General features: G+C 54.7%; 96 protein-coding genes, 3 pseudogenes and 1 other annotated feature (1 of these 100 running past the window's edge). Of the genes and pseudogenes, 47 read left to right on the top strand and 52 right to left on the bottom strand.

The annotated features are described in order from the left end of the window. Positions 1–212: 212 nt before the first annotated feature. The gene (locus NIM72_RS03105) at positions 213–1,481 is read right to left on the bottom strand and encodes an MFS transporter (RefSeq protein ID WP_253418672.1); all 1,269 of its coding nucleotides are present in this window, start codon (positions 1,479–1,481) and stop codon (positions 213–215) included. Next, on the bottom strand, positions 1,478–2,899 hold the full coding sequence (locus NIM72_RS03110; protein WP_253418675.1) for a M20 family metallopeptidase: 1,422 nt from the start codon (positions 2,897–2,899) through the stop codon (positions 1,478–1,480). Before NIM72_RS03110 ends, NIM72_RS03105 begins: the two co-directional genes overlap by 4 nt. A gap of 140 nt (positions 2,900–3,039) precedes the next feature. Between NIM72_RS03110 and NIM72_RS03115 the strand changes: the two genes are divergently transcribed. Next, positions 3,040–3,954 (top strand): LysR family transcriptional regulator, encoded by a 915-nt coding sequence (locus NIM72_RS03115; RefSeq protein ID WP_161737003.1) that lies wholly within the window; start codon positions 3,040–3,042, stop codon positions 3,952–3,954. A 436-nt stretch (positions 3,955–4,390) separates the two neighbouring features. On the opposite strand, the gene NIM72_RS03120 is transcribed toward NIM72_RS03115, so the two are convergent. Further along, positions 4,391–5,986 (bottom strand): ABC transporter substrate-binding protein, encoded by a 1,596-nt coding sequence (locus tag NIM72_RS03120; protein ID WP_253418678.1) that lies wholly within the window; start codon positions 5,984–5,986, stop codon positions 4,391–4,393. 127 nt (positions 5,987–6,113) lie between these two features. Here NIM72_RS03120 and pepT point away from each other — a divergent pair, with 127 nt between their 5' ends. Then, positions 6,114–7,340: a peptidase T gene (pepT, locus tag NIM72_RS03125; protein ID WP_253418681.1), complete on the top strand. Its 1,227-nt coding sequence runs from the start codon at positions 6,114–6,116 to the stop codon at positions 7,338–7,340. A 36-nt stretch (positions 7,341–7,376) separates the two neighbouring features. On the opposite strand, the gene NIM72_RS03130 is transcribed toward pepT, so the two are convergent. Beyond that, positions 7,377–8,153 carry a transporter substrate-binding domain-containing protein gene (locus NIM72_RS03130; RefSeq protein ID WP_161736913.1) on the bottom strand — a complete coding sequence of 259 codons (777 nt, stop codon included), beginning with the start codon at positions 8,151–8,153 and terminating at the stop codon, positions 7,377–7,379. Positions 8,154–8,215: 62 nt separating this feature from the next. Then, positions 8,216–9,382 carry a methionine aminotransferase gene (locus tag NIM72_RS03135; RefSeq protein ID WP_161736912.1) on the bottom strand — a complete coding sequence of 389 codons (1,167 nt, stop codon included), beginning with the start codon at positions 9,380–9,382 and terminating at the stop codon, positions 8,216–8,218. A 125-nt stretch (positions 9,383–9,507) separates the two neighbouring features. Between NIM72_RS03135 and NIM72_RS03140 the strand changes: the two genes are divergently transcribed. After that, positions 9,508–10,389, top strand: a complete 882-nt coding sequence (locus tag NIM72_RS03140; protein ID WP_253418684.1) for a LysR family transcriptional regulator — start codon at positions 9,508–9,510, stop codon at positions 10,387–10,389. On the opposite strand, the gene NIM72_RS03145 is transcribed toward NIM72_RS03140, so the two are convergent. From NIM72_RS03145 to NIM72_RS03160, 4 genes are all read right to left on the bottom strand, one after another. Then, positions 10,347–12,011: a methyl-accepting chemotaxis protein gene (locus NIM72_RS03145; protein WP_253418687.1), complete on the bottom strand. Its 1,665-nt coding sequence runs from the start codon at positions 12,009–12,011 to the stop codon at positions 10,347–10,349. The genes NIM72_RS03140 and NIM72_RS03145 overlap by 43 nt on opposite strands. 217 nt (positions 12,012–12,228) lie before the next feature. After that, positions 12,229–13,749: a carboxylesterase/lipase family protein gene (locus tag NIM72_RS03150; protein WP_253418690.1), complete on the bottom strand. Its 1,521-nt coding sequence runs from the start codon at positions 13,747–13,749 to the stop codon at positions 12,229–12,231. 427 nt (positions 13,750–14,176) lie between these two features. Continuing rightward, entirely contained in the window at positions 14,177–15,520 is a 1,344-nt protein-coding gene (locus NIM72_RS03155; RefSeq protein WP_161735158.1) for a VOC family protein, read from the bottom strand. Positions 15,521–15,587: 67 nt separating this feature from the next. Next, complete coding sequence (locus NIM72_RS03160; RefSeq protein WP_253418693.1) at positions 15,588–16,922, bottom strand: aromatic acid/H+ symport family MFS transporter; 1,335 nt, start codon at positions 16,920–16,922, stop codon at positions 15,588–15,590. A 322-nt stretch (positions 16,923–17,244) separates the two neighbouring features. On the opposite strand from NIM72_RS03160, the gene NIM72_RS03165 reads away from it, so the two are divergent. Further along, complete coding sequence (locus NIM72_RS03165) at positions 17,245–18,165, top strand: LysR substrate-binding domain-containing protein (protein ID WP_161735160.1); 921 nt, start codon at positions 17,245–17,247, stop codon at positions 18,163–18,165. Here NIM72_RS03165 and smrA read toward each other — a convergent pair. Next, positions 18,162–18,728, bottom strand: a complete 567-nt coding sequence (gene smrA, locus NIM72_RS03170; protein ID WP_253418696.1) for a DNA endonuclease SmrA — start codon at positions 18,726–18,728, stop codon at positions 18,162–18,164. The genes NIM72_RS03165 and smrA overlap by 4 nt on opposite strands. Before the next feature lie 317 nt (positions 18,729–19,045). Here smrA and NIM72_RS03175 point away from each other — a divergent pair, with 317 nt between their 5' ends. Next, positions 19,046–19,798 (top strand): FNR family transcription factor, encoded by a 753-nt coding sequence (locus NIM72_RS03175; RefSeq protein ID WP_010244686.1) that lies wholly within the window; start codon positions 19,046–19,048, stop codon positions 19,796–19,798. Positions 19,799–19,915: 117 nt separating this feature from the next. After that, positions 19,916–20,872 (top strand): universal stress protein UspE, encoded by a 957-nt coding sequence (uspE, locus tag NIM72_RS03180; RefSeq protein WP_161735166.1) that lies wholly within the window; start codon positions 19,916–19,918, stop codon positions 20,870–20,872. Positions 20,873–20,919: 47 nt separating this feature from the next. Here uspE and pntB read toward each other — a convergent pair whose 3' ends face one another. Together pntB and pntA are read right to left on the bottom strand one after the other, a co-directional pair. Next, on the bottom strand, positions 20,920–22,308 hold the full coding sequence (gene pntB, locus NIM72_RS03185) for a Re/Si-specific NAD(P)(+) transhydrogenase subunit beta (RefSeq protein WP_161735169.1): 1,389 nt from the start codon (positions 22,306–22,308) through the stop codon (positions 20,920–20,922). 3 nt (positions 22,309–22,311) lie between these two features. Continuing rightward, a complete protein-coding gene (pntA, locus tag NIM72_RS03190) occupies positions 22,312–23,844 on the bottom strand; it encodes a Re/Si-specific NAD(P)(+) transhydrogenase subunit alpha (protein WP_161735172.1) in 1,533 nt (510 codons plus the stop codon). 539 nt (positions 23,845–24,383) lie between these two features. Here pntA and ydgH point away from each other — a divergent pair. Both ydgH and NIM72_RS03200 read left to right on the top strand, forming a co-directional pair. Next, a complete protein-coding gene (gene ydgH, locus NIM72_RS03195; RefSeq protein ID WP_061062532.1) occupies positions 24,384–25,337 on the top strand; it encodes a DUF1471 family protein YdgH in 954 nt (317 codons plus the stop codon). 204 nt (positions 25,338–25,541) lie between these two features. Then, entirely contained in the window at positions 25,542–26,933 is a 1,392-nt protein-coding gene (locus tag NIM72_RS03200; RefSeq protein ID WP_161735174.1) for a basic amino acid/polyamine antiporter, read from the top strand. A gap of 19 nt (positions 26,934–26,952) precedes the next feature. Here NIM72_RS03200 and NIM72_RS03205 read toward each other — a convergent pair whose 3' ends face one another. After that, the gene (locus tag NIM72_RS03205) at positions 26,953–27,366 is read right to left on the bottom strand and encodes a hypothetical protein (protein ID WP_161735178.1); all 414 of its coding nucleotides are present in this window, start codon (positions 27,364–27,366) and stop codon (positions 26,953–26,955) included. 178 nt (positions 27,367–27,544) lie between these two features. Here NIM72_RS03205 and rstA point away from each other — a divergent pair, with 178 nt between their 5' ends. The 5 genes from rstA (at position 27,545) to NIM72_RS03230 (ending at position 32,860) form a co-directional block, all read left to right on the top strand. Next, positions 27,545–28,270 (top strand): two-component system response regulator RstA, encoded by a 726-nt coding sequence (rstA, locus tag NIM72_RS03210; RefSeq protein ID WP_013357953.1) that lies wholly within the window; start codon positions 27,545–27,547, stop codon positions 28,268–28,270. Beyond that, positions 28,267–29,568, top strand: a complete 1,302-nt coding sequence (rstB, locus tag NIM72_RS03215) for a two-component system sensor histidine kinase RstB (protein WP_253418699.1) — start codon at positions 28,267–28,269, stop codon at positions 29,566–29,568. Before rstA ends, rstB begins: the two co-directional genes overlap by 4 nt. A gap of 19 nt (positions 29,569–29,587) precedes the next feature. Then, the gene (locus NIM72_RS03220; protein ID WP_161735183.1) at positions 29,588–31,075 is read left to right on the top strand and encodes a carboxypeptidase M32; all 1,488 of its coding nucleotides are present in this window, start codon (positions 29,588–29,590) and stop codon (positions 31,073–31,075) included. Between the two features lie 159 nt (positions 31,076–31,234). Next, positions 31,235–31,756 carry an acid resistance repetitive basic protein Asr gene (gene asr, locus NIM72_RS03225; protein ID WP_222925436.1) on the top strand — a complete coding sequence of 174 codons (522 nt, stop codon included), beginning with the start codon at positions 31,235–31,237 and terminating at the stop codon, positions 31,754–31,756. Positions 31,757–32,050: 294 nt separating this feature from the next. Further along, on the top strand, positions 32,051–32,860 hold the full coding sequence (locus NIM72_RS03230) for a serine protease (RefSeq protein ID WP_008925243.1): 810 nt from the start codon (positions 32,051–32,053) through the stop codon (positions 32,858–32,860). 54 nt (positions 32,861–32,914) lie between these two features. Here the strand turns inward: NIM72_RS03230 and hrpA are convergent, their stop codons facing one another. Then, positions 32,915–36,817: an ATP-dependent RNA helicase HrpA gene (gene hrpA, locus NIM72_RS03235; RefSeq protein WP_253418701.1), complete on the bottom strand. Its 3,903-nt coding sequence runs from the start codon at positions 36,815–36,817 to the stop codon at positions 32,915–32,917. 256 nt (positions 36,818–37,073) lie between these two features. On the opposite strand from hrpA, the gene NIM72_RS03240 reads away from it, so the two are divergent. After that, entirely contained in the window at positions 37,074–37,673 is a 600-nt protein-coding gene (locus NIM72_RS03240; protein WP_253418704.1) for an FMN-dependent NADH-azoreductase, read from the top strand. Between the two features lie 64 nt (positions 37,674–37,737). Here the strand turns inward: NIM72_RS03240 and NIM72_RS03245 are convergent, their stop codons facing one another. The 3 genes from NIM72_RS03245 to NIM72_RS03255 are packed head-to-tail and all read right to left on the bottom strand — an operon-like array spanning position 37,738 to position 40,900. Further along, positions 37,738–38,076 carry a YdbL family protein gene (locus NIM72_RS03245; RefSeq protein ID WP_253418707.1) on the bottom strand — a complete coding sequence of 113 codons (339 nt, stop codon included), beginning with the start codon at positions 38,074–38,076 and terminating at the stop codon, positions 37,738–37,740. Positions 38,077–38,087: 11 nt separating this feature from the next. Beyond that, positions 38,088–38,276 carry a YnbE family lipoprotein gene (locus NIM72_RS03250; RefSeq protein WP_009090058.1) on the bottom strand — a complete coding sequence of 63 codons (189 nt, stop codon included), beginning with the start codon at positions 38,274–38,276 and terminating at the stop codon, positions 38,088–38,090. Next, positions 38,273–40,900 (bottom strand): YdbH family protein, encoded by a 2,628-nt coding sequence (locus NIM72_RS03255; protein ID WP_305884801.1) that lies wholly within the window; start codon positions 40,898–40,900, stop codon positions 38,273–38,275. The genes NIM72_RS03250 and NIM72_RS03255 overlap by 4 nt, the downstream gene beginning before the upstream one ends. Positions 40,901–41,045: 145 nt before the next feature. Between NIM72_RS03255 and NIM72_RS03260 the strand changes: the two genes are divergently transcribed. Then, positions 41,046–42,038 (top strand): 2-hydroxyacid dehydrogenase, encoded by a 993-nt coding sequence (locus NIM72_RS03260; protein ID WP_253418711.1) that lies wholly within the window; start codon positions 41,046–41,048, stop codon positions 42,036–42,038. Positions 42,039–42,084: 46 nt separating this feature from the next. Here the strand turns inward: NIM72_RS03260 and NIM72_RS03265 are convergent, their stop codons facing one another. Then, positions 42,085–42,360: a DUF333 domain-containing protein gene (locus tag NIM72_RS03265; RefSeq protein WP_003853763.1), complete on the bottom strand. Its 276-nt coding sequence runs from the start codon at positions 42,358–42,360 to the stop codon at positions 42,085–42,087. A gap of 184 nt (positions 42,361–42,544) precedes the next feature. Here NIM72_RS03265 and NIM72_RS03270 point away from each other — a divergent pair, with 184 nt between their 5' ends. The 3 genes from NIM72_RS03270 (at position 42,545) to ttcA (ending at position 45,738) form a co-directional block, all read left to right on the top strand. Next, a complete protein-coding gene (locus NIM72_RS03270) occupies positions 42,545–43,201 on the top strand; it encodes an MgtC/SapB family protein (protein ID WP_150010231.1) in 657 nt (218 codons plus the stop codon). A gap of 1,407 nt (positions 43,202–44,608) precedes the next feature. Continuing rightward, on the top strand, positions 44,609–44,740 hold the full coding sequence (locus tag NIM72_RS21480) for a hypothetical protein (protein WP_256497397.1): 132 nt from the start codon (positions 44,609–44,611) through the stop codon (positions 44,738–44,740). A gap of 62 nt (positions 44,741–44,802) precedes the next feature. Beyond that, positions 44,803–45,738 carry a tRNA 2-thiocytidine(32) synthetase TtcA gene (gene ttcA, locus NIM72_RS03275; protein WP_161735202.1) on the top strand — a complete coding sequence of 312 codons (936 nt, stop codon included), beginning with the start codon at positions 44,803–44,805 and terminating at the stop codon, positions 45,736–45,738. An 86-nt stretch (positions 45,739–45,824) separates the two neighbouring features. Here the strand turns inward: ttcA and NIM72_RS21530 are convergent. The 3 genes and pseudogenes from NIM72_RS21530 to NIM72_RS03285 all read right to left on the bottom strand — a co-directional run. Beyond that, positions 45,825–45,929, bottom strand: a pseudogene (locus NIM72_RS21530) (hypothetical protein); the annotation flags it as partial. Between the two features lie 300 nt (positions 45,930–46,229). After that, positions 46,230–47,213 (bottom strand): zinc transporter ZntB, encoded by a 984-nt coding sequence (gene zntB, locus NIM72_RS03280; protein ID WP_161735206.1) that lies wholly within the window; start codon positions 47,211–47,213, stop codon positions 46,230–46,232. A 118-nt stretch (positions 47,214–47,331) separates the two neighbouring features. After that, positions 47,332–48,951, bottom strand: coding sequence for an ABC transporter substrate-binding protein (locus NIM72_RS03285; protein WP_222925475.1), 1,620 nt, complete (start codon positions 48,949–48,951; stop codon positions 47,332–47,334). 152 nt (positions 48,952–49,103) lie between these two features. On the opposite strand from NIM72_RS03285, the gene mpaA reads away from it, so the two are divergent. Beyond that, positions 49,104–49,811 carry a murein tripeptide amidase MpaA gene (gene mpaA / locus NIM72_RS03290; RefSeq protein ID WP_161735208.1) on the top strand — a complete coding sequence of 236 codons (708 nt, stop codon included), beginning with the start codon at positions 49,104–49,106 and terminating at the stop codon, positions 49,809–49,811. Here the strand turns inward: mpaA and ycjG are convergent. Continuing rightward, on the bottom strand, positions 49,786–50,769 hold the full coding sequence (ycjG, locus tag NIM72_RS03295) for an L-Ala-D/L-Glu epimerase (RefSeq protein WP_222925432.1): 984 nt from the start codon (positions 50,767–50,769) through the stop codon (positions 49,786–49,788). The two genes, mpaA and ycjG, sit on opposite strands and share 26 nt — an antisense overlap. 146 nt (positions 50,770–50,915) lie before the next feature. On the opposite strand from ycjG, the gene tpx reads away from it, so the two are divergent. After that, positions 50,916–51,419, top strand: a complete 504-nt coding sequence (tpx, locus tag NIM72_RS03300; RefSeq protein WP_161735213.1) for a thiol peroxidase — start codon at positions 50,916–50,918, stop codon at positions 51,417–51,419. A gap of 251 nt (positions 51,420–51,670) precedes the next feature. Here the strand turns inward: tpx and tyrR are convergent, their stop codons facing one another. Further along, positions 51,671–53,236: a transcriptional regulator TyrR gene (tyrR, locus tag NIM72_RS03305; RefSeq protein WP_161735216.1), complete on the bottom strand. Its 1,566-nt coding sequence runs from the start codon at positions 53,234–53,236 to the stop codon at positions 51,671–51,673. Positions 53,237–53,465: 229 nt separating this feature from the next. On the opposite strand from tyrR, the gene NIM72_RS03310 reads away from it, so the two are divergent. The 3 genes from NIM72_RS03310 to NIM72_RS03320 are packed head-to-tail and all read left to right on the top strand — an operon-like array spanning position 53,466 to position 56,239. Beyond that, positions 53,466–53,822, top strand: coding sequence for a GtrA family protein (locus NIM72_RS03310; protein ID WP_253418714.1), 357 nt, complete (start codon positions 53,466–53,468; stop codon positions 53,820–53,822). Further along, positions 53,822–54,772 (top strand): glycosyltransferase family 2 protein, encoded by a 951-nt coding sequence (locus tag NIM72_RS03315; RefSeq protein WP_161735221.1) that lies wholly within the window; start codon positions 53,822–53,824, stop codon positions 54,770–54,772. The genes NIM72_RS03310 and NIM72_RS03315 overlap by 1 nt, the downstream gene beginning before the upstream one ends. Positions 54,773–54,820: 48 nt before the next feature. Continuing rightward, the gene (locus NIM72_RS03320; protein ID WP_253418729.1) at positions 54,821–56,239 is read left to right on the top strand and encodes a hypothetical protein; all 1,419 of its coding nucleotides are present in this window, start codon (positions 54,821–54,823) and stop codon (positions 56,237–56,239) included. A 42-nt stretch (positions 56,240–56,281) separates the two neighbouring features. On the opposite strand, the gene NIM72_RS03325 is transcribed toward NIM72_RS03320, so the two are convergent. The 6 genes from NIM72_RS03325 to pspA are packed head-to-tail and all read right to left on the bottom strand — an operon-like array spanning position 56,282 to position 60,297. Then, positions 56,282–57,343, bottom strand: coding sequence for a YcjF family protein (locus tag NIM72_RS03325; RefSeq protein ID WP_222925429.1), 1,062 nt, complete (start codon positions 57,341–57,343; stop codon positions 56,282–56,284). Beyond that, complete coding sequence (locus NIM72_RS03330; protein ID WP_222925428.1) at positions 57,340–58,737, bottom strand: YcjX family protein; 1,398 nt, start codon at positions 58,735–58,737, stop codon at positions 57,340–57,342. The genes NIM72_RS03325 and NIM72_RS03330 overlap by 4 nt, the downstream gene beginning before the upstream one ends. Beyond that, positions 58,718–58,966: a phage shock protein PspD gene (gene pspD / locus NIM72_RS03335; RefSeq protein WP_010670225.1), complete on the bottom strand. Its 249-nt coding sequence runs from the start codon at positions 58,964–58,966 to the stop codon at positions 58,718–58,720. Before pspD ends, NIM72_RS03330 begins: the two co-directional genes overlap by 20 nt. Positions 58,967–59,021: 55 nt before the next feature. Further along, positions 59,022–59,372: an envelope stress response membrane protein PspC gene (gene pspC / locus NIM72_RS03340; RefSeq protein WP_013357981.1), complete on the bottom strand. Its 351-nt coding sequence runs from the start codon at positions 59,370–59,372 to the stop codon at positions 59,022–59,024. Continuing rightward, positions 59,369–59,596 carry an envelope stress response membrane protein PspB gene (gene pspB, locus NIM72_RS03345; protein ID WP_161735233.1) on the bottom strand — a complete coding sequence of 76 codons (228 nt, stop codon included), beginning with the start codon at positions 59,594–59,596 and terminating at the stop codon, positions 59,369–59,371. Before pspB ends, pspC begins: the two co-directional genes overlap by 4 nt. Before the next feature lie 35 nt (positions 59,597–59,631). After that, complete coding sequence (gene pspA / locus NIM72_RS03350; RefSeq protein ID WP_098050427.1) at positions 59,632–60,297, bottom strand: phage shock protein PspA; 666 nt, start codon at positions 60,295–60,297, stop codon at positions 59,632–59,634. A 164-nt stretch (positions 60,298–60,461) separates the two neighbouring features. Between pspA and pspF the strand changes: the two genes are divergently transcribed. Beyond that, positions 60,462–61,463, top strand: coding sequence for a phage shock protein operon transcriptional activator (gene pspF / locus NIM72_RS03355; RefSeq protein WP_161735239.1), 1,002 nt, complete (start codon positions 60,462–60,464; stop codon positions 61,461–61,463). A gap of 93 nt (positions 61,464–61,556) precedes the next feature. On the opposite strand, the gene NIM72_RS03360 is transcribed toward pspF, so the two are convergent. Continuing rightward, the gene (locus NIM72_RS03360; RefSeq protein WP_253418732.1) at positions 61,557–62,792 is read right to left on the bottom strand and encodes an MFS transporter; all 1,236 of its coding nucleotides are present in this window, start codon (positions 62,790–62,792) and stop codon (positions 61,557–61,559) included. Positions 62,793–63,214: 422 nt separating this feature from the next. Between NIM72_RS03360 and NIM72_RS03365 the strand changes: the two genes are divergently transcribed. From NIM72_RS03365 to NIM72_RS03410, 10 genes are all read left to right on the top strand, one after another. Beyond that, on the top strand, positions 63,215–63,700 hold the full coding sequence (locus tag NIM72_RS03365) for an Hcp family type VI secretion system effector (RefSeq protein WP_253418735.1): 486 nt from the start codon (positions 63,215–63,217) through the stop codon (positions 63,698–63,700). 90 nt (positions 63,701–63,790) lie between these two features. After that, positions 63,791–64,120, top strand: a complete 330-nt coding sequence (locus NIM72_RS03370) for a polymorphic toxin type 44 domain-containing protein (protein WP_253418738.1) — start codon at positions 63,791–63,793, stop codon at positions 64,118–64,120. Beyond that, on the top strand, positions 64,098–64,520 hold the full coding sequence (locus NIM72_RS03375) for a hypothetical protein (protein ID WP_161736798.1): 423 nt from the start codon (positions 64,098–64,100) through the stop codon (positions 64,518–64,520). Before NIM72_RS03370 ends, NIM72_RS03375 begins: the two co-directional genes overlap by 23 nt. 335 nt (positions 64,521–64,855) lie before the next feature. Next, positions 64,856–66,478: an ABC transporter substrate-binding protein SapA gene (gene sapA / locus NIM72_RS03380; RefSeq protein ID WP_161736799.1), complete on the top strand. Its 1,623-nt coding sequence runs from the start codon at positions 64,856–64,858 to the stop codon at positions 66,476–66,478. Further along, on the top strand, positions 66,479–67,444 hold the full coding sequence (sapB, locus tag NIM72_RS03385) for a putrescine export ABC transporter permease SapB (protein WP_161736800.1): 966 nt from the start codon (positions 66,479–66,481) through the stop codon (positions 67,442–67,444). It abuts the gene before it with no gap. Continuing rightward, on the top strand, positions 67,431–68,321 hold the full coding sequence (gene sapC, locus NIM72_RS03390) for a putrescine export ABC transporter permease SapC (RefSeq protein WP_013357991.1): 891 nt from the start codon (positions 67,431–67,433) through the stop codon (positions 68,319–68,321). The genes sapB and sapC overlap by 14 nt, the downstream gene beginning before the upstream one ends. Beyond that, positions 68,322–69,317 carry a putrescine export ABC transporter ATP-binding protein SapD gene (sapD, locus tag NIM72_RS03395; RefSeq protein ID WP_161736801.1) on the top strand — a complete coding sequence of 332 codons (996 nt, stop codon included), beginning with the start codon at positions 68,322–68,324 and terminating at the stop codon, positions 69,315–69,317. Between the two features lies 1 nt (position 69,318). Continuing rightward, positions 69,319–70,122 carry a putrescine export ABC transporter ATP-binding protein SapF gene (sapF, locus tag NIM72_RS03400; protein ID WP_161736802.1) on the top strand — a complete coding sequence of 268 codons (804 nt, stop codon included), beginning with the start codon at positions 69,319–69,321 and terminating at the stop codon, positions 70,120–70,122. Positions 70,123–70,263: 141 nt separating this feature from the next. After that, the gene (gene fabI, locus NIM72_RS03405) at positions 70,264–71,052 is read left to right on the top strand and encodes an enoyl-ACP reductase FabI (RefSeq protein WP_090960651.1); all 789 of its coding nucleotides are present in this window, start codon (positions 70,264–70,266) and stop codon (positions 71,050–71,052) included. Between the two features lie 217 nt (positions 71,053–71,269). Then, complete coding sequence (locus tag NIM72_RS03410; RefSeq protein ID WP_222925424.1) at positions 71,270–72,379, top strand: oxidoreductase; 1,110 nt, start codon at positions 71,270–71,272, stop codon at positions 72,377–72,379. Between the two features lie 5 nt (positions 72,380–72,384). Here NIM72_RS03410 and NIM72_RS03415 read toward each other — a convergent pair whose 3' ends face one another. The 6 genes and pseudogenes from NIM72_RS03415 to NIM72_RS03440 all read right to left on the bottom strand — a co-directional run bounded on the left by NIM72_RS03415 (position 72,385) and on the right by NIM72_RS03440 (position 80,065). Next, positions 72,385–73,281, bottom strand: coding sequence for a LysR family transcriptional regulator (locus NIM72_RS03415; protein ID WP_161736805.1), 897 nt, complete (start codon positions 73,279–73,281; stop codon positions 72,385–72,387). Positions 73,282–74,202: 921 nt separating this feature from the next. Further along, entirely contained in the window at positions 74,203–74,772 is a 570-nt protein-coding gene (locus NIM72_RS03420) for a DUF4142 domain-containing protein (RefSeq protein WP_161736806.1), read from the bottom strand. Positions 74,773–75,000: 228 nt separating this feature from the next. Continuing rightward, the gene (locus NIM72_RS03425) at positions 75,001–75,186 is read right to left on the bottom strand and encodes a general stress protein (RefSeq protein ID WP_253418741.1); all 186 of its coding nucleotides are present in this window, start codon (positions 75,184–75,186) and stop codon (positions 75,001–75,003) included. Positions 75,187–75,871: 685 nt separating this feature from the next. Then, a pseudogene (locus tag NIM72_RS03430) lies at positions 75,872–76,604 on the bottom strand (YoaK family protein). Between the two features lie 143 nt (positions 76,605–76,747). Beyond that, a complete protein-coding gene (locus NIM72_RS03435; RefSeq protein ID WP_161736292.1) occupies positions 76,748–78,292 on the bottom strand; it encodes a methyl-accepting chemotaxis protein in 1,545 nt (514 codons plus the stop codon). Positions 78,293–78,478: 186 nt separating this feature from the next. Further along, positions 78,479–80,065 (bottom strand): PTS transporter subunit EIIC, encoded by a 1,587-nt coding sequence (locus NIM72_RS03440; RefSeq protein ID WP_253418744.1) that lies wholly within the window; start codon positions 80,063–80,065, stop codon positions 78,479–78,481. A 261-nt stretch (positions 80,066–80,326) separates the two neighbouring features. On the opposite strand from NIM72_RS03440, the gene NIM72_RS03445 reads away from it, so the two are divergent. From NIM72_RS03445 to pdeR, 5 genes are all read left to right on the top strand, one after another. Further along, positions 80,327–82,630 (top strand): FdhF/YdeP family oxidoreductase, encoded by a 2,304-nt coding sequence (locus tag NIM72_RS03445; RefSeq protein ID WP_253418747.1) that lies wholly within the window; start codon positions 80,327–80,329, stop codon positions 82,628–82,630. A gap of 112 nt (positions 82,631–82,742) precedes the next feature. Next, positions 82,743–84,677 carry an exoribonuclease II gene (locus tag NIM72_RS03450; protein ID WP_161736295.1) on the top strand — a complete coding sequence of 645 codons (1,935 nt, stop codon included), beginning with the start codon at positions 82,743–82,745 and terminating at the stop codon, positions 84,675–84,677. A 200-nt stretch (positions 84,678–84,877) separates the two neighbouring features. Further along, positions 84,878–86,947: a carbon starvation CstA family protein gene (locus NIM72_RS03455; protein WP_253418750.1), complete on the top strand. Its 2,070-nt coding sequence runs from the start codon at positions 84,878–84,880 to the stop codon at positions 86,945–86,947. Then, on the top strand, positions 86,940–87,230 hold the full coding sequence (locus tag NIM72_RS03460; RefSeq protein ID WP_013358002.1) for a YbdD/YjiX family protein: 291 nt from the start codon (positions 86,940–86,942) through the stop codon (positions 87,228–87,230). Before NIM72_RS03455 ends, NIM72_RS03460 begins: the two co-directional genes overlap by 8 nt. Positions 87,231–87,389: 159 nt before the next feature. Next, on the top strand, positions 87,390–89,375 hold the full coding sequence (gene pdeR / locus NIM72_RS03465) for a cyclic di-GMP phosphodiesterase (RefSeq protein WP_222925419.1): 1,986 nt from the start codon (positions 87,390–87,392) through the stop codon (positions 89,373–89,375). Between the two features lie 12 nt (positions 89,376–89,387). Here pdeR and NIM72_RS03470 read toward each other — a convergent pair whose 3' ends face one another. The 3 genes from NIM72_RS03470 to araD all read right to left on the bottom strand — a co-directional run bounded on the left by NIM72_RS03470 (position 89,388) and on the right by araD (position 92,289). Continuing rightward, the gene (locus NIM72_RS03470; protein WP_003853843.1) at positions 89,388–90,254 is read right to left on the bottom strand and encodes a crotonase/enoyl-CoA hydratase family protein; all 867 of its coding nucleotides are present in this window, start codon (positions 90,252–90,254) and stop codon (positions 89,388–89,390) included. 145 nt (positions 90,255–90,399) lie between these two features. After that, positions 90,400–91,383 carry a 2-keto-3-deoxygluconate transporter gene (gene kdgT, locus NIM72_RS03475; protein WP_161736298.1) on the bottom strand — a complete coding sequence of 328 codons (984 nt, stop codon included), beginning with the start codon at positions 91,381–91,383 and terminating at the stop codon, positions 90,400–90,402. 207 nt (positions 91,384–91,590) lie between these two features. Beyond that, complete coding sequence (araD, locus tag NIM72_RS03480) at positions 91,591–92,289, bottom strand: L-ribulose-5-phosphate 4-epimerase (RefSeq protein ID WP_222925418.1); 699 nt, start codon at positions 92,287–92,289, stop codon at positions 91,591–91,593. Positions 92,290–92,637: 348 nt separating this feature from the next. On the opposite strand from araD, the gene osmB reads away from it, so the two are divergent. Continuing rightward, positions 92,638–92,853, top strand: coding sequence for an osmotically-inducible lipoprotein OsmB (gene osmB, locus NIM72_RS03485; RefSeq protein ID WP_003853848.1), 216 nt, complete (start codon positions 92,638–92,640; stop codon positions 92,851–92,853). 79 nt (positions 92,854–92,932) lie between these two features. Here the strand turns inward: osmB and yciH are convergent, their stop codons facing one another. The 5 genes from yciH to pgpB all read right to left on the bottom strand — a co-directional run bounded on the left by yciH (position 92,933) and on the right by pgpB (position 96,549). After that, positions 92,933–93,256 carry a stress response translation initiation inhibitor YciH gene (yciH, locus tag NIM72_RS03490; protein WP_013358006.1) on the bottom strand — a complete coding sequence of 108 codons (324 nt, stop codon included), beginning with the start codon at positions 93,254–93,256 and terminating at the stop codon, positions 92,933–92,935. After that, the gene (pyrF, locus tag NIM72_RS03495) at positions 93,256–93,975 is read right to left on the bottom strand and encodes an orotidine-5'-phosphate decarboxylase (RefSeq protein WP_253418753.1); all 720 of its coding nucleotides are present in this window, start codon (positions 93,973–93,975) and stop codon (positions 93,256–93,258) included. Before pyrF ends, yciH begins: the two co-directional genes overlap by 1 nt. A 196-nt stretch (positions 93,976–94,171) precedes the next feature. Beyond that, a complete protein-coding gene (gene lapB, locus NIM72_RS03500) occupies positions 94,172–95,341 on the bottom strand; it encodes a lipopolysaccharide assembly protein LapB (RefSeq protein ID WP_161736300.1) in 1,170 nt (389 codons plus the stop codon). A 6-nt stretch (positions 95,342–95,347) separates the two neighbouring features. Next, positions 95,348–95,656, bottom strand: a complete 309-nt coding sequence (locus NIM72_RS03505; protein ID WP_013358009.1) for a LapA family protein — start codon at positions 95,654–95,656, stop codon at positions 95,348–95,350. Between the two features lie 134 nt (positions 95,657–95,790). Then, positions 95,791–96,549 carry a phosphatidylglycerophosphatase B gene (pgpB, locus tag NIM72_RS03510; protein WP_253418755.1) on the bottom strand — a complete coding sequence of 253 codons (759 nt, stop codon included), beginning with the start codon at positions 96,547–96,549 and terminating at the stop codon, positions 95,791–95,793. 227 nt (positions 96,550–96,776) lie between these two features. Here pgpB and ribA point away from each other — a divergent pair, with 227 nt between their 5' ends. Further along, the gene (ribA, locus tag NIM72_RS03515) at positions 96,777–97,370 is read left to right on the top strand and encodes a GTP cyclohydrolase II (protein WP_161736302.1); all 594 of its coding nucleotides are present in this window, start codon (positions 96,777–96,779) and stop codon (positions 97,368–97,370) included. A 31-nt stretch (positions 97,371–97,401) separates the two neighbouring features. Here ribA and acnA read toward each other — a convergent pair whose 3' ends face one another. The 4 genes from acnA to topA form a co-directional block, all read right to left on the bottom strand. Beyond that, a complete protein-coding gene (gene acnA / locus NIM72_RS03520) occupies positions 97,402–100,083 on the bottom strand; it encodes an aconitate hydratase AcnA (RefSeq protein WP_222925415.1) in 2,682 nt (893 codons plus the stop codon). A gap of 599 nt (positions 100,084–100,682) precedes the next feature. Continuing rightward, positions 100,683–100,841, bottom strand: coding sequence for a YmiA family putative membrane protein (locus tag NIM72_RS03525; protein WP_003853864.1), 159 nt, complete (start codon positions 100,839–100,841; stop codon positions 100,683–100,685). Positions 100,842–101,337: 496 nt separating this feature from the next. Continuing rightward, entirely contained in the window at positions 101,338–102,312 is a 975-nt protein-coding gene (cysB, locus tag NIM72_RS03530) for an HTH-type transcriptional regulator CysB (protein ID WP_013358012.1), read from the bottom strand. Between the two features lie 259 nt (positions 102,313–102,571). Then, positions 102,572–105,196, bottom strand: coding sequence for a type I DNA topoisomerase (gene topA, locus NIM72_RS03535; protein ID WP_161736498.1), 2,625 nt, complete (start codon positions 105,194–105,196; stop codon positions 102,572–102,574). 371 nt (positions 105,197–105,567) lie between these two features. On the opposite strand from topA, the gene NIM72_RS03540 reads away from it, so the two are divergent. After that, positions 105,568–105,816 (top strand): YciN family protein, encoded by a 249-nt coding sequence (locus NIM72_RS03540; protein WP_150015109.1) that lies wholly within the window; start codon positions 105,568–105,570, stop codon positions 105,814–105,816. Positions 105,817–105,843: 27 nt separating this feature from the next. Here NIM72_RS03540 and sohB read toward each other — a convergent pair whose 3' ends face one another. Then, positions 105,844–106,890, bottom strand: a complete 1,047-nt coding sequence (gene sohB / locus NIM72_RS03545; RefSeq protein WP_161736499.1) for a protease SohB — start codon at positions 106,888–106,890, stop codon at positions 105,844–105,846. Positions 106,891–107,060: 170 nt separating this feature from the next. Here sohB and NIM72_RS03550 point away from each other — a divergent pair, with 170 nt between their 5' ends. Next, positions 107,061–107,822 carry a YciK family oxidoreductase gene (locus NIM72_RS03550; RefSeq protein WP_222925413.1) on the top strand — a complete coding sequence of 254 codons (762 nt, stop codon included), beginning with the start codon at positions 107,061–107,063 and terminating at the stop codon, positions 107,820–107,822. Then, on the top strand, positions 107,822–108,412 hold the full coding sequence (cobO, locus tag NIM72_RS03555) for a cob(I)yrinic acid a,c-diamide adenosyltransferase (RefSeq protein WP_161736501.1): 591 nt from the start codon (positions 107,822–107,824) through the stop codon (positions 108,410–108,412). The genes NIM72_RS03550 and cobO overlap by 1 nt, the downstream gene beginning before the upstream one ends. 54 nt (positions 108,413–108,466) lie before the next feature. Here cobO and rluB read toward each other — a convergent pair whose 3' ends face one another. Further along, the gene (gene rluB, locus NIM72_RS03560; protein ID WP_061062581.1) at positions 108,467–109,357 is read right to left on the bottom strand and encodes a 23S rRNA pseudouridine(2605) synthase RluB; all 891 of its coding nucleotides are present in this window, start codon (positions 109,355–109,357) and stop codon (positions 108,467–108,469) included. A gap of 781 nt (positions 109,358–110,138) precedes the next feature. On the opposite strand from rluB, the gene NIM72_RS03565 reads away from it, so the two are divergent. Next, positions 110,139–110,786, top strand: coding sequence for a serine protease (locus NIM72_RS03565; protein ID WP_161736502.1), 648 nt, complete (start codon positions 110,139–110,141; stop codon positions 110,784–110,786). 12 nt (positions 110,787–110,798) lie between these two features. Here NIM72_RS03565 and NIM72_RS03570 read toward each other — a convergent pair whose 3' ends face one another. Together NIM72_RS03570 and NIM72_RS03575 are read right to left on the bottom strand one after the other, a co-directional pair. After that, entirely contained in the window at positions 110,799–111,419 is a 621-nt protein-coding gene (locus NIM72_RS03570) for an L-threonylcarbamoyladenylate synthase (protein ID WP_013358020.1), read from the bottom strand. Between the two features lie 12 nt (positions 111,420–111,431). After that, a complete protein-coding gene (locus tag NIM72_RS03575) occupies positions 111,432–112,349 on the bottom strand; it encodes a PHP domain-containing protein (protein WP_253421985.1) in 918 nt (305 codons plus the stop codon). A 120-nt stretch (positions 112,350–112,469) separates the two neighbouring features. Next, positions 112,470–112,571: a sequence feature (Trp leader region), on the top strand. Positions 112,572–112,594: 23 nt separating this feature from the next. On the opposite strand from NIM72_RS03575, the gene NIM72_RS03580 reads away from it, so the two are divergent. Both NIM72_RS03580 and trpD read left to right on the top strand, forming a co-directional pair. Beyond that, positions 112,595–114,160, top strand: coding sequence for an anthranilate synthase component 1 (locus tag NIM72_RS03580; protein ID WP_222925411.1), 1,566 nt, complete (start codon positions 112,595–112,597; stop codon positions 114,158–114,160). Further along, positions 114,160–115,343: pseudogene (trpD, locus tag NIM72_RS03585) on the top strand (bifunctional anthranilate synthase glutamate amidotransferase component TrpG/anthranilate phosphoribosyltransferase TrpD); it runs 411 nt beyond the window's last position. The gene NIM72_RS03580 and the pseudogene trpD overlap by 1 nt, the downstream one beginning before the upstream one ends.

Consider the following 115,343-nt stretch of genomic DNA (forward strand, 5'->3'; position numbering starts at 1 on the left):
TACGGGCGCACCTCAGGGATGAGGTGCGTACTAAAAACGCCGGGAGCGTTTTTGAACAACGCAACGCGTTGGCCCGGGTACGGGCGCACCTCAGGGATGAGGTGCGTAATCGCGCGGGCCGGGCATGCCAGGGATGGCGGCTTTTGCGACTTTCCGATCTGACCGTGTTTTCTGCGCAGGCTCGATCTCACCACAGAACGTTTCTGATTCTGCTATGACACCCGCTTACTGCAGCGCAGCAGCGCGATACCGCTCAGCACAGCCACTGCCATCAGGTAGTAGCCTGGTGCCAGACTGCTGCCGGTGGCGGCAATCAGCATGCTGCAAATCAGCGGCGCAAACCCGCCGAATACCGTTACAGCCACGTTGTAACTGATCGCCATCCCGCTGGCGCGGGTAGTCGCCGGGAAGAGATCGGCCATCACCGACGGCACCGTCGAGAAGTAGATCGACTTCAGCAGCGCCATCCAGGCCACCAGCAGGATCAGCGTGGTGGGCGTGGTATGATCGACCATCCATTTAAATGCGGGATAGATGGTGACCACCAGTAACAGCAGCGATCCCCACATCAGCGGCAACCGGCCAATACGCTCCGCCCACAACCCCATGATGGGCGTTACCACCGTCAGGATAATCCCCGCTATCAGCGTGGCGGTGAAGGCGACCGAGCCTGGCAGGTGCAGCGTTTTGGTGGCATAGGTCGGAATGTAATTGAGCATGTAGTTGACTGCGGTCGAGATCACCATCACGCCAATTGCCAGCGCGATCAGCGCTTTCTGCCGCCCGAACAGCGTTCTAAGCGGTGCGGCTTCCTTTTCCTGCGATGCAAAGCTGGCAGGTTCCTGCACATGACGGCGAATGTAGATCCCCAGAGGCCCAATCAGTAAGCCGAAAGCAAACGGGATACGCCAGCCCCACGCCTGAATCTCACTTTCGCTCAGCCACTGTGTCAGCCCCAGCCCAAAAACCGATGCCATCAGCGTGCTCGCCCCCTGGGTGGCGAACTGCCAGCTGGCGATAAAGGCTTTGCGCTCAGGAAAGTGCTCCACCAGGAAGGCGGTCGAACTGCCAAATTCGCCGCCAGCAGAGAAGCCCTGAATCAGACGCGCCAGGATGATCAGCAGCGGTGCCGCCAGACCGATGGTGGCGTAGCCCGGCATAAAGGTAATGATCGCCCCGCCCAGCATCATCAGGTTAATCGACAGCAGCAGCGCCTTTTTGCGACCATGCCGGTCGGCATAGTTGCCGAGCACAATGGCTCCCAGCGGACGGATCAGGAAGGAAATACCAAAACTACCAAAGGTCAGCAGCAGCGATACCGACGGATCGCTGACCGGGAAGAAGACGTGCGCGATATAGCTGGCAAAAAAGCCATAAACCGCAATGTCGAACCACTCCAGCGCGTTACCGATGCAGGTGGCGAACAGCGTTTTGTGCAGGCTCGGTTTCACCTGCGGGGCACTTTGCGCGATGCTGCTCATTGTTCACCTCTCCGCCACTGATGGTGGCGCGTCATCAGCTGTTCGCCCTCTTCTCCCAGTTGCCAGAACAGCCGGGTCATGATTGCCAGACCCTCCCGTGCAATCGAGTTGAGCATATGTTCGTTAATGCCATGCTGGCCGCAGGCGGGATAGGAATGTGGCACCCACAGCGTCGGCAGGCCCAGAATGTCGGCGAAGACCTCATTGGGAAGCGAGCCGCCGAGATTGGGCAGCAGTGCCGGTTTTTTGCCGCTGCTACGGGCCAGCGTATCCAGCGCCCAGTCCACCAGCGGATCCTGCGGATCAAGCCGTGTTGCCGGTGAGCCGCGCAGAAACTCCACGCTGACGTTATCGAAACCGTGCTGATGCAGATGACGTTCGACATGCTCAACAAGATTTTCCCAATCGGTGCCGACCACAAAACGCAGCTGACATACCACTGTGGCGCTGCCCGGAATCGCGTTCATGGGTCGAGCCGGATTGCCGGTTTCAAAGGCCAGCACCTCCAGCGTGTTCCAGCCATAGAGCCGCTCGGCAGGTGTCAGACCAGGCTCGCCCCAGCCGTCAGCAAGTGTGGGATCGCCCGGCATGCCGCCCACATCAATATCACTGAGGATGGCGCGCACGGCGTCGGTCAGAGAGTCCGGTTTCAGCGCGGTAACCTGTAATACGCCCTGCGCATTCACCAGGCAGGCGATCGCACTGGCCAACTGGGTACCGGGATTGCTCAGCAATCCGCCCCAGTTGCCGGAATGGTAGGCGTTGTCACGCGCCCGAATAGTCAGGCGAAAGTTCGCCGCACCGCGCGAACCCAGAAACAGTGTTGGCCGCTGCGCATTAAGACGCGGGCCATCCGAGGCGATAAAAAGATCGGCCTTTAACAGCGCCTGCTGTTGATGGCAGATCTCAGCCAGCCCCGGCGAGCTGATCTCTTCACCCATTTCAAACAGGATTTTGCAGTTGAAGCCTAGCGCGCCGCCGCGTGCCTGCCACACCTGCTCCAGCGCCGCGAAATTAACGCAGTGTTGCCCTTTGTTATCCGCGCTTCCCCGTCCATACAGGCGGTCGCCTTCAGCTGTGAGTTGCCACGGCGATAATCCTTCTCGCCAGTTTTCATCGTCGCCAAACACGACATCGCCGTGGCCATAGCAGAACAGCGTCGGTTTTAGCGGATCTTCAATGCGGGTGGCGATCAGAAACGGCGGGCTGCCGGGTTGCGGATTGTCAAACGGGTGCAGCGTAAACCCCATCTTCGCCAGTTGCGGGCCAATTTCCTGCTGCAGATAGTGGTCCAGCTCTGTCCGTCGGTTGGTGTGCTGGCTTTCTGTCACGCAGGCGACACGCCGTGCCAGCAGCTTCTGAAACTCACCGCTATCGAAATAGTGCATCGCCTGGTCAACTGCCTGTTGCTCTGTCATGTTTGCCCTGTCTGTTATTTTTATCGTGCTTTATCTTTGACAAACTTCACCCTTTGCCACAATTATCAATTTATCGAGTGCGCTTTGCTTTTAAAGCAAGGCTATGCTGCCCTTTTATGATGCATTTTGTCGGAGTGACCATGTTAAGCAGCGAGATACGCTATTTCCTGGCGGTTGTTGAGAGCGGCTCGCTGAGCGCCGCCAGTGAGAAACTGTTTGTCGCGGTGTCGGCGATCAGCCGTCAGATTCAGCGGCTCGAAGCGCAGGTTGGTGTGCCCCTGTTTGAGCGGCATGCGCGCGGCATGGTGTTGAATGAGGCGGGTGAGATTTTTGCGCATCACGTGCGTAAAAGTCAGCTTGATATGGAATATGCGCTTGCGGAGATTAAGGGCTTGAAAGCGGTACGCCGCAGCCTGATCCGTATCGCCTGCACGGATGGCATGGCGTTTAGTCTGTTGCCTGGCCTGCTGGCGGAGTTTCGACTGGCGAATCCCGGCGCACTGTTTGCGATTATTGTGACGCACTCCCAGGGCGTGGCGGCATGTGTCAGGGCGGGTGAATGCGATGTGGCGCTGCAATTCAGTCTCCAGCCTGAGCGCAGCGTTGAGGTGCTTGGCTCGTGGCCTGCCCCGGTGTTACTGGCGATGCATGAGTCACATCCGCTGGCGTCACGTGAGGTAACACTGGGCGATCTGCATCGCTGGCCGCTGGCGCTGCCGGGCCATCACACGACCGTGCGGCAGCTGTTTGATCTCTCCTGTCAGATGAATGACTGCGTGGTTGAACCGGTATTGACCTGCGACTATTTCGCTACGCTTTATCACTTTTTGCTGCATACGCCGCAGGCGGTGACCATCTGTAGCGCGTTTACCCTGTTGTTTGAGCGCGAGTCTCGAAATCTGGTGTTGCGATCGATGGGGGTGGACCAACTGAGTCAACGCACGCTGCAGCTTCAGACAGTGTCGGGACGTCAGCGCAATGCGGCTCTGACGCTGTTTTTGCAGTTTTTGCAGCATCGGCTGACTGAGATGGATCAGCAGGTGAGGATGGGATAAGGGGTACACTAGCGTGGGTATTTTGAATGGTATTTAAGATCTGCGCCGATTCGCTGTGAGACGGTGCCGGCTAAGGGAATACGACCAGACCGGAAAGTCGCAACAGCCGCCATCCATGGCATGCCCGGCCCGCGCGATTACGCACCTCATCCCTGAGGTGCGCCCGTTGCCGGGCCAACGCGTTGCGTTGTTCAAAAACGCTCCCGGCGTTTTTAGTACGCACCTCATCCCTGAGGTGCGCCCGTACCCGGGCCAGCGCGTTGCGCTGTTCAAAAACGCCCGGCGTTTTTGTCCATGGCGCGGGACGCGTTCCTCCTCTGCTCGTGTTCCCTTCGCATTCAGCTTATGTGTTGCGGTTAGAATCAAACTCATGTGAGTTTGTCAGCAGTTGCAATGGCCCACTGATGTGCGGGCCATTGAAGTTAACTGCTACGGGTTACTGCTTAATATCAACCTGATAGAAGATGTGTTTGCCGAACGGGTCGACCTGATAGCCGCTGACCGATTTGCGCACCGGCTCAAAGATGGTGGAGTGTGCAATCATTACGGCGGGCATCTGGTCATGCATCATCTGCTGCGCCTGCAGATAGAGCGCAGTACGTTTGCCCTGATCCGGCTCAGCACGGGCTTCGGTGATTAACTTCTCGAACGGCTGATAGCACCATTTTGAGGAGTTGGAACCACCCTGTGCAGAGGTGCAGCTGTAGAGCGGGCCAAAGAAGTTATCCGGATCGCCGGTCGCGGTGGTCCAGCCCATCAGCGCCGCCTGATGCTCGCCGCTGCGAACGCGTTTCAGGTACTCGCCCCACTCATAGCTGACGATACTGGCTTTGATGCCAACTTTGGCCCAGTCCGACTGAATCATCTCCGCCATGCGGCGTGCATTCGGATTGTAAGGCCGCTGAACCGGCATCGCCCAGAGTGCAATCTCGGTGCCCGGTTTCACACCCGCCTGTTGCAGTAACGCTTTGGCCTTTTCTGGATCGTAGTCGTAATCTTTCAGATCTTTGTCCGCACTCCAGACGCCTGGTGGCAGGATATTTTTCGCGACCGTGCCGGTGCCTTTAAATATCGCCTCGATGATCGCCGGTTTGTTGATCGCCATTGCCAGCGCCTGCCGCACTTTAACGTTGTCGGTTGGCGCTTTGGTAGTGTTGAATGCCAGGAAGCCGGTGTTCAGACCCGCCTTCTGTTCCAGGGTGATATCCGGATTGGCGCGCATTTTGTCGAGATCGGCGGGATTCGGGAATGGCATCACCTGGCACTCGTTCTTCTCCAGCTTGGCATAGCGCACAGAGGCATCTGGCGTGATGCTGAACACCAGTCGATCAAGCTTCGCCTTACCCTGCCAGTAGTCCGGGAACGCTTTGTAGAGGATGCGGGAATCTTTCTGGTACTGCACCAGCTCAAACGGGCCGGTGCCGATCGGGTTCATATCGACCTTCTCCGGCGTCCCCGCTTTCAGCATGACATCTGCGTATTCAGCCGAGTGGATTGAGGCGAAATACCACGCGAGATCGGCAAGGAACGGCGCTTCAGGATGGGCGAGCGTAAAGCGCACGGTGTGGTTATCAACCCGGTCGATACTTTTAATCAGCGTGGAGAGTTCGAGGCTTTCGAAGTTGGAATAGGTGCCGCCAGAGACGTTATGGTAGGGATTTTTCGGGTCCATCTGGCGCATAAACGAGAAGATCACATCATCGGCGTTAAAGTCGCGGCTGGGTTTGAACTGTTTGTTGCTCTGGAACTTCACGTTTTTGCGCAGATGGAAAGTGTAGACGGTGCCATCCGGGCTGATCTCCCAGCGTTCTGCCAGGCTGGGCACCAGGTCGGTGGTGCCAGGCGTAAAGTCCACCAGCCGGTTAAAGACCGGCACCGCACTGGCGTCAACACTGGTTCCGGAGGTATAGAGCTGAGGGTTAAAATTCTCTGGCGATCCCTCAGAACAGTAGACCAGCGTTTTGGCGTTAACGCTGCCAGCCAGCGCTATCCCAGCCGTAACAAGCGCTAAGGTGGCTATCTTGATTTTCATTATCATCCTCGCTTTGTATTGACTTCCGGTGATCACAATATCTAAATGAATCATTCAGATGCTTCATTGATAGCACGATTCGGCACCATAGCGAACCCCGCCCATGGCTGACTAATAAGGAATAGTGATGACAGACAAACTTGAGTCGCAACTCACCGAACGTTTTTTCCGTTACCTCGCCGTCAGCAGTCAGAGCGATGCCAAATCCACGACTCTGCCGAGTACGCCGAGCCAGCACGCCATGGCGGAACTGCTGGCGGACGAGCTGCGAGCGCTGGGGCTGGATGAGGTGGTGCTTGATAAACATGCTACGGTGACCGCGGTGAAACGTGGCAACCGTCCAGACGCACCGCGCATCGGGTTTATTACGCACATCGACACCGTTGATGTCGGTTTGTCGCCCGATATCTACCCGCAGATTCTCACCTGGCAGGGTGACGATCTCTGTCTGAATGCAGAGCAGGATATCTGGCTGCGCCGCGATGAGCATCCGGAGATCGCGCCTTACGTCGGCCAGCAGGTGATCTTTAGCGATGGCACCAGCGTGCTGGGCGCAGACAATAAAGCGGCGGTCACCGTGGTGATGACGCTGATGGCGAACCTCAAAGGCGATCATGGCGATATCGTGGTGGCCTTTGTGCCGGATGAAGAGATTGGCCTGCGCGGTGCGAAAGCTCTGGATCTGGAAACGCGCTTTAATATCGATTTTGCCTGGACCATCGACTGCTGCGAACTGGGCGAAGTGGTGTACGAGAACTTTAATGGTGCCGCGGCAGAGATTGTGTTTACCGGTGTGCCGGCACATCCGATGTCGGGCAAAGGCGTGCTGGTCAATCCGCTGTTGATGGCGCATGACTACATCAGCCTGTTTGATCGTCAGCAGACACCGGAGCACACCGAAGGCCGCGAAGGTTACATCTGGTTTAATGAGATTCAGGCCAACGCCAGCAAGGCGACGCTGAAGGCTTCAATCCGTGATTTTGATCTGACAAGCTTCGCAGCCCGTAAGCAGCAGTTGCAGCAGGCGGCAGCGGATCTTGCGGCGCGCTATCCCACCGGCGAGGTCAGCATCACGATCAGCGATATCTACAGCAACATCAGTAATGCACTGGGTGAGGATCGCCGGGCAATAGATTTGATCTTCAGCGCCTTTGCCGCGCTGGAGATTGAGCCGAAAGTGATTCCGATGCGTGGCGGCACGGACGGCGCGGCACTGTCCGCCAAAGGGCTGCTGACGCCGAACTTCTTTACCGGCGCACATAACTTCCATTCACGTTTCGAGTTTCTGCCGATACCGTCGTTTGTGAAGTCCTATCAGGTGGCAGAAAAGCTCTGTTATATGGCGGCGGGTTAAGCAGGGAAATCGGGCGCAGAACGCGCCCGATTGCGATTATGGCTTCGCGCTGACATCAATACCCGGGAAGTATTTTTCAGCCAGCTTTTTGAGGGTGCCATCGCCCTGCACTTTGGCGATCGCCGCGTCCAGCGACTGCTTCAACGACGCATCATCTTTGCGCAGGCCATAGCCGATGCCTGAGCCGAGAATCGCGTCATCTTCGACGGGCTTGCCCACAAAACCAAACCCTTTGCCCTGTGGCTTATCGAGGAAGCCAGACTGACCGGCGGCAGACATCACCAGCGTGCCATCAAGGCGGCCCGCGACCATGTCGTTGTAGACCTGGTTCTGATCCTGATACGACGTCACCGTCACGCCCTGCGTCTCCCAGTGCTTCTTCGCATAGGTTTCCTGAATCGATCCCTGCAATACACCAATGCTTTTGCCTTTCAGACCTTCGGCGGTCGGGGCCAGATTTTCACCCTTTTTCGCCACTAACATGGTCGGAATACGGTAGATTGGCTGCGTAAACGCGATGCTTTTGGCGCGCGCTTCAGTGATATTCATCGCCGAGTTAATGGCGTCGAACTTTTTCGCCTGAAGTGCCGGGATCAGCGCATCAAAGCTGCTCTCAACCCAGTGGCAGCTGAAGTTGCCTGCCTTACAGATGGCATTACCCAGTTCAATATCAAAGCCTTCCAGCTCACCTTTAGCGTTGCGGCTTTCAAACGGCGGATACTGTGACTCCACGCCGTAACGTAAATCCTGAGCCAGTGCCTGTACCGTTGTCATCATGCCCAGAGCGAGAAAAAGCGCGTTCAGTTTTTTCATTATTTATTTACCCCGAAAAGTCCTGGTTACCTGTTCCCCGTACTGAATCACGCTCGCGTGATTCAGTGAGAAAAAGCACATAGCGCAGCCGCGCCAGCCTCTAGTGTCGCCTCGTCTTTCGCAAAAGAGAGACGAATCAGTTTGTTGTCTGTGCCATCCATATAAAACGCCGACAGCGGTATGGTTGCCACACCGTGATCGACGATAAGACGTTTTACCATTTCACTGTCCGGTTCGTCACTGAAATGTCCATAGCTGGCGAGCATAAAGAACGAACCGGCGCTCGGTAGCAGCCGGAACGGCGAGTCCTGCATCAGAGCAATTAGCCGATCGCGCTTCTGCTGATAGAAAGCGTTAAGTGACAGGTAGTTCTCTGGCGTCTGCAGATAGTGCGCGAACCCAACCTGCATCGGCGTATCGGCGGCGTACATCATAAACTGATGCACCTTCACCAGTTCGGTCATCAGCTCTGCCGGTGCCAGACAGTAGCCTACCCGCCAGCCGGTGACGTGGAAGGTTTTACCAAACGAGGAGACGATGATACTGCGTGCGGCCAGCTCCGGATGCCTCGCCATGCCGCAGTGCGGCCGGCCGTCAAACAGAATATGTTCATAAACCTCATCGGAGAGCACCACGATATCGGTGTTGCGAATCAGAGCCGCCAGCTGATTGAGATCGTCGGGCGTCAGCACCTGCGCGCTGGGGTTGTGCGGCGTATTAATAATGATCATCCGGGTGCGCGGCGTGATTGCCGCACGCAGCTGATCCCAGTCGATAGCAAAAGACGGCACCTGCAGCTTCAGGCCTATCGGCGTACCGCCCTGTAACCGCACCACCGGCGCGTAGCTGTCAAACGCCGGTTCAAAGAAGATCACCTCATCGCCCTGATGAACCAGCGCGGTAATCGCCATATAGAGTCCCTGACTGGCGCTGCCGGTGATCAGTACCTCACTCGCGGCATCATATTTCTGTCCATAGAGCGTCTGCACTTTGCCGGCGAGTGCCTCGCGCAGGGCCGGCAAGCCCATCATAGCGGCATACTGATTGTGCCCCTCCTGCATGGCACGGCTGACCGAGTCGACCAGCGCCGGATCGCAGGGGAAACTGGGTGCGCCCTGCGACAGGTTAATCGCCTGATGCTGCGCCGAAAGCTGACCAATTACGCTGAAAATAGTGGTGCCGACGTCCGGCAATTTTGAGTGAATAGCGACAGGCGTTTTCAGGGACATATTTTCTCCGTCAGGTGCATAACTGTTCAGATGCGATAAATCATTATTCAACGGGCTGTGGCTTGAGTCGGCAAGCGAAATGTCGTCATAATAGCCATGACAAAATTGCATAGCTGAGGTCCACCGTGTCACGCTCATCGCTGCCACTCAATGCCATTCACGCCTTTCTGGTAACAGCTCGTCACCTTAATCTGACTCATGCTGCCCGCGAGCTCTGCCTGACCCAGGGCGCGGTCAGTCGTAAGATTGCCGCGCTGGAGCAGTGGCTGGGCGTGACGCTGTTTGACCGCCATGCGCGCGGGCTGCGGCTGACCCCGCAGGGTGACGCGCTGCTGCCTGAACTCAGCCAGGGCTTTGATCTGATGGTCCAGGCCAGCGAAAAGGTCCGTCGCAGTCAGGTCAGCCTTCGCCTGAAAGCGCCGACCTGTGCTATGCGCTGGCTGGTACCGCGGCTGATGGCGCTTGAACGTCACTGCCCTGAACTGCATGTGGCCCTGACCACCACGCTGGATCATGCGGCCCAGCTTGAGAACTTTGATGCGGCGATTATCTATGGCAAGCCGCATCCTGACGGGATCTGCCTGTTCAGCGAGTCGCTGACGCCGGTGATAGCGGCTGGTCAGCCCTGCCCGGAAACGACGGCGGCGCTGGCCGCCATGACCTTTTTGCATCCCACCTCAGACACGCGTGACTGGCAGTGCTGGTTACAGGCGCAGCAGGTGACGCTCAGCATGAAGCGAAATCAGCATTTTGCCACGATGGATTTAGCGATCAGTGCCGCGATTCAGGGGTTTGGTGTGGCGATTGCCGACAGCAATCTGGTGGAGAGTGATATCGCCAGCGGCAGGCTGCTTAAGCCGTTCGCTGGCGAGGTCAAAACCGGAGCCGTTTACAGTTTACTGCAACGGCCCGCGCCGGATGCGCCACCGTTCCTGGCGGAACTGGTGGCGTGGCTGTGCAGGGATCAGAAGGTGACCCAGTCGCCGTTATCCGCCGGTTTAGCCTGAGGCGCATTCAGCACGGTTGCTTTCGGCGCGGCAGGTTTATTCGTGATGACCGGTGCGGTCTGGCGGTTGCTGGAGAGACGGAACTTCGACACAGAGGCCTGCAGCGCTTCTGTCTGCAATGCCAGTGCGCTCGCCGCGGCAGAAACCTCTTCAACCAGTGAGGCGTTCTGCTGGGTCACGCTATCCATTTCGGTTACCGCAGCACCCACCTGAGAGATGCCTTTGCTCTGCTCTTCCGAGGCGGAAGCAATCTGTTTCATGATCGCATCCACATCCTGCACTGATTTCAGAATATTGTTCATGGTGCCGCCGGTGGTGCTGACCAGCTCCGCGCCTTTCCCTACACGCTGCACCGAGTCTTCAATCAGCGTCGCGATCTCTTTGGCGGCGTTGGCGCTACGCTGTGCCAGGTTACGCACTTCAGATGCCACGACCGCAAAACCACGCCCCTGTTCGCCGGCACGTGCCGCTTCGACCGCAGCGTTCAGCGCCAGGATATTGGTCTGGAAGGCAATGCCGTTAATCACGTTGGTAATCTCAGCGATCTTCTTCGAGCTGCCGGAGATGCCATCCATGGTGCTGACCACTTCACTCACCAGCTGACCGCCACGTTGTGCCGTGGTGGTGGCGGTTTCTGCCAGCAGGCTGGCCTGACGAGCGTTATCGGCGTTGAATTTCACCGTGGCCGTCAACTGCTCCATGCTGGCCGCAGTCTGTTCCAGCGCAGCGGCCTGCTCTTCGGTACGTGAAGAGAGGTCATTGTTACCGGCAGAAATCTCTGCAGCACCGCGCGAGATGTTCTCGGTGCCGCTGCGAATGGCGCTGACCGCTTCCCGCAGACTATCCTGCATAGCGCTCAGCAGCGGCACCAGTTTACCGACACAGTTGCGACCGAAATCGGCTACCGGCTGGCTGAGATCGCCTGTCGCGATCACCGCGAAGTGGGTACGAATACTTTCCAGCGGACGAACCAGCATCGCCACCAGATAGCGGTCGGTAAACAGCAGAATCAGCAGGCCAATAATCACCGTGATGGTAATAATCGTTTTGGTCATCGCGGTGAGGTGATCAACTTCAACCCGGGTTTTGTCCAGTTTTTCGGCTGCGCCCTGGTTAAACTTCTCTGCGCTGACGCCAAAGGCACGACTGAGCGGCGGTGTGACATTGTTCGCCTGCTGGCGATACGGGTCCGGTGAGGCCTGGCGGGCCAGTTGCAGTTGTGGCGTTACGCCCTCATCCACCAGCTTTTGCCAGCTCTGAATTACGCCATCGACGACTTCCGGATTCATCGGACCGGGTGCAAGCTGTTTAAAACGCGCCAGTTGCTGAGTCATGCTGTCCAGCGCCTGCTGCACAGGGGCATAGGCCTCATCAGTCAGCGTTTTACCTGCTGCTTTGCTTTCCATTACGCGGGAAAGGCGCGTGATAACACGAAAATATTGATCGTTGCCTTTGCTCAGCACCGTCATTTGCTCAACCAGATGACGGTCAACATTGTTGCCTTCGCTGAGCGCGCCAAGCGAGTGGATGCTGTACAACCCGACGCCGCTCCACAGTAAACAAAACAGGCCCAGAATAGTGAGCATCACTGCGCGAATGGTAAAATTTTTGAGCATTCCCATACCAAAATCCTATACACGTTGACCCGCAAGCGTCGGGCATAGGAGATTTATCGGCATGAGATAGTGAAAATGTAACTGTTTTGTTACCTATTAATTTACAGCGTCAACGATGAGTTAATCAGTAAAAAATCCTTAAATTCATAAAGTTAAAATTAAATAAGTAGATTAATTGCATTCGCATAACTTAATGGTTAGCAGGCTAATTTTCATCATCTGCTTAAAGCCTGACCATACGCGTCATCAACAGCCTGAAAAGCCGCATACGGGCGCGCATAAAGTTTCTTTTCAGAGTCAACCCGCTCATACGCTTATTCCCAAGTGACATTGTCACGTCATTGCCTGGATGCCAGGCTGGCCAGATAACTTCGCCTTCAAGCTGATGCTTATATTCCGTGGCGTCACGGGCAAAGGTAAACCAGTATTCGCTGACACGTGCCGCAAAAGCGCGATCGGCTTCACTGAATGGCCGCGCTTCATTGGGATCCGGCATCTGACTCAGGGTGTTCAGGACATAAGGCACTTCGTTACCGTGCCAGGTGCCATGGGGATAAAGGTCGCGAGCGTGCTCAGAAACATAATCGAACCAGTAGCGCCAGCCCGGCATGCCGGCATTGTGCTGCGCCCGCATCACCAGCCACGGCACCAGGCTGAAAGCCATATCACGCGCCACGGCACGTCCCAGCAGTTGATCGTCATGGATGTCATACATCCATTTCAGCGTCCGATAGGTGAGCCGGTTTTTATTGCGCAGCTGATGCAATACTGCGGTGGCATCCACGCCAAAATATTCCAGCACGCTGGCTTCATCGCTGTTACTGCCCGCCATCAGCGGCAGGCGATGCTGTTTAGCTGCCATAAAGGTTTTCAGCATCGGCTCAGGCAGCACGGCATCACCGGCAATCGGCACCGGCGGGATCGCCAGTGGCCCTTCCAGCGACCAGAAGGCATCGGCAGGCAGTGCGCGCAGGTCATCCGCGCTGGCATCGGGCGGCAGACCAAAATGGCGGGCTACCGCTATTCCCTGCTGACGCGCTTTTTTCAGCGGCGTATCCGGCAGGCTATAGGCACTTTGCACGATCCCTTTATGGAATAGCCCTTCAGCCAGCGGCGAACAGCAGTGGGAGAGCACGCTGCGCGCGCCAGAGGATTCACCGAAAAGCGTCACATTGTGGCGATCGCCACCAAAAGCTGGAATGTTGCGCTGCACCCACTGCAGTGCGGCAATCTGATCGAGCAGGCCAAAATTGTTTACTCTACCCGCAGCAGGGTATTCCGCATCCAGCGCAGGATGGGAGAAGAAACCGAGGTGACCCAGCCGGTAATTCAGCGTGACCACCACTGCACCACGTGACGCCAGCGGCTTACCGTTGTACGGCGCCAGCCCGCCTGCACCGATGGTGAAGCCCCCACCGTGCAGCCACACCATTACCGGCAGCGGCTTTGACGGCGCCACATCGGGTGTCCAGACATTCAGGTAGAGGCAATCTTCACTAAACTCACCGGGATCGCCACCGCCCACCGCCTGACAGTATGTGCGATTTTGCCAGCCGGAAGCCCCAAATGCGGTGGCATCGCGCATCTGATGCCAGGGCGTGACCGGCTGTGGTGGACGCCAGCGCAGCGCGCCAACCGGAGCCGCCGCATAAGGTATGCCTTTGAATACGAAAAGGTCATCGTCCATGCATCCACGCAACTCCCCCTCGGCCGTCATGATCCTCAGACCTGTTTCGTTTTTCATTCCCGTTTCCCTGTTCAGACGTTCCTCCATTATTTGCAGGCCCGCCACCATTGTCCAGGTATGGAGGGGATTTGCAGATTATGCCGAAACATCAGAGGCGGGCGTGAATATGCTCATCAACAGGTTCAGAGCTACTGTCTCAGTCAGGGTTTAGCATTGTTTATCCTTTTACCCAGGATGAGTACCGTGCCATATCGCCTGAAAGCGGTGACCGGCTGTGATTCTGTGCAGTTTTTAACATCGTTAAGTAGTCAGAATGCTAACCGATTAAGATACTTACGCCGCGAAATCTGCGCTGGCCGGTAAAGGGTAATTCTTCTTTAATGAGATCAGTCTGTTTCCCTGTTGCTCTGCTTCAGGAGCAGAGCTTTAATATCCGGATTAGTTAAGCTGTTACGGGCAACGGAGGTGTAGCCCGAGGATAACATCAGGACGGCCGTACTCCGCACTGTGCCAGCGAGCGCTGCTGGCGCTCTTCATATAACACCATCTCATCCAGCACCGCAGAGCCCAGCGCTGCTTCAAACGTCTGCCGGCTCGCCTGTCCCGCTGAACGGACCTGCGCCCGATCGCCGAGGTTGGACTGAAAAATTCCCGCCGCGCTGACGGGCAGAAAATCTTCATAGACGATCGGGTCTGCCAGTACACGCCCCTCCCTGATCAGATCCTCAAGCACTTCACCCTTGTCCGGCGGCGTGGCAACGCCCTTTTCACTCAGGCGATAGTGGAACCAGGCCAGCCCCTGCTGGCGTAGCGTGGTCTCGTCGTCGGGAAAGTCGCGGAATATGGCCGCCAGATGTTGCTGGTGCTGCTGATTGTCCTGACCACTCCCCGCCTCGCTGAGCAGCCGATCGTAGAGCGCACGACCTGCAGGCGTCAGCGCCGCGCCGCGCTGCTCAATTTCACCGAAGCGCGCTGTATGGGTGCCCTGATGCCCGTCCTTAAAGATGATCGGCTCTTCCAGCGCTTTGAAGCTGGTCTGACGCAGCAGAATCGGCACCTGCCGACGCGGCGGTCCTTCGATCAGCGTTTTCGGATCGATGCCGCGCGATGGCATCAGTTGCTGAACGCGGTCAATATCGAGCGTGCGCGGGGTGAGATGGTTGATGTGGCAGCCGGGAAAGCAGACGACATCTGCGATCAATCGATGCTGCTGGTTCAGCGCCTGATAGGTCTGACTGTCCACGCTACTGTGGGCGTGCCAGCGGAAGGTTTCCAGTGCTTCGGTAACAAATTCGGTAGCCTGAACGTCAGTTAATCCGCCCTGCTGCTCATGCAATTGCAGCAGCGCCCGGCAACGGGAAGTGAAAATGTCGCGTGCGGCCAGAATCTCCGCCGTCTTTTCGCGCAGCGCGGGATCGTCGATCAGTTCAGGACGTAACAGCGAGGTAAAGACCCGGAAAGGATTGCGCCGCAGCGCCGCATCGGTGACCGGCCGGAACGCCGTAGAGTGCACCGGCACACCCGCCTGAGAGAGATCGTAATAGCCAACCGGGTACATCCCCATCACCGCAAACAGCTGCCGCAGCGTGGCTAATTCGTCTGCCGTGCCCACACGGATTGCGCCGTGTCGTTCAAGGCTGAGTCGGTCAATTTCATCGGCGGCCGTGAGACGATCTTTCAGCGCGATATCGGCTTCCAGCGAGCGCTCGTTGACGGTGGCGACCAGTTGCATCAGCGTGCCATACTGCGGCACCTCCTGCTGGTACATTGCTGACATCGCCTGAGAGAAACGGGTGCGGATGAGATCCGCACTGATAAACTTGTCCATCTTATCCACCTGACACCATGAGCGTTGCTGCTAATGTAATGCAACGCGCTGGCCTCAGTGGAAAAAATCACGAATCTGTGATCGGCTTAAAGCCGTAGCGGTTTTTTAACAGCAGCATCAGGGTAGTGATCACAGCGGGTATCGCCAGCAGCAAAAATATCACGCTGAAAGACCAGCCGAGTGACATCATCTCTGCGCCGACGAAGGCGCTCAGAATTGCGCCGATGCGCCCCACGCCATGCATCCAGCTGGAGCCGGTGGCGCGAGCGTGTGTAGGATAGTAGCTGGCGGATAAGGCATTCATCCCGGTATTAGCACCGTTAAAACAGAAGCCACTGCAAAAGGCGATCGCGCTCATTATGCCGACTTCGGCGGGCGAAAAGCCAAGCGCCACAATAAACAGTCCGCCGCAGCCGTAGATGGCCGCCAGGGCCAGATTGGCATTGAAGCGATCCATCATCCAGCCCGCAAAGAGTGAGCCCAGCGTTCCGCCTGCCTGATACATGGCGGTGATGATCGCCGCTTCGGTCACTGACATACCCAGGGTATTCACCAGAGATGGCAGCCAGCTGCCAATCAGGTAGACCATGAACAGTCCCATGAAATAGCCCCCCCACAGCATTGTGCTGCCAAACAGATAGCGGCGCGACAGGACGGTGCTAATCGCGCCGCCTGCCGGCAATGTCGCTTCAGGCGCGTGAAATGCGCAATCAGGCACCGTTTTTCCCGGCATCATCCGTTCGAGGATGGCGTGAATGCGGGCAGCGGGTGCGCCACGACTGATAAGAAACCGCACTGACTCCGGCAGGCCGCGGAACAGGAATGGCAACACCAGCAGCGGCAGAATGCCACCCAGCAGCAACACAGAGTGCCAGTTATAACGCGGTAATAGCCAGGATGCGGCAAATCCACCACTGGCGGCACCAAAGGTAAAACCGCAGAACACCACAGTGATAATAAAGGCCCGTCTCCGTTCAGGCGCATATTCCGCCACCAGCGTACCGACGTTGGGCATTGCCGCACCCAGTCCCAGACCGGTCAGGAAGCGGAAAAGCATCATCTGCTCGATGTTCTGAGACAGCGCTGTTGCCAGTGTCCAGAGACCAAAAAAGAAAACGCTGAGGATAATCATCATACGTCGGCCATAGCGGTCAGCCAGCGGGCCCGCGACCATGGCTCCCAGCGCCAGCCCGATCAATGCTGCGCTGATGACAACCCCGAGCTGGTGATTGGTGACGCCCCATGCAGCTTTAAGTGTTGGCGCAATAAATCCCATGATCGCAATGTCCATGCCATCGAGTGCCACCACAATAAAACAGAGCGCAATGAGCCGTTTTTGCCAGTGGCTCAGGCTCTGCTGGTTGATAAGCTGGCGGACATCTACCGCCCCGATGCTGGTCAATGAACACTCCCTGGCAATAGCGCAATCTGGCATCAGATTAAGTAAAAAAAACGGCGTTTATGATAGCCCATCGTTAACCTTAAGCGGTCAGATTTTTATATGATAGTGAGAATTATTCAACTTTAAGCCGTTAAGCTCTTGATATATCGTAGTCTCAGAAACCAGTGCGTCTGTGACAATATGAGATGAGCGCTTCTTAATCAGAGAGTTAGCGGATCAAGTAGCCATTCTGCCACGCTTGTTAAAATAAATTTGCAGCAAAGTTAACAGAATTCATTTTAAACAGTTGCCTGTAAGCGGTCATTCTCATTAAGTTTAAGGTATGGAAAAAAATATCCTTTTCAATCAGCGCATTCGCTTGCGCCATCTACATACCTTTGTTGCTGTCGCGCAGCAAGGCACATTGGGCCGGGCAGCAGAGACGCTGAGCCTGAGTCAGCCTGCTCTGTCCAAAACCCTGAATGAGCTGGAAGAGCTGACAGGCGTTCGTCTGTTTGAGCGGGGTCGCCTGGGTGCCCAGCTCACCACGATGGGAGAACAGTTTCTGACGCATGCAGTGCGGGTGCTTGATGCGCTGAATCATGCCGGACAGAGCTTTAATGAGCAGTCGGGCGATGCCCCAGTGATTATCCGGCTGGGCGCGCTGACTACTGCTGCGATGGGCATGCTGCCCCGCATCCTTGATCGTTTTCATCAGCTGCAGCCTAACACCACTATCCAGGTGGCGACGCTGCATAACAATGTGTTACTGGCGGGATTGCGCGGCGGCGAGTTTGACATCGGTATTGGCCGGATGGCGGACAGCGATATGATGACCGGGTTGACTTACGAACTGCTGTTTCTGGAGTCACTGAAGCTGGTGGTCAGGCCCGAACACCCATTATTGAGTGACAATGTCACGCTGTCGAGGGCAATGCAGTGGCCCGTGGTGATTTCCCCGGAAGGCACCGCACCGCGCCGGATTGCGCAGCAGATGCTTGATGAACAGGGCTGCACGCTGCCACCCCATTGCATTGAAACGTCGTCGACTTCACTGGCGCGCCAGCTGGCGCTTCGCTACGACTACATCTGGTTCGTGCCGTCCGGCGCGATTAAAGAGGACCTCAGCCATAACGCGGTCTGTGCGCTGCCAATCAACTCCTCCGGGCCAGGCGAGCCGGTGGGCATCATTACCCGTACCGGCGCAGAGCTGAGCCTGAGTGCTGAAGTGTTAATGTCCACCATCCGTAAGTTTCACAGCTAGCGGCTGCGTTTCGCATGCCGTTCGCGGTTTTCAAGGCGCGCCTTATCGGTCTTCCGCAGTCCCACATAGAGCGCCCCGGCTCCGCCATGGCGGGTCTGGGCCACGCAGTAAGTCTGCACGTCATCAAACTGCTGTAACCAGCGCGCCAGATAGCTGCGCACAATATTGGCATGGGATTCGTCATCACGGCCCTTGCCATGAATGATAAGCAGATTCCGTAAGTCCTGCTTTTGCGCCTGCATCATAAAGTTAAACAGCGCCTGACGGCAGGTCTCCACTGGTTGCCGCAACAGGTTGAGACTGGCATCCAGTTTGTACTCACCCCGACGCAGCTTATCCAGAATACCCTGCTGTATGCCGTCGGCTTTATACTCCAGCGGTGTGTTAAGCGGGATAATCTCCAGATTACCCCGTGTCAGGAAATTCTCCTGCTCCTTCTCTCCTGGCGGTTTACGGGGCGCTTTAGTCGAGGGCGACTTAAGCCATAACGTTGTGGTGGTGTCTTTTAACGGCGTGACATCGCCCATGGCATCCCGAAAGAGATCGTTGTCATCAAGGTTCATGGTTTTCTCACACCTGATTAAAATTGATGGAACCTACAAAACAGGCTTAAGCAGTTAGCGTAGCAAAAGCTGCAATCGCCGGGCTACCCCGCTTTTATCCATGTTGCCGCTGATGAAGATATGGGTAACAGATCACAAAAGCGGAAACTTTTCGTGACAGTTAACGGTAACGGCATTCTGAGAAGCCCGTCACATCAGCGTTTATCGATGTGTGCTTCATCCATAATGTTTGTGGGTGTAAAACTGCTCGGATGAGTTCCCTTCAGCACAAAAAATGTTAAAATTGACACCAGTCAATAATCGTCGAGCAAACCATTATGATCCCTGAAAAACGTAGCATTCGTCGTATTCAGTCGGGCGGTTGTGCCATTCACTGCCAGGATTGCAGCATCAGTCAGCTCTGCATCCCCTTCACGTTAAATGAACATGAGCTGGATCAGCTCGACAATATCATTGAGCGTAAAAAACCAATTCAGAAAGGGCAAACCCTTTTCAAAGCAGGCGACGAACTGAAATCTCTGTATGCGATTCGTTCCGGCACGATCAAAAGTTACACCATTACCGAGCAGGGTGATGAGCAAATCACCGGTTTCCATCTGGCGGGCGATTTAGTCGGCTTTGATGCCATCATGGGTTCCAGCCATCCCAGCTTTGCGCAGGCGCTGGAAACTGCAATGGTCTGTGAAATCCCGTTTGAAACCCTGGATGACCTGTCAGGAAAAATGCCTGCCCTGCGTCAGCAGATGATGCGTCTGATGAGCGGTGAAATCAAAGGCGATCAGGATATGATCCTGCTGCTGTCGAAGAAAAATGCCGAAGAGCGCCTGGCGGCGTTTATCTGGAACCTTTCCCGTCGTTTCGGCCAGCGCGGTTTTTCTCAGCGTGAATTCCGCCTCACCATGACGCGTGGTGACATTGGTAATTACCTGGGCCTGACGGTTGAAACCATCAGTCGCCTGCTGGGTCGTTTTCAGAAGTCCGGTATGCTGGCGGTGAAAGGGAAATACATCACTATTGAAAACCACGCCCTGCTGGAAGAGTTAGCCGGTCAGAGCCATCAGGCCGCCTGATCCGCAGCCGGATCAATAAATCTTATTTTGTTGATCCGGCAGTAACTTTTTCCCTTCTTCCGCTGTGCAACATAGGCTATCTTTATTCCAGTCGCTCTGGTTTAAGGAGAACGCCTCATGTCCCAGTACCAAAATATTCTGGTCGCCATTGATGCCCAGCAAGACGATCAGCCCGCGCTGCGACGTGCGGTCTATCTGAATCAACGCATTGGCGGAAGGATCAAAGCCTTTCTGCCTATCTATGATTTCTCATACGAGATGACCACCCTGCTTTCGCCTGACGAACGCGCATCAATGCGCCAGGGCGTCATCAGCCAGCGCACTGAATGGATCCGTGAGCAGGCCCGCGCTTATCTGGATGCCGGTGTCGAAATTGACATCAAAGTGATCTGGCACAACCGTCCTTTTGAGGCCATCATTCAGGAAGTGCTTGCCCATCAGCATGACCTGGTGCTGAAGATGGCTCATCAGCATGATCGTCTTGAATCCGTGATCTTCACCCCGACTGACTGGCATCTGCTGCGTAAATGCCCGTGTCCGGTCTGGATGGTCAAAGATCAGCCGTGGCCGGAAGGCGGTAAAGCTATTGTCGCGGTCAATCTTGCCAGTGAAGAGCCACATCACGATGGCCTGAATCAGAAGCTGATTCGTGAAACGGTGAAACTGGCAGAAAAAGTGAATCAGACCGAGGTGCACCTGGTCGGCGCTTATCCGATTACGCCTATCAACATCGCTATCGAACTGCCGGACTTTGATCCCAGCGTTTATAACGATGCGATTCGTGGTCAGCATCTGGTGGCGATGAAAGCGCTGCGGCAGAAGTTCTCGATTGGTGAAGAGCTCACCCATGTGGCTAAAGGCCTGCCGGAAGAAGTCATCCCTGATCTGGCGGCGCATCTGGGTGCTGGTGTGGTGGTGTTGGGTACCATAGGACGTACCGGCCTGTCGGCAGCCTTCCTGGGTAATACGGCGGAACAGGTGATTGATCATCTGCGCTGCGATCTGCTGGCGCTCAAGCCTGACGATTTCAAATCGCCGATTGACCTGGATGATGAAGAGGATGAGGAGGATTGATTCTCCCCTGATAGAAGACGGGCGGCGGATTAGCCGCCCTTTTTTTATTACAGCGCTTTGAGAATGGCTTCCACGCTGGCTTTGGCATCGCCAAACAGCATCTGACTATTCTCTTTGAAGAACAGCGGATTCTGTACGCCAGCATAACCGGTGTTCATTGAGCGTTTAAACACCACGACATTGTGCGCTTTCCACACTTCCAGTACCGGCATGCCCGCAATCGGACTGCGGGGGTCATCCTGCGCCGCCGGGTTAACCGTGTCATTGGCACCGATAACCAGCACCGTGTCGGTGTCGCTGAAATCGTCGTTGATCTCATCCATCTCCAGCACCACGTCATAAGGTACTTTGGCCTCGGCCAGCAGCACGTTCATGTGACCCGGCAGACGCCCTGCCACCGGATGAATGCCGAAGCGCACGTTGATGCCGAGTGCACGCAGTCGGGCAGTAATTTCCGCAACCGGGTACTGCGCCTGCGCCACTGCCATACCGTAGCCAGGGGTAATAATCACCGAGCTGGATGCCTTGAGCATCTCTGCGGTTTCTTCAGCTGTGATTTCACGATGCTCGCCCGCTTCCTGACTGTCATCGCCGCTGCTGACTTCCGTGCCAAACCCGCCCGCAATCACGCTGATGAACGAACGGTTCATCGCTTTGCACATGATGTAGGAGAGAATCGCACCCGACGACCCCACCAGTGCACCGGTTACAATCAGCAGATCGTTGCTCAGCATAAAACCGGCAGCGGCAGCGGCCCAGCCTGAATAGGAGTTCAGCATCGACACCACAACCGGCATGTCCGCGCCGCCGATAGAGGCAACCAGATGCCAGCCAAACGCCAGCGCAATCACTGTCATCAGAAGCAGTGCGAACACCTGAGCACCCGTGCTGCTGGTGTTAACAAACCACAGCAGCAGCAGGAACGAGACGACCAGCGCCAGCAGATTCAGCTTGTGACGATGCGGTAACGCCAGCGGTTTTGAAGAGATTTTGCCGCACAGCTTGCCAAACGCTACCAGCGAACCGGTGAAGGTGACAGCACCAATAAAGATACCGATAAACACTTCGCTCAGATGGATATTCTCCATCACGGCTGGCAGGCCAGGCGCGTGGTCGATGTAACTGTTGATGCCGACCAGCACAGCGGCCAGGCCGACAAAGCTGTGCAGAATCGCGACCAGCTCCGGCATTTCTGTCATTTCGACTTTCTTCGCCAGACGAATCCCGATAGCGCCGCCAATGACCATCGCCAGCAGGATCCAGACGACATTTCCGCTGTCCGGGCCAAAGATGGTGGCAACCAGCGCAATCGCCATGCCGCTGATACCAAAAATATTCCCGCGCTTTGAGGTCTCGTGACGCGAGAGACCCGCAAGGCTACAGATGAAAAGAATTGCAGCCACAATATAGGCTGCAGTGACTAATCCGCCAGACATGTGTTACCCCTTACGAAACATTTTCAGCATGCGCTGGGTGACGGTAAAGCCACCAAAGATATTGATGCTGGCAATCAGCACGGCAATAAAGGAGATAAAGGTGACCCAGCCACCGTGGCCCATCTGCAGTACCGCACCGATGACGATAATGCCGGAGATGGCGTTGGTAACGGACATCAGCGGCGTATGCAGCGCGTGACTGACGTTCCAGACCACGTAATAACCCACCACACAGGCGAGCGCGAACACGGTAAAGTGGGAGAGGAACTCAGCTGGCGCTACGTTTGCGAGGCAGCCAAACAGCACGACAGCCAGTGCGATCAGCAGGTAGTTACGCCACGGAGACACAGGCTTTGCTTCAGCCTTCTCTGCGGGTTTCTGGGCTGCCGGTTTAGCCTGTGGCGCAGCAGAGACCTGAATCGGCGGTGCTGGCCAGGTGACTTCACCCTCACGCACGACAGTCACGCCCCGCACCACTACATCGTCGAAATCGACCTGGATTTCGCCATTTTTCTCTTTACACAGCAGCTTAATCAGATTGACAAGGTTGGTGCCGTAAAGCTGGGAAGATTGAGTTGCGAGACGGCTGGGCAGATCGGTATAACCGATAATTTTCACGCCGTTAGGCGTTACGGTCACCTGATCAGCGACGGTCAGCGCACAGTTGCCGCCGGTCTGCGCCGCCAGATCAACAATTACGCTGCCTGGTTTCATGCTGGCGATCATCTCTTCGGTGATCAGTTTCGGTGCCGGTTTGCCTGGGATCAGCGCCGTGGTGACAATGATGTCCACCTCTTTAGCCTGGCTGGCAAACAGTGCCATCTCCGCTTTAATGAACGCCTCGGACATGACTTTAGCGTAACCATCGCCACTGCCCGCTTCCTCTTCGAAATCGAGTTCAAGGAATTCGGCACCCATACTCTGCACCTGCTCTTTAACTTCAGGGCGGGTATCAAAGGCCCGGACAATCGCGCCCAGACTGCCCGCTGCACCGATCGCGGCCAGCCCTGCCACACCGGCCCCAATCACCATAACTTTGGCCGGTGGCACTTTTCCGGCGGCGGTGATCTGACCGGTAAAGAAGCGTCCAAATTCATGGGCGGCTTCGACGATAGCGCGATAACCGGCAATGTTCGCCATCGAGCTCAGAGCATCCAGCGACTGCGCCCGCGAAATACGCGGTACCGAGTCCATTGCCATGACGGTGACCTGACGCGCAGCCAGCTTTGAAAGCAGGTCGGGATTCTGTGCAGGCCAGATAAAGCTGACCAGCGTGCTGCCCGCCCGGGTGAGCGCAATCTCATCCTCATCCGGTGCATTCACCTTCAGAACGATATCGGACTGCCATACCTGTTTCTGGTCGCAGAGTGTGGCACCTGCTGCTCTGTAGCTTTCATCATCAAAGCTGGCGCGTTGACCGGCGTCATGCTCCAGGGTGACGCTGAAACCCAGCTTAATGAGTTGTTCCACGGTCTTTGGCGTGGCAGCCACGCGCGACTCGTTTGGCAACCTTTCCTTGGGGATTCCAATTAACATAGTGTTTCCTTTCATCGGTTAAGGATGATGGCCCGGATCTGCATGACGACATCGCAGCTAAAACAGCGTTTCAGCGACTTATAGTCGGAATGCATGTATTTCAAAGTGTTTATAACCTACTTAAAATGTGACGAGCGATCCAGAGCAGCTACGCAGAGTAGTGACATTCACATGATTATTCAGGATTCTGCTAAAAAAGCTGCGTAATCCCACTGCGAAACAGTCCTGCAAGCAGATAATCTGCCAGAATAAATTATGCCCGGCCGAATTAACCTTCAATAAAAACCTTTATTTAACAATGAATTAACTGTTTAAGCGCTAACAGTTACCGCTTTTAATGGTAACCCGCACGAAAACACGCCATAACTGTGTTTGATGACAAACAAATGAAAAAATCATGGTTGAATAACGCGATCTGACACAAAAAATCGCTGCGACAGTCTGTTTATAACATGCAATAATCAGCGGCTAATCTGTTATACATCAAGAGTCCAGCACGTTTTCGTACTCATTTTTGCGTAAGGCGAAGGATTATTTTTATGAAGCTGAAGAACACTATTCTGGCGTCCACTCTGTTGTCTCTGCTGGCAGCCAATGCATTCGCTGCGCAGGAGTTAACGCCAGAAAAAGCGGCCGCGCTGAAGCCATTCGAACGTATTAATATCACCGGTCGTTTCAACGCAATTGGCGACGCAGCCGATGCGGTCTCTAAGCGTGCAGATCAGATGGGCGCTGCCTCTTATTACATCCAGGCGATCAACGACAGCAACGGCAACAGCGGTAACTGGCGCGTTACGGCTGACCTCTATAAAGCTGATGCCCCGGCAGCCACCCAGTCCACGACTTACCGTCGTTTCAATGGCGTCAATGAACTGCCAAAAGCAGAAGCGTATAAGCTTGAACCGTTCGATACCGTTTCGGTCAGCGGCTTCTTTGCCAGCCAGCCGGATGTGAACGACGCGATTTCAAAAGCGGCTAAACAGAAAGGCGCGGCCTCCTTCTTTATCGTTCGCCAGATCGATGCCAACAGCGGCGGCAATCAGTATGTCACCGCCTATGTTTATAAAGCGGATGCTAAAGAACGCAAGGTGCAGACACCGAATGCGATTCCTGCCGATTCAGAAGCGGGTAAAGCCGCTCTGGCTACCGGTGGCGCTGCGGCGGCTAACGTCGAAATTCCAGGCGTGGCCTCGTCTGAAACGCCAAGCAACAAAGTGGGCCGTTTCTTCGAAACCCAAAGCTCTACCGGCAAGCGCTATACCGTCAATCTGCCAAACGGTAAATCCGTACAGGAAGTGAACGCAATCACTGCCGCGCAGATGCAGCCGTTTGATACCGTCACCTTCACCGGGCACTTCGGTACACCAACGGCGATTTCAGAAGAAGTGGCAAAGCGTGCAGCCGATAAAGGTGCCAAGTTCTACCACGTCACCCGTCAGTGGCAGAACCAGAGTGGCGGCAACCTGACCGTTACGGCTGACCTGTTTAAGTAATCCCTCCAGGGCGGCACCCGCCGCCCTGCTGTTTGCATAATTCCTGCGCTGTTTTGCATAGTCACGCATTGCCATCCCCTGCCACTCTCCGTAAAATCCTCCGCCTGTTTACCGGATATTGTCCCTGTATTCTGCCTTTGGTGTGACATAACCCAGCGACAGAATCCGATTTACCCAGCCATATATGCTAGCGGGAAGGTAGTTTTGGAGAAAAAATTAGGTCTCGGTGCGCTGACGGCGCTGGTGCTCAGCTCAATGCTGGGCGCAGGCGTGTTCAGTCTGCCGCAAAACATGGCCGCAGTGGCCGGTCCGGCCGCGCTGCTGCTGGGGTGGCTGATTACCGGTGTCGGCATTATTTTTCTGTCGCTGGCGATGCTGCTGCTGACCCGCCTTAAGCCCGAACTGGACGGCGGCATCTTTACCTATGCACGCGCCGGGTTCGGCGAACTGATGGGCTTCTGTTCCGCCTGGGGCTACTGGCTATGCGCCGTAATCGCCAATGTCTCCTATCTGGTGATTGTCTTCTCTGCCCTGAGCTTCTTCACCGATACACCCGACCGGATTATCTTTGGTGATGGCAATACCTGGCAGGCGATGCTGGGTGCGTCCGTGCTGCTGTGGCTGGTTCACTGGCTGGTACTGCGCGGCGTGCAGACCGCGGCCAGCATCAATCTGATGGCGACGCTGGGCAAGCTGGTGCCGCTGCTGCTGTTTATTGTACTGGCGGTGATGGCGTTCAACTATGATCGTTTCCGCTTCGATTTTTCCGGTGTCACGCTGGGAAAACCGCTCTGGGAGCAGGTTAAGCAGACCATGCTGATTACCCTGTGGGTCTTTATCGGGGTTGAAGGTGCTGTGGTCGTCTCTGCCCGTGCACGCCAGAAAAAGGATGTGGGCCGCGCAACCTTATTCGCCGTGCTGGCTGCGCTGCTGGTCTATCTGCTGGTGACACTGCTGTCGCTTGGCGTGGTGCCGCGTGCTGAACTGGCTGAAATGCGTAACCCGTCAATGGCCGGATTAATGACCCGACTGATGGGGCACTGGGGCGATGCGGTGATTGCGATGGGTCTGATTGTTTCCGTGTGCGGTGCCTATCTGAGCTGGACGATTATGGCCGCGGAAGTGCCGCTGATTGCCGCGCAACAGGGTGCTTTTCCCCGCAGTATCGCCCGGCAGAACCGCCATAACGCGCCAGCTGCCTCGCTGTGGCTGACCAACGGCAGTATTCAGCTCTGCCTGATCCTGATTGCCCTGACCGGTGCTGACTACAACAACCTGCTGACCATCGCCTCGGAGATGATTCTGGTGCCCTATCTGCTGGTGGGGTTATATCTGATCAAAGTGGTGCGCGGACAGCATAAGCCGCTGGCGATGGCAATCGGTGTGGGTGCCAGCGTGTATGGCATCTGGCTGTTGTACGCCTCGGGACCCATGCACCTGATGATGTCAGTGGTGCTTTACACACCGGGCCTGCTGCTGTTTCTGTTTGCACGACGCGGCGGCCGCGGCGATATTGCGCTGACCTCGCTGGAGCGCATTGCGATGGGATTGCTGATTGCCGCGACATTGCCCGCCGTGTGGGAGCTGACGACTTAAAGCCCGATAAAAAGGGGTCTCAGTGTGCCTGCACTGGAATGGATACACACAGCAGGTCATCCTGCTGTGTGAGGTTCAGCGGCTTCGCATACTCATAGTGGATGGCATCCAGCTGCTCCGCCGAAAGCGGATAAGGGAGCTGGATATCAAAGCGACTAATATGCTGTTGTTCTGCGAGAGTAATCAGGCGCGCGATATTAATTTCGTCGCTAACCTGAGTGGAAATGATTTGTAATGCTAATTCTTTTAACGGGTCGTCACTGCCCTGTAAACGGTGTGCCGATTTACGTGTCACCATGCCAAATATCGGCATCACACCATAAATAGCATCGACGAAGCTCCAGCGCTTTTTGCAGGAAGCGGAAAGAAAGTCACTGTAATTGAAGCAGATGCGGTCAGGGTATATGGCTGATGCCAGCTCTTTATCAGACACACTAACGCTCCTCATGGTAATCATCAATATCCCAAACCTGGCGCAAAAAGGCCGCGCTAATGATTGCACATTTTGCCGGTTATATACCAGCAAGCCACGGATATTTCGTGCGATAACGTAGAGCTCAGGACCAGGAAAAGATATGCTTTCATTCATCCCTGACTCTGCCCTGTGAACTATGAACAAAATTGTTTATGTAGAAGATGAACCCGAAGTGGGTTCGCTGATTGCGGCCTATCTTGGCCGTCACGATATTGAAGTCATTGTTGAAACACGCGGCGACCGTGCTGAAGCGGTCATCGCCGAACAGCAGCCCGACCTGGTGATGCTGGATATCATGTTGCCGGGCAAAGATGGCATGACCATCTGTCGCGACCTGCGGGCCAACTGGCAGGGACCAATCGTGTTGCTTACCTCACTGGACAGCGACATGAACCATATTCTGGCCCTGGAGATGGGTGCGCAGGATTACATCCTGAAAACCACACCACCCGCTGTGCTGCTGGCCCGCCTGCGCCTGCATCTGCGCCAGTCCCAGCATGGGCAGCCGGAAGATGCGCCTGCTGCGCCTGCCGCGAATCGTATGCTGCGTTTTGGCTCGCTGACCATTGATGCCCTGAACCGTCAGGTGACGCTGTTTGACGAGCAGATCGCCCTCTCCACTGCGGATTTCGATCTGCTGTGGGTTCTCGCCAGCCATGCGGGTCAGACGCTTAACCGTGATGCACTGTTGAAAACATTGCGCGGCGTCAGTTATGACGGCCTGGACCGCAGTATCGACGTGGCCATCTCCAGGCTGCGTAAAAAGCTCCACGACAGTGCCACCGAGCCGTTCCGCATTAAAACCATCCGCAATAAAGGCTATCTGTTCGCACCCCAGGCCTGGGATACGCGCGAATTATGAGAAAGCTTTTTATTCAGTTCTATCTGCTGCTGTTTGTCTGCTTTCTGGTCATGGCGCTGCTGGTGGGTCTGGTCTATAAGTTCACCGCTGAGCGCGCGGGCCGGCAGTCGATGAATGATCTGATGGCCAGCTCGCTCTACCTGATCCGCAGCGAACTGCGTGAGATCCCGCCGCGTGACTGGAACAAAACCATCAAGAGTCTTGATCTCGGCCTGTCGTTCGACCTGCACATTGAGCCGATGAACAAATATCAGCTCGATGAGACCAACATGCGGCGGTTACGGGCAGGCGAGATCGTGGCGCTCGACGATCAATACACCTTTCTGCAGCATATTCCGCGCAGCCACTATGTCTTATCGGTGGGGCCGATTCCCTATCTCTTTTATCTGCACCAGATGCGACTGCTGGATATTGCTCTGCTGGTGTTTATTGGCATGTCGCTGGCGCTGCCGGTGTTTATCTGGCTCCGCCCGCACTGGCAGGAGATGCAGCGCCTGGAAAAAGCGGCACAGCGCTTTGGCCGGGGCGAACTGGATGTACGTACCCATTTCGACAGCACCTCCAGTCTGTTCCGGCTGGGTATCGCCTTTAACCAGATGGCCGAGAACATCAACACGCTGGTCGCCAGCAAGAAGCAGCTGATTGACGGTATTGCCCATGAGCTGAGAACGCCGCTGGTACGCCTGCGCTACCGGCTGGAGATGAGCGATAACCTTACGGATGGCGAACGGGTGGCGCTGAATCGCGACATCGGCCAGCTTGAAAGCCTGATTGAGGAGCTGCTGACCTATGCGCGTCTTGACCGGCCGCGCGTCGATCTGAATCTTAAATCGCTGGATCTGGCCAGCTGGCTGAGCGAGCGGCTGGACGATTTCCGCACCATCAACCCGGACATGCGACTCGACCTTGATCTGCCGCAGCGTGAAAACATCGGCATTTCTGACACCCGATTGATGGAGCGGGTGCTGGATAACCTGGTGAACAACGCGCTGCGTTATGCGCAGCAGCGACTGCGCGTCAGTTTATGGTTCGACGGTCCGGTCGGTTGTCTGCAGGTTGAAGATGACGGCCCGGGCATTCCGCCCGACGAACGTGAACGGGTTTTCGAACCTTTTGTCCGGCTTGATCCCAGCCGCGATCGCGCCACAGGCGGCTGCGGACTGGGCCTGGCCATTGTTTACTCGATTGCCCAGGCACTCAGCGGCAACGTAACCATTGAGTCCAGCCCGCTGGGCGGTGCCAGCGTTCGCTTTTGCTGGCCGGTTGATCTAACCTTGCGTGAAATTCCGCTGCGTTAAAATCCACAAGGAGTCTTACGTGACCTCAGCGTATCAACAACTTACCAAAACGTTCCAGCGCCTTTCCCGTTTCAGTCACGTCACGGCCATCGCTGGCTGTGACATGCAAACCACCATGCCACCTGGCGGCAGTCAGGCGCGTGGTGAAGCGCTGGCCGAAATGAGCGTATTGCAGCACCAGATCCTGACCGCCCCACAGGTCGGCGAGTGGCTTAAAGCCGCCGAGCAGCAGTCGCTGAACGATGTCGAGCGGGCCAACCTCAACGAGATGCAGCGCGCATATCAGCAGGCCACCCTGCTCCCTGATGATTTTGTTGAAGCCAAATCGATCGCCGGTTCCGTATGTGAACATGCATGGCGCACTCAGCGTCCCGCCAACGACTGGCAGGGCTTTGCCGCCAACCTCAAAGAAGTCGTACGACTGAGCCGCGAAGAGGCCCAGCGCCGCGCTGACGCCCGTGGCTGTTCGCGTTACGATGCGCTGCTGGATCTCTATGAGCCGGGTATGACCCGCGCCCGACTGGATGAAACCTTTGGCGAGCTGAAAACCTGGCTGCCCGATCTGCTGCAACAAGTCGTGGAAAAACAGGCACAGCAGTCATTTATCACGCCGCACGGGCCGTTCGCCATTCCAGCGCAGCGCCAGCTCGGTCTGAGCATTATGGAGACGCTGGGTTTTGACTTTAACCATGGCCGCCTCGACATCAGTGCGCATCCCTTCTGTGGCGGCGTCCCGGAAGATGTGCGCATCACCACCCGTTACAACGAGAATGAATTTCTCAGCGCCATGATGGGCGTGATTCACGAAACCGGTCATGCCCGCTATGAGCAGAATCTGCCGCAGCAGTGGCGCGGTCAGCCAGTGGCGCTGGCGCGCTCCACGGCTATTCACGAATCACAAAGCCTGTTTATGGAGATGCAGCTGGGTCGCAGCCGCGAATTCCTGCAGCGCATTTTGCCGCAGGTGATCGCTACCTTTGGCGATCAGCCCGCTCTGCAGGCGGATAATTTCGTGCGCCTGACCCAGCAGGTGAAACCCGGCCTGATCCGGGTTGACGCAGATGAACTGAGCTACCCGGCGCATGTCATTCTGCGCTATGAAATCGAGCAGGCGCTAATTGAAGGCGAGATTGAGGTTGAAGACATCCCGGCGCTGTGGGATGAGAAGATGATGCAGTCACTGGGTCTGGATACCCGGGGTAATTATCGCGATGGCTGTATGCAGGATATCCACTGGACCGACGGCGCATTTGGTTACTTCCCGACCTATACGCTGGGCGCGATGTATGCCGCACAGCTGTTCCGGTCAGTTCAGAAGGCCATCCCTCAACTCAGCGAGCTGATTCAGCATGGTGAACTGCAGCCGGTATTTGACTGGCTGCAACAGAACATCTGGCAGCACGGCAGCCGTTTCTCCACCGACCAGTTGCTGATCAATGCTACCGGCGAAGCGCTGAATCCGGCTCTCTTCCGCCAGCATCTTGAACAACGCTACCTGAATAGCTAAGCTTCCGGGCGGTCTGCTGACCGCCCTTTTCCGCCTTTGTACAATCGGTTACACGCCGATACCAAACACCCACGGACACCGTTCATTGATTTCCCTATAGTCTCTTCACCGGCCCCGCAGTGGGCTACACATGAAAAAACAGTCTCCGAGGGATTTGCAATGAAAAAATTATTTGCACTGGTTGTTGCCGCTGCTATGGGTATGTCTTCTGTTGCTTTCGCTGCTGACACCACAGCTGCTCCAGCTGCTGCGCCAGCCGCAACAACAACTACCGCTGCAGCACCGGCTAAAACCGTTCACAAAACTGCGCACAAGAAACACCATAAAGCAGCTCAGAAAGCCCAGGCTGCTAAGAAACACCACAAAAAAGCAGTGAAAAAAGATGCCGCGCAGAAAGCGCAGGCGGCTAAAAAAGTTCACCATAAAAAAGCAACTAAACCAGCCGCTCAGAAAGCCCAGGCGGCTAAAAAAGTTCACCATAAAAAAGTAACTCAGCCAGCTGCTCAGAAAGCCCAGGCTGCTAAAAAAGTTCACCATAAAAAAGTAACTCAGCCAGCTGCTCAGAAAGCCCAGGCTGCTAAAAAAGTGCACCACAAAAAAGTGGTAAAACCTGCTCAGAAAGCGCAGGCCGCTAAAAAAGTTCACCACAAAAAAGTTGTGAAACCAGCAGCTAAAAACTAAGGTCGCCTTCAGCGCACGGCCACGAGATGATAATTAAAAACACCCGGTTATGCCGGGTGTTTCTTTACTGGAGTGGATGAAATGACGAGAGTGGATGAAATAGTGCGTCGCTATCGCTTCGAAATTATTCTGCTTGTTATGATCCTGTGTGGCATTGTTGCAGCCAGCTTTTTTATTTAGCCGCTGTAGCGTACTGATTAACCAATAAAACTCCCTTTTTCAACGCTCACCGACTATAGTTACCGTACTTACGTAATAACAATAACGTTAATTTTTGTCGCCATTGAGATTTCTATGCGCCTGGCTACCCTGTTAATGGTTGGACTCTTCAGCTTTGCCACCACGGTTCACGCCGATGATGACGATGACTCGCCTACTCCTGCTGAAATTAAGATGCTGTTCTTCGGCAAGGATCATCGCCAGGCAATCACCGATATTACCGCTGCCCCCTGGGATGCCATTGGTCAGCTGGAAACCGAAAGCGGCAACCTCTGTACTGCCACGCTCATCTCTCCACATCTGGCGCTGACGGCCGGACACTGTCTGCTCTCTCCACCGGGTAATTTCGATAAGCCGGTGGCACTGCGATTTATGGCCAGTGATAAAGGCTGGCGTTACGAGCTTCATGATATTGATGCGCGCGTTGAACCCTCGCTGGCGTCAAAATTAAAAGCGGATGGTGAAGGCTGGATCGTGCCGAGCAGTGCTGCGCCCTATGATTATGGCATCGTGATTTTACGCAATCCGCCCTCTGCAATTACGCCGATTCCATTGTTCGATGGCTCACGCAGCGACCTTACTGCGGCGCTGAAGCTGACCGGACGCAAAGTGACGCAGGCAGGCTATCCAGCCGATCATCTGGATACGCTCTACTCTCACAGTGATTGCCTGATTACCGGCTGGGCGCAGCGTGCCGTGCTGTCGCATCAGTGTGACACCCTGCCGGGCGACAGTGGTTCACCGCTGCTGCTCAAAAGCGATAAAGGCTGGCAGTTAATCGCGGTACAAAGCTCAGCACCGGCAGCGAAAGATCGCTATCTGGCTGACAATCGCGCGATTTCGGTCACCTCGTTTAAAGATAAGCTGGAATCTCTCGCGCAGTAGCCTTCCCAACCCTTCACTGTTGATGCGTGCCTGTTAAGGCACGCATCCTGGCTTTTATCCTGCTATCTGCTCCATTGTCTGCAGAATTCGCTTATCTGAGATGGGGTACGGCGTACCCAGCTGCTGAGCAAAGAAGCTGATACGCAGCTCTTCAATCATCCAGCGGATATTCTGCACCTCTTCATCATCCTGACGCTGTGGCGGCAATTTGTTGCGCCACGCCTGATACGCCTGTTCCACTGCCTGCACTTTTAACATGCGCGCACGATCGCTGTGTGGATCGGCAGGCAGTTTTTCCAGCCGACGCTCAATGCCATGCAGGTAACGCAGCGTATCCGCCAGCCGCTGCCAGCCGTTTCCGGTGACAAAGCCGCGGTAGACCAGGCCACTTAATTGCGCCTTGATGTCGGACAACGCCAGCGCCATCGTCATATCGACCCGGCCCTTCAGACGCTTATTGATGTTGAAGACGGCCGTCAGGATCTGTTCAACCTGCTTCGCGATGGTCATTACGGTCTCATTGAGTTCGCCGCGAACTTTGTCACGCAACTGCTCAAATGAGGTCTGATCCCAGGCCGGACCGCCCGCTTCATCCATCAGTTTGTCGATGCCGCAGGCGATGCAGTCATCAATCAGCTCCAGCACTTTGCCATAAGGGTTGAAGTAAAGTCCGAGCTTGGCTTTGTTCGGCAGCTTCTCGTGCAGATATTTAACGGGTGACGGCACATTCAGCAGCAGCAGACGACGCTGACCGCGCCACATCATTTTCTGCTGCTCCTGCTCGCTGTCAAACAGGCGAATGGCGACGCTCTCTTTCTCATCGACCAGCGCAGGCCAGGCTTTGACCTGATAGCTACCGCGCTTCTGTTCGTAGCTGCGCGGGAGTTCACCAAAGCTCCAGATATGCAGACCACTCTGCTCCAGCCCGTCATCTGCCACTTTCGATAGCGTCTCCTGCACTTTGCCTTTCAGCTGTGCTTTGAGCGCGGTGAGATCTTTGCCTTCCAGCAGTTTGCGGTTGTGCTCATCCAGCACACGGAAGGTCATTTTCAGATGATCGGGCACCTGTTCCCACTGCCAGTTTTCCCGTTCCAGCGTGACACCAGTCATGCGGCGAAACTCACGCGACAGCGCATCGAGCAGCGGCATCTCCATTGCGTTGACACGTCCCAGGAACGCCTCGGCGTAGTTGGGTGCCGGCACCAGGTTGCGGCGCAGCGGCTTGGGCAGTGACTTAATCAGCGCGATGATCAGCTCACGGCGTACGCCCGGGATTTGCCATTCAAAACCGCTATCTTCAATCTGATTCAACAGCGGCAGCGGAATATGTACCGTCACGCCATCCGCATCGGCCCCCGGCTCGAACTGGTAACTCAGCTTCAGTTTAAGGTTGCCCTGATGCCAGAAGTTAGGATAATCAAGCTGGCTGACCTTATCCGCGCCCTCTTTGATCAGCATCTGTTTGTCGAAGTTCAGCAGCTCCGCGTTTTCACGGCTGGCCTTTTTCCACCAGCTGTCGAAATGCTTCGCTGAAACAACCTCTTTGCCAATGCGCTGGTCATAAAAAGCAAACAGCGTTTCGTCATCTACCAGAATATCGCGACGGCGGGATTTGTGTTCCAGATCTTCGACTTCACTGCGCAGCTTCTGGTTAGCACGGAAGAAAGCATGTCGGGTCTGCCAGTCGCCCTCCACCAGCGCGTGACGGATAAACAGCTCACGACTCAGAGTGGGATCAATGCTTCCATAGTTCACCTTGCGCGCGGCGACAATGGGCAGACCATAGAGCGTAACCTTCTCGGCAGCCATTACCGCACCCTGCGATTTCTCCCAGTGCGGTTCACTGTAGCTGCGTTTAATCAAATGCTGCGCCAGCGGTTCAATCCACTCCGGTTCAATGCGACCCGCAGTGCGGCCCCACAGGCGGCTGGTCTCGACCAGTTCTGCCACCATGGTCCATTTCGGCGGTTTTTTAAACAACCCGGAGCCGGGGAAAATCGAAAAGCGGGTATTGCGTGCACCGGTGTACTCCTGCTTGTCGGTGTCCTTCTGGCCGATATGTGACAGCAGACCGCTGAGCAGCGCGCAGTGAACAGGCTGCAGTTCAGCCGGCTCGCTGTTAACCGAAATGCCCAGTTCGCGCACTACCTGCCGCAGCTGGGTATAAATATCCTGCCATTCCCGCACCCGCAGATAGTTCAGGAAGTCACTTTTGCACTGGCGACGGAAGAGGTTGCCGGACAGCGCTTTCTGCTGCTCCGCCAGGTAGTTCCACAGGTTCACATAGGCGAGGAAGTCGGAATCTTTGTCGGCAAAGCGCCGGTGCTTCTCATCGGACGCCTGCTTTTTCTCTGCCGGGCGCTCGCGCGGGTCCTGGATCGACAGACCGGCAGTGATGATCATCACTTCACGTACGCAGCCAAATTTCTGCGCTTCCAGCACCATCCGCGCCAGACGCGGATCGACCGGCAGCTGTGCCAGCTGACGCCCGGACCCGGTGAGTTTGTAGTGTCCGCTCTCCTCATTCAGGGTCAGCGCGCCCAGCTCTTCCAGCAGGCGGATGCCATCCTGAATATTGCGCTTATCGGGCGCTTCCACAAACGGGAAGGCGGCGATATCGCCTAGTCCCAGTGAGGTCATCTGCAGGATCACCGACGCCAGGTTGGTGCGCAGGATTTCCGGATCGGTAAAAGCCGGACGGCTCAGGAAGTCATCTTCCGAGTAGAGGCGAATACAGATACCGTCCGAAACACGGCCGCAACGCCCTTTTCGCTGGTTAGCGGAGGCCTGCGATATCGGCTCAATCGGCAGGCGCTGCACCTTGGTGCGGAAGCTGTAGCGACTGATACGCGCCGTGCCAGGATCGATGACATATTTGATGCCCGGGACCGTTAGTGAGGTTTCCGCGACGTTGGTCGCCAGCACGATGCGACGGCCACTGTGCGACTGAAATACCCGGTTCTGTTCCGCGTTCGACAGTCGCGCATAGAGCGGCAGCACTTCGGTGTGCGGCAGGTCGCGTTTGTTCAGCGCATCGGCGGTATCACGGATTTCGCGCTCACCGCTCATGAAGATCAGGATATCGCCGCGACTCTCGCGTCCCAGTTCATCCACCGCATCAAAAATCGCCTGCAGCTGATCGCGATCGCCATCATCCGCTTCTTCAACCACCGGCCGGTAGCGCACTTCGACCGGATAAGTCCGGCCGGAGACTTCAATCACCGGCGCGTTGTTGAAGTGCCGCGAGAAGCGCTGCGGATCGATGGTCGCCGAGGTGATAATCACTTTCAGATCGGGGCGGCGCGGCAGCAGCTCACGCAGATAACCGAGCAGGAAATCGATATTCAGGCTGCGCTCGTGCGCCTCATCAATGATGATGGTGTCATATTGCATCAGCAGGCGATCCTGCTGGATCTCCGCCAGCAGGATCCCGTCGGTCATCAGTTTAATCTGCGTCAGATCGCTGACCTGGTCGTTAAACCGCACTTTATAGCCGACACAGCCACCCAGTGAGGTGCTGAGCTCATCAGCAATACGGTTCGCCACGGTGCGCGCAGCCAGACGGCGCGGTTGCGTATGACCAATCAGACCCGTGATACCGCGTCCCAGCGCCAGACAGATTTTCGGCAGCTGCGTGGTTTTACCTGAGCCGGTTTCACCCGCAACAATCACTACCTGATGGTTGCGAATCGCGGCGGCAATATCCTGCTGTTTCTGACTGACCGGCAGATTGTCCGGAAAGGTAATGGCTGGCGTAGCCGCGTGGCGCTGGGCCACGCGCTGTTCAGCAGCAATAAATTCCTGCTCCAGCTCACGGGCAATGCCCTGCTGTGCCTCGGAATTTTTAGCTTTTCTGGCACCCTGCAAGCGGCGCTGCAGACGCTGGCGATCGCGCAGCATTACACCGTCGAGCCGTGGCCAGAGCGCTGCCAGTGGGGAAGTATCGGGAGATGACATAATAGTGACGTACCTTACTCAGACGGTGTCGCTGCGAGAAGCAGCGCCCTGCAAGCCGGGATAACCAGCTGATTCAATAAAATAATTGTGCGCATCATAGCACATTCTGAACCGTTCCGGCGGCTGGCCCCGGTTACGCTTATTCAATAAATTCGAACATGGGTCTCGAAATATTGCGCTTTCACCGCGCCATTGATAACCGTAGAGTGTAAACCATTGAGCGGAAAGTCTTCCGCGTAACAGACAGGAAACCACCATGACCAAAGTTTTAGTTCTGAAATCAAGCATCCTTGCAGGCTACTCACAGTCAAGCCAGCTCGCTGACTTCTACGTTGTACAGGCAAAGGCACAGGGTAAAGAAGTCACTGTACGTGATCTGGCCGCTAACCCGATTCCGGTTCTGGATGGTGAGTTAGTGGGTGCAATGCGCCCATCCGAAGCGCCACTGTCACCACGTCAGCAGGAAGCACTGGACCTGTCCGATGAACTGATTGCAGAACTGCAGGCTCATGATGAAGTGGTGATTGCCGCGCCAATGTACAACTTCAACATCCCGACGCAGCTGAAAAACTATTTCGACCTGATTGCCCGTGCTGGCGTGACGTTCCGCTACACCGAAGCAGGTCCGGAAGGTCTGGTTAAAGGCAAAAAGGCTGTGGTGATCTCCAGCCGTGGCGGCATTCATAAAGATACCCCAACCGATCTTCTTACCCCATACGTTAAGCTGTTCCTGGGCTTCATCGGCATCACTGACGTTGAGTTCGTGTTTGCTGAAGGCATCGCTTACGGTCCTGAAGTGGCCAGCAAAGCGACCGCTGAAGCGAAAGACGCTATCAAGCAGATCGTGACGGCATAAGTCTCACTCATCTCAGGATGACGCTGTAAAAGACCGGGCCATGCGCCCGGTTTTTTTTCGCCGGTTACTGACTGCTCTGTGCCACTTTTCTCAGCCACTGACCGTTAATGCCGCGCACATATTCTCCCGCTGCCGCACGGCCCACCAGCTTCTGTCCGGCAATACTGGCGATGTCAGCCGTAGAGAGATTATTCTGCTCTGCCAGCCGCTGATACTCCTGCTGACGTCCGGCATTAATCCGCTGCACCAGCGCCAGCGTTTCACTGTCCTGCGAACGTGCCGCCAGATAGCCGGAAAGCGTTTCACCTGCCCGGCCCGATTGCCGCGCCTCATCGAGCGTCAGTGCCCAGGCAGGCTGAGCTATCGCCAGGACGAGGAACAGCGCCGCGCTTATGCGTTTCATCGTTGCTCTCCTCAGAACAGACCGCTCTGGTTTTTCAGTAACGCTTCCACATCTTTATCGACTTTGATGTGGATCTCATGTTCGATTTTCACGTTCATATTGATGGTGATGGGATCTTTGGGTGCCGTGACTTCAATGCGCGGCACGCAGCCGATGCTCAGCAGTCCGGCTGCCAGAACCAGTAGTGCCCTCAGGCTCATGGTGAAGTGTCCTTGTTCGATGGCAAAGTCGCATGTTGCTCTAACCAGGATTGCAAATTATCGCCAAAGCGCAGGCTGCGCCAGAGCTGAAACAGGTTTTCCTGATGATGATAGTTGAGATTAACCGTCTGACGACGGTTACTGAACGGGCTCACGCCCTGCACCTGCGCCTCCATAGTGAGGTCGCCAAGATTATCCAGATTGATCGTGGCCCAGCTGCGGGAGACTTCCATATAGCGTAACCAGTCCAGCGCGGCGCCCGTCGCCACGTTATTGCCGGTAATGGCATCTGCCATATCTTTATCCAGCCGGAAGGTCAGCGGACCGCTGTTGGCAATCCACCCTTTCTCCACCAGCCAGCGTGGGTTATTGAGCCACAGCGGAAGCTCACCGTTAACCTTGCCCGACATGGCGAACTGTTTAGGCTTCAGCGCCGTGACAAGTTCGCTGAGGCTGATTTGACGCAGCGACACCCGGGCTGGCTCATGCTGAGGCATACGCAGGGATGGCAGCGTGATTTGTCCGCCCAGCAGATCGAGGCTGACATCCTGCAGCGTCAGCGGCGCCTGTTCAGACCATGGCCAGTTCCCCTGCAGGTCGGCGCGAATGTTCTGCATCGCAAACTGGTTCTTAACCTCGGCAATGCGCAGTGATACCGGGCCGTGCTGCCCAAACTGCCACTGCTGATCATGAAATCGGAACGGCAGCGAGAAGTCGATACCGTTCACCTGGCTGTCAGGCGTCCAGACGCTGCCCTGTCTGACCGTCCAGTGGCCTCCGGCCTGGAAGCCCTGATCGCTGGCGGCGGAAAAAGCGACCTGTGCCTGCAGACTGCCGCCCTGAATCTGCATTTTCATGTCGGGGCTGAGCAGTGGCTGAAATACTGTCAGCGACTGAGCGGGCCACCAGGCCTGGCCGCGTAACCGTTCGCCGTCCCAGCGACCATTCACACGCAGCGGGCCGACCTTGCCCGCTTTTAACTCGCCCCGCCAGAGGAAATAGCCGGGATCACGACCTTTAGCCTCAAAGTCGAGCATGGAATCTGCCAGATGTCCGCCATAGCTGAAGCGGGTCTCTCCTGCCTGCAGGCGGAAATGCCCATTGAACGCCGGATGCGCCGCATCACGCTGCCAGTCTACCGGTGCAGTCAGCGTCAGACGCGGTTTTGCTATGTTGACGCTGCCGTACGCCAGCTGATTAAAGCCGGCAGACAGGGTGTCAAGATGGATCAGCGTATCGTGCCAGCCACCGGTTCCTTTAACATCCCAGCGCGCCTGCAGCGGCAGCATCTCGCCTCCGCCCCAGTAGCGCCAGTTCCATTCGCCCTTATCGGGCCAGAAGTCTGTGGCGCGACCATCGAGATGCAGCCGGAAGCGGCCAAAACTGGCATCGTGTGCGTTGAGAATCGCCTGCAGGCGACCATCAATGCCCTGTGAGGAGAGCCGCACACCCGCCAGCGGCCAGCGCGCCTCGTCCACTTCCAGCGTTGACAGCAGCCGACCGCGCAGACGCAGCAGCGATTTAGGTTGCAGCACCAGATGAGGATCGAGTAGCGATCCACTGAGCACACCAGGAATCGAGCCATAAAGTTGCAGAGCGGCCAGTTTGCTTTCACCGGTCAACTGAAAGGGAAGGTTGCTGTTGGTCAGGCTGAGGTTACCAGGACCGATGCCCAGCACCACGTTGCCCTTGCCGCCGCGTCCCTGGGTCAGCAGGTTAACGCGACCGCTAATCTGGCTACTTTCAAGGCCAGACTGCCAGTTATCCAGCGTCAGGTTAACAAACCCTGATAGCGGCTGAGCCTCCAGCGGCCAGAAGTATTCGCCCTTTTCAATCCGAATCTGATCGCGGCTGATCTGCCACGGCAGTCTGAGAAGCGGCCTGGTCACTTCGGCCATTGCCACGCGTAGCTCGCCCTGCTGCTGCTGCCAGTTAAGCGTCAGCTTCAGGGGATGCGGCAGCGCGTCCAGCGCCAGCTGTCCGGTCACATCGCCGTTCACCGGCAGATCAGTGGCAAAGGTGGGTAACGCCAGATGACCACTCAGCGTGACGGGGTCAGGCAGTGCAGGATGGGTGAGCGTCAGGCGACGGATAGCGAGCTGCTGACCGGTCAGCGTGGCCGCCAGCTGCAGATTATCGCCCTGGTAACTGAGTTGCTGGCGATCCTTTTCCAGCGTCAGATCCAGCGCGCCCGCATACGTCTGCCACGGCGTAACGATTAATTTGCCCAGATGAACGTCGGCGCCAGGCAGCATTGCCTGCCATTCGGCCAGCGTTTTGGGCGCAGCCGTACTGTTACTGGCAGGTAATTGTTGCAGGCAGGCGCTATCCAGCGTCAGCGCTTCAGCATTGAGTTTCCAGCGTGACTGATGCCAGCCCAGTGACACCGCCTTTACGGTGGCCAGTGAGCAATCGCCAGCGAGATAACGGATCTGAGGTAACCACAGGCCACCTTCACGCCAGCGGGGTGCGCCTGACAACGCAATGCGCGTCCCGTCAGGCAGCCAGATGCCGGCCAGCCGCGGCAGCCATTGCGTCACAGTTAAGATCAGGCCGAGCAGAAGCAGGATAACCGCCAGAATGGCCGCCAGCCGTCGCCGGAAAATCCGTGGCATAAAAGCCATAATCCTTTTCCTTACAATATCCTGACAACGATGATGGCATGTAATCTGCCAGAGGTGAAGGCCTGCGCCAGGCGCAAATCAGCAGTTTCAGCAAAGTCGGTCAGAAAACGTTATCCTTGGTTTATCACTCTGCAGGAGCATAACAATGAAGATCGCGGTTTACAGCACTAAACATTACGATCAGAAATACCTTGAGCAGGTCAATCAGCAGTTCGGCTTTGAACTGGTGTTTTATGACTTTTTACTCTCTGAAAGCACGGCTAAAACCGCTGTGGGTTGCGATGCCGTCTGCATCTTTGTTAACGATGACGGCAGCCGTCCGGTACTGAAAGAACTGGCCGGACTGGGTGTGAAATACATCGCGCTGCGCTGTGCCGGTTTCAATAATGTCGATCTGGCTGCGGCGAAAGAGCTGGGTCTGGAAGTCGTCCGGGTTCCAGCCTACTCACCAGAAGCGGTGGCTGAACATACGATCGGCCTGATGATGACCCTGAACCGCCGTATTCATCGCGCTTATCAGCGTACCCGTGACGCGAACTTTTCGCTTGATGGGCTGACCGGCTTCAATATGCACAACAAAACTGCGGGCGTTATCGGCACCGGTAAAATCGGGATTGCGACGATGCGCATTCTGAAAGGTTTTGGTATGCGGTTGCTGGCGTTTGATCCTTACCCAAGCGAACAGGCACTGGAGCTGGGCGCGGAATATGTCGATCTGAAGACGCTGTTCGCTGAATCCCACGTCATCACGTTGCACTGCCCGCTGACGCCGGAGAATCATCATCTGCTTAACGCCGACGCGTTTAAACAGATGCGCGATGGCGTCATGATTATCAATACCAGTCGCGGTGGTCTGATTGATTCACAGGCGGCCATTGACGCGCTAAAACAGCAGAAAATCGGCGCGCTTGGCATGGATGTTTACGAGAATGAACGCGATCTGTTCTTTGAAGATAAGTCGAATGATGTGATTCAGGACGACGTATTCCGTCGTCTGTCAGCGTGCCATAACGTTTTGTTCACTGGCCATCAGGCGTTTTTAACCGCCGAAGCGCTGACAGCCATTTCTGAAACGACGCTGAGTAATCTCAGCCAGCTCGACCGGGGTGAAAACTGCCCGAACCGACTCTCAGCCTGACTGTTCTCGGTGTGACTGCGCGGGCCGGAGAAATCCGGCCCGTTCATCAACGCGCGCAATTCCCGCCAATCAACGCCTGCTCATCACAGCGGCGTCCATTCACTAACTGACACATTCCCACGCGCGAGCCATCCAGCTGATGCGAAAATGCCAGCGTTCCGCCTGCATTCGAACAGGTGCTTTCTGCCAGGGAAGACATCACCACCCGTGGCTGGATATGGGCGGCGGTGGCTTGTTGCGGTGGCTCGTTATCATCACTGTTGCTGCTACAGGCAGAGAGTAATAGCGCGGCACCGGCCAGCAAAAAGGTGGCTGCTTTCATCAGTCGGACTCCGGGAATTGAGGTAAAAGGCTGGCTCAGCATATGTCAGGCAGCACAAGGGGTCGAGAGGTGAAACAGCTTTTTACAAAATTCTGCAGCGTCATTTGCAAGCAGAATTATCTTGTTTACCTGTTATCACTGAACTGCCACCCTTTTTCAGCCCATATTAATTCGGAGTAAACCCATGTTAATGGATATGTTAATTCGCATAGCGCTGGCCGGTATTCTCGGCGGCCTGATAGGCCTGGAGCGGCAGATGCGGGCTAAAGAAGCGGGATTACGTACGCATATTCTGGTCGGTATCGGCAGTGCCATGTTTATGCTGGTGTCGAAATATGGCTTCGCCGACATGCTCAGCAGCGACCACGTAGCACTGGACCCCAGCCGTATTGCCGCTCAGGTGGTCAGCGGAATGGGCTTTCTTGGCGCGGGCACCATTATGATCCAGAAGCAGGTGGTGAAGGGTTTAACCACGGCGGCCGGCCTGTGGGTAACGGCAGCGATTGGTCTGGTAATCGGCAGCGGCATGTATGAGATCGGCATCTATGGCACGGTGCTGGCGCTGGTCGTGCTGGAAGTGTTTCGCCGCCTCAGTCATCTTTTAATCGGCAAACACCATACACTGCTGGTTTTTCTTAAGCCTAAAAGCGTGCCGCTGGTATTGCTGGTCATGCAGCGGGAAGGCATACGCTACGGCAATGTGACGGTGATTAATCGTGATGAAGAGAGCGGTCTTTGTGAACTCAGTGTCCAGGTGACGCTTTCCCGCAAATCAAACGATGCGTACCTTTATGATAAGGTTATGGAGATCAAGGGCGTTCAGTCGCTGGAAATGATGTGATTCCGCCACAAAAGCCGCTCATACCCGATGTCTCCCTGCAGGCATCCGGACATCGCAGAAGGCGGTGAGTAGCAGCCGGCGCCTTCTGCACTCCCCCATCCAAATCTTGCTGACCGCACATCTGGCTATCCTGTAAAGAAGCTGACTGACTGACCTGAGACATAGTGCGTGCCGATAATTAATGGCATAATCCGTTATTGTTTATCAATGTAATCATTTTACCCGGGGACAAATGCGCCAAGACTCTGACCATTCTGAAGACACCCTGCCTGCTGCTTCGCGCAAAAATTACCAGCCAGCATTAATCTTGCTGATTTTTACACTGATTGCGGGTGCTGCGGGGATCATGATGATACTGGATCATCGGAACTCGGTTAATAACGCGCTGGAGACCGGACAATGTCTGGCTGAAGAAAGTGCGGAAGATATTCTGGAAGTACTCAGGCATTTTTTACATCATGCTTATCGCTGGATTTTTAAGGCCTGCGGCTGAATTCAGTGCAGCATAAAATGGAGTAAGCCATGCCGGTTGACCAGCAGCAGAACACCGCAATACATAACCGCAACATAGCAAAGTAAAAAGAGTATCAGCGTCACAATAAATCTGGTGCCGTACTTTTTTATTTTACGATTTTTATCGGGATGCCTCATAGACATTAAATATTGATTCATTTGTTATTCACATTGATAGCCCGACATTAAACGGCTTCACAGGCAGTCTGTATTGACGAAATGTGCGAACCGACAGTTCACTTTATAAGAGAGTCTGCGTAAACGCATTTAAGCATAAAACGTAAACACCCGCTCTTGCGAAATCTGCTTATCGGATGTCCTTAACATCACCAGATTTATTAAAAAATCACTTTTTAGTGCGTGCTAAGAGATGATAAAACCATCGTTTTAATGAGATGCATAACACGCCAGTACGTCTGAATTTATTATTATAAACCCAACGGGTCAACGCACATTCAACAGAGCCCTTTTTTAAGATTATCACCTGAAAAACGAAAGCAGCGATTAATATCTGACTCTCTGATAATTTAATGAAAACATTTCTTTTGATGTACATCAAATCATAACAATACAACCCGAAATCTATTTAGTCCCGATTGAGTCATGGCAGCGCATGCTGTGTTTTTTATTAATTCGGTAGTGCTGATGAAAATTTTTTTAATTATCTCTGTCATTTTTATGGCCACAGGCTGTGCGGTTAAAAGAGATCATGCGCGGACTGATGCTTACCCGTCATCACCGCCGTCCTGCTCAACGCACAGTGATGAAATTGATTGTCAGTGGAAAGATGTGCCCGTCAGCTGACATCGCGCAGCTGAACGCTTTCCGTTTGCTCACGACGAAGCAAAGCCTGCCCTCTATCCTCACGCGCTTGCTCAGCACCGCATTCCGACAATGATTGCCCAGACGGGTCACGCGGCCTATGACTCTGACGGCGATTATCCGCTGATTACTTCACTCCGGGCTGGCTTTCGCGGCAACAATCCGTACCATACGCTGCATATTCGTAACATCACAGTGAAGTGACCGGCTGGGCGTGCATCAATTTGCCCTTTAGCTACGCTTTCTGGTTTTTGAGATAGGTAAAAATGCAAGATAATCAAACGGTTGACAAGAAAGAACAGTACAACCTGAATAAACTGCAGAAGCGTTTGCGTCGTAATGTCGGCGAAGCGATTGCAGATTTTAATATGATTGAAGAAGGCGACCGCATCATGGTCTGCCTGTCGGGCGGTAAAGACAGCTACACCATGCTGGAAATTTTACGCAGTCTGCAAAAAAGCGCACCGGTCAACTTCAGCCTGATTGCCGTCAATCTCGACCAGAAACAGCCGGGCTTCCCTGAGCACATCCTGCCGCAATATCTTGAGTCGCAGGGTGTTGAGTACCGGATTGTCGAAGAAGATACCTACTCCATCGTCAAAGATAAGGTACCTGAGGGCAAAACCACCTGCTCACTCTGCTCGCGCCTGCGCCGTGGCATTCTCTATCGCGTCGCGACAGAACTCGGTTGTACTAAAATTGCGCTGGGCCACCATCGCGATGACATCCTGCAGACGCTGTTCCTGAATATGTTCTACGGTGGAAAACTGAAAGGCATGCCGCCAAAGCTGATGAGCGACGATGGTAAGCAGATTGTGATCCGTCCACTGGCCTACTGCCGTGAGAAAGATATCATTCGTTTCTCCGAAGCACGTCAGTTCCCGATTATCCCGTGCAACCTTTGCGGTTCTCAGCCGAACCTGCAGCGTCAGGTGGTAGCCGATATGCTGCGTGACTGGGATAAGCGCTATCCTGGCCGCATCGAAACCATGTTCAGCGCGATGCAAAACGTGGTGCCGTCGCACCTGGCCGATGTCAATCTGTTCGATTTTAAAGGCATCAAACATGGCGATGCAGTCGTTGATGGCGGCGATCTCGCCTTTGACCGGGAAACGCTGCCATCACAGCCTGTCGGCTGGCGGGTCGATGAAGACGATGCACCCGATATCAGCGTGCGTCTGGATGTACTACAGATTAAATAAGTCCGGAAAAGATTAAGGGCGTGCTGCAGGCAGCACGCCCTTTTTTATATGTTGCGATGTGGCGGTGGATCCATTATCGGCGGAAATTCCGGATCGGTTGGTGGATCAGGCTGCGGTTGCGGCTGGGGAATTGGCTCAGGAATCGGGACTGGATCCGTGGGGATCGGCTCGCTGTTAAGAATCGCGCTCATGCCGTACTCCTTTTCTTGCGAATGGACTTTAAGCTTAGATAAGGAACGGCGTTACAGCCAGGCAGACAAAAAAAAGCCGGCACACTGGCCGGCATGTTTCGAATTAAATGTGCTATGCATCAATTCTAAATATGGAAGTAAGACAATATGGAGCGCAACGCCCATCGCTTGACGTTGCATTCACCTGCGGGAGAGAGTTTGCGTCAGCAGCGACAATGGGTTCTTGATGTCGATCAGCTTTTGTTCGCTTAACGGGATTTTCGGCCCACATAGCGGGATTGCCGCATTACCTTTGTCGCATCAGAGCCAGTGCCGTTTACGCAGATAACCTGCGACCCCTACTGCCAGTGCCACCAGCAGCAGACAGAAGATTGAAAAACCATATTTCCATTCGCCGCCCGGAATGCCGCCCAGATTGACACCAAACAGGCCGGTCAGGAACGTGGCGGGCAGAAAGATCATCGCCATCAGTGACATGGTATAGGTGCGGCGGTTCATCGACTCCGCCATCGCAGAGGCGACCTCATCAGCCAGAATCGCAGTGCGCGCCACGCCTGCATCCAGATCATCCAGCCCGCGCCCCAGACGGTCGGCAATTTCCTGCATCCGGCGGCGTTCACTGTCATCCATCCAGGCCAGTTTTTCACTGGCCAGCCTGGCATAGACATCGCGCTGAGGGGCCATATAACGCCGCATCACAATCAGCTGTTTGCGTAGCAGGCCCAGCTCGCCGCGCGCGGGCATCCGCTGATCGAGCAGCGCATCCTCCAGCTCGATAATTTTGTCATGTAACTCTTCAATAAATTCGCTGGTGTGATCGGTCAGCGCATCACAGACATCCACCAGCCAGCTGCCGCAGTCAATCGGGCCATTGCCGTTTTGCAAATCGGTGAGCACTTCATCGACGGCAGAAACTTTGCGCCGCCGGGTGGAGACGATGAGCTTATCGTTGATAAACACCCGCATGACCACCAGCTGGTCGCGACGTGCATCGGTGTTGTGGTTAACGCTGCGCAGCACAATCATAAATCCGTCGCCCAGCCTGCTCACGCGGGGACGCATGCTGTCGCCCGCTAACGCGTCACGCACAGCATCGGGGATTTGTGGCGTGGACTGCAGCCATTCGGCGCTCTTGCGATGGGTATAGTTCAGATGCAGCCAGCAGGGCTGCTCACACTGGATGACTTCATCTTCAGCAATCGGGATCATTCCCCCCTTGCCATCCAGCTGGCAGGAAATGATGGCATCTGAAACCTGTAATGCTTTTCCTTCAATAACGTCCACTCCGTCGCCTCTCTACTAAAATCAATATGATACAGTCTAGCGTGACGGCGTTGAGTTGCAATCTCCGGGCTGTGTAGAAAGATGTCAGCCGATGGCCGGAAAACCGGCCATGACAGGCTTAGTGCTTTTCAATCCAGAGTTCACGGCTGTAGGCGACGTCTTCAGGATTGGTGATGGGGTAGCCTTTGACCCAGGGTTTAATCAGGCGGCCATTAGTGTACTGATAGATAGGGGCAATGGGCGTCTGTTCAGCCAGGATCTGCTCCGCCCGGTTGTAGTCGCTGTTGCGCGCCTGGTCATTTGTCTCTTTGCTGGCTTTGGCGATGGCCGCATCATAATCCGCGTTGCTGAAACGCGAAATATTACTGCTGTTGCCTGAGGTCAGCAGATTCAGGAAGGTAGATGGCTCATTGTAGTCACCCACCCACGAAGCACGAATCACATCAAAGTTCCCGCTATTACGGCTGTCGATATAGGTTTTCCACTCCTGATTCTCCAGCGTGACATCTACCCCGAGGTTCTTTTTCCACATCGAGGCCACAGCAATCGCAATTTTCTGATGACTCTCAGAGGTGTTGTAGAGCAACTTAAGTTTGAGCGGCTTAGCGGGGCCATAACCGGCGGCGGCGAGCAGCGCTTTCGCCTGCGCGTTCAGGGTGTTCTGATCGTGCTGCTGCATGAAAGTGGGCAATGGCTTAAAGCCTGCTGTTACATCTGGTGTAAAGTGCCACGCCGGCTTCTCACCGGTGCCCAGCACTTTTTCAGCAATGACTTTGCGATCGATAGACCATGAAAGCGCTTTGCGGACCCGCACATCGGCAGTCGGCCCCTTCTGCGTGTTAAAAGCATAGTAATAGGTGCCTAACTGGTCAGGTGTGTAGACCTCACCCGGCAATGTTTTTTTCAACATCGCATACATATTCTTAGGGAAGGATTCGGTGATATCGACATCATTTGCGCGATAGCGCTTAGTGGCGCTCGACTCTTCATTGATCGGGACAAAGGTCACTTTTGTCAGCACCGAATGCGCATCATCCCAGTAGTCCGGATTACGGATCAGGACGATTTTTTCATTTACGACCCGCTCACTGAGCTGATAGGCACCGTTGCCCACCAGTTTGCCGGGTGCCGTCCAGCTGTCGCCCTCCTGCGCAATCGTCTTCTGAGGAACCGGGAAGAGCGCGACGTTAGCCACCAGCGCCGGGAACCACGGCACCGGACGATCCAGCGTCACTTTCAGCTGCGTTTTACCCTGAGCGACCACACCCAGCTTATCGGGCGTCATTTCGCCTTTGGTAATGGCTGCCGCATTTTCAATGCCGCTTAAACCCGCGAACCAGGCAAAGGGCGAACTGTTTTCAGGAGCGACCAGGCGCTGCCAGCTGGAGACAAAGTCCTGTGCGGTAACCTGATCGCCGTTTGACCAGCGCGCGTTATTGCGCAGGGTGAAGACCCAGGTTTTGTTGTCGCTACTGCTCCAGCTCTGCGCCACGCCCGGCACAATTTTGCCCTGCGCATCCTGATTGGTCAGGCCTTCAAACAGATCGCGAATCACCTGAATTTCCGGCAGTCCGACTGCTTTAAGCGGATCAAGTGAAGCGGGTTCATCTTTAATGTGGCGAACGATCTGCTGCTGTTCAGCCAGCTGTGCGCCAGCGGGTGGATTCGCCGCGATAGCGGGTGTGATAACACTGCTCAGACTGATTGCTGCCAGCGTCATGCGAAAGGTCTTAACCATCATCACTCCTTTACCCCAAAGAAGTGCTGCATCAGTCTGTTGCTGATACAGCTTGTGCAGGGCACTTTAGCGCAAATGGCTGACAGATAAATAGCTATTTTCCGCACACGGCTTTTCCGCTACTTTGAGTAAAACCCTTTGAGGAAATGAGTATGTCACCACTCCATCCGCGACCCCTGCGGGGCAAACTTGACGTTCCCTATCAGCAGTATGGCCGCTCTGTGCTGGGCGCACCGCTGCTGTGGTTTCCGGCCCCATTGGGCGATCCCGACAGCGGTCTGATCCTTGCCGGCACCCACGGTGATGAGAATGCGGCCATCGCGACGCTCTCTGCCGCATTACGCACGCTGCCCGACGGCATGCGTCGGCACCATGTGGTATTAGCGGTCAATCCGGATGGCTGCCAGCTTGGGCTGCGCGCTAACGCAAATGGCGTCGATCTCAACCGTAACTTCCCCGCCGCAAACTGGCAATCAGGCGAGACGGTATATCGCTGGAACAGCGCGGCCGATGCGCGTGATGTGGCGCTCTCAACCGGTACGCATCCGGGTTCGGAACCGGAAACCCAGGCACTCTGTGCTCTGATTCATCAGCTTAAGCCGTGCTGGATCGTCTCATGGCATGAACCGCTGGGCTGCATTGACGATCCGCATCAGGTGGATATAGGCGGCTGGCTGGCCAGCCACACCCGCCTTCCCCGAGTCAGCAGCGTCGGCTATGACACGCCAGGCTCATTCGGCAGCTGGTGTAACGATCTCAGTCTGCCCTGCGTCACCGCTGAAATGCCGGTGATTTCCGTGGATGAAGCCACAGAGACTTACCTTGAGATGATGGTCAACCTGCTGCGCTGGCAGCAATAATCAGTTGACCGTTGCGCACGTTGATCGCCGGTTCTGCATCGGCCGCCAGCCAGGTTGGCCCGTCAAGATCGGCGAAGCGGGTCTGCGGCACCAGCGGCAACGCAGCACGTATCGCCCGCGAGGTGCAGAGCATGCAGCCCAGCATCACCGTAAAGCCCTGCTGCTGAGCCGCATCGGCCAGTGCCAGCGCCTCGGTTAGTCCACCCGTTTTATCCAGTTTAATGTTGACCATCTCATAACGGCCTCGTAGTGCCGCCAGGCTTTCGCGGGTATGACAGCTCTCATCAGCGCAGATCGGTAACGGATGGATAAAATTCTCCAGTGCCGCATCCTCATCCGCGGGCAGTGGCTGCTCAAGCATCGCCACATTGATATCGGCCAGTAGCTGACAGCGTGCTGCCAGGCCTTCGGCGTGCCATGACTCATTCGCATCCACAATCAGGGTCGCGTCCGGCACGGCGGCGCGGATCGCCATCAGCCGTTCGGTGATGAAATTATCGTCAAGCTTAACCTTCAGCAGCGTTGCACCATGCTGCCACAGCGCCAGCGCGCTGCTGGCCATCGCTTCCGGGGTATCGATACTGACGGTCTGTGCGGTGACCACATCCTCAGGCGCGGTAACGCCGCTAAGCTGCCAGAGGCTGCTCTGCTGCTGATGTGTGGCCAAATCCCACAGGGCGCTGTCAATGGCGTTGCGCGCGGCACCAGCAGGCAGTGCCTGTTGCAGCGCTTCACGCGTCATGCCCTGTTGCAGCGCAGGCAGCAGCGTGGCGATTTGCGCCAGCACCGAGGCTTCGCTTTCACCGTAGCGCGCATAAGGGGTCGCTTCTCCGACGCCTTTGACGCCGTCCTCCTCAATTTCAACCACCACCACCTTGACTTCGGTTCGCGTTCCACGGGCAATGACAAACGGCGTATGCAATGGCCAGGCTTCGGGGTAACTTTTTACCGTTCTCATTTCCACTCCAGAATGTAGGACGCAGTGGCAGCCCGCCACGTTAAATTCAACAATTGAACTCGTAAACCCTTAACATTTATGTCATAAACAACGGCTATCTTTAGCCGTTTTGTGTTGGATGTTTTTTCTCATCAAAAGGAATCACTATGTCTCAGACTGTTCATTTTCAGGGTAACGCCGTGCCAGTTGCTGGTCAGTTTCCTCAGGCTGGCGATAAAGCTAAAGCTTTTACGCTGGTCGCTAAAAATCTGGTCAACGTTGCGCTCTCTGAGTATGCAGGAAAACGCAAGATTCTGAACATTTTCCCGAGTGTTGATACCGGCGTCTGTGCTTCATCAGTGCGCAAATTCAATCAGGCCGCGAGTGAACTGAATAATACGGTGGTGCTGTGTATTTCAGCGGATCTGCCGTTTGCCCAGTCACGTTTCTGTGGCGCAGAAAACCTGAGCAACGTAGTGACCCTGTCGACGCTGCGCGGCTCAGAGTTTAAGTATGATTATGGCGTGGAAATTGCCGATGGTGCGCTGGAAGGTCTGACTGCTCGTGCGGTGATCGTGCTGGATGAGAACGATAAAGTGCTCTACAGCCAGCTGGTTGATGAAATCACTACTGAGCCTGATTACGACGCTGCGCTGGCCGCGTTGAAGTAATACAAAAAGCGGATAGCCAGGTTATTCGCCGATGTTACAGATAATGTCTGGCTCGATTAGCTGTCAGAACGAGCCTGCACAGAAAATTGGGTCAGATCGGAGAGACGCAAAATCTGTCATCCATGACCGCCCGGCCCGCACAATTACGCACCTCATCCCTGAGGTGCGCCCGTAGACGGGCCAACGCTTCGCGTTAAGTTAATCTATGACTGCCAGATTCGCCATGAGTCTGCTAAGAGGAACTGAAAAGCTTATTCGCTTTCGGTACGCTTCTGCCCCAGACCATATTCCCGCAGCTTATTGGCAATCGCGGTGTGCGAAACACCCAGCCGTTTTGCCAGCTTTCGGGTACTGGGATAAGAGAGATAAAGCCGCGTCAGAATCGAACGTTCGAAACGGCTGGTGATCTGATCCAGTGTCCCTTCCAGGGCTTCATCTCCGAGTGACACATCCAGCGCCTGTTCGGGCAACACGATATCCTGCGGACGCAGCTCGTAACCTTCCAGCTGGGTTAATGCCCGATACAGCGCGTTTTTCAACTGACGCACGTTGCCAGGCCAGGCATAACGGGTCAGAAACGCATTGAGCTGTGGCGAGAGACGCGGACGCGCCATTCCCTGCTCATCCGCGAAGCGGGCCACAAACATCTCAGTCAGTGGCAGAATGTCCTGTGGACGATCGCGCAGCGGCGGCAGTTGCAGCGTCAGCACATTGAGACGATAAAAGAGATCTTCGCGGAATTCCCCGCGCTGCACCAGCTCAATCAGGTTCTTTTGCGTGGCGCAAATCACCCGCACATTGACATGTACTTCATGCTCTTCGCCGACGCGACGGAAAGTACCGTCATTAAGAAAACGTAGCAGCTTGGTCTGCATTCTTGGCGACATCTCGCCAATTTCATCCAGCAGAACCGAGCCGCCATTGGCCTGCTCAAAAAAGCCTTTTTTGCCTTCCAGCGCATTCGGATAAGCGCCGGCAGCATGACCAAACAGCTCGCTTTCCGCCACGTCGTCGGGCAGAGAGGCACAGTTCAGCGCCAGGAAAGGATTTTTCCCGCGGGCACTGCGCAGATGACAGGCGCGTGCCAGCATATCTTTCCCGGTCCCGGTGTCGCCAACAATCAGTAGCGGCGCATCAAGCATCGCCAGTTTACGTGCCTGATCGACCACCTGACGCATCTTCGGCGTGACGGCAATGATATGGTCAAACTCCGATTCGTCGGTAACCACCAGATTCTGCAACTGGCGGCCCATACGGGCTGTCGACTTCAGCATCACCATCGCCCCAACCGGCCTGTCGCTCTGGCCCTCTTCACCCGGCAGGTAGATGGGACGTGCCTCCATCAGAAAATCACGCCCCTCAATGACGACATGCTGGGCCTGCGCCTCAACACGATCGCTCTCGAGCCAGCGCAGGAAATTAAAGCCGTTAATCAGATGACCGGCGCTAAAGTTGCGCATCTTCTCTTCATCGAGATTAAACAGGTTCTGAGCAGCGGGATTCGCCAGTTCAACCTTGCTTTTCAGATCGATAGAGAAGACCGGATCCGGCATCGCCACCAGCAGCGCACTCAGCGCGCGATGCTCCCGTTCAGAGGGCATGTACGTAACCGTGCGCACATCTGTTACGCCGGGTGTACGGCGGATTTCCGCCATCAGATTACTGAAGGCGTCAAATTCCAGTGCAGAAAAGTTCAGGTAGATGCGGCCCAGTGCCGTGATTTCGATACCGCGTAAATCAATGTTGCGTGCCACCAGCAGGTCAAGCAGTTCACGCGTCAGACCGATACGGTCCTGACAGAACACTTCCAGACGCATTGCGTTCGCCTTAATCAGGTTCAGATAAAACAATAATACGCTATGTGGCGCACCTGCAGAAAGGTGTCTGTCAGGAAATGTTGACAGTTCTGGCTCGTATGGTGGAGTTTTGTACTAACCTGCTGTCGACGATCATTTCCGGTTGAATGTCAGTCTTTGTCAGCACCGGACTGTTGATTGCGGGCTGATTACGGTATATTTTTCTTAACTGAGTAGAATTGATTTTAAAATGCTGACTTTCTTCGCAAAATATCTGACTGTGGGTATGGTTAATACCCTGATTCATTGGCTGACCTTTTTCCTCGCCCTGAGCATGGGTCTCATGCAATCGACCGCTAACCTGATTGCTTTTTGCATGGCCGTCACCTTCTCTTTCTTTGTTAATGCGCGCTGGACCTTTAAACAGCAGGCCACGGCATGGCGTTATATTCTTTACCTCGTTTTTATGGGCGCGATGGCATTCAGCGTAGGTTATCTGGCTGACCGGTTGGGCCTCTATCCAATTATTACATTGATTGCCTCATCGGCTATCAGTCTGGTATGTGGCTTTCTTTTTTCCCGCTTTGTTGTATTCAAAGGAGAATAATGAAAATCTCTTTGGTGGTGCCGGTATTTAATGAAGAGGAGGTCATCCCTCTTTTTTATGATGCGGTCAGAAAATATGAAGCGCTTGCAGAGTGGCAGGTTGAGATTGTTTTTATCGATGATGGCAGCACAGACGCAACGTATAAGCTGATAACGCAACTGAGCCAGCGCGATCCACTGGTGTGCAGCCTGTCATTTATTCGTAATTTCGGCAAGGAACCGGCGCTATTTGCCGGACTGGAAGCCGCCACCGGCGATGCCGTGATCCCGATTGATGTGGATTTGCAGGATCCGATCGCGATTATTCCCGACATGATCCGAAAATGGCAGGCGGGCGCTGATATCGTGTTAGCCAAGCGGATTGACAGACGTGCCGATGGTCACCTCAAACGCAAAACTGCGCACTGGTTTTATAAACTGCACAACAGTATCAGCGATCCGCAAATAGAAGAGAACGTCGGTGATTTCCGGCTGATGTCGCGTGAAGTGGTCGAGAATATTAAGCTGCTGCCCGAGAAAAATCTCTTCATGAAGGGCATTCTGAGTTGGGTCGGCGGACAGACGGACATCGTGGAATATGTACGCACTGAGCGAATTGCTGGCCGCAGTAAATTCGGCGGCTGGAAGCTGTGGAATCTTGCGCTTGAGGGACTGACCTCATTCTCTACTGTTCCGTTACGCATCTGGTCATATCTGGGTTTCTTAGTGGCCTCGCTGGCCTTTCTGTATGGACTCTGGATGATCGTGGATAAACTGCTGTTCGGTAATCCGGTGCCCGGCTACCCCTCTATTCTGGTTTCTGTGCTTTTTCTCGGTGGGGTTCAGCTTATTGGCATTGGTGTGTTGGGTGAATATATTGGCCGCATCTATATGGAAACCAAAAACCGGCCTCGCTATATTTTGCGAAAATCCGCGACGACCAGACTAACCCCGCCTCAGAACACGGATTAAACCGCGCGTTCAGGCGCAGAGAGATGGCCTGATTAATAAGGATGTAAAATGTTCGCCACTGATACCGTACTGACACACCGTAAGGTTTTTTTACTTATTGCGATCGTTTTTCTGATTGCTTATAGCCCCGCTTATTTAACCCATTACGCCTATACCGATGACTGGACAAATCTCTACTGGGCTAACTCTGACAAGCTCAGCATCTTAAACTGGGACACGTTATCCGGTAGGCCGGTGTATGGCGTTATTCAGTACAGTGCTTCTTTTCTGGTGGAGAGCGTAGAACTACTGGCGCTGTTGCGTTCTGTCGCCCTTGTTCTGCTCATTTTTACCGGGTATTACATCTATACCCTTTGTCAGAAAGATGCGCTGCTGGAGAATCAGGCTCAGCGGATCACTTTTGCATTATTGATTTGTCTGCTCCCTTCATTTCAGGTTTACGTTGCATGGGCATCCTGTTTCCCCTATATCGCTGCGATTTTACTGGCGGGTGCCAGCTACCGTTTGTCGATTAAACCGGGCATCCCAGCCAGGCTGTTAGCATTCTGCCTGCTGACCATCGCTTTCTGTCTCTACCAACCGGCCGCAATGAGCTTTACCTTCTTTGCTGCGCTGGACCTCTGCTTTTCCGCGCGGAAAATTGATAAGAAACAGGCGCTAATCTCACTGATGGTGCTGGGCGCAGGCATGTTTGCTGCGCTACTCGCCTCGAAGGTGCTGCCCGTTCAGCTTTATGGTCACACGCTGCCCCGCTCGGCATTCAGCTACGACATCCCGGTTAAGCTGAAATGGTTTTTTACCGAGTACCTGAAAAACGTTATCTGCAACTTTGATCTCGGTGCAAAAACGGTGTCGGTGATCCTCTCTGCGACCATTATTGGTTTTGGGCTTAAGAAAATTAAAGCCGCAGGCAACGACAAATTTTATCTGATGTTCGTCTTACTGCTGATCGCCGCACTGCCCAATCTGATTGTCAGCGAAAGCATGGCTGCTTACCGCACGTTGATTGCCGGTGCATTGATTACCACCAGCGCATTTATTCTCGGCCTGTTTGAAATCAGCAAAAAGATAAAATGGAAAAAGCCTTTTTATACGCTGCTGGTGATAGCGGCTGGCTCGCTGACGATAAGCCATCTGATCAACGGCTACTCCGTTCCGGCTCGCAAAGAGTTTGCCCTGCTCGATCAGGCAGTCATTCAGCAGGTTCCGAAAGATTTTAAGGGCGCACTCTATTATCGCCTGACCGGGGAGTACCTGCCGAAGGTTGCGACGTTACGTAAATATGATGATTTCGGCGGGCTGGGCCTGAGCATGTCATGGACATTCGCCGGAATGGCGCATTTTATCAGGGAGAAGAATGGGATGGCTTTTACGCTGCCAGCGGACCCGGTGATCACTGATGAATCTGCCTGTCCGGGTGAGTGCCTGACTATCGATTCGCGGCAGGTCCTGCGTCAGCCGCATTAAATAATAAAGGCGGCAAGGCCGCCTTTATTGTCCTCCAAAGGTTCAGGCGGACTTATTGCCGCCCTTCTGCAGCGTCTCTTTCAACTGGCCCAGCAGCTCACGACGAAAGTCGCCGAGCCTCGGCTTATCCTGCTCCAGCCAGGGCAATGGACGGCAAAGCTCCATCGCTTTTATGCCCAGTCTTGCGGTTAATAACCCTGCACCAATACCCTGCGCGGCCCGCGTAGAAAGCCGGGCGGCAATGTCCTGCGACATCCAGTCCATACCCACTTCCCGCACCAGTTCAGATGCCCCGGCAAAGGCCATATTAAGCAGCACCAGACGGAATAACCGGATGCGGCTGAAGTAACCCAGCTCAATGCCATAGATTGCCGCGATACGGTTGACCAGCCGCAGATTACGCCAGGCGATAAACGCCATATCCACCAGCGCCAGCGGGCTGACCGCAATCATCAGTGTAGCTTCCGCTGCATGACGGCTGATCTCGCGTCGCGCCTGACGATCCAGCACTGGCTGCACCAGCTGTGCATATAAACGGACGATTTCACTGTCATTGTGGGTTTCGTGCAGTGAAGCATGCCAGCGCTGCAGAGCCGGATGCGCCTGATCCAGCTCCGCCTGTTGCGCCAGCTTTTCGCAGAATGCGCGGCCTTTGCCGATGCCATGACTGTGCAGCAGCTCGCGGCCCACATCCCGCTCCTCTGCGCGCTGACGCAACTGATAGAGGCGACGCCACTCGGTGGTCAGCGCGCCCACACCGGCCAGGACGATCAGGCCACCTGCCACGCCGCTGCCCAGCGAAAACCAGTCGCGGGCCAGCCAGGCATCGTGCGTCCACTGTACACCCTGCGCCATCACGCTGACGCCGAACAGCAGTGCGCCTGCTGTCACCATTTTGCGCCACAGGCTCCGCTTAGGCTTCAGCGCGGCTTCTACCGCCCGTTCACCTGCGCCCTCCTCTTCAACGGCGGCATCTTCATCCTGCACCGCCAGAAACGCAGCCTGCGCTTCTGCTTCAAAGGTTTGCGCCGGACGCAGCGGCGTCGTGCTGCTCTCATCCAGCGGATGGGCAAAATCGATACGCGGCTTCAGCGGATCGCTCATCGCAATTTATCTCCCAATAAAAATTCCAGCGCGGCATCCATGCGGATATGCGGCAGCGGACGATCAACGTCAAGCTGCTGCGGCCGGAACTGTTCAAACTGAAAACCCTGCTGCTGCCAGAAAGCGTTACCGGGCAGGCGCGGCGGCACTTCGCCGGGATAGACGGTGAGCGGCTCGCCATCGGTCAGTCGATGACCGCGCAGGGCCGGGATCTTCTCGCCACGGTGATCGACCAGCCCGCTTTGCGTCGCCTGCACTGACGCCAGCCCGATGCAATCCATACTGATGCCTTCAAATGCCGCGTTCTGCCACGCATCCTGCACCAGTTGCTGCAACAGAGACACCATGTTGCCATGCTGATCGCTGGTAATGTGGTCCGCCTTGGTGGCGGCAAACAGTAATTTGTCGATTACCGGTGAGAACAGCCTGCGGAACAGGGTGCGCTGACCGTAATGAAAACTCTGCATGAGTTGCGTAAGTGCCAGTCGCATATCATTAAACGCCTGAGGTCCGCTGTTCAGCGGCTGCAGACAGTCCACCAGCACAATCTGGCGATCAAAACGCAGGAAATGGTTTTTATAAAAGCCTTTAACCACATGCTGACAGTAGTAGTTAAACCGCTGCTGCAACATGCTGAAGTTGCTGCCTTTGTCGGCCTGCGCAAGCTTAGTCAGTTGCGCCTCATCAGAAGTCGGCCAGGGGAAGAACTGCAGCGCGGGCGCGCCTGCCATATCGCCAGGCAGCACGAAGCGGCCCGGCTGAATAAAGTGTAAGCCTTCCGTTTTACAGCGATGCAGGTAGTCGGTCCAGGCGGCAGCAATTTCCGCCAGCTGGGTTTCATCGGCGGGTGCTAACGGGTCGAGTTTTTCGCAAAGTGCGCGCCACGACTTAGCCCACTCAGCGCGATCGCCCTGCAGCAGAGCGTTCATCTGTCGGGACCAGGTGAGGTAATCCTGCGCCAGCATCGGAAGATCGAGCAGCCATTCGCCGGGATAGTCGACAATCTCAAGATAGAGGGTCGCCGTCTCTTTCAGATGGCGCAGCAGTGAATCATTAGGCCGGTAGCGCAGCGCAAGACGCATTTCGCTGACGCCGCGGGTTGGCGTGGGCCAGGCGGGCGGCGTGCTGTAGAGCTGTGCCAGACCTTCGTCGTAGGTAAAACGCGCCGTGCCCATGTCGCGCTGCGGCACCCGTTTCACGCCCAGCAGGCGTTCATCCCGCACAACGGAAAACAGCGGCAAACGTGCGCCGCTGTGAACCGTTAAAAGCTGATTAACCAGTGAGGTGATAAAGGCGGTTTTACCGCTGCGGCTTAAACCGGTGACCGCCAGCCGCAGGTGGCGATCGACGCCACGGTTCATCAACGCCACTAATTCAGTTTGCAGTCTTTTCATCCTTCTCCCTGATGAAGCGCGATGCCACCCGGTTCATCACGCGTTTCAGCAGTGGCTCAAGTGCCACAGCCAGCAACAGACGTAACGGGCGTCGCGCTACCGATTTCACCGCCCAGCCAGTCACACCAGCAGGACCGTAGGTAACAGCATTGATAATGATGAATTTAGCCGCCGACTTCAATGCAGGTGCCGCGCGGTGACGAAAAGCAGTGGATCGCGAAAAAGACATCAACACCTCCATTGAGAGAGCGGACGGGCCTGAAGACGGCCCGGGAATAAAATAATCAAATCTGGCGGAAACGGCTGCGTACGCTGAAGGTTTCAGACGTGACATAGCGCTCCAGGTCGCGCACGTTGCGCTCATCCCGTTGCAGGGTGCTCTCCAGCTGATCCAGCAACTCGCTGGCGGTTGGCTGGCGTTCGCCGTCACTGGCATTGGCAGGCTTCTCATCCAACACAAAACCCAGCACGAAGTAGGCGATCACCGTAAAGACAAACAGTCCAAAGAACAGCGATAACACCACAATAACCCGCAGCAGGCGAACCGGAATGTCGAGATACTCTGCCAGACCCGCGCAGACGCCCATCAGCTTGCCTTCATCAGGCTTGCGCCATAATTTACGACCTTTCATCATGGCTGCCTCCAGTTAGGATGCTCGGCGTCCAGAATCGCTTCCAGCGCATCGATACGTTCACGCATCCGCTGCGCATCCTGCGTGACGCGCTGCAGGCGCTGGATTTCGCTTTGCGACAGTTCCGAACCGCCGCTGCGTTTGTTGCTGTAATGCAGCCATAACCAGATCGGTGCGACAAACAGCACGAAGATCGTTAGCGGTATGGCGAGAAAAAGTGCGCTCATTGACTCTCCTTAATCACTTATCGCAACGTCGATGATTACTCACTGCGGTTCATTTTGGCTTTCAGCGCATTAAGCTGCTGGCTGATTTCATCATCCGCTTTCAGGTCAGTAAACTGCTGGTCCAGAGTTTTAGGTTTACCAAAACCGTGGCTTTCAGCTTCGGCTTCCATGTGGTCAATGCGACGTTCAAAAGATTCAAACCGAGCCATCGCTTCGTCGATTTTGCCGCTGTCGAGCTGACGACGCACATCGCGTGATGAAGAAGCCGCCTGATGACGCAGTGTCAACGCCTGCTGACGAGCACGCGTCTCGCTCAGTTTTTTCTCCAGCTCGCTGATTTCGCCTTTCATGCGTTCCAGCGTTTCTTCAACCTGGCCCACTTCCTGTTTCAGGGAGGCGATCAGGTCGGTGAGTTTCTGTTTTTCAATCAGCGCCGAACGCGCCAGATCATCTTTGTCTTTGCGCAGCGCCAGCTCCGCTTTTTCCTGCCAGTCAGCCTGTTGCAGCTCAGCCTGCTCAATACGGCGTGACAGCTGTTTCTTTTCAGCCAGCGCCCGGGCAGAGGTGGAACGCACTTCGACCAGCGTGTCTTCCATTTCCTGAATCATCAGGCGGACCAGTTTCTGTGGATCTTCCGCACGCTCTAGCAGGGAATTAATGTTGGCATTTACGATGTCAGCGAAACGAGAAAAAATACCCATAATGATGTTCCTCTTTTAATGTTTTAAAACGTGATGCCCTGCCTGATTAATACAATATGCGTGCCAACTTTTTATCATATTGATTTTAATGTAATTTTAAATTTTACAGCCTTTTCGCCTTGTTTTAAGATAGTCAAAATGATTAAGGGATGGCGAAATTCATCATGACAGGCACTAATGATAATCTGCTGGGTGAGTCTAATAATTTTCTGGAGGTACTGGAGCAGGTTTCAAAACTGGCTCCCCTTGAGAAACCGGTGATGGTGATTGGCGAGCGCGGCACGGGTAAAGAGCTGATCGCCAGCCGGCTGCACTATCTTTCTGACCGTTGGCAGGGACCCTTTATCTCACTGAACTGCGCCGCGCTGAATGAGAATCTGCTCGACTCTGAGCTGTTTGGTCATGAAGCCGGCGCCTTTACCGGGGCACAGAAGCGCCATCTGGGACGTTTTGAACGTGCTGACGGCGGCACGCTGTTTCTGGATGAGCTGGCAACCGCACCAATGCTGGTGCAGGAAAAACTGCTCAGAGTAATTGAGTACGGGCAGCTGGAGCGCGTAGGCGGCAATCATGCCCTGCAGGTTAACGTACGGCTGGTCTGCGCCACCAACGAAGATTTGCCCGCCCTGGCGGCGGCAGGGAAATTCCGCGCCGATCTGCTGGATCGTCTTGCCTTTGATGTGGTTCAGTTGCCGCCTCTGCGCGAACGTCGCAGCGATATTCTGGTGATGGCCGAGCATTTTGCCATCCAGATGTGCCGCGAGCTTGGCCTGTTGCTGTTTCCCGGATTTACCGCTAAAGCGCAGCAGGCCCTGCTTGATTACCACTGGCCCGGCAATGTTCGCGAGCTAAAAAATGTGGTCGAGCGTTCGGTTTATCGTCACAACAGCAGCGAGTTGCCGCTGGATAATGTCATTATCAACCCGTTCGCTTCACGCTCTGAACCGGTTGTGCTCCCGCGATTCAGTCAGGAGACGCAGCGTGGCGGCCTGCCTGCTCTGCCGCTGGATCTGCGTCAATGGCAGAATCAGCAGGAGCGGGATCTGGTCGATGCCAGCCTGCACCAGGCTCGTTATAACCAGCGCCGCGCTGCCGGATTATTAGGCGTCACCTATCATCAGTTGCGCGCAATGATGAAGAAGCACGATATAAAAGCAGAGAGTTAATTTACGCCACCCCAACCTATGATTTTTTCTCGTCCTTGTGAATTAACAACCCGGTATAAACCGGGCTGTTTTTCACGTTGAGCCATCTATCCATTATGTGTTGTGCGACTTAGGCCCCATTTTTTCAGGTTGCCTGATGGCAGGAACCAGACCGACGCCAGCGGTAGCCATCACCACGGCCAGCGCTGACATCAGCAATACAGCACTCATACCAAAGTGTGTTGCCAGCGGACCCGCGACCAGTTGTCCAAAGGGAATGGCGATAAAGGAACCCATCGCATCATAAGCGTACACGCGAGCCAGCTTATCCGGTGGAATATGAGTCTGTAATGCGTGCGCCCAGGTTACGCCGAACAGGCCCAATGACATGCCAGCAATAAAGAACCCTGCTATCAGCAGTGCTGCTGACGCATTCTGGCTCAGCATAAGTATTGGGAGTGCGTAAAGACCTGCCAGCATCGCGCCAATAAAGAGATCACGACGTGGATGCCATCTCATAGCCAGAAATGAACCTGCAATTAAACCCGCGCTATGGGCGGCCACAATAATTCCCCATCGCGCCCGTCCGAAAGAGGCATCGGCAATCATTGGGCCCAGTACCACGACGATGCCATTGAACGCGACGTTGATAATGGCAAACTGAAGGACTATCGACCAAATCCAGCTTCGTCCGGCGAACTCTGCCCAGCCTTCTTTGATATCACGCAGGATATTGCCTTGCGAAGTCGCGGCTTTATTCGATTTCACACGGATCAGGAAATAGAGCGGCGCGGAAACGGCAAAACCCAGCGCATCAATTGCCAGTCCCCATCCCGGCCCGACAGCGCTGGTGATAATTCCCCCCAGCGATGCCCCCATTACCGTACCGCCATAAATCCCCAGCTGAATTAACGCGTTAGCCTGACGCAAATCCGTTGCAGGAACCACCTGCGGAACCAGCGCAGACGAAGCTGGCAGAGCGATGCCTGCTGCCGCACCATTCAGGGCACCCAGCAAAGTCAGGCTAATGACGGTTGCTGAACCATTGAGTACAGACCAGGCGACGATAGCCTGAGAAACAGCGGCAACCAGCGCCGATACAACTAATACACGGCTGCGTGAGTAGCGATCGGCAATGACACCCCCTACCAGCAGAAATAGCACGTTGAACAGTGAGCGGGACGCAACAACTATCCCTAAATCAGAGGCAGAACCACCAATATCCAGTACCGCAAAAGCCAGCGCAATGGGAGCAATTCCATTGCCCAGTACGGTGAAGAGACGTCCGAAAAAGAGATAACGAAAGGATGAATGCTGAAAAGCCTGAGCGTTTTTTTGGAGTTTATTCATTGCCAGGAAGTAGGTGACCAGAAGATGAGCTTATAGTACCTGCGTTTTTGTAAAAGTTAAGCGCGATATTACACTTTCCAGCGTCAGATACATCGAATTCATGCGGATATAAACACAATCTATAATTCAAGGGATTACATGATTTACTATTCTGGTTTGAATCTTAACTAAACTAATGATACCAATACCCGTTAATAGTTGAAGTGGCTTTTAATCAGATTTACAGCAATTAATTGAATAATCCATTTCGCACTACATAACCATGGTGTGGAAAGATCCCAGCCATTACATATGAAATTATTAAATATTGATCTTTATCATTATGCCTTCGATTTTTTTAATATGCACTTGAGGTTTATGCGAAGCCAGCATTAACTCTCCTCCAAAAGGAATATAACTTAACCCATTAAAGGATTTTTAATATGGCTATTCCAGCATATCTTTGGTTGAAAGATGATAGTGGTGCGAGCATCAATGGTTCAGTAGATGTTAAAGACCGAGAGGGAAGCATTGAAGTTACGGGTTTTTCTCATAACTTAAGACTGCCGACTGATTCTATGACAGGCAAGCCCACAGAGACAAGAAAACATGCACCCATCATCGTTCAAAAAGAATTCGATTCCTCTTCGCCCTACCTTTATAAAGCAGTGGCAACTGGACAAACATTAAGGTCAGCCGAGTTCAGATGGTACAATATCAACTACGCAGGTCAGGAAGAAGAATACTTCAACATATTACTTGAAAATGTCAGAATTGTCGGTATGTCGCCCATTATGCATGACACTAAAGACCCTGAAAAAGAAAAACATAATCATCTTGAATGCGTTGAGTTTGCTTACGAGAAAATAACCTGGAAGCATTGTGATGGTAACATCATTTTTTCAGATAGCTGGAATGAAAAGGCATAAATCATGAGATATCCTGCCTTAGCGGCATCTCCATCTCCTCCTTATGATATTCTTTCATTTACTCCAGCTGGAGTTTCGTAGATAAACAATATGATGGTTGCACGTTTTCACAGGGGACACTCAGCCCTGACATATGTCTGGTTTTATAACCAGGTTAAAGGACATGGCCCATGGGATTATAAATTTCAACAGGGGAGCCAATATGAACATTTTGGTAATTTTCATTATGGTGCTGTGGGGCATGCCGCTGGAATAAAAGACACTGTTCTTCTTCGCGCAGCCGGTTGGGCGCAAAACCGGGCCGGAACCCGCAGAGAGGAATTTGATGTCTGGTATGGCGCAGCGCCTTTTGGAGATGACCCTGACGATCAATACTGGATAAGAGCTGGGATAGATTATGCAAAACGTTCCGGTTTTTAAAAAGCGCACGCTGGTTCTGATGCTGATGACTATTGTCTTTGCAGGCTGGCGGCTTTCGCAGTTATCACCGCTTGAACAGTCAATCATCAGGAAAGTTAACGTCAGCAGCCGGATTAACCTTTACATCACCGAAGCCAGTGCGGGTGCCACAACTGCCTTCTCATACCGTTTTTATCTTTATGATGCATCCCGAAGCGATGAATCTTTTAAAGAAAGTCTGAACGACGACCTAAAGCCTTTCCTGATCACCTCAGATGATGACGTCTTTCCTCGCGTTCGTGATAAGGCGATATATTTGACGATTAACGGCGAGATTTTCGCTTTCCACAATTTGCCTGGTATTCGCATCAACGAGGAGCCCTATTCCGTCCCGGTCTTCCTCACCGCCTCACCACTTTGATCCCCTTTGCTTGCAATCTCTTCCCCGTCCAGACAGGCATGCCACTCTACAAAAGCCAAAAAAAAAGCCCGCCAACAGGCGGGCAACAATACTGGAAGCAATGTGAGCAATGTCGTGCTCTTCTTCGGCAGAGCCACCGTCGAAGTGCAGGTGAATAATAATCATTCTTATTATCATCTGTAAAGCAGTTATTGAGAATTTTTCTCATTACCACACCTTCTGTGTGCGCATTATGCGTTGCGATGACGAAAATCAGGCTGCCAGTGGCTGCAGGTTTTGGGACTATGCCCGCTTTGCGATACACTTCGGTTAATGCCTCAAAATCGTTGAGTTCTATGTTAAAACTACTATGTTCGCTGTTGCTTGGCCTCAGCGCGTTAAGTGCCCCTGCGTGGTCAGCGCCTGCCGGTGATATACGTCAGACCGGCTTTGTCTATTGCGTCAGCGGGACGCTGAACACCTTTAATCCGCAGATGGCCAGCAGCGGGCTGACTGTCGATACGCTGGCAGCACAGCTGTATGACCGCTTACTGGATGTCGATCCCTACACCTATCGTCTCAAGCCCGATCTGGCGTCGAGCTGGGAAGTACGCGATAACGGCGCGACGTATCGTTTTCATCTGCGCAGTGGCGTCCAGTTTCAGCAGACTAATCAGTTTCGCCCGACCCGGCCGCTGAACGCCGACGATGTGGTCTTCAGCTTTGCAAGGATGTTTGACCGTCATCACCCCTGGCATAACGTCAATGGCGGTAACTACCCCTACTTTGATAGTCTGCAATTTGCCGATTCCGTACAGAGCGTGAAGAAGATCGACAACAGAACGGTTGAGTTCAGGCTTAACAGCCCGGATGCCTCGTTCCTGTGGCATATGGCGACCCACTATGCGCCGGTATTGTCGAAAGAGTATGCCGACCAGCTCACCGCTAAGGGCCGTCAGGAAGAGATGGATCGTCAGCCAGTGGGCACCGGTCCTTATCAGCTCAGTGAATATCGCACCGGTCAGTACATCCGTCTGGCGCGCAATCCTCACTACTGGCGTGGGGTGCCGCGTCTGCAACAGGCGGTGATCGATCTTGGCTCCGGCGGAACCGGGCGCCTCTCCAAACTGTTAACCGGTGAATGCGATGTACTTGCCTATCCCGCTGCAAGCCAGCTCAGCATACTGCGCGATGACCCGCGCCTGCGGATGACGCTGCGTCCCGGTATGAACATCGCCTATCTGGCTTTTAATACCCGTAAACCGCCGCTCGACCGCCCTGAAGTGCGGCATGCGCTGGCGCTGGCCATCAACAATGAGCGGTTGATGGAGTCGATTTATTACGGCACTGCCGAAACGGCTGCTTCGATATTACCGCGCGCATCATGGGCTTATGACAATGATGCACGCATTACCGGCTATGATCCCGGGAAGTCCCGCGCCGCGCTGGCTGCACTCGGCATCAGCGATCTTCATCTGAGGCTGGTTGTGCCTGCCGCCTCGCAGTCGTGGAATCCCAGCCCGCTGAAAACCGCCGAACTGTTACAGGCGGATCTGGCGCAGGTTGGCGTCCGGCTGACAATTGTGCCGGTAGAGGGACGTTTTCAGGAGGCGCAGCTGATGGCAATGAATCATGATCTGACGCTGTCAGGCTGGGCAACCGACAGTAACGATCCGGACAGCTTCTTCCGCCCGCTACTCAGCTGTGCGGCGATTCGCTCGCAGACCAATTACGCGCACTGGTGCTCTCCGGCTTTTGACGAAACGCTGCAGAATGCTCTGTTATCACAACAACTCTCTGGCCGCATCGACAGTTATGACAAAGCGCAGCAGATTCTTGCGCAGGAGTTACCGGTGCTGCCGCTGGCCTCCTCTCTGCGACTGCAGGCATTTCGTCATGATATCAAAGGGCTGGTACTGAGTCCGTTTGGCAACGCCTCGTTTGCCGGAGTTTATCGTGAAGCTGATGAGGGTAAGTAAGTGATTATCTATATTTTGCGCCGCCTGCTGCTGCTGCTCATTACCCTGTTCCTGCTGTCGCTGGTCAGCTTCAGCCTGAGCTACTTTACCCCTAACGCCCCGCTGGAAGGCGCTGCGCTCTCCGATGCCTGGTGGTTCTGGTTTAAAGGGATGCTGCAGTTTGATTTCGGCGTCTCCAGCACCAACGGTCAGGAGATTGGGCTGCAGCTGCGTGAGGTTTTCCCGGCCACCATGGAGCTCTGTATCCTGGCGTTTCTGTTTGCGCTGCTGGTCGGTATCCCGCTGGGGATTTGCGCCGGTGTGATGCGCAATAAATGGCAGGATAAAACTATCAGTGCGGTGGCCCTGATCGGCTTCTCTGCACCCATTTTCTGGCTGGCACTGCTGCTGACGCTGTTCTTCTCGCTGACCCTGGGCTGGCTGCCGGTATCGGGACGTCACGACCTGCTCTATCCGGTGCAGAATATCTCCGGCTTTGCGCTGATTGATGCCTGGCTGAGTCCTTCGCCCTGGCGGCATGAGATGATTATCAGCGCCCTGTCCCACCTGATTCTGCCGGTGCTGGTGCTGGCGATGGCGCCGACCACAGAAGTGATCCGGCTGCTGCGCAACAGCACCAGCGATGTGATGGATAAAAATTATGTCAAAGCAGCGGCCACGCGCGGTCTTTCGCGCTTTACGGTGATCCGCCGCCATGTGTTGCACAACGCGTTACCGCCCGTCATCCCGCGTCTGGGCCTGCAATTCTCCACCATGCTGACGCTGGCGATGATCACCGAAATGGTCTTTAACTGGCCTGGTCTGGGCCGCTGGCTGATCAACGCGATTCGTCAGCAGGATTATGCGGCGATCTCAGCGGGTGTGATGGTGATTGGCGGGCTGGTGATTCTGGTGAATGTGATTTCTGACGTGATTGGTGCGGCAATGAATCCGCTGAAACATAAGGAATGGTATGCCCTCCGATAATATTTACGCCGAAAAACGCCTGCCCAGCGCGTTTCGTCAGAGCTGGCATCATTTCTATGGCAACCCGATTTCGATGGTCGGCCTGTATGGCTTTGGCGCATTGCTGCTGCTCTGCCTGTTTGGCGGGTTCATGGCACCTTATGGTATCGACCAGCAGTTCCTGGGATATCAGTTGCTGCCGCCGTCATGGTCGCGCTACGGCGATGTCTCGTTTTTCCTCGGCACCGACGATCTGGGCCGTGACGTACTGAGTCGCCTGCTGAGTGGTGCTGGCCCGACGGTGGGTTCGGCGATTCTTGTGACGCTATTCGCTACGCTGGGCGCGCTGGTGCTGGGCGTGCTGGCGGGCATGACGCACGGCATTCGCTCGGCGGTGATGAACCACGTGCTGGACACCCTGCTCTCTCTTCCGTCGCTGTTGCTGGCGATTATCGTAGTGGCGTTTCTCGGGCCGCGTCTTGAGCATGCCCTGCTGGCGGTCTGGCTGGCGCTGATGCCACGCCTGGTGCGCGAGATTTACAGTGCCGTGCATGATGAGCTGGAAAAAGAGTATGTGGTTGCCGCACGCCTGGACGGTGCGCGTGGCCGTAATATTCTGCGTTACGCTATATTGCCAAACATTTTACCGTTGCTGATTACCGAAATTACCCGCGCGCTGTCGATGGCGATTCTGGATATTGCCGCACTCGGCTTTCTTGACCTCGGCGCGCAATTGCCTTCGCCGGAATGGGGTGCGATGCTGGGCGATTCGCTGGAGCTGATCTACGTTGCGCCCTGGACCGTGATGTTGCCCGGTGTGGCGCTGATGGTCAGCGTATTAATTGTTAACCTGCTCGGTGACGGCATCCGTCGCGCCGTCGAAGCGGGAGTGGAATAAATGCCATTACTTGATATCCGTAATCTGACCATTGAATTTATGACCGCTGACGGGCCGGTCAAAGCGGTCGACCGTGTTAATCTGACGCTGGGCGAAGGTGAAATACGGGGTCTGGTTGGTGAGTCCGGCTCCGGTAAAAGTCTGGTCGCCAAAGCTATCTGCGGCGTGACCAACGATAACTGGCGCGTGACCGCCGATCGCATGGTATTTGATGATGTGGACCTGCTGCGCCTCTCCCCGCGCGAGCGCCGTCGCATTATCGGACATAACGTCTCAATGATTTTTCAGGAGCCGCAATCCTGTCTCGATCCCTCTGAGAGCATTGGCCGTCAGCTGATGCAGGTGATCCCACGCTGGACGTATAAAGGTCCATGGCTTAAACGCTTCTGGTTCTGGCGCAAAACCCGCGCTATCGAACTGCTGCATCGCGTCGGCATCAAAGATCATAAAGACATCATGCGCAGCTTCCCCTACGAGCTGACCGAAGGCGAATGCCAGAAAGTGATGATCGCCATTGCGCTGGCTAACCAGCCGCGTCTGCTGATTGCCGATGAACCGACCAATGCTATGGAACCCACGACGCAGGCGCAGATATTCCGCCTGCTAAGCCGTCTGAACCAGAATAACAACACCACTATTCTGCTGATCAGCCACGACCTGCGCAGCATGAGTCAGTGGGCGGACCGCATTAACGTGATGTACTGCGGTCAGACGGTGGAAACCGCTCAGAGCGAAGATTTAATGAGTACGCCGCATCATCCTTATACGCAGGCGCTGATTCGGGCGATGCCCGACTTTGGCCGCGCGCTGCCGCATAAAAGCCGTCTCAATACGCTGTCAGGCGCCATCCCCTCGCTGGAAAGCCTGCCGATTGGCTGCCGTCTGGGGCCGCGCTGCCCCTACGCGCAACGCAAATGTGTTGAAACGCCGCGCCTCACCGGCAGTAAGACACATCTCTTCGCCTGTCATTTCCCGCTGAATATGGAGGGCCAGTAGCATGGAGACCCTGCTGGAAGTGCGCAACCTGAGTAAAACCTTTCGCTATCGCACCGGCCTGTTCCGCCGCCAGCACGTTGAAGCGGTGAAGTCGGTCAGCTTTACCCTGCGCGAAAAGCAGACGCTGGCGATTATCGGTGAAAACGGTTCCGGCAAGTCCACGCTGGCGAAGATGCTCAGCGGCATGATCGCCCCCACCGAAGGTGAGATTCTGATTGACGACCATCCGCTTACCTTTGGCGATTACGGCTATCGCAGCCAGCGCATCCGCATGATTTTTCAGGATCCCTCAACCTCACTCAATCCACGTCAGCGCATCAGCCAGATCCTGGAGTTCCCGCTGCGACTCAATACCGAACTCACTGCGGAAGAGCGCGAAAAACGCATTATCGCTACTCTGCGTCAGGTGGGATTACTGCGCGATCATGCTGGATATTATCCGCACATGCTGGCACCCGGTCAGAAACAGCGTCTGGGCCTGGCGCGCGCGTTGATCCTGCAACCCAAAGTGATTGTGGCCGATGAAGCGCTGGCCTCTCTGGATATGACCATGCGTTCCCAACTGGTGAATCTGATGCTGGAACTGCAGGAGAAACACGGAATCGCCTACATTTATGTCACTCAGCATCTGGGCATGATGAAGCACATCAGCGATAAAGTGCTGGTGATGCATCAGGGCGAAGTGGTCGAGCGCGGCGGCACGGCTGATGTGCTCGCCTCCCCGCTGCACGATCTGACCCGACGCCTGATCAGCAGCCATTTTGGCGAAGCACTGAGTGCCGAAGCCTGGCGGCGCGAGCGCTGATTTTTGCTGCATATCGCGGAAATTGCGGGCCGATTTACCTGATTTATGAGAGACGTGCTAGAATCCGCACGTCGATTAACGTCGGTCGCTTACTTTTTAACCATGCGGCCGCCAACTACAATGACCATAAGGATTACAGCTATGGGTTTTCTTTCCGGTAAGCGCATTCTGATTACTGGCGTTGCCAGTAAACTTTCCATCGCCTACGGTATTGCACAGGCGATGCACAAACAGGGCGCAGAACTGGCTTTCACCTACCAGAACGACAAGTTAAAAGGTCGTGTGGAAGAGTTTGCTAAAGATTTGGGTTCAGACATCGTGCTGCCATGTGACGTAGCCGAAGATGAGAGCATCAAATCGCTGTTCACTGAACTGGCAAAAACCTGGCCGAAATTTGACGGTTTCGTTCACTCTATCGGTTTCGCCCCAGGCGATCAGCTGGTTGGCGATTACGTGAATGCCGTTACCCGCGAAGGCTTTAAAATCGCGCATGACATCAGTGCTTACAGCTTCGTCGCGATGGCCAAAGAGTGCCGCGAGATGCTGAATCCAAATTCTGCGCTGCTGACCCTCTCTTACCTGGGTGCTGAACGCGCGATCCCGAACTATAACGTCATGGGTCTGGCGAAAGCGTCGCTGGAAGCTAACGTGCGTTACATGGCAAACGCGATGGGCCCTGAAGGCGTGCGTGTTAACGCCGTTTCTGCCGGTCCAATCCGTACCCTGGCCGCATCAGGCATCAAAGATTTCCGTAAGATGCTGGCACATTGCGAAGCGGTTACCCCGATTCGCCGTACCGTTACCATCGAAGATGTCGGCAATTCAGCAGCATTCCTCTGCTCTGATCTGGCTGGCGGCATCACCGGTGAAGTGGTACACGTTGATGGCGGCTTCAGCATCGCCGCAATGAACGAACTGGAACTGAAATAAGTTCTGCAAGGGCGAGCCTGGCTCGCCCTTCTCAATACGCCCGCCTTGCCCTTCCCGCCTGATTTCGCTGCCGTTATACCGTAACGCTATTAATTATCACCGATCATTCTTTTGCCCCGGACGGCCCATCAGCGACGATAAGCCTGCCCTTCGGTTAATGCACATTTTCAGATTGTGCCGCCTGCATGCCGAACCTGAATTTGTAAAAGGATTGATCATGGAACAACGCCGCTATCCGGGCCATAACCACTGGTTTTACGAGAGCCAGACCAGTCCACGTACCGCTCAGGCCGCACCGCTGGTGCCAGAGGCCGCCCATATCGACGATCGTTTCCTCCTGGGCTGCTATGCCGATAACGCTGTGGTGCAGTCATTGCTGCGCACGAATCAGCCAGCCCTGCTGGCAGCACGCGATCTGGCACAGCTGCTGTTTCCCGATCGCGTTGTCACCTCGCTGACGCACACCTTAACGCTCTACGACCGCCTCAGCACCGCGCTGACCGTGGCGCAGGTCGCAGGTGTACAGCGGTTGTGTAATCACTACTCTGCCCGCCTGAATCCGCTGCCCGGCCCTGACTCTTCGCGCGAGAGTAATAACCGCCTGACCCAGATTACGCAGTATGCGCGCCTGCTGGCGATGCAGCCTGAGCTGATTAACGCCAGTGCGATCACCGCTCTGGATGCCGTAGGCCTGACCGAACCCGATATTGTGACGCTGAATCAGGTGATCGGCTTTGTCAGTTATCAGGCCCGCGTCGTCGCCGGATTACAGGCGCTGCAGGCCCAGCCGGTACGCTGGTTACCGGGCACCACTGCCCCATCCGACGCCGACGCCACCGGTTTTGACCAGCCTGCCCACTGGCAGCCCGTGCTGAAGCCGCTGGAGCTGCGGTATGCCAGTGCCGAGCAGCTCGCTGCCGTTACCCGCTGTCAGTCTTTGCCCGGCATGCAGGATGCGGTATGGCTGCTGGTTCACGACCCGTCGACGCTCTATGGCTGGGCGCAGCTGCGTCAGCATCTCTCGCAGGAAAACACCCTGGCAGAGGCGACCGCCGCCCGTATTCTGGGCAGTCGCTGGGCGTTCCGGCTGCTGGCCGGGAATGAGGTTTTAATTGACGGTGTGGACGGGGTATCTCAAGGTGAAGAGCAGCAGATTATTGCGCTGGCAGCGCAGCTGACCCGCTCTCCTGAGCGATTCAGCGCGGCTCACCTGCAACCGCTGATGGAGGCGGGCTGGGAGCCTGAAGCACTGTTCGCGCTGATTCAGCTTGTCGCGATAGGAAACTGGAACAGTCGCCTGTTTTACGCTCTGGGCGAAGCGCAGTAGCCGGGCTAAACCGGCAACAGACCACGTGCTTCGTCAAAAAAGTGCTGAGCCAGCGGTGTGGCTCGGCCAGGTTCGGCGATGACCAGCGCCGCCTGGCGCGCCATCGGCGGCAGCGTAATGGCGCGCTGCTGTAATCCCTGTAATGAAGCGGGCAGCAGATGACCGACCGGCGACACCAGAAGCCCCAGACCGACCTGTGCACACTGCATCAACTGCATGACAGAGGCGCTCTCCACGATAACCCGTGGCACCAGCGTCGCTTCGCGAAAAGCCATATCAAGATAACGCCGGAAATAGCGCGTCGGCTCCGCCAGGCAGAGCGGCTGCTGTGCCAGCTCGTCCAGCGTAAGCGGAGTTTCTGCCACCAGCGCCGGGAAATGGTCGGGATGGAATATGGCTTCAACGCCCCGATCGGCCAGCATCTCGGTCTGGAAATGAAGCTCCCGTAGCGTCGCCATTTCGAAAAAGCCAATACCGACATCCACGGTGTGGCTGTTTAACGCTTCCAGCAGCTGGTCAGCACTGAGCACCGCAATGCGATAGTCGAGTTGAGGATAGCGCGCCTGCACGGCTTTCAGCAGAAGCGGCAATGCCACGCTGCACTGCGGCACTACGCCAACCCGCAGCGTACCGTTCACCCCATGTTTCAGCGATTCCACTTCCAGCTTCAGTCCCTGATAGACCGAAACAATTTCCCGCGCCCACGCCAGTACCCGATCGCCCTCTGGCGTAAAACCGGCAAAGTTATTGCTGCGGTTAATCAGCGGCAGGCCCAGTTCGCGCTCAAGATTTTTCAGGCGCATGGAGAGTGTGGGTTGTGTGACAAAACTGGCTTCCGCGGCCCGTCCGAAATGACGTTCCCGCTCCAGGTTACACAGGTAAATAAGTTGTTTAATGTCGATGTTCTTTTACCATCAGTAACTTACAGATTAATATTTTAGAGGGGCATACTTTTATGCACTAAGCGATGGATTAAAATTTAACTACCCTCTTACTGCCATTATTACGTTTATATTATGCCTAATGCAGTCATGCTTCAAACTGGCAGAGACCCGACCCGTCAGACAGTGAGTCAGTAAAGCTCATATCCTGTTCTGCCTGAGCCTGTTGTAAAGCAGAGCTTCCGTCTACACTTTCCCGTAGCGCTCATGACATCAGAATAAATTAATTTGAAAACAAGAAGATATGATTCAATTCTGTTTAGCCGCTCTCACAATTGGCGCATCTGTGGATACAAAGAATTTCTCTGCAGTGATTGATTTGTGTCTGATTAGTTAAAATTCGATGAGGTTAAGAATATTTATGGATGAAGTCGACCAGGCTCAGGTGCGTGAAGAAGCGCATCTTTCCGCATCTCTTGCAGCCCTTAAGCCAAAATTCAAAAGTCTCAAGGATCTCAAGGATTAAGCATGTGATGTAAAGATGAAGCTGTGGTAGCCAGCACTGCGGTCTGTTCAGTTGAGTGCGATGAAGACTATCACAAGTCTCGTCGGGTACAGAGCCAGCTTACAGGCGAATAGCCATCCTGTAGCCCTTCTTAACTCAGGTCTGGCCGAACTTCTGGTCAACAATGCTTTAGACGCGTTCCGGCTCACTACCAGACCTGGAAATGGACACGGTTGCGACCTTTATTTGATAGTCATGGCGGTCTTCTGCTCACACGTGGCGTCAGTCCGGCCCACTATAAAGACCTCTCTGGAGAGACTTAAGCATGCAGAAAGAGGCTAATCAGTCGATATTTCCAGCCAGCGCTGAAAAAGGCGTCCGGTCAGCAACACGGTGTTCACCGGACGGCTTCATTACGCATTAACCGGTTAATCCGGTTACATCGCCATATGCTCGGCAGATTTCAGATGCTGCTCGACTACAGGGGTATGTTCGTCTGCCAGTGTCTTCACATCCGGATCTTTTATCTTCATGGCATCACTCTTCAGCGTCGAAAGCACCATCTTATGGTCCATTACGCCTGCGTTTTCCATATACATTTTATCAAATGCGCCACCGCTCTGCTTTTCCAGTTTATCGGCCATGGCCTTGTGTTTAGCATCCGGCTCAGCAGGCAGTGTCACGCCTTTTTGTTGCGCAACCGCCTTAACTTTTGTCAGAGCGCTACTGTGATCATCGACCATTTTCTGAGCAAAGATTTTGACGTCAGCGCTTTGTGTTTTACTCAGCGCAATTCTGGCTGCGGCAACTTCGTTAATGTTGGCCTGCGCCATATCTTTCAGCGCTTTTTCATCGCCCGCGCTGAGCTTACCTTTGGCAACGGTCTGCTCTGCATTCCCGCCCTGCGGGGCGCTCGTCTCAGTCTGGGCCTGCACGCTGACAGTGCTGAACAGGGTGACGACTGCCGATATAGCCAGCAACCCTTTGAGGGAGTGATTCTTTTTCATTATATTCTCCTTAATATCACGAAGAGATCGATGGCAGATAACGCTCTTTATCATCGACGTGAAATAACAAATGTCATGGTCCATAAAGTGGACCTCCGATTTTAAGAAATCAGTCAGAATGTTGTTCTGCCACTGAATGGCTGTAACTTACGCAAACAGACAATAAAAAAGCAGGCACAAAGTTTCGGACAGAGCACCTTTCAATTAAACCTGACGCCGTTCATCAATTTAAACACGGCCTTCCTGTGTATTACCCCTTCGACTGACTGAGCCGCCTTTACGGCCGGCCTCAACCGCCCTCTCAGGGTTATTTTTGAAATTTCCACTGCTGGCCTTCCCTCCTTTACTTCCTGCTTCCGCAGCACGCTGTGGATTTTCTGCAAAATTACCTGCCCCGCCCCGATGATTTGTCATATTTTTTCCTCATATATCATTTTAAATAGGGTTTACTCATTAAGCATGGTTGCCTTTGCAGATAATCACAAACATAAACAGATAATTGCAGCAGAACAAAAACATTAAAAATGTCTTCCGCTCCGCTTATAAAAGAATTTTTATCTATCATAAGCAACAGCTTCGGAATAAAGCTTGTACAAAAAACCCACTCATTGTACAATTTAATTTAAGTTTCTTTTGAGATGATTCTTATGACCCACTCTTCTGTAACCGGCATTTTAATCAGTTATTATGAGTTTATGGGCTGGTATAAGGGGTCTGCAGAAATGCATGAAAACCAGAGCGGGATAATTTCGACAAAGACAAAAAATAAAATACTGGCATGACCGAACGGGCCATTAACTCAATGATTTATTGATTTTTATATGAGCGTTCAAAGATAAGAAGGAACGCTGACGGGCAGGCGATATTCTCTCAGTTCGTTTTCCAGCTTAATCATTGTGTCATGCCGATGTTAATTATCCATGAGCACATTTAAGCGTGTTTGTGCTACTGTCCTGGTGGCAGCATTAACCAGAATATAATGCTTATTATTATCCTGCTATAGCTCAGCTCTTTAACCACACGGTTCATCTGCGCTGGCGGAATGATGCAATCCGGATTTGCGCAATCCTGATACAAGCAGCAGAGATAATTGTCTGGCTTAATTAAGTATGCCCTTTGATTTTACTGGCCTGGTAAAGATGGCGTTCAGCGCCAGACAGAGTAACCCGGCTCCCACCGGCAATAAAAAATCATAGCTGAGCAATCTGTAAAGTCCTATACCGGCAATTCCGCCAACCAGAAACGAGAGCAGTGTCAGGCAGTGCAGCCGCAGCCGCCCCAGCCAGATCGGTGCATCTTTCGGTGATACTTTGCGCCGCAGCACCTCAAACAGCATCGCCAGCTCGATTCCAATATCAGTCGCCGTACCGGAGACATGAGTGGTGCGAACGCGGGCATTGGAGATGCGCGTTACCACCGCATTCTGCAGCCCCATCAAAAAACTCAGACTCAGGATCAAGACTACACCGGGCGACAGCGGCGGAAAGTGATTCTCAATTATGCCCAGCGTAATCAGCGCGATGCCCTCAATCAGGATAACGAAGGCATAGATAGTACGGATATTCCTGCGGTGCCCGGCATTAATCATCAGCGTTGAAAAAAAGGGAGCCCGCAATAAACAGCAGGACGATAGACAGAAAAAACAGGCCCGGCCCGAGACTGGCTTTTGCCAGATGATCGGAAAGCAACGAGACATTTCCGGTCATGTTAGCTGAAAAGAAACCGACAATTTCAAAGGCGGCAGTATTGAGCGCGCCTGCAGCAGCGGCAAGCGTGCAGGCCAGTCGGGTATCGGCGCTGTTGCTGCGGGCACTTTCTGTGCTGATTAGCATGACAACCCCGTATTCAGTGGAAAGCCGTATAATCCGCTCATTCTGCCGCCGTCACAAGGCGCGGCATCAAACATGCTCTTCTCTGCCTGACGAGACGCATCACAGCATCCCGCGCTGCATAGACGCAGCGCGGATGAAACCAGTTAGCTGTTTGCCAGACGGAAGGTGGAGACCGACTGCGTCAGGTACTGCACCTGCTCCTCCAGCGAGGCCGACGCCGCCGCAGATTCCTGAACCAGCGCCGAGTTCTGCTGGGTGACGCTGTCCATCTCGGTGACCGCCTGTTCAATCTGACCGATGCCGCGACTCTGTTCATCAGATGCGGTAGAGATGTGCTCCATCAGCAAATTCACGCGGCTGACTGAGGAGATAATCGCGCTCATCGCTTCGCCCGTCCGGCTGACCTGATCGGAACCGGCGTGGATGATGGAGACAGATTCTGCAATCAGCCCCTCAATCTCTTTGGCTGCGGTAGCACTGCGCTGGGCCAGATTACGCACTTCCCCTGCGACTACCGCAAAGCCACGTCCCTGCTCACCCGCACGGGCGGCTTCGACGGCCGCATTCAGCGCCAGAATGTTCGTCTGGAAAGCGATACTGTCGATAACGGTCGTGATCTCTTCAATCTTCTTCGAGCTGGCGTTAATCAGCGCCATCGATGTCACCACTTCCTGCGAGACTTTTTCGCCGCTTTCCGCATTTTTCACCGCTTCACTGGTCAGACGACAGGCTTCAAAGACGTTTTCAGTGTTCTGTTTCACCGTTGCGCCCAGCTGCTCCATGCTGGCTGCGGTTTCCGTCAGCGCGGCGGCCTGCTGTTCGGTGCGCGAGGCGAGATCGATGTTACCCGCCGCAATTTCCTGCGAGGCGGTAGAGACTGAGCGGGTTGAATCCCGCACCTGCAGAATAATGGCAGTCAGCGCGCTGCGCATCTGCTCCAGCGAACCCATCAGCATCTGAATTTCACTGCGTGAACCCGGTTTCACTGGCACTGTGGCATCCAGAACGCCTGCCGCAATAAGCTTACAGTGTTCCTGCGCATCATTGATTGGCGAAAGCACATAGCGCTTCATGAAGATGTAAATGGCGATGACGATGCCAAAAAAAAGCACGCCAAAGAGACCCAGCAGGGTAACACCCGAGGTGAAGTGACTCTGTGCGTCGCTGTTGAGCTTTTTGGCGTAGGTTTCGTGCTGCGCCAGAACACGGTCCAGAATGATTTCATACTGACGATCAAGGCGAACCACGGTGGCAATCTGATTTTTAAAGCGCACCTGATCGTGCGCCTCTGCCGCCTCGATCAACGGCTGTAAACCCTGCTGACGATAGGCCTGATAAGCCTGGCTATAGGCGTCGGCTTCCGCCTCTTCGCCCGGCAGACGCGGCGCGTTCATGTAGGCCTGGAATGCGGCATCCGCTTTACCCGCCACGGTCCGCACGCTGTCCAGCGTGGCGGGATTGCTGGCGTCACTGCCCTCAATCTCCTTCATGTACTCCATCAGACGGACACGCAGCGTACGGCTATGGTTGATCGGGTCAATCACCGAAAGCACCACGCGGATCTCTTTGTTGACCGCATTCAAAGAATGATTGCTCTGAATCAGCAGCCAGGTACTGATTGCCACGCTGGTAAGAAACAACGCCAGCAGGAAGGTGAAGATAATCAGGGAGGACTTTTTTAACGACATCGCGAAGTTCCGATAATAAGGAGGATGAGTCGCTATATCGGCAGAAAGATGCGGCCCATTAGGGCTGGGCTTTTTTTAGTTACAATAAGCGGGACGGCAGCGATCTGCATATCTGCAGGAAGAGGTGCTAACCGCCCGCGAGCGCCGGACGGTTAGCGAAGTAATCACGTCTGAAGAGAACTGTCGTTACGCGACGCCCAGCGCCATTTTCACTTCGTTAGCGATCTTCTCAACCTGCGGGCCGTAGATCACCTGAATGTCATGCTCGCTGACGCGATTTACCCCGTTAGCACCGGTGCTCATCAATGTCTGATCGACCACCTGATTCATCTCTTTGACCCTTACCCGCAAACGGGTAAAGCAGCAATCGACATCTTCAATATTGGCCTGCCCGCCCAGCCCGCTGATGATCACCTGTGTCCGCTCATCCGCAGCGACCTGCTGCGGTTTCTCTTCCTCCGACTCGCGGCCCGGCGTCTCGACATGCATCCGGGTGATCACCAGCCGGAATGCGTAGTAGTAGATCGGCGCGTAGATGACCCCCAGCGCCAGCGTCCACCACCAGTGGGTTTTCGCGCCGCCCAGCATGCCAAACACCACCAGATCGATGACACCACCCTGCACATTGCCGATCATCAGATGCAGCATCGACATCAGCATAAACGACAGGCCGGTCAGGAAAGCATGCAGCAGGTAGAGCACCGGCGAGACAAAGATAAAGCAGAACTCCAGCGGCTCGGTAATCCCGGTGGTAAATGAGGTCAGTGCGCCCGCCATCACCAGTGCTTTGACACGCTGTTTATGTTCGGGCCGCGCGGTGTGGTAGATCGCCAGCGCCGCAGCGGGCAGACCAAACATCATCACCGGAATCTTGCCCTGTGCCAGAAACTGCGTGGCGGTGCGCAGCGTCTCATCGGGGATAGAACCCGGATGAGTCAGCGAGGCATTAAAGATGTTGAGCGCGCCGACAACGGTCTGACCATCGACCACCGCCATGCCGCCAATCGGCGTAAAGCGCACGGTTTCATTCAGGATGTGATGCAGACCGGTGGGGATCAGGATGCGCTCAAAGGCACCCAGCAAAAATGCGCCGTACTGCCCGCTTTTGCCAATCATCTGACCTATCCAGGCGATACCGTCACCAATAGTCGGCCAGATCAGGGCCAGTAGTACCCCAACCAGCGGCAGACAGACCACGGTAACGATCGGCACAAAACGCCGTCCGCCAAAGAAGCTGATCGCCGTGGGCAATTGCTGGGTATAGAAGCGATTATGCAGTACCACCGTGATCAGACCGGCAATCACCCCGCCCAGCACGCTCATGTTGTAGGTAAAGACGCCCAGCATGTTGATATATTCCGCTGAGGTCATCATGGCGGTGGTCTGATCCATCCCCGCCTGCTGCAGTGCTGCCGGTGTGGTGGTGGCGGCGGTGATCCCTTTGGCCGCCAGCGTCGCGCTGATACCGACGTTCATCACGATATAGCCAATCACCGCGGCAAAGGCAGCGGTAGGTTTTTCCGCTTTCGCCAGTCCGATGGCACTCGCTACTGCAAAGAAGACTGGCAGGTTAGCAAACAGCGCCCCGGCGACTTTGCGGATAAACCCAATGATTAACTGCGGCACCTGCATCTGCGCAAAGGCCTCGCCGGTCACCGCCGGGTTCTGCATCGCTGCCGCCAGCCCGAGGAAAATACCGGCGGCAGCGATGACCGAGATTGGCATCATCAACGCTTTGCCGAACGCATGAATCTGGCTGGTCAGCTGTTTCATAGATTTGTGCCCTCTCTGAGAGTGAACAGCAAGTATTAGCGCGTTGTGGTGAGAACTCCCGTTATCAGCCAGTTAAAGGCGAGTAAAATCTGACCACCATCACAAATCTGGCCGATGCACGATAAACGCCAGCTATCGCACCATTAAGTCAATCAATTAGACAAGGTATGAGGATATCTGCAGACTTTGTTTCACCATCAGGCTATAACCTGATAACAAACACCAAACAATAATTCCTACTATAAAAAGCCTGCACTCAATATGAAATTTAAACGCCAAATCAAACCCTACCGCGCGGCTGCGGGCGGCTGGGGTTCACTGGAAGCCACTACACGTTTCGTTCTTGACAGCAAAGCGGCCCTGAAAAATATGCGCAACCTGATGCGCATGAACAAAGCACGCGGTTTTGACTGTCCGGGCTGCGCCTGGGGTGATGACAATAAAAGTACCTTCAGCTTCTGCGAAAACGGCGCCAAAGCGGTGACCTGGGAAGCGACACGCCGCATGGTCGACAGCGATTTTTTCGCGAAGCACAGCGTGACAACGCTTTATACCCAGAGTGACTACTTCCTGGAGTATCAGGGGCGTCTGACCCATCCACTGCGCTACAACGCGGAAACCGACCACTACGAGCCGATCAGCTGGGATGATGCCTTTGCACTGATAGCAGCGCACATTAAGGCGATGGACCATCCGGACCAGATGGAGCTTTACACCTCTGGTCGCGCCAGCAATGAAGCCTCCTGGCTTTATCAGCTGTTTGGCCGCCTGATGGGCACCAATAACTTCCCTGACTGCTCCAACATGTGCCACGAAGCCAGCGGCACTGGTCTGAAGCGCAGCATTGGCGTCGGCAAAGGCACCATTCGCCTGGATGATTTCGACCACGCTGATGCCATTTTTGTCTTCGGGCAGAACCCTGGCACCAACCATCCGCGTATGCTGCACAGCCTGCGTCACGCTGCCGATCACGGCGCGAAGATCGTCACGTTTAATACCCTGCGCGAGCGCGGTCTGGAACGTTTTGCCGATCCGCAGAAACCGCTGGAAGTGGTGACCTCGAAAGCCGGCAACATCAGCTCCTCCTATTACCAGCCAAACCTTGGCGGTGATATGGCGGCGGTACGCGGCATGGTGAAATCCCTGCTGGAGACCCATCGTGCGCGTCTGGCCGCCGGTGAAAGTGGCCTGTTTGATCAGACCTTTATCAATGCCAAAACCAACGGCATTGAGGCCTATCTCGACGCGGTGGATAACACCAGCTGGATGCAGATTGTGGCGCAGTCTGGTCTGACTCAGGCGCAAATCCGTGAAGCGGCTGCCATCTATCAGAGCGCTGACCGCGTGATCTGTACCTGGGCGATGGGCATTACCCAGCATAAGCACTCGGTCGACACGGTGCGCGAAATCACCAACCTGCAACTGCTGTTTGGCCAGCTGGGCAAAAAAGGCGCAGGCCTCTGCCCGGTTCGTGGTCACAGTAATGTGCAGGGCAACCGCACCATGGGTATCGATGAGAAACCGGCCAAAGCCTTCCTGGATGCGCTGGGTAATCATTTTGGTTTCGAGCCACCGCGTGCGCCAGGCCACAACACCGTTGAAGCGCTGAACGCGATGCTGCGTGATGAAGTCAAAGTGCTGATCGCGCTGGGTGGCAACCTGGCTGCGGCTGCGCCGGATTCACCACGCACCGAAGAGGCGCTGTCACGCTGTGGTCTGACCGTGCATATCAGCACCAAACTGAACCGCAGCCATCTGGTGCCGGGTCACGAAGGGCTGATTCTGCCAACGCTGGGTCGCACCGAGCGCGATACCCAGGCAACCGGCAATCAGTTCATTACCGTGGAAGACTCCTTCAGCATGGTTCACGCCTCTGAAGGGATCGGTATTCCGCTGGCGGAAACGCAGCGTTCAGAAACCTCGATTGTTGCGGGTATCGCCCAGGCGGTGCTGGGCGATGAGAAAGTGAAATGGCGCGAGCTGGCGGGTGATTACAACCTGATCCGTGAGCACATTGCCGCGACGATTCCGGGCTTTGCCGACTTCAACGCCAAATGCGATATCCCGGGTGGTTTCTATCTGGGCAATGCAGCAGCGGAATTGCGCTTTAATACGCCAAGCCAGAAAGCGGAGTTCAACGCCTCGGCGCTGCCGACCTCGCTGTTCCCGACGCTGGATCAGGATGTGCCGTTCACGCTGCAGACGCTGCGTTCCCATGACCAGTACAACACCACTATTTACGGTCTTGATGATCGTTACCGTGGCGTGTTTGGTCAGCGTGAAGTGGTGTTCATCAACCCGGACGATATGGCAGATCTGGGCTTCACCGAAGGCCAGAATGTTGATATCGAAACGCTGTGGAATGATGGCATCACCCGTCGTGTCAGCGGCTTCAAACTGGTTCCCTACAATATTCCGCGCGGTAACCTGGCGGCTTATTACCCCGAAACCAACCCGTTGGTGCCGCTGAACAGCTTTGGCGATGACAGCGGTACACCGACCTCTAAATCGGTGCCGGTAAAGCTGGAACGCTCTGAGGCACTGGCCGATCAGCGCATCGCCTGATAGCGCCTTCGCCACTCCCTGAAAAGCCGGTTCGTCCGGCTTTTTGCCTTGCCGCGCGGCGTCGATTCGCGTAAAACTGTCAGCCGCAATCAGCCAACGAAACGTAAAAATTATGTTCCAGGATAACCCGCTGCTCGCGCAGCTGAAAGAGAAGCTCCATTCGCAAACGCCTCGTGCTGAAGGCGTCGTTAAAGGCACCGAAAAAGGCTTCGGCTTTCTGGAAGTCGATGCGCAAAAAAGTTACTTCATCCCGCCACCGCAGATGAAGAAAGTGATGCATGGCGATCGTATCACCGCCGTGATCCACAGTGATAAAGATCGCGAAAGCGCTGAGCCGGAAACCCTGATTGAACCGTTCCTGAGCCGCTTTGTTGGCCGGGTGCAGAAGAAAGACGATCGCCTGTCGATTGTGCCGGATCATCCCCTGCTGAAAGATGCCATTCAGTGTCGCCCTGCACGCGATGTCAGCCATGCATTTGAAAATGGCGACTGGGCTGTGGCGGAAATGCGTCGCCATCCACTCAAGGGCGATCGCGGCTTTTATGCCGAACTTACCGATTTTATTGTCAAAGCCGATGACCATCTGGCGCCGTGGTGGGTGACGCTGTCGCGTCATAACCTTGAGCGTGAAGCGCCCGATGTCAGCTTTGGCGAGATGATGGATGAAAATCTGACGCGTGAAGATCTGACCGCGCTGGATTTCGTCACCATCGACAGCGCCAGCACCCAGGATATGGATGATGCGCTCTATGTGGAAGCGCACGATGATGGCACGCTGCGTCTGACCATCGCCATCGCCGATCCGACTGCCTATGTGGCGGAAGGCAGTCAGCTCGATAAGCTGGCGGCACAGCGTGCGTTCACCAACTACCTGCCGGGCTTTAACATCCCGATGCTGCCGCGCGAACTCTCTGATGATGTCTGCTCGCTGCGTCCGAATGTGCGCCGTCCGGCGCTGGCCTGCCGCGTCACGGTGGCCGCCGATGGCACCTTAAGTGATGACGTTGAGTTCTTTGCTGCCTGGATTGAGTCCAAAGCCAAACTGGCCTACGACGACGTCTCTGACTGGCTGGAAAACAGCGGCACCTGGCAGCCGGAGAGTGAGGCAATTGCGGAACAGATTCGTCTGCTGCACCGTCTCTGCCTGGCGCGCAGCGAGTGGCGCCAGACCCACGCGCTGGTGTTTAAAGATCGCCCGGATTACCGCTTCCTGCTGGGTGAAAAAGGCGAAGTGCTGGAGATCGTGGCTGAACCTCGCCGCATCGCTAACCGCATCGTTGAAGAGTCCATGATTCTGGCAAACGTCTGTGCGGCGAAAGTGCTGCGTGACCGTCTCGGCTTTGGTATCTACAACGTCCATGCCGGTTTCGACGCCACCAATGCTGAGCAGGCTGCCGCCGTGCTGGCCAATCACGGTATTTCCGTGGATGCACAGGCGATCACCACGCTGGATGGTTTCCGCGTGCTGCGTCGTGAGCTTGATGCCCAGCCGACCCAGTTCCTCGACAGCCGCATCCGTCGTTTCCAGACCTTCGCGGAGATCAGCACTGAGCCTGGCCCCCACTTTGGCCTGGGTCTGGAGGCATACGCCACCTGGACCTCACCGATTCGTAAGTTCGGCGACATGATCAACCATCGTCTGCTGAAGGCGATTATTCGCGGTGAGACTATTGCCCGCCCGGATGATGCAGTAACGGTGACGATGAGTGAGCGCCGCCGCCTGAACCGGATGGCGGAACGTGATGTTGGCGACTGGCTCTACGCCCGTTATCTGGCCCCGTTTGCGGCCACTGACCGTCGCTTCAGCGCTGAGATTATTGATGTTTCGCGTGGCGGTATGCGCGTTCGCCTGGTCGAGTTTGGCGCCGTCGCCTTTATCCCGGCACCGTTCATTCATGCAGTGCGTGATGAGCTGGTCCTCAGCCAGGAAAATGGCAGCGTACAGATCAAAGGTGAAGTGGTTTACCGCGTCACTGACGTCATTGATGTCACCATCGCCGAAGTCCGTATGGAAACCCGCAGCGTTGTGGCCCGTCCCGCCGTCTGAACACGGTGTGTTTAAGCGATAAATCTGGCGGGATAACCTGGTTATCCCGCCTGTTTCTACCCTACCTGCGTTGCAAAAACGTTAAATTTGTACCCCGCTTCACACTTCTCCACTGATTAACTTTCACTTACATTCCATTACATTAAGTTTAACTCGTTGTTTTCGATCGCTTTCCTCTCGGTCCCTACAAGGAGTTAGTCATGAAAAACGTCAAAACCAGTGTGTTCTGGTTAGTAGTGGCGTTAATCGGCGCGGGCGCTTTCGCCATGCTGGCCCTCAGCCGCGGCGAACACGTCAACGCAGTCTGGCTGGTGATAGCCGCTGTCGCCTGTTACAGCATCGCTTATCGCTTCTACAGCCTGTTTATCGCCCGCAATATCTTCGAACTGGACGATCGCCGGATGACCCCCGCCGAGCGGCTGAGCGACGGACTCGATTATGTCCCGACCAATAAATGGGTGCTGTTTGGTCATCACTTTGCGGCTATTGCCGGTGCCGGTCCGCTGGTCGGCCCGATTCTGGCGGCGCAGATGGGATTTCTGCCGGGAACCATCTGGATTCTGGTTGGAGTCATGCTGGCGGGCGCGGTTCAGGATTTCCTGATCCTGTTTATCTCAACCCGCCGTGATGGCCGCTCGCTGGGCGAGATGGCGCGGCAGGAGCTGGGTGCGTTTGCCGGTGTGGTGACGATGCTCGGCGCGCTGGGTGTGATGATCATTATCCTGTCGGCGCTGGCGCTGGTTGTCGTGAAGGCGCTAGCGAACAGCCCATGGGGCCTGTTTACCATTGCAGCCACCATTCCCATTGCGCTGTTTATGGGCGTCTACATGCGCTTTATCCGGCCCGGTAAAATCGCCGAAGTGTCACTGATTGGCTTTGTGCTGATGATGGCGGCGATTATTTATGGCGGCGACGTCGCACAGCATCCTTACTGGGGGCCCTTCTTTACCCTGAAAGGCACCTCACTGACCTGGGTACTGGTGATTTACGGCTTTATTGCTTCTGTGCTGCCGGTCTGGCTGCTGCTGGCACCCCGCGACTACCTTTCGACCTTTCTTAAAATCGGCGTGATTGTCGGGCTGGCAGTGGGCATCGTTTTTGCCATGCCTGAGATGAAAATGCCAGCGGTGACCAAATTTATCGACGGCACCGGCCCGGTCTTCTCCGGTGCGATGTTCCCGTTCCTGTTTATTACCATTGCCTGCGGTGCGATCTCCGGCTTCCATGCACTGGTCTCCAGCGGCACAACGCCGAAGCTGGTAGAGCGGGAAAGTCATATCCGCTTTATTGGCTATGGTGCGATGCTGATGGAGTCATTTGTGGCGATCATGGCGCTGATTTGTGCCTCGGTGCTGGATCCGGGCGTCTACTTTGCCATGAACTCACCCGCTGCACTGATTGGCACCACCGTTGAAAGCGCTTCACAGGTGATCAATGGCTGGGGCTTTGTCGTGACGCCTGAAATGCTGAGCGGGATTGCGCGGGACGTGGGTGAAGGCTCGATTCTCTCCCGCGCAGGCGGCGCGCCTACTTTCGCGGTCGGCATGGCCCACATCATTACCGAGATCTTTAACAGCCGGGCGATGATGGCCTTCTGGTATCACTTTGCCATTCTGTTCGAAGCGCTGTTCATCCTGACCGCCGTGGATGCGGGTACCCGCGCCTGCCGTTTTATGGTGCAGGATCTGGTGGGAACCGTGGTGCCTTCTCTGGCGAACAACCGATCCTGGCTGGGGAATATGGCGGGTACCACCGTCGCAGTCGCGGGCTGGGGCTTCTTTGTCTATCAGGGCGTGGTCGATCCACTGGGCGGCATTAACACCCTGTGGCCACTGTTCGGCATCGGCAACCAGATGCTGGCGTCGATGGCATTGATTCTCGGCACCGTGGTGCTGTTTAAAATGAAAAAGCAGCGCTACGCCTGGGTGACTATTCTGCCCACCGTCTGGCTGTTTATCACTTCGATGACCGCGGGCTGGCAGAAAATTTTCCATGAAAAACCCTCCATTGGCTTCCTGGCCCAGGCGAGTAAGTTCCGCAAAGGGCTGGATGAAGGGGTGATCATTGCGCCAGCAAAAAGCGTGGCGGATATGCAGACCATTGTGTTCAGCAATCAGATCAATGCGGCGCTGTGCGCTTTCTTTATGCTGGTGGCGGTCACGATGCTGGTCGCCGCGTTCTTTGTGATTCGTCGTGCGCTGAACAGTGCGGTGCCGACCACCAGCGAGACGCCTGCGGCGCTGCGTAATAAGGTGGTACGTCATGTCTGATGCCATTCATCAGGGCCATCGTCCACAGGGTGAGTGGCAGATTATTCGCTGCCACCTGACGGCTTCGCCGATGCCGCAGGCACTCAGCTGGCGGGGATTCTGGCGCGGTCTGCAACAGTGCTTCCGCTTAATGGTCGGGGTCCAGGATTATCAAAAATATCTGCAGCATATGCGTCTGCATCATCCCGACCAGCCGCCGATGAATGAGCGTGATTTCCACCGCTACTGCCTGGATGCCCGCTTCCCCAGCCAGGCGGGTAAACTGGGTAAATGTCCCTGCTGACCGCACGCTACAGCCCCGCGTCGTCGGGGCTTTTTTGTGCCATTCTTATCTGGATGGGAAAATATATTTGGTTTGCATCTTGTGCTGGCGTCAGATGATGAATACTGTTGCTAAAATAATGAGATAACGCCTGCATAGCACTTCCCGGAGGAAGTTTCCATGACCGATGAACACGGGCAAACGTTGTTGTACACTCTTTTTGGTACAACCAGCCCTCATTGGCGTCTGACCGCGGACAGCGATGCGTTGCATTTTGCCGAAGATGAGTCATCACAAACCAATATTGCCCTGCCGCTGACCCCCGGTCAGGCCGCCATGATCCGCGCGATGCCGGTCATCACCTCAAGCATCAATCTGACTATGACCCTACAGGGCATTGACGTGCCGATGCATTTTGTCGGACGTAAAGTGAATCAGGCTTCATGGGCTGGCACCGCCTCTGCCTGGGGTGATACGTCTGCGGTTGCCCGCGATTTAACTCTCGGGCTTTCATTCGCTGAACAGGTGGTTTCTGAAGCTAATTCGGTGATTGTCATCCTCGATCAGCGCGGCAATATTCAGCGTTTTAACCGCCTGAGTGAAGAATATACCGGCCTGAATGAGCACGAGGTTATTGGCCGTAACGTCTTTCAGCTTTTTATGACCAAACAGGAAGCCTCACAGTCACGACGCAACATTGCGGGCTTCTTCCGTGACGGCAACTCTTATGAGGTTGAGCGTTGGGTTAAAACCAAAAAAGGTCAGCGACTGTTTCTGTTTCGTAATAAGTTTGTTCACAGCGGCAGTGGAAAAAATGAAATTTTCCTCATCTGTTCTGGCACAGACATCACTGAGGAACGACGCGCCCAGGAACGTCTGCGGGTACTGGCAAACACCGATACGGTGACCGGTTTACCCAATCGCAACGCCATTCATCAACAGATTAGCCTGGCGCTGGAGCGTTCTGAAGGTGATGAGACCGGCGTGGTCTATCTCGATCTCGATAATTTTAAGAAAGTGAACGACGCCTACGGTCATATGTTCGGCGATCAGTTACTGCAGGCAGTATCACTGGCCATCCTCAGCTGTCTGGGTAAAGACCAGACTCTGGGCCGTCTGGGTGGCGACGAATTTGTGGTGCTGGCTGAGCACACCAGCCAGGCGGCACTGGAAGCGATGTCTTCCCGCATTCTTGAGCGGCTGCGTCAGCCGTTCCGTATCGGGCTAATCGAAGTTTACAGCGGTTGTTCTATTGGCATCGCTTTCGCGCCGCTGCATGGCGACGATCGCGAGAGCCTGATTCGCAACGCGGACACCGCGATGTATCACGCCAAAGAGAATGGGCGCGGCAAGTTCTGCGTGTTTGCGGCTGAGATGAACCAGCGGGTCTTTGAGTATCTGTGGCTGGATACTAACCTGCGCAAGGCGCTGGAACTGGATCATCTGCTGGTGCACTACCAGCCAAAAATCGACAGCGATGGCCAGGTCCGCAGCGCCGAAGCACTGGTGCGCTGGAACTCACCAGAGCGTGGTCTGGTCTCGCCTGCTGACTTTATTCCCTATGCTGAAGAGTCAGGGCTGATTGTGCCGCTGGGACGCTGGGTCATGCTCAACGTGCTGAAGCAGATTATCGCCTGGCGTGAGCAGGGCATTTTTCTGCGCGTCGCCGTCAACGTTTCGGCCCGTCAGCTGATTGATCAGAGCATCTACACTGACCTGAAACAGGCGCTGCACGAAGCTCATATCACCGACTGCCCCATCGATATTGAGCTAACCGAAAGCTGCCTGATTGAGAATGAAACTGAAGCGCTGAAGCTGATGAAGCAGTTTCAGGAACTGGGCGCACAGGTGCACCTGGATGACTTTGGCACCGGTTACTCCTCGCTTTCTCAGCTGGCACGCGTGCCAATCAATGCCATCAAACTCGACCAGAGCTTTATCCGCGACATTAACAAGCAGCCGGTTTCACAGTCGCTGGTGCGCGCTATTGTCGCCGTTGCCAAGGCGCTCGATTTGCAGGTAATCGCTGAGGGTATTGAGAACCCGGATGAAGAGAAGTTTGTCCTCAAAAGTGGTGTCGATGGGCGTCAGGGTTACTATTACGCAAAACCAATGCCCGCGGAACAATTTGGGCATTGGCTGGCTAAGCATCCTGCCCGCGTTTAACGCTGGTTAAGATTAACCCGCTTTACGCAGTGATGCGCTGTGGCGGTTTTGTAACTGTACCAGGCGTTCCATGTAAGCAATGTCTTTGGGTTCGATAGTAAAGGCATAATCAACCCAATCCTCAGTGATATCCATCAGCTCAGCGCGTGACAGTTGCAGCACGCGCTGACGCGCTTTCAGCATTGCCCGTACGCCATTGAGCTTAGGCCGTAACGTATCGATAAAGGTGCGTGTGGCACGATAGCTGTCGCCAGGCTGGAAGACTTTATCCACCAGTCCGCGCGTCTCATACCACTCCGCGCTATGGGACTCCCCTTCACAGATTAACTCCTCTGCCAGTTTCATGCCGGAACGACGCGCCACCAGCGAATAGCCGCCCATGCCAGGAAACAGGTTAAAGGCAATTTCCGGGAAGCCCATCCGTGCGTTGTTCTGCGCCAGAATGAAGTGATGCGCCAGCGCCGCTTCAAATCCGCCGCCCAGCGCACTGCCTTCAATCATCGCCAGCGTCACCGCGCCGGTATCGAAACCGCGTGCGGCCGAATGGATACAATCCACACAGGCACGGGCATAGGCTCGCAGCGCCTCACGGCGGTTATTGCGAATGCACTCGACGAAGAAACGCAGATCGCCCCCGGCGTTAAACATCTGCGGCACCAGTGAGCCGGTGACCCAGAAATCAATTGGCAGACCGGAGCGCTGAGCGGCATAGCTCAGATTCATGATCTCCTCAATCAGTTCGTGGTTGAAGCTCGGACGGGGCTGAGCACGCAGCATCATCCACATGGTACGACGCCCTTCTTCGTAATAGGCGACTAACTGCGTGGTATTGCCGACTTCGGTAAATAATCTGCACGTTGCTTGGTTAATAACTGTCATTGTCTCATCCTCTGTTTATATTTTGATGCGTTAAATACGCCACATCAGCGTAATGCAGAGTGAGGCCAGACCAAATGAGAGATTGATTTACAAAATAAAATCCAGAGTGATCCCCGACTGGCGCGTCGGGGATTGATTAGGCGGGTTACTTAATAGCGGCACGCTGTCCGACGGCAACATGAAGACGCTTAAGACGTTTTGAATAGATGGCGGTGATGATGGGCACCAGCACAGAGGTCACAATCACGGAAGTGGCCACCAGCGCCGTGGCCGCCGGGGCAACCGGTTTAAACTGCGGCAGCATTTCGGCAATCAGCACCGGTGTAGCCACCGCCGCGCCTGCCGTACTGGATGCGGCCACGCCCGCCGTGCCATCCCCCCCACCAATCAGCCGATCGGCCAGAATAAGCGGGATGCCGGTGATGATGATAACTGCCACGCCCAACATGATGCCCAGCAGGCCGGTTTCCGCAATGACACCCAGGTTAATGGTGTTACCCAGTGCAAAAGCGAAGAAGGGAATCAGCGTATGTACCGCTTTTCCGAAGAAGTCGCGCAACTCCGGATCAAGATTCCCTAATGCAAACCCCACCACAAACGGCAGGACCGCGCCGACAAACACGTGCGGCTCGAATGACGCGATACCGGCGGTGCCCAGAATCACCATGGTCATTAATGGCCCGGACTCCAGCGACATCAGCACAAAGGCACCGGCTTCCTCTTTAGAACCGTACTGTTGCATGATGGAGGCATAAAGACCGCCATTGGTCATATCCATCGCGGCGACCAGCGCCAGCGTCGATAAGCCGGCAAACATCCCCACTTCTACGCCATTTTCCGGCATCACTCGTGAGGCGATTGCGGCCACCACCCATGCCACGGCAATTTTGGTGAGCACCAGCGTGCCGGATTTGCGTAGTACCGTTCCGGTGGCGCTGAGTTTTATCGACGCCCCCATGCAGAAGAACCAGACGGCCAGAATGGGCACGGTGCCGGTCATCAGACCGTTGGTGAAAGAACCGAAATATTTCCCGGCCCCAGGTGAGAACGTATGGCAGAGTGCGCCGATAAACAGCGGAATGAGCATCATGCCGCCCGGAATTTTATCTATTGCCCGTTTGATGTGCATATACATGTCACCTTTGCTATGCCAGAGGGTGCCCGAAGGCGATGCAGGCAAAGTAGTGACTTGAGGTAATCAAAACAGTGATCGACTCGATAAAATGAAACGCTGTTTTATTTTTAATGATAAGTTGTTTTGTTAATTATGACGGGGATCGCCATACCAGTCTCAAAAGAGACTAATAAAAAGCGGGACGCTATTGCGTCCCGCCTGTTATTTTTGCCCGTACCAGGCATTCTCGCCATGCTTTCGCAGATAGTGCAGGTCAAGCAGCGTCTGGTTAATCGGCGGCAGGTCTGGTGTCAACTGCCGGCTGAACAGGCCCATATAGGCCACCTCCTCCAGCACTACCGCGCTATGCACGGCCGCATGGGCGTCTTTGCCCCAGGCAAACGGGCCGTGCGAGTTGACCAGCACCCCAGGAATTGCCGAAGGTGACAATCCGCGCTGCGCATAGGTTTCGATAATCACTTCCCCCGTATTCCACTCGTACTCGTGCTGAATCTCTTCGTTGCGCATTGCGCGGGTACAGGGGATCTCGCCATAGAAATCGTCAGCGTGGGTGGTTCCCCAGGCAGGAATCGGTCGTCCAGCCTGCGCCCAGATGGTCGCATGCCGCGAATGTGTATGGACAATACCACCGACTTCTGGCCAGGCGAGATAGAGCGCACGGTGTGTCGCCGTGTCCGATGAAGGGCGTTTATCCCCTTCCACTACCTCGCCACTCGCCAGATCGACGACCACCATGTCGTCGCGCTTCATCACGTCATAGCTTACGCCAGACGGTTTAATCACCAGCAAACCCTGTTCACGATCAACCGCGCTGACATTGCCCCAGGTGAAGGTCACCAGGTTGTATTTAGGTAGATCCAGATTCGCTTCCAGAACCTGTTGTTTAAGGTGTTCCAGCATGCCTTTTCTCCTGCTGACAATCGTCCCTGAATTTTGCGGAGTCAGACGCCAAAGGGTTATGGAGCAAATGGCTATAAACGCAGAAGGAATGGCTGTGAATGCAAAAATGTGTCGTGATTTCAGAATTTTCTATCTTCGGAATTTATCCAGAATGCTTAGAATCTTCTCAGGCAATGCCTGGACCTGTCCGGTGCGGCATTGTGCCTCACCCGCTACAAACGGTTTGTCCATGGTGATCACATTTCGATGCCGTCACGGACGCGGCAATGATGCGACACAAGCGGGCTGAGGAAATATCGGAGCTATACTAAGAGTGTTGCCTCTGTGAGCACATCAAAGGAGAAGTGTATGACAACAACAATGAAACGAATCACTGCCGTTGTACTGGCGACCACGTTAGCTGTTGCACTGAGCGGCTGTTCTAACTGGTCTAAGCGTGACCGCAATACCGCCATTGGTGCGGGCGCGGGTGCGATTGGGGGTTCAGTATTGACCAATGGTAGCGCACTTGGCACAGTCGGCGGCGCCGCTGTCGGTGGTATTATTGGTCATCAGGTCCACTAAGGACCTTATTAAAAGAATAATCGGCTACGCTAAGCATCTGCATGACAATCGGGCTACTCTGGTAGCCCGATTTTTTTATTCATCCGCCCGCCAGTTTGACCTTCATCCCTTTGGCTTCCAGCAGGGTTTTCAGCAAGTCGCGTTTATCGCCCTGAATTTCAATAACGCCCTCTTTTACCGAACCGCCACAGCCACACTTCTTTTTCAGTTCTGCCGCCAGCAGCGTCAGAGCCGCATCATCCAGGTCGATGCCGGTGATCAGGCAGACGCCTTTGCCTTTGCGTCCGCTGGTCTGACGCTGGATCCGCACAACACCATCCCCTTTTGGCCGCTCTGCTTTTGGCTCCGGCTGCGTGATGCGCCCGCTGTCGGTTGAATAAACCAGTGGATTGTCATTCGCCATTATTGTGTCTCCAGACTGGCCAGAATCGCCTGCAGGGCGGCGGCGGGGTCGGCGGATTGCGTAATAGGACGCCCGATAACCATGTAGTCTACGTCCGCCTGCTTCGCCTGCTGCGGTGTCATGATACGACGCTGATCGCCGGCATCGCTGCCTGCCGGACGAATCCCCGGCGTGACCAGCGCAAATTCCCTACCCATCACCTGTTTGAAGCGGACCGCTTCATGTGCGGAACAGACCACCCCATCCAGTCCGCACGACTGGGTCAGTTTTGCCAGTCGCTCTGCCTGTTCGGCAGGGGAAAGCGTAATGCCCAGCTCTCTGAGATCGTCTGCATCCATGCTGGTCAGTACGGTCACCGCAATCAACAGCGGCGCATCTTTACCAAAGGGAAGCAGCGCCTCACGCGCCGCGTTCATCATCCGCGCCCCGCCGCTGGCATGAACGTTGACCATCCAGACGCCAAGATCGGCAGCGGCAGCTACGGCATGCGCGGTGGTATTGGGAATATCGTGAAATTTAAGATCGAGGAACAGCTCAAAACCACGCTGCTGCAGAGTGTTAACCAGCGAGGGACCAAACAGCGTAAACATCTCTTTGCCCACTTTCAGGCGGCAACTGCGGGGATCGATCTGGTCGACGAAACGCAATGCGCTGTCAAGGTCATGATAATCCAGCGCTACCAGAATCGGCGAAGCGGTCACGTTGTGGGGTGAAGGCATGGCATTTCCTCTGCAGTAAGCACCCGCAGGCGCGATTGACAAACGGCAAGCATTCTACCCGCGGTGTCTGGCCATCACAATCGCCATTGCCATTCTGCCTGGCAATAAGTGCACGACTGCTAAAGTTGGTTGATGAGTATTTATATATTATGTTGTAACTATTATGGGTGCAATTAAATCGGTCATAACGGCCACTTTACTGGCCGTCGAGACCACGAATCGGCTTCACTGAAGACCACGTCCGGCAGGATGGGCAGTGCCAGTAAAGTGCGTGCGCGGTAAAACCACACTTCTGGCAGCGATAGCGCGGCTTGGTGCGGATCTGTTCACCCACCATGTCGCGCAGCACCATAAGACTCTCTTTGGCCCGGCCATCTTCTGCTTCACGCAGATTTAAATCCATCAGGCGATGGAAAACACGCATCGTCGGATGGCGCTCAAGCTGACGACTGATATAGTTTTGTGCCGCTTCAGCGCCCTGCTGCTGCTCAAGGATGTCAGAAAGATAAAGTTCCGCTGCCGCGCCGGTGTTCTGTTCCACACAGCGCTGCAGAAAGTCTGCCCAGGCGTCAGGCTGATTGAGCCGCTGGAAACAGGTTTCCAGCATGCTCAGCGTTTCACTCACCAGCTCTTTATCCTGATCCAGCACGCGCTGCAGATGACCCACCGCTCTGGCGAAATCTTCTTTTTCCATCAGAATACGGCCCATCATGATAGAGATGCGTGCACTGTTGCGATCGGCTGCCTCCCCTTTCTTCAGCAGGCCCATGGCACGATCCAGATCGTCGCTGCTCATCGCCTGTAACGCCAGTTCGCAGTAGAAGTGGGCGATTTCGCCCTTCTGCTTCTCTTTGCCGAGCTTAACCAGACGTTCTGCAACCTCGATGGCCTGTAGCCAGTCACTGGTGGCCTGGTGAATCAGCAACAGCTGCTGCAGCGCGCCGATGCGAAAATCCGTTTCATCGGTGAGCTGCTTAAACATATCTTCTGCGCGGTCATATAAGCCCGCTGCCATATAGTCGCGACCGAGTTGTTGAATGGCTAGCAGACGCTGCTCGTAGCTCAGGGAAGCACTTTCCATTAATGCCTGATGGATACGGATAGCGCGGTCGACTTCTCCGCGCGATCGGAACAGGTTACCCAGCGTCAGATGTGCCTCTACCGTGCCGCTGTCCTCTTTTAGCATATCGAGGAACAGGTCAACGGCTTTGTCCTGCTGATTTGAGAGCAGGAAATTGACGCCCGCCACATATTCACGTGACAGCCGGTTGGCTTCCTGTTGCTTATCCTGATGCGCGCTGCGGCGGCCCATATACCAGCCATAGGCAGCCGCAACCGGCAGTAACAGAAACAGCAATTCATGCATTGAGGATTATTCCCGGCCAGCCGGAGAAGATGGCGTGGTCGCCAGGGCGGTGCTCTGCTCAATTTGCGTCTGCATACGCTTAATTTTCCGATTGGCATTGGCCAGTGAAACACGGGTCCGCAACCAGAACAGCCCACAGATGACCCAGCCAAGCACAAAACCTGCGCCAAACAGTGATGCCAGTAAGGTCGAGATGCTGAACTCACCCTGCGCCAGCAGATAGTTAAAAGTAATGACCTGGTCGTTATGCGCGCCTAAGGTGACGGAAATAATAAAAATGACCAGTACCACTAAAAAAATCAGCAAATATTTCACAGTGCATCCTGTTGTGAGGTTATCGGGTAGAATTATGCCAAAACTCCGGCAAAAATGCTGCTCCCAGCAGCATCGGGCGAGTCGCTTTTGCGCAGGCCCGACTAATAATATGGGGTCTTAAGGGTGAATTACAATCAGGGCTCCCGCTGTGCCACCTCTTTTTGCTCATCCGGCGGCAGCGTCAGCGGGCCACAGAAACGCTGTGCCAGCCATGTCGCAACGGTGACCAGCAACCAGGAAAGCACGGTTGCCATCGCCAGATCGCGTGGCCAATGCATGCCCAGCAGCAAACGGCTTGCCATCACGCCCGTCGCCCACAGAAAAATGACCACCACGGTTTTATAATGCCGACGCGGCCAGAGCAGACCCAGTGCCAGCAGTGCCCAGCTGGCGGCAAACATGGTATGCCCGGACGGAAAAGCAAAGCCAGTTTCAAACGCCCAGTGCCGTTTCAGCCAGCCCGGAATCTGTGTCTCATCGGCAATCAGTGAAGTCACCATTTCACCACGCTGTTTACGTTTCAGCTCGTAAAAAGTCTTCTCATCCAGCCCGTGATGCTGCTCCAGCCAGATCACATAGGGACGCGGCTCCTGAATCTGCTCTTTGATAAAAGATTTGGTGTATTGCCCCGCCAGAATAGTGGCGTTCATGATCAGCAGCAGCAATATGGCAGGCTTCAGGCGAAAGCGCAGGCACCAGAGCATCCAGGCGCTCAGCAGCACGCTGGTGACGATACCCCACGGATTGGTGACGGTTTCCGTCATCCAGAAGAGACCTTTCAGCAGCGCATTGCTTTCACCTGGCTGCCAGCGCCAGCCAGTAAGCCAGACGGCAACCGGCATGATGAGCAGCAGCAGCATTCCGAAGGTGGTACGACGCGAAATCTTAAACATCTTCTTCCCTTATCCTGGCGTCAAATGACAACATTTGCATAACTTTAGCTTAAAAAAGAATAACATAACCGTTGCCGATTGGATAATTGTGCTTTATCACTGCAATTGGTCTCAGAGATTACCAGCCCGCTTCCGGGTTGTGGCACAATATTGCACGTTTGTCGGGCCACACTGGCCTGTGCGCTATCATGATGATAGTGCATCCTCTGAAGGTTCTGGAGAGTCACATGCAGCTTAAACGGGTGGCAGAAGCCAAACTGCCCACGCCATGGGGAGATTTCCTGATGGTTGGTTTTGAAGAATTGGCAACCGGACATGACCATGTTGCACTGGTCTTTGGCGATATTAATGATAACGAGCCGGTACTGGCGCGCGTTCACTCCGAATGCCTGACCGGCGATGCACTCTTCAGCCTGCGTTGCGACTGTGGTTTTCAGCTGGAAGCCGCGCTCAATGCCATCGCAGAAGAAGGTCGCGGCGCGCTGCTCTATCACCGCCAGGAAGGCCGTAACATTGGTCTGCTGAATAAGATCCGCGCCTATGCGTTGCAGGATAAAGGTTATGACACCGTAGAAGCGAACCATCAGCTTGGCTTTGCCGCCGATGAGCGCGACTTCACCCTGTGCGCAGATATGTTTAAACTGCTGGGCGTGAATGAAGTGCGTCTGCTGACCAATAATCCGCGCAAAGTGGAGATCCTCAGCGAAGCCGGGATCAACATTGTTGAACGTGTGCCGCTGGTCGCAGGACGAAATCCGAAGAATGCGCACTATCTGGATACGAAAGCGGAAAAGATGGGGCATCTGCTGCCGAAGTCATAAATGAAAAAGCCGGGTTTCCCCGGCTTTTTTATCAGTCCAGCATATTGCGGATAACGTAGTGCAGGATGCCATCATTGCGGTAATAGGTCAGCTCATTGCCGGTATCAATGCGACAGCGGGTGTCCAGCTCTTCCTTACTGCCGTCAGCACGGGTCAGCGTGACTTTCACGCTGCAGCCTGGCGTCAGTGCCTGAAGGTTTTCCACATCAATCCGCTCTTCACCCGTCAGCCCCAGGCTTTTACGCGTCACGCCCTGCGGAAACTCCAGTGGCAAAATGCCCATCCCAATCAGGTTGGAGCGATGAATACGCTCAAACGATTCGGCAATGACCACCCTCACCCCCTGCAGACGCGGCCCTTTAGCGGCCCAGTCGCGGCTGGAGCCAGAACCATACTCTTTACCCGCAATGACCGCCAGCGGCACCCCTTCAGCCTGATATTTCATCGCTGCATCGTAGATGGCCAGCTGTTCGCCACTCGGATAGTGTCGGGTATAGCCACCTTCTACGCCTGGCACCATCTCATTGCGGATACGGATATTGGCAAAGGTGCCGCGCATCATCACCTCATGGTTACCACGACGCGACCCATAGGAGTTAAAATCGTTGCGCTCAACGCCGTGTGACAGCAGATAGCGTCCGGCGGGACTTTCCGCTTTAATGCTGCCCGCTGGCGAGATATGGTCCGTAGTGACAGAATCGCCAAGCAAGGCGAGCACCCGCGCACCGCGAATATCCTGCACCGGCTTAGGCTCTTTCTCCATATCATCAAAGAACGGCGACAGACGGATGTATGTCGAGCCTTCATCCCAGTCGTATGTTGCCGCTTCACTGACCCTGATCGCCTGCCACTCTGGCGTGCCATCGAAGACTTCGGCGTACTCTTTATGGAACATATCACTGGTGACCTGCTGCACGGCTGTGGCGATCTCTTCCGGTGACGGCCAGATATCTTTCAGATAGACCGGCTGGCCCTGGCGATCGTGGCCAAGCGGCTCCGTCTGCAGGTTGATCTTCATGTTACCCGCCAGCGCGTAAGCCACCACCAGCGGCGGCGAAGCCAGCCAGTTGGTTTTAATCAGCGGATGAATACGACCTTCAAAGTTGCGGTTGCCGGATAAAACGGCACCAACTGTGAGATCGCCCGCTTTGATCGCAGTCTCAATCTCATCTTTCAGCGGGCCGGAGTTACCGATACAAGTGGTGCAACCATAGCCGACCAGATTAAAGCCCAGCTCGTCGAGGTACGAGGTCAACTGCGCGACGGCCAGATAATCGGAAACCACTTTAGAACCGGGTGCCAGCGAGGCTTTAACCCACGGCTGACGTTTCAGACCACGCTCTACCGCTTTCTTCGCCAGTAAACCGGCCGCCATCAGCACGCTTGGGTTAGAGGTATTGGTACAGGAGGTAATCGCACTGATCACCACCGCGCCATCGGTCAGTGTGTGAGTCAGGCCGGTGCCGCTGTCGGTATACTCAACATTTTTATGCGGTTTTTGCGCCTGATTCACTTCCAGCTCGTTGCTGGCATCAAACGCAGCGGGCACATCGCCCAGCGACACCCTATCCTGCGGACGTTTTGGTCCTGCCAGGCTCGACTCCACCTCGTTCATATCCAGTGCCAGGGTACTGGTGAAACGCGGCTCATCGCCGGGATTGCGCCACAGCCCCTGCGCTTTGGCATACGCTTCCACTAAAGCTACCTGATCGGCATCGCGTCCGGTCAGCGTCATGTAGCTCAACGTGACGTCATCAACCGGGAAGAATCCGCAGGTTGCGCCATACTCAGGGGCCATGTTGGCAATGGTCGCACGATCTGCCAGCGGCAGGTCGGCCAGGCCGTCACCGTAAAACTCAACGAATTTACCGACAACGCCATGCTTACGCAGCATCTGAGTGACAGTCAGAACGAGGTCAGTTGCGGTAATGCCTGCGCGCAGTTTGCCGGTAAGTTTGAAACCTACGACATCCGGGATCAGCATGGAGACAGGCTGACCCAGCATGGCTGCTTCCGCTTCGATGCCCCCGACTCCCCATCCCAGCACGCCAAGCGCGTTGATCATGGTGGTATGAGAATCGGTACCGACCAGCGTATCGGGCCAGGCATACTCTTCGCCATCAAGGGTTTCATGCCAGATCGCCTTGCCGAGATATTCCAGGTTCACCTGATGACAGATACCGGTTCCTGGCGGCACAACGCGGAATTTATCAAACGCTTTCTGACCCCAGCGAAGGAAAACGTAGCGCTCATGATTACGCTCCATCTCCAGCCGGACATTCTCTTCAAAAGCGTCATCATCACCAAAATGGTCCACAGTGACCGAGTGGTCGATAACCAGATCGACGGGCGACAGCGGATTCACTTTGGCTACATCGCCGCCCAGACGGTTCACGGCTTCGCGCATGGCCGCCAGGTCGACCACCGCCGGCACGCCGGTAAAGTCCTGCATTAATACGCGGGCTGGCCGGTAGGCGATTTCGCGGTCGGCGTGGGCATCTTTCTGCCAGTCAACCAGCGCCTGGATGTCCTCAGTGGTGACAGAGTCGCCATCCTGCCAGCGCAGTAAGTTTTCCAGCAGAACTTTGAGAGATTTGGGCAGGCTATCGATATTGCCCAGTTGTTGAGCAGCGCGGGGAAGACTGAAGATGTGATAGTTATTGGTGTCGACCTGCAGTATTTCCTGACTCTGCTCGCGTAGGGTAGACGACATAGCTCCTCCTTTTTCGTTCATGGTCTTAAACCTTAGTGAGACAAAGGTTTATGTTAAAGATAGACCACAAATTCGTTAACGTTTTGATTACAACACAAATTGCTACAATCGCCTGAAAACGAAAATGCCCCGTGAAAACACGAGGCATCAGAAAGAGGTGATTTAGTTCAAATTACAGTGTTATCCACACCGCCGCAGACCAGAACGCAAAGGAGAAAGCATACGCGCTAAGCCAGGACATTTTAATAATATTCATTTGGTTCACTCCTTCACCGGAATCGGGCGTAAAAGTTTTTGCGGTCGCCTGTCAATCGGCGACACCCTTTGGTCTTACTGGATGTGGATAGGGGCATTTAAAAGCCCACCGGAAACTCCGGTTATAAAAGAGCAATGACGAAGAGATGGTCTTACAACGTTATTTGTTTTCAGGATCCAGAAACGACTCTATAAACAGTCGCTGGTTATCACTCAAATCCCATGACTCGGGGATAGACACTTTTTCGTCCTTTGCAAGGGCTTCTTTTCCTTTACAGGATACTGGCTTGTGCTGACCCGTGGTCAAAGAACGTTTATGACTGAGTGTATGTGCCCACATGGCTTTAGCCCCAGATACGCCAAATCATTAACGCTACAACTACCCAGAACAGCGCAGAGGCAGCGAATACGGTTAACCAGGCATTGCGACGGGTATTGCCAGTACGCTCAACCTTGGTGCTTTTTGCCGGGAAACCCGGTTGTACAGTCAGTCGTGTATTCATAGTTTTTGATAATCACTCTCAACAAAATGATTGATAACATCGATTAAGATTTAGGAGGAATCCTAAACGCGTTAAGGCCAAAAATCCAGTTATTTTTATTGAGTAAAACGATTAACGGTATTAATCAATAGGCTTCGATAACGTAAGAAATGATTAACTCCCGAACGAATATTTAATTAAACAGTCAGCTAAAAAATTTGAGTTAAATTAAAAACAGATCCATTTAAAACTAAAGATACATCTAAAGAACCTTATGTTTACTGGCTCCACACATCAGCTCTTAACTGGAGTATGGGAATAATCCTGGCGAGTCGCAAAGTGACATAGTTAAAAGTGTGTTGTATTTCGCATTTAAGAAAGCCCAACCGGAAAACATGTGATCAATGTTTCATTTACAAAAAAATCATAAAAACTTTTGATTCTCATTTGGCGCTAAAGCCTGACAACAAAAAAGGCTGCACCAGGCAGCCTTATGTTGTCGCGGAGAGCATCAACGCTATTTAAATGGCAGCTTAATGTCCTTGAACATCGCCTCAATGTCTTCATTTGAGCGCAGCGCCACGGCGGTATCCACCACGTCTCGGGTCAGGTGTGGTGCAAAACGCTGGATAAAATCATACATATAGCTGCGAAGGAAGGTGCTGCGGCGGAAGCCAATTTTGGTAGTACTGTTGGTAAAGATATCGGCAGCTTCAATACGAATCAGATCAGGATCGGCCACCGGGTCCACCGCCATACTGGCAATAACCCCCACGCCCAGACCTAAACGGACATAGGTTTTAATGACGTCGGCATCAGTAGCGGTGAAGACGATGCGGGGTGTTAATCCTGCCCGATTAAAGGCCGTATCGAGTTCCGAGCGCCCGGTAAAGCCAAAGGTGTAGGTCACCAGCGGATATTCAGCCAGCTCTTCGATGCTCACCTGCCCTTTTCCGGCCAGCGGATGATCCGCCGTGACGACAATCGCGCGGTTCCAGTGGTAGCACGGCAACATGATGAGATCGTCATAGAGATGCAGGGCTTCAGTGGCTATGGCAAAGTCCGCATTGCCTTTGGAAACCGCTTCGGCGATCTGGGTTGGCGAACCCTGATGCATATGTAAAGAGACGCGCGGATAGCGCTCGATAAATCCTTTGATGACGCCTGGCAGCGCGTAACGTGCCTGGGTATGTGTGGTGGCGACATAAAGCGAGCCTTTATCCGGCCAGGTGTGCTCGCCGGCAACGGATTTGATCGCATCGACTTTGGAGAGAACTTCACGCGCTATACGGATGATCTCTTCGCCTGCAGGCGTCACCTGAGTGAGATGTTTACCGCTGCGGGCAAAAATTTGCACGCCCAGCTCATCTTCCAGCATACGCACCTGTTTACTGATGCCGGGTTGAGAGGTGTAGAGACCTTCCGCTGTCGAAGAGACATTGAGATTATGGTTCACCACTTCGACGATATAGCGCAACTGCTGTAATTTCATATCTATTCCATCCCGGTAAGTTACAGAGTCGCATCCCCGCTTGACGTATAGTCGCAAGGGTCAAGAAATGCTATGCATCAGGAAAGGTCGGAAATGCTATAACAACTATATCATTTTAAGTGACAGAGTAGAACGGATTGATATAAGGCTCAGAAAAAGGCCAGCGAGCGCTGGCCTGAATGTGGTGCGTTGTCAGTGTCAGTGGTCAAATCGGGTAAAAACAGTAAGAAGAAGGCCAGCAAACGCTGGCCTGTGTGGATTACTTTTTCGCTTCCTGCCACTTTCCGTCTATATAGAAGGCGGACCAGCCGGTTGCCTTACCCTCTTTTTCAGAGGAAACATACTGCTGTTTGGTTTTGCGGCTGAAGCGCACCAGCGTTTTATTGCCTTCCGGATCGGCGGCTGGCGCGTCGGCCAGATATTTCAACTTCTCAGGCAGACGATCTTTGAAGCGCTGAAGCTCCTCCACCAGCGGTGCACGCGTTTCGCGTGATTTCGGGAAGGTGTTAGCCGCAAGGAAAACACCCGCTGCGCCGTCACGCAACACGAAGTAAGCATCGGACTTCTCACACGCCAGTTCTGGCAGTGGAACAGGATCTTCTTTTGGCGGTGCGACTTCACCACTGCGCAGAATCTTGCGGGTGTTTTTGCACTCTTCGTTGGTACACGCCATGTACTTACCAAAGCGTCCCATCTTCAGGTGCATCTCCGAACCACACTTCTCGCACTCCACTATCGGGCCGTCATAGCCTTTGATGCGGAATTCGCCTTTCTCGATTTCGTAACCGTCACATTCCGGGTTATTACCACAGACGTGTAGTTTACGTTCATTGTCGATCAGGTAGCTGTCCATCGCGGTGCCACACTTATGGCAGCGTCGACGGGCACGCAGGGCGTTAGTTTCAGCATCATCGCCTTCCAGAATATTGAGGACTTCATTTTCCGGAATCAGGTTGATGGTCTGTTTGCAGCGCTCTTTAGGCGGCAGCGCATAGCCGGAGCAGCCCAGAAAAACGCCGGTGCTGGCGGTACGGATTCCCATCTGACGACTACAGGTCGGACACGCAATCGAGGTCAGCACCATCTGGTTCGGTTGCATGCCACCTTCTTCAGGATCTTTCTCTGCCAGTTCAAGCTGCTGAGTAAAGTCGGCGAAGAAGTGATCGAGAACCGCTTTCCATTGCGCCTCGTTATTGGCTACCTGATCGAGGCTGCTCTCCATGCGGGCGGTGAAATCATAATTCATCAGTTCGCGGAAGTTCTCTTCCAGACGATCGGTAACGATTTCACCCATTTTTTCCGCATAGAAGCGACGGTTCTCTACCCGCACGTAGCCACGATCCTGAATGGTCGAGGTAATAGCCGCATAAGTGGATGGACGACCGATGCCGCGTTTCTCAAGTTCACGCACCAGTGACGCTTCGCTGAAGCGCGCCGGTGGCTTGGTGAAGTGCTGACCCGGAAGAAGCTGTTGCAGATCCAGAACATCACCCACGCTGACGGCTGGCAATGTACGATCTTCATCATTCTTACGCAGCGCAGGCATGACTTTGGTCCAGCCATCGAAACGCAGAATACGGCCTTTCGCTTTGAGTTTAAATTCACCCGCCGCCGCTGTAATGGTGCTGGAATCATATTTTGCTGGTGTCATCTGACAGGCAACAAACTGACGCCAGATCAGCTGATAAAGTTTCTGCGCATCCGCTTCCATATCCTTCAGCTTTTCCGCCACCACTTCCACATCAGAAGGACGTATCGCTTCGTGCGCTTCCTGGGAGTTCTCTTTGCTGGCGTAAGTAATGGCGGTTTCAGGCAGATACTTTTTACCGAAATGACTTTCGATATAGCCACGCGCCATGGCGACCGCATCCTGACTCAGGTTGGTTGAGTCGGTACGCATATAAGTGATGTGACCGGCTTCGTACAGGCGCTGAGCCATCATCATCGTTTTCTTCACGCCAAAGCCGAGACGGGTACTGGCAGCTTGCTGCAGCGTCGAGGTGATGTAAGGTGCGCCCGGCTTGCTGCTGGTCGGCTTATCTTCACGGTCGACGATCTCATAACGCGCTTTTTCCAGCAGCGCTACCGCGGCATAGGTCTCGTCGCGATTGACCGGACGGAAGGCTTTGTCACCTTTGTGCGTCACGTCCATCGACAGTTCATCGCCTTTTGGCGTGGTCAATGCGGCATTAACTTCCCAGTACTCTTCGGGAACAAAGGCTTTGATTTCACGTTCACGTTCCACCACCAGGCGAACCGCAACAGATTGCACACGGCCGGCAGAGAGGCCACGGGCGATTTTTTTCCACAGCAGCGGTGAGACCATATAGCCCACCACGCGATCCATGAAACGGCGCGCCTGCTGCGCATTTACCCGGTCAATATTCAGTTCGCCCGGCTTTTCAAATGCCTGACGAATCGCATTTTTGGTGATTTCGTTGAAGACCACACGACTGAAGCGCGAGTCATCGCCACCGATGACTTCCCGCAGGTGCCAGGCGATGGCTTCCCCTTCACGGTCAAGGTCGGTTGCGAGATAGATGTGGTCAGCATTAGCGGCTAACGCCTTCAGTTCAGCAACCACTTTCTCTTTGCCGGGCAGAATCTGATAATCCGCTTCCCAGCCGTGATAGGGGTCTACACCCATGCGGCTGACGAGTGCGGCTTTCTCATCTTTTTTAACTTTTTTGACTTTCTTGTCAGTTGAAGCGTCTTTGACTTTCTTATCTGTCGAGGCGTCAGCACTCTTCTTCGCGGTTGAACCACTGGTCGGCAGATCCCGGATATGACCTACGCTGGATTTAACCACGTAGTCACTACCCAGGTATTTATTGATTGTTTTAGCCTTTGCCGGGGACTCAACAATAACGAGTGCTTTACCCATATTTACCTTTACCTAATGAAAACATCCTGCTTAACGGGAGAGGATTGGATGCCCAAAAACCCAGTGGGTTCAATATTGCTGCGCCTGTTTAACATTTCAAGGCGGAGGGGTCAATCTCAGATCAGATGATGCGGCCTGCTGCAACTGCATGATAAAGCGTGCTTTTTCCATCTGAACTCTTCGCACATCCCGGTGCAAAATCCCTGAAATCGGAATCGCCCACACTCTACCTGATAAAATCTGTTACGCAACTTAATTAGCACTCAGCCCGAACTTACGCCAGGTTTTCATCGTTCAGACCGATTTGTCACAGTGCGAGACAGGCCAGTAATATAGAAAGAATTTGGATGCTGTCAAAAAGGAGCGAATAAATGCAGAGATCGACTCAGGCTATTTCCCGTCAGGCGTTGCTGGAAAAGGCCAATGCGTTGATTAAAGAACATGATGATTATTTAGCAGGCATGCAGGCGGATGAGGTGATTCAGCAGGCGGATGTGCTGGTCTTTCGCGGACCGTTCTTTCTTGATGCGGATGGACTGCCGACCACGAAAACCACAGCGGTGTTTAACGTCTTCAAATACCTTGCTGTGGAGCTGTCGCCGCGCTATCACCTGGAGTAAAAAACCCGGCACAGGCCGGGTTTCGCATCAAAGCAGTGGCTTTTCGCCGCGCTGCCAGAGTTTCAGCAGCAACCGTTCCGCCACCGAGCCGGCGCTCTGGGTAAAACGGTCCATCATTTTACGCCGGCGTGCATAATGCACGCCAAGTACGCTGAATTGATCCATCTGACGGATGATCAGGTCATCGCTGGTGCCGATTTCGTCAATCAGGCCGAGATCCAGCGCCTGACGACCATACCAGTGCTCTCCGGTTGCCACCCGGTCAATATCGAGTGACGGGCGCATCTGGTGAACAAACTGCTTGAACAGCAGGTGCGTTTCATCAAGATCTTCCTGAAATTTCTCGCGCCCTTCTTCGGTATTCTCACCGAACAGCGTCAGCGTGCGCTTGTACTGTCCGGCAGTATGCAGCTCAACATCAATATCGTTACGCTTCAGCAGGCGGTTGAAGTTAGGGATTTGCGCAACCACGCCGATGGAGCCAATGATCGAGAACGGTGCCGCCACAATGCGATCGGCCACGCAGGCCATCATGTAGCCCCCGCTGGCTGCCACTTTATCTACGGCTGCCGTGATGTGCAGACCCGCATCGCGCAGACGCTGCAGCTGCGATGCTGCCAGGCCATAGCCATGCACCACGCCGCCTGGGCTTTCCAGGCGCAGCAGCACTTCGTCGCCAGGCTGCTTCACCGCCAACACAGCTGAAATTTCTTCACGCAGTGAGCTCACCTCACCCGCGTCCATGCTGCCTTTAAAATCAAGTACGTAGAGCGTGGGCTTAACGCTGTCTGTCTGTCCCTGCTTTGCCGCCTGTTTTTCCGCTTTGGCTTTCAGCTTTTCACTTTTTTTATGATTTTTCAGCCAGACCTTCTGCGCCTGCGGCTTCATTTTTGCCAGCTGCAAATCCTCTTTCATCTGCTGATAGTCATCACCCAGATGGGTCAGACGAAGCTGACCATTTTGTGCCCGTTTGCGTAACGCGGCATTCATGATAATCATGACAATCGCAGCGACGGCAACCACCAGTGTCACCGCTTTCGCTAAAAACAGTCCATACGTTGAAATAAAATCCATCAGGTCGCCTTCACAAAGAATAAAAAACAATTCGCCAGTTTAGCCGTTTTACCCTGCTCCGTCGCCTGAAATGCCAGCAGCCGGCACAGAATGGGTAGTCTGGCGATTGCGCCCATTCGTAAATTCGGGCATAAAGCGGAATCATGTTGTTTTCGCCGGAGGACCCCGCTGTGCATTATCAACCGAAAAGCGACCTGCTCAATCACCGTATTATCCTGGTCACGGGTGCTTCAGATGGCATTGGTCGGGAAGCGGCGCTGACGTATGCCCGTTATGGTGCTGAAGTGATCCTGATGGGCCGTAGCCCTGAGAAACTTCAGCGGGTTAAAGAGGCAATCGATCAACTTAATAAATGTGCTGCTCATACCGTCGTGTTCGACCTGGCTGAAGCGACGCCGGAACGTTGCCATCAGGTAGCAGAACAGCTGTCACAGCAGTTTTCTCGCCTTGATGGCGTGCTGCACAATGCCGGTATCCTTGGTGAAATCGTTCCGCTGGCGGAACTCGACCCTCAGATCTGGCAGCAGGTGATGAACATCAACCTGGACGCCACCTTCTTCCTGACCCAGGCGCTGTTGCCGTTGCTGTTAAAGTCAGATGCCGGTTCACTGGTCTTTACCACCTCCAGCGTTGGCCGTACCGGTCGCGCGGGCTGGGGCGCTTACGCCGTCTCTAAATTTGCCACCGAAGGGATGATGCAGGTACTGGCCGATGAGTATAAAACGCAGGCATTGCGGGTGAACTGCATTAATCCGGGTGGAACGCGGACCAAAATGCGCGCCAGCGCCTTCCCACAGGAAGATGCTAACAAGCTGAAAACGCCTGCCGATCTGATGCCGCTCTATCTTTATCTGATGGGTGATGACAGCCGGCGCAAAACCGGTATCAGCTTTGATGCGCAGCCGGGCAGAAAACCCGGAGCCGCAGAGTAATGGCTGACGATCGTCATCAGCAGCGTCAGCAGCGCCTGAAGGAGCAGGTCGATGCGCGGATTGCAGCAGCCACCGAGGTGCGTGGCATCCTGATGGTGTTTACCGGCAATGGCAAAGGCAAAACCACTGCGGCTTTTGGTACCGCCCTGCGCGCCACCGGACACGGTAAACGCGCAGCGGCTGTTCAGTTCATTAAAGGGGACTGGCCGAATGGTGAGCGTAACCTGCTGGAACAGCATGGTGTTGAGTTTCAGGTGATGGCAACCGGTTTCACATGGGACACACAGAACCGCGAAACGGATACTGCCGCCTGTCTGGCCGTGTGGCAGCATGCAAAACGGATGCTGGCCGATACGCAGCTCGATTTGGTCGTGCTCGACGAAATAACCTATATGGTCAGCATGGATTATCTGCCGCTGGACGATCTGATCACTGCCCTGCAACAGCGCCCGGCGCATCAGAGCGTCATCATTACCGGACGTGGCTGTCATCGTCGCCTGACTGAAATGGCGGATACGGTGACGGAAATGCGGCCGGTGAAGCACGCCTTTGATGCCGGTATACAGGCTCAGCAGGGAATTGACTGGTAACATAAAAAGAAAACGCAGCCCTGGGGCTGCGTTTTTAGCGATCGGGCAACGATATTAACCGGCGTTACGTTTGCTGCCCGGATTGCGGCGTGGCGCACGTGGCGTGCTGCTCACTTTACTGTGACGTTTTACTGCACGACGAATCTGGTTCGCCTTGGTGCGACGACGATCTTTTTCGACCACCAGCTTGGTGACCGTTTCATCATCCAGCTCCACCAGGTTACGCAGGTAGTTCACCGCAGGCAGATCCAGTTCGGTCCAGCCGCCGCGCGGCAGGCCTTTTGGTAAGGTGATATCGCCATAGCGAACGCGCATCAGACGACTGACCTGTACGCCGACCGCCTCCCATAAACGACGCACCTCACGGTTACGTCCTTCCGTCAGAGTGACGTTGTACCACTGGTTAATGCCTTCTCCGCCGCCAAACTTCAGGGTTTTAAACGCAGCCGGGCCATCTTCCAGCTGAACGCCCTTGCTCAGCTGACGAATTTTATCGTCGTCTACCTGACCAAACACGCGCACCGCATACTCACGTTCCACTTCACGGCTCGGATGCATCAGGCGGTTCGCCAGTTCACCGTCGGTAGTGAAGAGCATCAGACCACAGGTGTTCACATCCAGACGGCCAACGGCAATCCAGCGTGAACCGCGCAGACGAGGCAGACGGTCAAACACCGTCGGGCGGCCTTCAGGATCGCTGCGGGTACAGAGTTCACCTTCCGGTTTGTAGTAAGCCAGCACGCGGCAAACTTCGGTTGCTGATTCAGCAATCGATACCAGATGGCCATCAATACGGATTTTCAGAGATTTGCTGCTTTCGACGCGGTCGCCCAGGGTGGCGATTTTGCCGTCAACGCTGACACGGCCGGCAGCAATCATTGATTCGATTTCACGACGCGAGCCATGTCCGGCACGCGCTAAGACTTTCTGTAACTTTTCGCTCATTGAGCTTCCTCTTTGTCGCCTTCCCAGGCGTCATGATTGGGTGATAATCCTTTCTAAATCAATAAGTTAACTTAGCAAGTTTGCCCCATTATACAGGCATTTAACGCTGAAGTAACGCCCTTTATGGATAGTGCCATCGTAAATAAAGAAAGGTTAACCTCTCATAGTTTGAGCTCTGATAATCCTTGCTGCTGATTTAATAAAAAACGCGGCGTATGGTAAGAGAATATGTTTAATAAAACGCGTGTATCAAAAACTTTATAGCTGATCACTATTAAATTTTCTAACCACCCGTTTTTCATCAACGCGATATTCTGAGAATAAAACCTTAACGCTATCTTACACTTCCATCACTCTTACCGGGCTTTATAACATCTAAAAAAAATATCAAAGACAGCATAAAATGCTGGTTAATTGAATTTAATCATTCCGTATGCACTGCCAAAATCAAAAAGTCAGATTATTCCTAATGCAGATTGATTTAAAACCTTATTTCTCATGCAATTTGATTGTTATTAGCTTTAATAAATTGTACGACATTATTAAGCTGATACACTTTATCACGGCAGCATAATAAAAAAGCAAAGCACGCGATAAAGCGTTCTTGCGACATTTGAGTCTTGCTTAATTGATTCGTTAATAAAAATAGTGTTTTTACATTAATCCAATAAACCGGCGCATCCGGAGTTGTTGCGTTAATACGGTTCAGTGATGAACCTTGCTTGCATGTCAAAAATCTTCACCAGGGATTTCCCGACATGCCTGAATAAAGAAAAACATCATGAGAAACCTGTTTCTGAGCCCGGTGCTTGCTGCACTGGTGCTGAGCGGGTGTTCCGTGGGCCACACCGAGTACAGTCGTACGGCGATGCAGCACGTAGATATGAGCGTGACAGGCATTCCGACGATCCTCGGTCTGGGCACACTGGGCACCAGCATTCCTCTGACGCCTGAATATAGCCTTACGGCTGCGCACGTGGCTAAAACCGCCGTGCAGCGCGTTAAGTCTTATCACCCTTATTGCGACCTTGCGATTATTTATCACAAGAATGATGCCAGCACGCTGACTAAGTTCCGCAGCAGTGACATCGGTGATCCAGTTAAAATGTATGGCTACAGCTTTATTTCAGCGATGCCGGTTGAATCGTCCGGGGTTAATTTAGCCCGCACGGCTATTCGGAATAAATGGAATAAAAGTCCCTGCTTAGCGATGGCCTCGAATGCGGGCGTCGTTCAGGGAATGTCTGGCGGTGGCGTGTATAACCGGGATGATACGCTGGGCGGCGTTATTGTTGGCTATTCTGACTCGATCAGGAATGGGCGTAATAACAAAGTGATCCTCAAAGATGTATCACTTTATATTCCTTACGGTCAGTTTAAGAACTGGTTAGAGTCGAATCTGGCTCAGACACCGACGCGCGGTGTCTGAAGCCCGACGTAATTACAGGAACGGGCGGGTATCGCCCACGCCTTCACGCACGATTTCCGGCGAATCGGTGGTCAGATCGACCACCGTGGTCGGCTGCTGACCCAGCGTACCACCGTCGATGATCAGATCGACCAGCTTACCAATGCTGTGCTGGATCTCTTCCGGGTCTGACTCGGTAAAATCGTTGCCTGGCAGAATCAATGAGGTCGACATCATCGGCTGATTCAGCGCTTCCAGCAGCGCCAGCGCTACCGGATTGGAGGGCACGCGCAGACCAATGGTCTTACGCTTTTCATTCATCAGGCGACGCGGCACTTCTTTGGTCGCCTTGAGAATAAAGGTGTAGTTGCCTGGCGTATTGTTTTTCAGCAGACGAAAAGCCGAGTTACCCACCTGCGAATAAACCGACAGCTCAGAGAGATCCCGGCACATCAGGGTGAAGTTGTGGTGCCCGTCGAGCTGACGGATACGGCAAATCCGCTCCATCGCGCCCTTCTCTTCCAGCCGACAGCCCAGCGCATAGCCGGAATCGGTGGGATAGACAATGACGCTGCCTTTGTTCAGGTAGTCGACCGCCTGGTTAATCAGCCGTGGCTGGGGATTGTCCGGATGAATGTGAAACAATTGACTCATAGAAACCTCGTGTCACCTTTCCGTGATTGTCAGGCCGGGCGCGAGATCCGGGAAGCGTTCCCAGACCGGCTCAACCGCTGCGGGCAGCCAGAGTTTACGACCCAGTTCAATCCACGGGCAGGGTTGATGAAAATCAGAACCTTGTGATGCGGCCAGTGCATTATCTCTGGCATATTGTGCCAGCGTTGTACGCTCATTGGGTGGCTGCTGGCACTGCGCGACTTCCATCGCATCGCCGCCCGCCTCGCGGAAATGGGCGACCAGCCGTTTGAGCCACTTCGCCGATAAGCCATATCGGCCAGGATGCGCCAGCACGGCACACCCACCAGAATGATGAATCGCATCAATGGCTTGTTTAATTGTACACCATTGTGGCGGCACGTAGCCGGTTTTGCCACGCGCCAGATAATTTTTGAATACCTGTACCATATTGTCCGCTTTGCCCTGCTCAATCAGGAAGCGGGCAAAGTGACCACGGGTAATGACGCCGCCATCAGCCAGACGCATCGCACCCGCCAGCGCATCCGGGATACGTGCCTTCGCGAGTCGCTCACCAATCTCTTGCGCCCGCGTCCGGCGGCAGTCATGTTGTCCGGCCAGAAAGGTCACCATCGCCGGATGGTGAATATCAATGTTCAGGCCGACGATGTGAATCTCATGGTTCTCCCACAGCGTGGAGATCTCTGCCCCGGGCAGCACTTTTATTGGTAAATCTTGGTCGCGTGCCGTTTGCTGCGCTTCCTCTACCCCTGCAACGCTGTCGTGATCGGTGATCGCCAGTACGCCCACGCGCATCTCAACGGCTCGCTGCACCAGCGCGGCTGGCGTCAGTAAGCCATCGGAGGCGCGCGTGTGGCTGTGTAAATCATAAACCGGGAAACGGGCGATATCGCTCAAGAGAACTCCTGCTAAAACTAAACCGGCCAGCATGATAACGATTTTCACGGTCAGTGAAAAAGTGTATTGACATTTACGCCATGAACCCGTTAACTAGTACACAAGTTCACACGTAACGGGTATTCAATCATGGCTGTTGTAATCACGCATTTAAACGGTTGGCGCAATGTTCCCGAAAACGGGCGACAGGATCGTGCACACTTTGCGTAAACGCTGTGCTAATACCTGAGCCCGCCACCGAGCGGGCTTTTTTTTGAGCGAAATTCAGAGAAATCATCATGCCAAATGCGAAACCTACAGTGAAGTTGATTACCGGCACCGCGCCTTACCGCGAAGATCCGGCCGCAGTGTTTCACCAGCTGTGCGGCGCACGTCCGGCAACCCTGCTGCTCGAATCTGCGGATATCGACAGCAAGCGTAATTTAAAAAGTCTGCTGATTGTCGACAGCGCGCTGCGTATCAGCGCCATGGGTAATACGGTTATCGTTCAGGCGCTGTCAGAAAATGGCCGTGCCGTGCTGCCGCTGCTGGATGAGGCCCTGCCCGCTTCCGTCAGCAATCAGGTCCGTCCCGATGGACGTGAGCTGACTTTTCCGCAGAGCACCGATCCGCATCAGGACGAAGATTCCCGTCTCAAAGCACTCTCGGTGTTTGATGCACTGCGTCTGATTCCACAGCTGGTTAACGCCTCTGCCGACGAGCGCGAAGCCGTGCTGCTGGGTGGCCTGTTTGCCTATGACCTGGTGGCTGGTTTTGAAACCCTGCCGGAACTGGATAATCAGCAACGCTGCCCCGACTACTGTTTCTACCTGGCAGAGACGTTACTGGTGATCGATCACCAGACCCGCAGTGCGCGTCTGCAGGCCAGCCTGTTCTGCCCGTCCACCAGCGAGTTCCAGCGTCTGCAACGCCGTATTGAGCAACTGCACGGCCAGATGCTGCAGCCAGCGCCTGCGCTGCCGGTACAAAAGGTCGAACAGATGACGCTGACCACCAGCCAGAGCGATGAAGAGTATTGTGATGTGGTTCGCACCATGCAGCAGGCGATTCGCATCGGTGAAATTTTCCAGGTCGTGCCATCACGCCGCTTCTCACTGCCGTGCCCGTCACCGCTGGCCGCCTATGACACGCTGAAAAACAGCAATCCAAGCCCGTATATGTTCTTTATGCAGGATCAGGATTTCTCCCTGTTTGGCGCATCGCCGGAAAGCTCGCTGAAGTATGACGCGACCTCTCGTCAGATTGAGATCTACCCCATTGCCGGTACCCGTCCACGTGGTCGCCATGCCGATGGCTCACTGGACCGCGATCTCGACAGCCGCATTGAGCTGGAGATGCGCACCGACCATAAAGAGCTGGCTGAACATCTGATGCTGGTGGATCTGGCGCGTAACGATCTGGCGCGCATCTGCGTGCCAGGCAGCCGCTACGTGGCTGACCTGACCAAAGTTGATCGCTACTCGTTCGTGATGCATCTGGTTTCCCGCGTCGTCGGCACGCTGCGCGCCGACCTCGACGTGCTGCACGCCTATCGCGCCTGTATGAACATGGGCACGCTGAGCGGTGCGCCAAAAGTTCGCGCTATGCAACTGATTGCCGGTGCTGAACGCACCCGTCGCGGCAGCTATGGTGGCGCGGTGGGCTACTTCACCGCGCAGGGGGATCTCGACACCTGCATCGTTATTCGTTCGGCCTATGTCGAAGATGGCGTCGCCACCGTTCAGGCGGGCGCTGGTGTGGTGCTGGATTCGAATCCGCAGGCTGAAGCGGATGAAAGCCGCAATAAAGCCCGTGCCGTTCTGCGCGCTATCGCGACTGCCCATCACTGCAAGGAGATCTTCTGATGGCCGATATTCTGCTGCTCGATAACATCGACTCTTTTACCTATAACCTGGTTGATCAGCTGCGGACCTTTGGTCACAACGTGGTGATCTACCGCAACAACCTGCCCGCTGAACTGCTAATTGCACAGCTGGAGCGGATGGAAGATCCGGTGCTGATGCTGTCACCGGGTCCCGGCGCACCAAAAGATGCCGGTTGTATGCCGGAACTGCTGCGGGTGCTGCGTGGACGTCTGCCGATTATCGGCATCTGCCTGGGCCATCAGGCGATTGTGGAAGCCTATGGCGGCCATGTAGGCCAGGCGGGCGAAATCCTGCACGGCAAAGCCTCGTCTATCGTCCATGACGACGAGGCGATGTTTGCCGGCCTGAGTAATCCACTGCCGGTGGCGCGCTATCACTCGCTGGTGGGCAGCAACACGCCGGATGAGCTGACAGTCAACGCCAGCTTTAACGGGATGGTGATGGCGGTTCGTCATGAAACCGATCGCGTCTGCGGGTTTCAGTTCCATCCTGAATCGATTTTGACTTCTCAGGGCGCGCGCCTGCTTGAGCAGACGCTGGCCTGGGCGCTGGCAAAGTAACAGGGAGAATAATCATGCAACAGACACTGGAAAAACTTTACCAGGCGCAGACGCTGAATCAGGCGGAGAGTCATCAGCTATTCAGCGCCATTATTACCGGACAGCTGGAGCCAACGCAGCTCGCTGCCGCGCTGATCGCCATGAAAGTACGCGGTGAAACACCGGAAGAGATCGCCGGAGCCGCGACGGCGCTGCTGGAAGATGCTAAACCGTTTCCCCGCCCGGAATACGCGTTTGCCGACATCGTCGGCACCGGCGGCGATGGCAGTAACAGCATTAATATCTCCACGGCCAGCGCCTTTGTTGCCGCAACCTGCGGTCTGAAAGTGGCGAAGCACGGCAACCGCAGCGTCTCCAGTAAATCGGGCTCGTCTGACCTGCTGGCCGCCTTTGGAATCAACCTTGATATGCCCGCTGACCGGGCGCGTCAGGCGCTGGACGACCTTAACGTCTGCTTCCTGTTTGCGCCGCAGTATCACACCGGCTTTCGCCACGCGATGCCAGTGCGCCAGCAGCTGAAGACCCGCACGCTGTTCAACGTGTTAGGCCCATTAATCAACCCGGCGCGCCCGCCACTGGCGGTGATTGGCGTCTACAGCCCG

The sequence above is a fragment of the Pantoea sp. B550 genome (assembly GCF_024158165.1).
Taxonomy (GTDB): Bacteria; Pseudomonadota; Gammaproteobacteria; order Enterobacterales; family Enterobacteriaceae; genus Pantoea; species Pantoea alfalfae.

What these genes read in the sequence shown, in the direction of transcription:
- NIM72_RS03460 (WP_013358002.1), top strand. Translation starts at nt 86,940, where the DNA reads ATGTCTGATGCCATTCATCAGGGCCATCGTCCACAGGGTGAGTGGCAG.
- fabI (WP_090960651.1), top strand. Translation starts at nt 70,264, where the DNA reads ATGGGTTTTCTTTCCGGTAAGCGCATTCTGATTACTGGCGTTGCCAGT.
- yciH (WP_013358006.1), bottom strand. Translation starts at nt 93,256, where the DNA reads ATGGCGAATGACAATCCACTGGTTTATTCAACCGACAGCGGGCGCATC.
- NIM72_RS03115 (WP_161737003.1), top strand. Translation starts at nt 3,040, where the DNA reads ATGTTAAGCAGCGAGATACGCTATTTCCTGGCGGTTGTTGAGAGCGGC.
- pspB (WP_161735233.1), bottom strand. Translation starts at nt 59,596, where the DNA reads ATGAGCGCACTTTTTCTCGCCATACCGCTAACGATCTTCGTGCTGTTT.
- NIM72_RS03130 (WP_161736913.1), bottom strand. Translation starts at nt 8,153, where the DNA reads ATGAAAAAACTGAACGCGCTTTTTCTCGCTCTGGGCATGATGACAACG.
- uspE (WP_161735166.1), top strand. Translation starts at nt 19,916, where the DNA reads ATGTCCCAGTACCAAAATATTCTGGTCGCCATTGATGCCCAGCAAGAC.
- pdeR (WP_222925419.1), top strand. Translation starts at nt 87,390, where the DNA reads ATGACCGATGAACACGGGCAAACGTTGTTGTACACTCTTTTTGGTACA.
- NIM72_RS03420 (WP_161736806.1), bottom strand. Translation starts at nt 74,772, where the DNA reads ATGAAAAAGAATCACTCCCTCAAAGGGTTGCTGGCTATATCGGCAGTC.
- pyrF (WP_253418753.1), bottom strand. Translation starts at nt 93,975, where the DNA reads ATGCCTTCACCCCACAACGTGACCGCTTCGCCGATTCTGGTAGCGCTG.
- NIM72_RS03155 (WP_161735158.1), bottom strand. Translation starts at nt 15,520, where the DNA reads ATGGACAAGTTTATCAGTGCGGATCTCATCCGCACCCGTTTCTCTCAG.
- kdgT (WP_161736298.1), bottom strand. Translation starts at nt 91,383, where the DNA reads ATGCACATCAAACGGGCAATAGATAAAATTCCGGGCGGCATGATGCTC.
- NIM72_RS03370 (WP_253418738.1), top strand. Translation starts at nt 63,791, where the DNA reads ATGATGGTTGCACGTTTTCACAGGGGACACTCAGCCCTGACATATGTC.
- pepT (WP_253418681.1), top strand. Translation starts at nt 6,114, where the DNA reads ATGACAGACAAACTTGAGTCGCAACTCACCGAACGTTTTTTCCGTTAC.
- NIM72_RS03470 (WP_003853843.1), bottom strand. Translation starts at nt 90,254, where the DNA reads ATGACAGTTATTAACCAAGCAACGTGCAGATTATTTACCGAAGTCGGC.
- pspC (WP_013357981.1), bottom strand. Translation starts at nt 59,372, where the DNA reads ATGATGAAAGGTCGTAAATTATGGCGCAAGCCTGATGAAGGCAAGCTG.
- ydgH (WP_061062532.1), top strand. Translation starts at nt 24,384, where the DNA reads ATGAAGCTGAAGAACACTATTCTGGCGTCCACTCTGTTGTCTCTGCTG.
- NIM72_RS03365 (WP_253418735.1), top strand. Translation starts at nt 63,215, where the DNA reads ATGGCTATTCCAGCATATCTTTGGTTGAAAGATGATAGTGGTGCGAGC.
- NIM72_RS03250 (WP_009090058.1), bottom strand. Translation starts at nt 38,276, where the DNA reads ATGAGCCTGAGGGCACTACTGGTTCTGGCAGCCGGACTGCTGAGCATC.
- topA (WP_161736498.1), bottom strand. Translation starts at nt 105,196, where the DNA reads ATGGGTAAAGCACTCGTTATTGTTGAGTCCCCGGCAAAGGCTAAAACA.
- NIM72_RS03375 (WP_161736798.1), top strand. Translation starts at nt 64,098, where the DNA reads ATGCAAAACGTTCCGGTTTTTAAAAAGCGCACGCTGGTTCTGATGCTG.
- araD (WP_222925418.1), bottom strand. Translation starts at nt 92,289, where the DNA reads ATGCTGGAACACCTTAAACAACAGGTTCTGGAAGCGAATCTGGATCTA.
- smrA (WP_253418696.1), bottom strand. Translation starts at nt 18,728, where the DNA reads ATGAACCTTGATGACAACGATCTCTTTCGGGATGCCATGGGCGATGTC.
- NIM72_RS03325 (WP_222925429.1), bottom strand. Translation starts at nt 57,343, where the DNA reads ATGAGCGATCCGCTGAAGCCGCGTATCGATTTTGCCCATCCGCTGGAT.
- sohB (WP_161736499.1), bottom strand. Translation starts at nt 106,890, where the DNA reads ATGGATTTTATTTCAACGTATGGACTGTTTTTAGCGAAAGCGGTGACA.
- NIM72_RS03265 (WP_003853763.1), bottom strand. Translation starts at nt 42,360, where the DNA reads ATGAAAGCAGCCACCTTTTTGCTGGCCGGTGCCGCGCTATTACTCTCT.
- NIM72_RS03245 (WP_253418707.1), bottom strand. Translation starts at nt 38,076, where the DNA reads ATGAAACGCATAAGCGCGGCGCTGTTCCTCGTCCTGGCGATAGCTCAG.
- NIM72_RS21480 (WP_256497397.1), top strand. Translation starts at nt 44,609, where the DNA reads ATGATTGCCCAGACGGGTCACGCGGCCTATGACTCTGACGGCGATTAT.
- NIM72_RS03145 (WP_253418687.1), bottom strand. Translation starts at nt 12,011, where the DNA reads ATGGGAATGCTCAAAAATTTTACCATTCGCGCAGTGATGCTCACTATT.
- NIM72_RS03575 (WP_253421985.1), bottom strand. Translation starts at nt 112,349, where the DNA reads ATGCTGGCCGGTTTAGTTTTAGCAGGAGTTCTCTTGAGCGATATCGCC.
- NIM72_RS03230 (WP_008925243.1), top strand. Translation starts at nt 32,051, where the DNA reads ATGCGCCTGGCTACCCTGTTAATGGTTGGACTCTTCAGCTTTGCCACC.
- rluB (WP_061062581.1), bottom strand. Translation starts at nt 109,357, where the DNA reads ATGAGCGAAAAGTTACAGAAAGTCTTAGCGCGTGCCGGACATGGCTCG.
- NIM72_RS03320 (WP_253418729.1), top strand. Translation starts at nt 54,821, where the DNA reads ATGTTCGCCACTGATACCGTACTGACACACCGTAAGGTTTTTTTACTT.
- NIM72_RS03360 (WP_253418732.1), bottom strand. Translation starts at nt 62,792, where the DNA reads ATGAATAAACTCCAAAAAAACGCTCAGGCTTTTCAGCATTCATCCTTT.
- NIM72_RS03455 (WP_253418750.1), top strand. Translation starts at nt 84,878, where the DNA reads ATGAAAAACGTCAAAACCAGTGTGTTCTGGTTAGTAGTGGCGTTAATC.
- rstA (WP_013357953.1), top strand. Translation starts at nt 27,545, where the DNA reads ATGAACAAAATTGTTTATGTAGAAGATGAACCCGAAGTGGGTTCGCTG.
- NIM72_RS03240 (WP_253418704.1), top strand. Translation starts at nt 37,074, where the DNA reads ATGACCAAAGTTTTAGTTCTGAAATCAAGCATCCTTGCAGGCTACTCA.
- pgpB (WP_253418755.1), bottom strand. Translation starts at nt 96,549, where the DNA reads ATGTTTAAGATTTCGCGTCGTACCACCTTCGGAATGCTGCTGCTGCTC.
- cobO (WP_161736501.1), top strand. Translation starts at nt 107,822, where the DNA reads ATGGCTGACGATCGTCATCAGCAGCGTCAGCAGCGCCTGAAGGAGCAG.
- NIM72_RS03315 (WP_161735221.1), top strand. Translation starts at nt 53,822, where the DNA reads ATGAAAATCTCTTTGGTGGTGCCGGTATTTAATGAAGAGGAGGTCATC.
- NIM72_RS03255 (WP_305884801.1), bottom strand. Translation starts at nt 40,900, where the DNA reads ATGGCTTTTATGCCACGGATTTTCCGGCGACGGCTGGCGGCCATTCTG.
- NIM72_RS03165 (WP_161735160.1), top strand. Translation starts at nt 17,245, where the DNA reads ATGGAAAAAAATATCCTTTTCAATCAGCGCATTCGCTTGCGCCATCTA.
- ycjG (WP_222925432.1), bottom strand. Translation starts at nt 50,769, where the DNA reads ATGAGAACGGTAAAAAGTTACCCCGAAGCCTGGCCATTGCATACGCCG.
- hrpA (WP_253418701.1), bottom strand. Translation starts at nt 36,817, where the DNA reads ATGTCATCTCCCGATACTTCCCCACTGGCAGCGCTCTGGCCACGGCTC.
- tpx (WP_161735213.1), top strand. Translation starts at nt 50,916, where the DNA reads ATGTCTCAGACTGTTCATTTTCAGGGTAACGCCGTGCCAGTTGCTGGT.
- asr (WP_222925436.1), top strand. Translation starts at nt 31,235, where the DNA reads ATGAAAAAATTATTTGCACTGGTTGTTGCCGCTGCTATGGGTATGTCT.
- sapA (WP_161736799.1), top strand. Translation starts at nt 64,856, where the DNA reads ATGTTAAAACTACTATGTTCGCTGTTGCTTGGCCTCAGCGCGTTAAGT.
- NIM72_RS03425 (WP_253418741.1), bottom strand. Translation starts at nt 75,186, where the DNA reads ATGACAAATCATCGGGGCGGGGCAGGTAATTTTGCAGAAAATCCACAG.
- pspF (WP_161735239.1), top strand. Translation starts at nt 60,462, where the DNA reads ATGACAGGCACTAATGATAATCTGCTGGGTGAGTCTAATAATTTTCTG.
- pntA (WP_161735172.1), bottom strand. Translation starts at nt 23,844, where the DNA reads ATGTTAATTGGAATCCCCAAGGAAAGGTTGCCAAACGAGTCGCGCGTG.
- NIM72_RS03135 (WP_161736912.1), bottom strand. Translation starts at nt 9,382, where the DNA reads ATGTCCCTGAAAACGCCTGTCGCTATTCACTCAAAATTGCCGGACGTC.
- sapF (WP_161736802.1), top strand. Translation starts at nt 69,319, where the DNA reads ATGGAGACCCTGCTGGAAGTGCGCAACCTGAGTAAAACCTTTCGCTAT.
- NIM72_RS03270 (WP_150010231.1), top strand. Translation starts at nt 42,545, where the DNA reads ATGTTAATGGATATGTTAATTCGCATAGCGCTGGCCGGTATTCTCGGC.
- NIM72_RS03450 (WP_161736295.1), top strand. Translation starts at nt 82,743, where the DNA reads ATGTTCCAGGATAACCCGCTGCTCGCGCAGCTGAAAGAGAAGCTCCAT.
- rstB (WP_253418699.1), top strand. Translation starts at nt 28,267, where the DNA reads ATGAGAAAGCTTTTTATTCAGTTCTATCTGCTGCTGTTTGTCTGCTTT.
- NIM72_RS03445 (WP_253418747.1), top strand. Translation starts at nt 80,327, where the DNA reads ATGAAATTTAAACGCCAAATCAAACCCTACCGCGCGGCTGCGGGCGGC.
- pspD (WP_010670225.1), bottom strand. Translation starts at nt 58,966, where the DNA reads ATGTCTTTTTCGCGATCCACTGCTTTTCGTCACCGCGCGGCACCTGCA.
- NIM72_RS03580 (WP_222925411.1), top strand. Translation starts at nt 112,595, where the DNA reads ATGCCAAATGCGAAACCTACAGTGAAGTTGATTACCGGCACCGCGCCT.
- ribA (WP_161736302.1), top strand. Translation starts at nt 96,777, where the DNA reads ATGCAGCTTAAACGGGTGGCAGAAGCCAAACTGCCCACGCCATGGGGA.
- NIM72_RS03110 (WP_253418675.1), bottom strand. Translation starts at nt 2,899, where the DNA reads ATGACAGAGCAACAGGCAGTTGACCAGGCGATGCACTATTTCGATAGC.
- mpaA (WP_161735208.1), top strand. Translation starts at nt 49,104, where the DNA reads ATGTCACCACTCCATCCGCGACCCCTGCGGGGCAAACTTGACGTTCCC.
- pntB (WP_161735169.1), bottom strand. Translation starts at nt 22,308, where the DNA reads ATGTCTGGCGGATTAGTCACTGCAGCCTATATTGTGGCTGCAATTCTT.
- acnA (WP_222925415.1), bottom strand. Translation starts at nt 100,083, where the DNA reads ATGTCGTCTACCCTACGCGAGCAGAGTCAGGAAATACTGCAGGTCGAC.
- NIM72_RS03285 (WP_222925475.1), bottom strand. Translation starts at nt 48,951, where the DNA reads ATGGTTAAGACCTTTCGCATGACGCTGGCAGCAATCAGTCTGAGCAGT.
- pspA (WP_098050427.1), bottom strand. Translation starts at nt 60,297, where the DNA reads ATGGGTATTTTTTCTCGTTTCGCTGACATCGTAAATGCCAACATTAAT.
- tyrR (WP_161735216.1), bottom strand. Translation starts at nt 53,236, where the DNA reads ATGCGTCTGGAAGTGTTCTGTCAGGACCGTATCGGTCTGACGCGTGAA.
- NIM72_RS03570 (WP_013358020.1), bottom strand. Translation starts at nt 111,419, where the DNA reads ATGAGTCAATTGTTTCACATTCATCCGGACAATCCCCAGCCACGGCTG.
- NIM72_RS03565 (WP_161736502.1), top strand. Translation starts at nt 110,139, where the DNA reads ATGAGAAACCTGTTTCTGAGCCCGGTGCTTGCTGCACTGGTGCTGAGC.
- NIM72_RS03435 (WP_161736292.1), bottom strand. Translation starts at nt 78,292, where the DNA reads ATGTCGTTAAAAAAGTCCTCCCTGATTATCTTCACCTTCCTGCTGGCG.
- NIM72_RS03440 (WP_253418744.1), bottom strand. Translation starts at nt 80,065, where the DNA reads ATGAAACAGCTGACCAGCCAGATTCATGCGTTCGGCAAAGCGTTGATG.
- NIM72_RS03120 (WP_253418678.1), bottom strand. Translation starts at nt 5,986, where the DNA reads ATGAAAATCAAGATAGCCACCTTAGCGCTTGTTACGGCTGGGATAGCG.
- lapB (WP_161736300.1), bottom strand. Translation starts at nt 95,341, where the DNA reads ATGCATGAATTGCTGTTTCTGTTACTGCCGGTTGCGGCTGCCTATGGC.
- NIM72_RS03410 (WP_222925424.1), top strand. Translation starts at nt 71,270, where the DNA reads ATGGAACAACGCCGCTATCCGGGCCATAACCACTGGTTTTACGAGAGC.
- sapD (WP_161736801.1), top strand. Translation starts at nt 68,322, where the DNA reads ATGCCATTACTTGATATCCGTAATCTGACCATTGAATTTATGACCGCT.
- ttcA (WP_161735202.1), top strand. Translation starts at nt 44,803, where the DNA reads ATGCAAGATAATCAAACGGTTGACAAGAAAGAACAGTACAACCTGAAT.
- osmB (WP_003853848.1), top strand. Translation starts at nt 92,638, where the DNA reads ATGACAACAACAATGAAACGAATCACTGCCGTTGTACTGGCGACCACG.
- NIM72_RS03105 (WP_253418672.1), bottom strand. Translation starts at nt 1,481, where the DNA reads ATGAGCAGCATCGCGCAAAGTGCCCCGCAGGTGAAACCGAGCCTGCAC.
- NIM72_RS03525 (WP_003853864.1), bottom strand. Translation starts at nt 100,841, where the DNA reads ATGAATACACGACTGACTGTACAACCGGGTTTCCCGGCAAAAAGCACC.
- NIM72_RS03175 (WP_010244686.1), top strand. Translation starts at nt 19,046, where the DNA reads ATGATCCCTGAAAAACGTAGCATTCGTCGTATTCAGTCGGGCGGTTGT.
- NIM72_RS03310 (WP_253418714.1), top strand. Translation starts at nt 53,466, where the DNA reads ATGCTGACTTTCTTCGCAAAATATCTGACTGTGGGTATGGTTAATACC.
- NIM72_RS03260 (WP_253418711.1), top strand. Translation starts at nt 41,046, where the DNA reads ATGAAGATCGCGGTTTACAGCACTAAACATTACGATCAGAAATACCTT.
- NIM72_RS03330 (WP_222925428.1), bottom strand. Translation starts at nt 58,737, where the DNA reads ATGAAAAGACTGCAAACTGAATTAGTGGCGTTGATGAACCGTGGCGTC.
- NIM72_RS03540 (WP_150015109.1), top strand. Translation starts at nt 105,568, where the DNA reads ATGCAGAGATCGACTCAGGCTATTTCCCGTCAGGCGTTGCTGGAAAAG.
- cysB (WP_013358012.1), bottom strand. Translation starts at nt 102,312, where the DNA reads ATGAAATTACAGCAGTTGCGCTATATCGTCGAAGTGGTGAACCATAAT.
- NIM72_RS03150 (WP_253418690.1), bottom strand. Translation starts at nt 13,749, where the DNA reads ATGAAAAACGAAACAGGTCTGAGGATCATGACGGCCGAGGGGGAGTTG.
- sapC (WP_013357991.1), top strand. Translation starts at nt 67,431, where the DNA reads ATGCCCTCCGATAATATTTACGCCGAAAAACGCCTGCCCAGCGCGTTT.